This window comes from Pseudoalteromonas sp. SWYJZ12, from assembly GCF_015864395.1.
GTDB lineage: Bacteria > Pseudomonadota > Gammaproteobacteria > Enterobacterales > Alteromonadaceae > Pseudoalteromonas > Pseudoalteromonas arctica.
On record NZ_JADYXH010000014.1, the window covers coordinates 1 to 97,137 of the forward strand.

The following is a 97,137-nucleotide window of genomic DNA, read 5'->3' on the forward strand; positions in this document are numbered from 1 at the left end:
GGAGTATTTCAGTATGGGGTAGAGCCAAATTTTTAAGGCTGTACTTAATATTTTTCTTAAGTACCTACCTATGACATCCATGTAGGCAACAAAGAGTAAATTGCCCCTAGGCAGAACCGTTCGGGCAGCGCATGTTTGGCATTTATTCCACGTTATCGCCTATTTATGGGGAATAACCACACTGCATAGGCTCTGCCTTGCCTAAATACCAAACATACTGCTGCAAATTTAACCTCGAAAGATAAACAGGCCCTAATAATGATCAATTATAAATTGATCTATTATCTAATTTTAGGGTCTAGCTCGCCGCTTAAGTATTTAAGGTGCATTTCATCAAGTGAAATTGGCTTAATTTTACTAGCCTGACCAGAAGTACCAAACGAGTTATAGCGTGCAACACAAATCTCTGTCATTGCTTTAGTTGCTTCAGCTAAGTATTTACGTGGATCGAAGTTAGATGGGTTAAGCGCCATATGACGGCGAATTGCACCGGTAGATGCTAAACGTAAATCGGTATCAATATTTACCTTACGAACACCAAACTTAATGCCTTCAACAATCTGTTCAACTGGCACACCATAAGTTTCTGGAATTTCGCCACCATACTGATTAATAATTTCTAACCATTCTTGAGGAACTGAAGATGAACCATGCATCACTAAATGCGTGTTAGGAATACGTGCATGAATCGCTTTAATGCGGTCAATCGCTAAAATGTCATCTGTTGGTGGGCGAGTAAATTTATAAGCTCCGTGCGAAGTACCACATGCAATTGCAAGTGCATCAACATGTGTTTTATTTACAAAGTCAGCCGCTTCTTCAGGGTCTGTTAGCATTTGCTCAGTGGTTAGTAACCCTTCTGCGCCAACACCGTCTTCTTCGCCAGCTTCACCTGTTTCCAGTGAACCAAGTACACCTAGCTCGCCTTCAACCGATACGCCACAAGCATGAGCCATAGCAACAGTTTCGCGCGTTACTTCTATATTGTATTCGTAGCTTGAAGGAGTTTTACCGTCGCTCATTAACGAGCCATCCATCATTACTGATGAAAAACCAAGCTGAATTGAACGCTGACATACACCTGGCGATGTGCCGTGATCTTGGTGCATAACAACGGGGATATGTGGCCATTCTTCAACGGCTGCTAAAATCATATGACGAATAAATGGAGCACCAGCATAAGCACGTGCGCCAGCTGATCCCTGAACGATTACTGGGCTGTTTGTTTTGTCAGCCGCTTCCATTATTGCGCGCATTTGCTCTTGATTGTTAACGTTAAAAGCAGGTACGCCGTAACCATGCTCTGCTGCATGATCTAAAAGTTGTCGCATACTGATTAAAGCCATTGGGTATTCTCCAATTTATCGACAGTAGTTCCCTACCATCTAGTTTGAACGGATGTGTTAGTTTGGCGTTATAACAACGCCACGAAAAACCACTGCTTTGCAGTAATATTCCATCTAAATTAACTATTAAATTAGGGTGAGAGGTATTTAATAATTAATTGTCGGTGAGGGCTATTACCCCCTCACCTTACGCTACTAAAATTACTTAGCGCGCGACTCTAGCATTTCAACTGCTGGAAGTTTTTTGCCTTCTAAAAACTCTAAGAACGCACCACCACCAGTAGAAATATAAGAAACTTTATCGGCAATGCCGTATTTATCAATTGCGGCTAAGGTATCACCACCACCAGCAATTGAAAACGCATTTGAGTTAGCAATTGCTTGTGCAATAGCACGTGTGCCATTACCAAATTGGTCAAACTCGAACACGCCAACAGGGCCATTCCATACAACAGTGCCCGCATTTGCAATAATTTTTGCAAGCTTGCTCGCTGTATCAGGACCAATATCAAAAATCATATCGTCGCTTGTTACTTCGCTTACATCTTTAAGCGTAGCTACAGCAGATTCAGAAAACTCATTACCAACAACTACGTCAGTCGGTACCGGAATTTCACCATTATTAGCAATCGCTGCTGCACATAAGCGGTTAGCTTCATCCATTAAATCTGGTTCGTAAAGCGATTTACCAACTGGGCTACCTGATGCAGCAATAAAGGTATTTGCAATACCGCCACCGGTAACTAATTGGTCAACAATTTTAGAAAGTGAATCTAAAACGGTTAGCTTAGTTGAAACTTTAGAACCACCAACAATCGCCACTAATGGACGAGCTGGGTTATCAAGTGCTTTGCCTAACGCTTCTAGTTCAGCTGATAACAATGGACCTGCACATGCCACATCAGCAAATAAGCCAACGCCATGCGTAGATGCTTGTGCACGGTGAGCCGTACCAAATGCATCCATTACATATACATCACACAGTGCTGCAAGTTGCTTAGATAACGCTTCGTCGTTTTTCTTCTCGCCTTTGTTAAAGCGCACATTTTCAAAAACAACAACTTCGTTATCAGCAATATCAACACCGTTTAGATAATCTTTTTCTAAACGTACAGTTTGCTCAAGGGCATCGTTTAAGTAATCAGCGACAGGTGCTAGCGAAAACGCTTCATCATATTCCCCTTCCGTAGGACGGCCAAGGTGTGACATAACCATTACTTTAGCACCCATCTCAAGCGCTAATTTAATAGTAGGTAGTGCTGCACGAATACGCGCATCTGACGTCACTTTACCTGCTTTAACTGGTACATTTAAATCTTCACGAATTAATACGCGTTTGCCGTTTAAATCTAAATCTGCCATTTTTATGACCGACATGAACATCTCCTTAGTTAACGATACTGAACCTGAAAAATACGTTTAAAATTATTATATTAATAAATTACTTATTCACTGCCATCATAGCACGCGCTGTGTCGAGCATACGATTAGCAAAACCCCATTCGTTATCACACCATACTAATAACTTTATCAGTCGTTTGTGACTGACACGTGTTTGTGTGCCATCAATAATACAAGAATGTGGGTCGTGATTAAAATCAACCGATACAAGCGGCTCTTCGGTATAACTTAAAATACCTTCTAAGCGATCTTTTGCTTGTGCTTTAAGTGCATTATTTACTGCGTTTAAATCTACATCGGTATTAACCGTTACACTTAAATCCATTGCCGTTACATTTATAGTAGGAACACGTACGGCTATAGCTTCAAAACGGCCTTTAAATTTAGGTAAAATACGGTCTATACCACGGGCAAGCTTTGTATCAACTGGAATAATTGATTGGCTTGCAGCACGAGTACGGCGTAAATCATGATGATAACCATCAATCACTTGTTGATCGTTCATCGACGCATGAATAGTTGTAATAGCGCCCGACTCAATACCAAATGCATCATCTAATACTTTAATAACCGGCACTACACAGTTAGTTGTGCACGAGCCGTTAGACACAATTGTGTGCTCGTTTTTAAGCTCATCGTCGTTAATGCCATACACAATCGTTGCATCAACATCGTTATCAGCCGGATGCGAAAACAACACCTTTTTAGCGCCTGCGGTAATATGTAACTGCGCATGTTCACGCGAGTGATAAACACCCGTACATTCAAGTACAACGTCTACATCGAGCGTTTGCCAAGGTAATTCAATTGGGTTTTCTTCACAAAAAAGTGCAATGGTATCGCCTGCAACACTAATGGTGTCTTCACCAAGTTTTACAGGAAAAGAAAAACGACCGTGGGATGTGTCGTATTTTAATAAATGAGCAATAGCTTCAGGATCAGCAAGTTCGTTAATCGCAACAATTTTTATATCGTCGCTCAAACCAGACTCGTATAACGCGCGGACAATATTTCGACCAATACGACCAAAACCATTAATTGCAAGTTTGATTGCCATGAAATATAAAATCCACTCTTTTAGCGTGCAGATAAAGGCAATACGCCTTTTAGATGCCTGTATTGTAATCGACCTTGCATCTGATTATAAGAGGGAAGCATTAGAAACTTTAAATTAAGAGCAAAGAGCTTAGGCATTGCAAGCTCTTCAAGGGTTCTGACTTTTAAAATTAAGTTTTTTATACTAAATTTTTCAATGCGTTAATTATATCTTCTGGCTCAGAACGAGTACGATAATCAACATCAACATAACGCCAAGTCACTTTACCTTGTTTATCTAAAACAAAGGTGGCAGGAATAGGTAAAATACTGCCATTTCCGTTATTCAGTGACTCTAAATCTAGGCCTCGGTCTATTCGCATATGCTCTAGTAAAAATGTAGGTACTTGCCATGCTACGCCGTAGCTTGCTGCTACATCGGCATTTTGATCACTCAGCACTAAAAAATCCATTTTACTTATTTCGTTTTCGCTCATTGAGCCATCGGGTACTTGCGGGCTAATAGCCACCAATTGTGCGCCTAATGCGTGAATTTCAGGTAAACGTGCTTGAAGCGCTTTGAGCTGTAAATTACAGTACGGACACCAACTTCCACGATAAAAAGTAACAACCACAGGCCCTTTAGCAAGTAACTCGGTTAACTGCACCGATTGACCATGCTGATTTGGTAACTCAAAACTTGGTGCGATTTGGTTTAAATCAAGTGCATTAGCACCTTGTTGAAACGCTTTTGCTTGTGCAATCGTTTCATCAACACCTTTCATAAAATCAGGATTACCTTTACGCCCTGCTGCTATTTTTGCCTCAGTTTGTGCTTTTAACGTGTTATTTTCATCGCTCATAATATGGCTACCTTCAAATTAATCAAAAACTTAAAGCCAGCTTACATTATGAAAATGTATTTGAAATGAAAATTTTAACTTATTCATTTACTTCTAAATCAAACACCACGTTTATTGATGATTTAAATGTAATAGTTTCTTGCAGGTATCTACCTTGCTCAAATGGATTTCTAGTAACTTTAGAACCGGTTACAACTATTCTCTCAAAATTATCTGCGCCATAACCATAACTTGAACGGTTAGAATTTGAATTAATGCTGTAAATTTTTCCAAGCTCTGCGCCAAATGCTTTAGCAAGCTTACCCCCTTTAACTATAGCGTTATCTATTGCGCCTTGTGTTGCTTCAGCTTCTAACTGCGCGGCTTTTGAAGACATAAGCTCAATATTCGTCAGTTCATTAATTTTTACACTTAATGCAAAATCGATAAAATCATTCAACTTTTCAATATTTCTTAATGTTACTTTAAGTGTTCTTGTTGCTACATATCCTGCATTAATTGCTGTACCGCTCTCGACATTAAACTTGTCGTCATCATTGTAAGTTAACAGGCTTGTAGCAGAAACATCCGTCTCCTTAACACCGTACTTGCTTAATCCTTTAAGTAACAAATTTACTCGATCATCAACATCACGTTTTGCATCAAGTGATTTGTCTTTAAAGCTTATTACTTCAAAAGAAATCTTAGCCATATCGGGCTTTGCCAATACCTCAGCAGTACCCTGCACTGCAATATGGCGATTAGCAGGTAAGCTTGAATTAGCAAAAGTGATGAGTGGGAATAAGGTTAAGAAAATGGCAGTAATGAGTTTCATATTCGTTCCTTGGAGTAATTAGCTAAATAATGACTACGTAACTGTACCTATAGTCATACGGATAACAATAAAAGTAAACTGCTCTTTATTGTAGGCGGGAGTTTATCTCACGCGGCATAATACCAACCTGCATAAATCTTTGATCAATTTAACAAATTAAATTGCACTATAACGTCGTTAAAAATTTTTTATTTAGAACAACTAGATACAAAAATTTTTGCCTAGTTCTAGCGTAATTTTCTTAATGTTAAATAGACCCCGTATATAAGCAGATTGGTATAAAGCCCCGCCTACAGCCAACCTACATCAACTCGCCTAATTTTAACTCTTTGCCACGGCTTATTTGATGGCACTGGGCTAGCAGTAACTCAGCGGTTGCTTGTGCATCAGTCAGTGCATGATGGCAATGATAGCTTGGTAACTCATAACGTGTGCGGCAAGCATTAAGGGTTAAATCATCTTGTTTTATTTCAGTTGAATGATGCAGTAAGCGCTTTTGTTCAATATGGAGTGTGTCGATTATGAGTTTAGGACGTATAGTTATATTGGCATTTTTAAGCGCTATTTTTAAAAACCCCCAATCGAGCATGGCATTATGAAACACTAAAATACAATCACTAAAGTGGCTGCTTAGTTGCGTTAATATACTGCACAAGCTCTGTCCTTTTGTTATAGCATCATCGCTAATTCCATGAAAAACAGGACTTTGCTCAAGGCTTTTTACGTCTTTATTTATAAGGTGCTGTGACTCGCTCATTTTTATACATTGATTATCTATTATCACCCACGCTACCGATACAATTTCGTGCTGTTTTGCATCAAGCCCAGTGAGCTCTAAATCAATCACCAAATAACGTTGTTGTAAGGCATTTTTACCTAGTAATTTACGGCGCTTTAAATACCGAGTGAGCAGCTTTTTTACCATGTTAGTAATCCATCATTATAAACTGCCGCGAGCAAACTTAAACGCGGCGGCTTGCTGCGCTTGTTTAACAAGGTAAAACGCTTCTTTTAGTTGATGGCGCTCTAGTGAGTTTAATTTATTAGGGTTAATGCAATTACTCGGTAAGCCCTCTTCGTTTATTTGTGTACTCAAACGAAGCTGCGTTAAGAACCGCCAGCAGTCTTTTAGGTTGTATATATCTTCTTTGCTGATCAGTTTATGTTTTAGTAGTGCGTCCAACCGCTCTTGCGTGTTGGCGCGCCTAATACCCGCTTTAAAAGCGTATAACCGCACTATGTCATTTATAATTACGACACCGCGTTTTTTTAAATCTATGTATTTATTATTTTGATCTGTTTTTTCGGTTTTAAATTTATTAAATAAACCAATTGGCACGCTGTTGCTGCTTATATCGGTTGCCATTGCGGCATAGAATAAGTCGTTACGCGATATACGAATTAGTTGCTCGCAAAAAGCGGTGTATAAAGCATTTGAGCCTTCAATAAATCGCAGGTCAAAAAATATTTTACAGTTGAGCATTGCATTAGGAGTAGGGCTTTTTATCCATTTAAAAAAGCGCTCGCTCCAGTCGTTTACGCTCATTCGGCACTCATCGTTGCTTGCCATAATATTACCTGGGCAACGCCTAATGCCGCACTCAACTAAGTTTTCACATACAAACTCTCCCATGCTTTTAAAGTAAGCGTGTTGTTCGGGGGTTAAGTCGTTAGGGAGTAATAAGCCGTTATCTTGATCCGAATGCAGGGTTTGTTCTTCGCGTGCTTGCGAGCCAAAGCAAATAAAACTAAAGCTGGTTGGCGCTGCGCCATGCTCTTCTTGAAATAAGTGAATAAGGCGCGATGTAAGCGCATCGGTTAAACCACTGAGTAATTTACCAATTAATGATATGTCGTCAATGTTGTACGAAAAACTACGCAAAAGTTCGGGAATTTCTTTAGCGTAGCGTTTTAAATCAGTAACAGTATGCGCTTTATATATGCGCCCAATAAGCTGTACGGGGTCACTTTTTTGTTGGCGTAGTAAATCGGTGCTGGTTATCATCCCTATCGGGTTATGGTTTTCGTCAAGCACGGGCAAATGGTGAATATTGTATTTAAGCATTAAGTGCAGCGCCGAAAACACCCGGTTATTTTCAAATATAAACTTGGGCTTGGCGGTCATAATACTGCTTACTGCGTCTTGTGGATCTACTTCGTCGGCAAGTACTCGATTACGTAAGTCGCGGTCAGTCACAACCCCTACTAAGTGCGCGTGCTGCGTTATCATTATTGACGATACACCATGCTCTTTCATTTTTTTAGCGCTTTGCCTAATACTTGCATCGGGCGTAAGCGTAATGGCGGTGCGGGTCATCAGCTCTGATATTTTACGTTCAGACCAGCTATCGTTTTTACTTTTATAATGCGATGACAACAACCGGTTAGCATGAGCGCGTACAAAGTATTGCTCAAACGATTTATATTCTCTGCGTAAAAAATCAAAGTGCGTTTGAGAGAGCATATACACAATGCCCTCTTTTTGTACTTCTAACCTATTTTGAATTGCCTCACCGGTTAACAGCGACGGAAAACCAAAATAGTCACCTTGCGCTAAGCGTGTAACAACATCGCCCTTGCCATCAACGAGGTCGTACAAACCAGAGCGAATTAAAAATAGTTTAGGGTTTTCACTTTGTAACCACTGAGTTTGGTTTTCGCGGGTAAGGTAAATAATATCAAGATGATTTACAAAGTATTCGTATGCGCTGCTATCAAGCAGTGTAAAAGGCGCTTGCAAACAAACGTATTGGGCTATTTCTTGTTGTTCTACACTCATTGTATTCGCTCTTTAAATGGTGATGTACCAATCTAATGTACTTATTTATTAAACAAATAAAAAGCCCGACTAAAGTCGGGCTTTTGATGCTTTATGTTTTCTAAACTATATCTATAAATTGTTGCCTAGTGATCGTGCGCTTCAGCTGACCCTTTAGGGTTACGAATACCTTCTACCATTTCTTGAATTTCAACTGGTGTGGGTTTAGTAAACTTAAGAACAATTGCAGCAACTGCAAAGTTAATAATCATACCAATTAAGCCAATACCTTCAGGCGAAATACCTAAGAACCAGTTTTCAGGGCTGTTTAGCTCTGGGCTAACAAACTTGAAGAAGATGATATACGCAGCGGTAAAGCCAATACCCGTTACCATGCCTGCAATTGCGCCTTCGCGGTTCATTGTTTTAGAGAATATACCCATAATAATTGCTGGGAAGAAACTCGCTGCCGCCAAGCCGAATGCAAATGCCACTACCGATGCCACAAACCCAGGCGGGTTAATACCAAAGTACGCGGAGATAACAATAGCGACCATGGCTGCCAACCTCGCTGCAAGTAACTCTTGCTTGTCGGTAATATCGGGCTTGAGAGTTCGCTTGAGTAAATCGTGCGAAACGGAGGTCGAAATAACCAGTAGTAAACCTGCTGTTGTAGAAAGTGCAGCGGCAATACCACCAGCAGCTACAAGTGCGATTACCCATGCTGGTAAGTTAGCAATCTCTGGATTTGCTAATACCATAATGTCGCGGTCTACGTTTACTTCGTTAGCACTGTTCGGATCGGTGATTTTACCCGCCGTGTAGAACATTTTGCCATCGCCGTTTTTATCATTAAATGTAATTAAACCTGTGCGTTCCCAGTTTTTAATCCATCCTGGTGCTTCTGCGTAAGCTGTACCGCTACCGTCTTTACCATTAATAGTATCAACCATATTTACGCGAGCAAAGGCTGCAACCGCAGGTGCTGTAGTATAAACAATCGCGATGAACACAAGTGTCCATGCTGCAGAAATACGCGTGTCTTTTACGCGAGGTACAGTGAAAAAGCGAACAATTACATGTGGTAAACCAGCAGTACCTACCATTAACGCGCCAGTAATAGCGAACACGTCAATCATGCTCTTAGAGCCTTCGGTATATTGCGCAAAACCAAGTTCAGCGCTTAAGCCGTCTAGTTTATCAAGTACGTACACGCCATCGCTGCCAATTAATGTGGCACCAAAACCGGTTTGTGGGAAAAAGTGACCCGTCATCATCATCGAGATGAAAATAGCTGGTACAAGGTAGGCAAATACAAGTACACAATACTGCGCTACTTGTGTGTAGGTAATACCTTTCATGCCGCCAAGTACCGCATAAAAGAATACAATCACCATACCAATGTAAACACCGGTTTCAATTTCTACTTCTAAAAAGCGTGAAAATACGACGCCTACACCACGCATTTGCCCTGCAATGTAAGTAAAACAAATGAATATGGCACATACAATTGCTACTAAACGCGCGGTGCGTGAATAGTAACGGTCGCCAATAAAGTCAGGAACAGTAAACTTGCCGAATTTACGTAAGTAAGGCGCTAAACACATGGCTAATAGTACATAACCACCTGTCCACCCCATTAAGTAAACGCTGCCATCGTAACCTGCAAACGAAATAATACCCGCCATTGAAATAAACGACGCGGCGCTCATCCAATCGGCAGCCGTTGCCATACCATTAGCAAGAGGAGGTACGCCGCCGCCTGCTACATAAAACTCTTTAGTTGAACCCGCACGGGCCCAAATTGCTATGCCGATATAAAGCGCAAAGCTTAAACCAACAATTATAAACGTGAGTGTTTGAACATCCATTGCTTAGCTCCTATTCGTCTACGCCGTATTTTTTATCTAACGTATTCATTTTGAAAACGTACACAAAAATCAAAGCAACAAAGGTATAAATCGCGCCTTGCTGGGCGAACCAGAAGCCAAGTTTAAACCCAAAAAAACGCACTTCATTAAGTACATCAACCAGTAATATGCCAAAGCCGAAAGACACGATAAACCACACTGCTAATAGTTTAAATAACAGCGAAATGTTTTCTGCCCAATAAGCTTTTGCTTGTTCTTCATCTTTAAAAGCCATTTTTGTTTTCCCCTTTAAGCACCGCAATATCGCGATGAGTGGTTTTTTATCTTCGCTTACCAATTTAGCAACGCTGGTTACATATTGAATTGAGACCATAGTCGTAACAGCTTATTAACGTTTACGTAAACTGTATTTATCATTCAAACGTATTTTATACATTTTCATTTTATTTCAATTGGTTAGCTTAATTTTTTGAATTGGCTTTACTGTTAAATTGGTAAGTTGGTTATTAATGCGACATTAGTCTAATGCTTGCGATGATTTTATTTTTGTTATTAATATTCAATAAGATAGAAATAAAATGAAAGTTTTATTTTAAATTCAAGCCTCACACTTAACCTCAGTTCTGGTATTGTGTTAATCCCTCATAGGGTTGAGGGACTATTTAAAATAATAAGGTTTAATAACAACATGACTGCCGTACTCATTATTGTTGCTTTAAGTTATATAGGTGTGCTGTTTTGGCTCGCCAATTGGGGCGATAAAACAACCCCTTTGGCAAAGCGTATTAGCCATCACCCTTTTGTGTATTCACTCTCACTTGGGATTTACTGTACCTCTTGGACTTACTACGGCTCAGTGGGTACAGCCGCCACCAGTAGTTGGAGTTATTTGCCAATATTATTGGGCCCTGCGCTGCTGTTTTTATTCGGCCAAGGGTTTTTACGTAAGCTGGTACTGGTAAGCAAAAAACAAAACATAACGACTATTGCTGACTTTATTTCAGCTCGTTACGGCAAACGCCAAACTACCGCTATTATGGTTACTGTAATCGCCTTACTAGCGACTATTCCCTATATTGCACTGCAATTAAAAGCGCTTAGTACCAGCTTTTTACTTTTGCAAAACAGTAATAAAATATCAGGCGATATGCTCGCGCTTTCTGCCACATTAATTATGGCCTTATTTGCAATATTTTTTGGTACCCGCAAAGTGGACGTAACAGAGTATCGCTCTGGGTTAATGCTTGCTGTCGCGTTTGAATCGATGATTAAACTTATTGCACTTATTGCTGTAGCAGGCCTTGCTGTTTACACCTTATTTAATATGCCAGAGCCTACTTCAAATAAAGTAACCGAGTCGATTTGGGCCCATTGGAGCGACTTTAACTTTTTTAGTTTTAACTTTATTGGCCAGTCTTTAATGGCTGCGGCGGCTATTATATGTTTACCACGCCAGTTCCATGTAACCGTGGTCGACAACCAAAACAAACGCCACTTACTTACCGCTCGCTGGGCTTTTCCGCTGTATTTACTATTAACTGCCGCAATGATTTTACCTATTGCGACTGCGGCAATTCATCCTGAAATTGGCAGCGGCTATTCACCCGACAGCTTTGTACTTGCCCTACCGTTAATTAACGACAACGCCTTTTTAACTACCTTTGTATTTATAGGTGGTTTATCGGCCGCCACCGCAATGATAGTGGTAGCAACGCTTACATTAAGCACGATGATTTCAAACGATGTGGTATTACCCCTAATGCTACGTCGTAAATTTAAACGCAACTTAATTACTACCAGTTATAAGTCTCGAATTTTACTTGTAAGGCGCTTTGCTATTGCAGGCATATTAATTTTGGCCTATTTCTATCAACAATGGTTTGGCCATAGCAGCGCGCTGGCAAGTATGGGCTTAGTTGCTTTTTCACTTGTTACTCAATTATTACCCGCTATTGTGGGTGGTTTATACTGGCGAAAAGGCCATGCTTATGGGGTTTATGCAGGTTTAGTGGCGGGCTTTATTTGCTGGGTACTCTTTTTAATGCTGCCAATACTCGATGCCGGAGCAACGCTTGATAGCGAGCTACAACAAACGCTTATAACGCGTGGAACCTTGATAGCTTTGTTTGCCAATATTGGGTGTTATATTAGTTTTTCACTTGGGGCTGAAGAGCGCTTAATTGATAAGATTCAGGCAGCTGCTTTTGTTAACCCTAAAGATCAGGCTATTTTATCAAGGCGCTTAAATAAAGACGTAAAAGCCACTGTTTACGACTTTAAAATACTCCTGCAAACCTTTTTAGGTATTCAGCGCAGCCAACAAGTATTGGCGCATTACGCACTCGCCCATCACTTAAGCGATAACAACGCACACCCAGAGCCTGAATTTATAGCCTACTGCGAACGCGCGTTAACAGGCGTGCTTGGCGCATCGTCAGCGCAAGCATTAATACATACGGTATCGTCGGGTAAGCGTATGGCGTTTGAAGAAGTTGTAAACTTTTTTGACGAAACCACACAAGCGCTGCAATTTAATCAAAATCTGTTATTTACCTCACTCGAAAATTTAAGCCATGGTATTTCAGTTGTCGATAAAGATTTAAAGCTAGTAGCTTGGAATAAACGCTACAGCGAAATGTTCGGCTACCCTGAAGGATTTTTAGAAGTAGGCCAACCCATAGAAGATATTATTAGATACAACGCTAACCGTGGTGAATGTGGCCCTGGCGAAATAGAACGCCAAGTAGAAAAACGTGTGCAGCATTTAAAATACGGCAGCTCGCATCACTTTATTCGCCACCGTCGTAATGGCCAAGTATACGAAATGATTGGTAATCCGCTGCCCGATGGCGGATTTGTTACCAGCTTTTCGGATATTACCAATCACATAAGTACGCAAAATGCGCTTGAAGAAGTAAACATGGATCTTGAAAACCGCATAGAAGCGCGAACTCAAGAAGTGCAAACCATTAATAGAGACTTACAAGCTCAAATAGATAGCCGTGTACAAACCGAGCAAGCACTTACTTTAGCCAAACGAGAAGCAGAGCAAGCCAACGACAGTAAAACGCGCTTTTTAGCACTGGCGAGCCACGACATTTTACAGCCGTTAAACGCAGCACGTTTATACCTTGCTGCCATTGACGAAAAGCAACTCGACAGCACTAACCAAAACAGCTTTGAAAAATTAGGCGACAGTCTCGATTCAACCGTGCACTTAATGTCGGCACTACTTGAAATAGCCAAGCTAGAACAAGGCGCTATGACCCCAACCCCTCGCCATTTTTATATTGAAGATATTTTAGCGCCACTGCAAAGTGAATACGCTATTTTATCAAGTGATAAAGGCCTTAAGCTTAGTGTGCGTTCTAACCAACAAATTGTGCACAGCGATATAACCTATTTACGCCGAATTATTCAAAACTTGGTCTCTAATGCAGTTAAATACACCGATAATGGCCGTGTATTAATTGCCTGTAGGAACCGAAAGCACAATTTACGAATAGAAGTATGGGATACAGGCCCTGGTATTAGCGAAGTAGAGCAAGCTAAAATATTTAACGACTTTTACCGTGTTGAGTCGGGCGATAACAAAGGCGTAGGCTTAGGCTTAGGTGTTGTAAAACGTATGGCTGACTTATTAAGTTTGCCGCTTGATGTGCATTCTGAGCCCAATAAAGGTAGCCGTTTTAGCATTGAAGTACCTTATGGTGACGAGCAGTTTGTACAACAAAAAAGTACGACAAACAGCCTAATAGAAAACCGTGCAGCAATTAATATTGTTGCCGTAGACGACGACCCTGAAAACCTAGCTGCAATGGCAAGCTTACTTAAAAAGTGGCAAGCTAATTACACGCTATTTGATAATGTAAATAATGTACTGGCGCACGCTAAGCAAAACGGTGCACCCGATGTTATTTTAATGGACTACCAATTAGGCAATGACTGCGATGGCATAACGCTAATTAAAACCCTGCGCGAAATTTGGCAAAGCCAAGTACCTGCTATTTTAATTACCGCAGTACGCGACACCGAGCTTAAACAAGAAACCAAAGCCGCTAATATTCATTATTTAAGTAAGCCAATTAAACCGGGCAAACTAAAAGCACTGCTTAATCACAGTACATAATAAGCTAGTAAAAAGTGTTCTAGTTAAAAGTATTCTAGTTAAAAGCTATCAAGTAATAGCGTAAAACAAAAAGCCCAGTATCTTCACTGGGCTTTGCTTTATAAAGTATTCATAAAGTTAAACTTGATTTACTCGGCTTCTAAGCTTTTGGAACAACCAACTTAACCCCACCAACGAAAGCCCTAATCCAATAAACGAAAGCGCTTTAAGTAAGCCCTCCAAGTTAGCCATATCAATTAAAAACACTTTAACAATAACGGCAGCTAGTATGCCTAGGCCTACTTTTTGTATTAATAATTGATTTTTTAAATGACCAAAAATAACAGTACCCGCCCCCATTACTAACCAAATAACAGAGTAGCTATAAAGCTCTGCATTACTTGCGCCTTTTGATAAGTAAATATAAGGCCCTTGCCAGTATTGGCGAATAAAGCTGTTTATTGCCAATAATATAAACCCACCCGCAACGGCCAATATAAATGGCGTAGCTTTAGCGTTTATTGGTTTTACAAGCTTGGCCAGCCAAAGCGTTAATCCTGCAGGTACTAACCACAATAGTAATAACCAGTTAAATATTGGCAGCTCACCTATGTAAAGTGATTCAAATAATGGGTTGTCGTCAAGCAGTGTTTTAATAGCAAAAAGCCCTGCTAACCCTACAAGTGCAAAGCCCGCCACTTGGTATAACTTAGCTAAAGTACCGGCAAGTTTTGCTCTATGTAAATACACGCACCCTAATGCCAGCCAGTTACAGGTAAGGAGTATTTGTTCATAAAAATTAAGTGAATCAAATTGCGGATAATGCCCTACTAACTGATAACTTGTTTCGGTTGTAATAAAAAGCGCTAAACAATGAAGGGCTGCACCTTCCAGCCATATTTTAAGTTTTGATGAGTCAAAGCACTTAGCTGCGGCAAAAAATAACGCGATACATAACGGATAAACCACAATACTCCAATGCAAACCAAATACCGTTAGCGCATCGTAGCTTGGCGTCCAAGGTGAAAGCGTTAAGCGCAGTAATAACGCAGCAACCAAGGCTTTTATAGGCCAATGTGGCATAGGCACGCTATAGCGTTTAATAAGTACGCTTATAAGTAATACTTGTACAGCAAGAGCAATGGTTAGGCCGCTGTCACTTAGTAGCATGGTAATTGCTAACGTAATATTGGCATTAGCGCCTACCCAATAAGTAAAACACTGAAATAGCGTTGTATTATGTTGCACGGGATGCTGCGCGAGCTTTATTAAAATAGCCGCCACTACAAACAATACAACGGCCCAAAGTGGATATGCAGTACTTAACGCGGAATTAGGAATAAGCGTATATAAAGTCGCTATCATTACAAATACACTAAATGCCCCCGTAATATGAAACGCTAAACGCTTAATCTGTTTTTTACCGTAATAAAGCCCAAAAGCGGTAAGTAACAATCCGAGAAATAAACCCAAACCATACTCATTTTTGAATATAAAGAGTGCGTCATCAAATAGGTTTGGCGAAAGATGCGTGCGCTGAGCGCCTATCACTAATAGTGTTGAAATAACTAACGCTACACCCTGCCAAATATCCCAACGGCTATTTTTAAGGACTAAAAACAACACCAATACAATACACAACACGCCGATTGTTTGCCACTGCATATCAAAGTGACTTATTAGCATGGTAAATATTAAGGGCGCCATAAAGGCGAGTAATAATGCATGATCTGGAAGCACTTTAATTAAGCGTTTTAAACTGTGCGGGCGATGTTCAATAACATTCAGTTTTAGACCTAAGCGCGGTATAGCAATTAACCCAATAATACTAAGTAAAGCAAATGCCCCCATTAACCAAACGGTATTAATTTTAAGTAATGTAAAACCAACTAAATACCAACCAATATGCCCTGCCCATAATAAATACCACAACCAAGCTCGCTGTACTTTATGTGCAACTAACGCAGCCGACAAACTTACAAAGCCAACATACATAAATAATGCAAACAAGTTACCACTGCCAGTGCTAACCCATATTGGTACACTATAAGCGCCAATAATACCTAATACCGCTAATAATGGGCCTAACCTAAGTGCCATCGCACTTGCGCTAATTGCTATAATAGCTAACGCAAAAAATGCCACGGTAGGGCTAAGCATATCGTAGCTACTGTAAGCTAAAAGCGTTAAAGCAAAACAGGTAATAAACCCGCCGCTTGCAAGCGCTGCGGGTATGTAATTATTAAAGCCTTCAAATACAATGCGTTTATGGTGTAAATAAGCTGCGGCTGCAATTAGGCCAAGCCCAAATAAGCCACCTAAACTCAACCTCATTACAGGCGATAATAATCCAGCTTCTAGGCTGTATTTAGCTAAAAATATGCCCCCAAACGCAAGCGCTATTGCGCCTATCCAGGTCATCCAGTTCTCTTCAAACCCTGCGCGTAATTTATTAAATAGTAATTCTATGGCTGATGCTTCAGCTGGTTTGGCTTTTTTAGGAGGCGCTGATAGCTGATTTATTACAGGTGGCGACAAGTTTTGGGGCGTTAAGTTTGGCTGTGCTTTATGAGCAATTGGCTCTGATCTTGAAAGCGCTGCCTGAGCCGTAGATGCTTCACTTTGAGGTTCACTTTGCGATATCGATTTATGTGTTTGTAGATGTGTTATTTTGGCCCTTAAAACAGCAACTTCTTGTTTTAATCCATTTAACTGCACTAGCGCTATTAAGCCGCAAATAGCACCGGCAACTACAACCAGTATTACTATGACGGCTAACCCAACTAAATCATCCATGGCACACTCTTATTAATTATTATGCCCTGAGTGTACCTAATTATTAATGAGTAGGTAAATTTTGTTCAATAAAAAAGCCTAAGTACTTAAAGTGCTTAGGCTTTATGCTACTTAATATGTTTAGATTTATTCAACACTATCGGTAATAGTGCGCTCTAGGGTCATTTTATAACCTGAGCTTGTTGTTTCATCATGCTCTAAAATCAATATGTAGTTACCCTCTTGTGTAAAGTCCATATCGCTTTGCTGAATAAGCACAATTTGCTGGCCATTATCTTCGTAAACAACATAAACCGTGTAAATTTCGTTATCTACAACCTGTTCTTCTTGGTCATACTTATCTAGGCCATCGACTACGTTACTGGTGTCGTCTACCGTTTCGCCGTTAAGTGTAAAGTACACATCAACATCTGAAACCGACTGCCCTGCGTAGCTTTCAATTAGGTTTACAACCGATACCGTATGGCTGTAACTACTTGGTGTTAGGTTTTCTTCAACGCTCATCATACGTAAACCGTTATCAACGTCGTTATAAAAAATACCCACCGCACTTTGCTCACGCTCTAGCGTCATTAAAAAGTTATCAGCTAGTTTTGTACCTTCTTCGTCGTACATCGCTACGCTGTAACTATTGGGCGAAAGTTCAACATAATCGGTATAAGAGTCACTAGCGACTGTATTTGTTGTGTTTACAGTTGTACCGCGTGTAGCAGAAAAGCTCACTGGTGAGTAGTCATCGACCGTATTTATAAAGCGTAATTGCCCCAGTGCAGATTGATGTTTAAGCTCAGTAACGTAGTTATTATCGGTTACTACATCAAGCGTAATACCGCCTTCTTCTGTAGCATAACTTGGGCGGATCATTGCTACATAACTTGCTTCATCGTATAAATAAACAGATGACGACTCGTACACAACATCACTGCTGCCCGCTTCTGTTATGTAAATAGTGTAATAGCCTTCATCAATGCTTTGCAGATCTAACTCACTTAAATATTGAGCCGATGAAAAAAGTGTCGCGCTTTCAAATACGCCATCATCAGTTGCTAAATAAATATCGTAGTTAGTGTCCTCCCCTGCAATATTGTAAAACCCTAAGTTAAACTCACCCGTATCGCTTGTAATAGGTACGCTAAGCTCTGTAAATGTAGGCTCATCAAAGTTGCCGCTCATTACTACTAACTGTGTTTTGTCACCTTTAATAGAAATTTCTTGGTCGCTAATTGTTATATAGCTGTCGTTAGCATCTAGGTATTCAAAACTTACATCATAAGTGCCTGTGCTGTAGTTATGGCGAGTAGTTACATCGGCAAAATCAGCGCCTGAGCGCTCTGTTTCTTCAACAAACAAACGTGTGTATGGGCTATTGTAAGAGCCGTTATACAATTGGATGTAACCTGTAGAGCTTGAGCTATCATCAGAGCCGCAGCCCGACAAAATAGTAATTAGACTTAAGGGTAATGCAGCTTTTAAAAGGGAGTTGGTCATTAAGGTTATTCCTTATTATTAATATCCCCATTATGACCCAAACATTCTATTTTAATTTCATGATTTACAAAGCATTACCCTCACTGACATTTCCTTACGAAAACGTTAAAAAGTGTAGTAAATGTGCAAACAATAAGGACGTGTTTTTATATAATTAAAAACGCTTACGGGGCAATTTCAAAACGATCTCGGCCACTCTTCTTAGCTAAATATAAAGCTTGATCAGCGCGCTTCATTACTTTATCTAAAGGCTCATTAGGCGTTTGCATTGCAACACCTATACTTACTGTTAAGTGGCGAGAATTTTGAACATTTATGGTGTGCGCAAGATCAATTAATTGCTGCGAAAAATCACATGCTTGCGTCATATTATTTGTAGGCAAGTATCCACCAAATTCTTCACCACCGAGGCGAGCAAATTTGTTTTGGTGCGTAAAAGCATTGTCGTATTTAGTTGCTAGTTCTTTAAGCACTACATCACCAACATCATGACCAAATTCATCATTAATTGCTTTAAAGTGGTCTATATCTACAATTAAAATAACGTAAGGTGAGTGCTGAGCATCTTTAGCGTGCTGATAAAAATAACGTCTGTTATGTACCTTGGTTAAATCATCAATAATTAGCTCACGCGCTAATCGATTATTAATACTTTGTATAAAGCGCATCGTTTTAAATAAACCATAGGAAGTTAAAAGCATGCCGCTGGTTCTGCATAAATCTTCAAAATAAATACTTACCCAGTAAGGCTGTATCACTATCTCATCGATTAAATCAGCTGTATTACCCATGGACCAGAGCATTAATCCGAGAGTCGAAAATGTATATGCAAGCTTTGAAAGTTTGGAGCACTGAACCATCCAAAATAAAAAAATAAGAACAATTAAATTAATAAAATCAGTTGTAAAACCGTAAACATTATTTTGAACTTGTAAGGGAGGAAAGTTAGTTAGGGAGTAGGCTGAAAAAATAACAATATAAGCTAATAAAAATAGGCTTACAGTTTTATTTTTCCAGCTCATTTTAAAAAAATTAGAAAGCCTGATAGTGAGTTTTACAGTTTCAATCATATTAACCCTAAGCTTTTCGATACTATATTAAAAAACTATAGCACATTACCAAAAAGGCTTATTAGAATAAGGTGGTTAATAACCTTTAATAATGAGCTTAAATCACCAAGCTTAATCCCCAAACTCCTAACACAAGTAACGTTATTAAAACCATTGCCTTAGTTTTGTGTTTACTAATGATTCGCTCAGCTTCATTACCTGCATAATAAACAATAATAGCCAAACCAAAGTAACGAATAGAACGCGCAATACCTGAGGCCAATAAAAATAGCCAAATAGAGTACTTAGTCGCGCCTGCAGCAAGCATCGCTATTTGAAACGGAATAGGCACTATGCCTAGTGTTATTACAAACCAAAAACCTTGATCTTGCATTTGCTGTTTAACGTTTTCAAATTGCTCAGGGCTCGAAAACGTATTAATAATCCAATCGCCAACCGCATCAAATAAATAATAACCCAACGCATAACCAAACAATGCGCCCACTATGCAGCCCAAGGTCGCCATTAATGCTATAAGCCATAGCTTTTCTCGACGAGCCTGCATAAGAGGCACAAGCACTGCTTCAAGTGGAATAGGAACTATGGTTGACTCTAAAAACGACGCCACTGTAATACCGCTAAGCATATGCTTAGAGTCAATAAAATTACGCGTTTTTTCTTTTAGCTTTTTTTGAATGGCCATAGTAAATCCTTTTCACTTATCAGTAAGAACAAGAGTATTCAATAAGCCAATAATTACACATTTAGGTTAATACACGCTGAAAACAGTGTACTAAATTTATCAGGTCCTACTGCATTAACAAATTAGTAATATCCATAAGAATATTTTATTATGTGCCCATGCAGTTAGATTCCCTATCACAGTAGTTATTAATTTATGCAAAGTGCGCGTTTTATTCCCTTTAGAAAGCAAGATATTGTTGATATGTGTAGCGAAGAGCTTAAAAGCAGTACACAAAAAACATCGTTTAAACAATTTTGCGATTTACTAGCAAGCCTTATTCATTACGATTACCACTCAACACTTGAGTCACTTAAAAACAACTACGCCCCTTTTGATCCCAACAGTGACACGCGATCGTTAGCGCCAGTATCGGCGGATCAAAAAGCGCAGTGCCAACATGAGTTTGCTAAAGATTTTGCTAAGGTGCTTAATGCCGCTAATTTTGAAGTGATCACCAATGAAGACTTACAAGATGCATTAAATGAAGAGTCATTATTTAAGGTGCGCCTTGAAGTTGAATTTGACGACTTTGAAGAAGTGGTATTTTATCGCCGTGGCGAGTCGCAACTCACTGAAACTATTACCAGCTTTTGGGGCTTGCGTAAAAAGCCGCTGCACTTTACTAATTACGACCGTGTTGCCGTGTTTATTCGCTTTAAAGATAGCGCTTATTTTGAAGCTAAAAATAAAACGCCAATGGGATTTGAGCCAAGCTCAACCATAGTAAAGCTGTTTCAAAATGTGCCAAAGGCCGATCTCGAAATGCTATTTCCTAATAGCGAAGTACGCATGCGCCCTATTGATAAAGCAATTATTGGCTCATCGGCTTTAGTTGGCGGTGCAGTGGTACTTATAACTAAACTTGGCGCATCAATCGTATTATTGCTTGCTCTGTTTGCTTTTTGGGGTGGTTTTAGAAGTGAAGCTGTAGAAATGACCCAACAACATTTTATTACCTTTGCTATTGGCATGGGAGTATTTGGCAGCTTTATTTTTAAAGAATGGAGTAAGTTTAAAAACCGTAAAATTAAATTTATGAAAGCGCTTAGCGATAACCTCTACTTTAAAAACCTTGATAATAACGCGGGTGTTTTTCACACGCTTATTGACGCTGCCGAAGAAGAAGACATAAAAGAAGCGCTGCTTGCGTATACCTTTTTACTAAAATCAGAAAGCGGCTTAACCGCCCAAACGCTTGATGAACAAATAGAGCATTGGTTTAAAAGCAAATACCAGTGCGATCTTGATTTTGAAATTAGCGACGCACTTGAAAAGCTGGTACGTATGCGTTTGGTAACGTGCACTAGTGATGTGTATAGCGCAATAAATTTAGAACACGCAAAAACGATATTAGATGAGCGTTGGGATAATCTGTTTCAATATAATTAATGTAGTATTTTTGCTAAATAATACCCAAATAAAAAAGCAGCTGTAAGTACAGCTGCTTTTTTTATTACATTATCAATAGCTAATATTTAAGCTAATTCAGCTTCTGCTTTTTTAGTAAATTTAGAATGTACTAACTTATAAAGCGCGGGCAATATTAATAGTGTCAGTAGAGTTGATGAAATAATCCCGCCAACCACTACTGTCGCGAGAGGTTTTTGCATTTCAGAACCTGTTCCCGAATTAAGCGCCATAGGTATAAAGCCTAAACTTGCCACCAGCGCTGTCATCAGTACTGGGCGCAGGCGCTGTAGTGCACCACTGTGAATTGCATCAAACAAACTTAAACCATCGCTTCGTAACTGCTTTATAAACGACAGCATAACTACGCCGTTTAATACCGCTACACCACTTAGGGCAATAAAGCCAACACCTGCTGATATTGAAAGCGGCATATCGCGCAGCAATAACGCAAGCACACCACCCGTTAATGCCAGTGGCACACCACTAAATATAATCAATGAATCGCGAAGCGATCCAAAGGCGCTATACAGTAAGCCAAATATAAGCAATAAAGTGACCGGCACAACTAATGATAATCGCTTACTTGCCGATTGTAGCTGCTCAAACGTGCCTCCGTATTCAAGCCAATAGCCACTTGGTAAGTTAAGTGATTCATTCATGCTCGCTTGCGCATCACTTACAAAGCTTGCTAAATCGCGCCCCTCTACATTGGCAGTTACTACTACATTGCGCTTACCACTTTCGCGGTTTATTTGATTAGGCCCTTTTTCAATGCTGATTGTTGCTACTTCGCCAAGCGGTACAAATGCAAGTTCTGGGTTACTATCTTTAGGTAAAGCAACTGGCAAACGAGCAAGTGCTGATACATCGCTAGACCAACGTTTATCAAGGCGCACTAATAACGAAAAACGTTTATCGCCTTCGTAAATTAGTCCGGTTTGCACACCACCAACAGCGGCGGCAAGTGTTTGTTGAATATCGTTTACGCTTAAACCCAATAACGCCATATGGTCGCGCATTGGTGTTACCGAGAGTGTTGGCAATCCTTCCATTTGCTCCAAACGTACATCGGTAGCGCCTGCAATATTACGCATTAGCCCTGTGGCTTTTTCGCCAAACTCTTTAAGTACGCTTAAGTCGTCACCATAAATACGCAGTGCCACATCGGCGCGCACGCCAGCAATTAACTCGTTAAAGCGCATTTCTATTGGTTGTGTAAATTCGTAATTATTACCAGGGACATCGTTAACACGGGTACGAATTTGTTGAACCAACTCTGCTTTAGTGAGTGCTGGATTAGGCCACTCATCTTGCGGTTTGAGTATTAAAAAAGTATCGGCAACATTGGGCGGCATAGGATCGCTTGCTACATCGGCAGTACCAATTTTTGAAAATACGTTAGCAACTTCAGGCTGATCTAATATGGCTTGCTCAAGCTCTTTTTGCATTTGCACAGATTGCTCAATACCGGTGCCAGTAATGCGCAGCGCGTGCATGGCAATATCGCCTTCATCAAGTTTCGGTAAAAATTCTGCGCCCATGTTTTTAACTTTAAAACCAAGCACCAATACTAATGCCGTGGCAATACCCACCATCAACCACGGTAATTTAAGCGATATACCAAGTAATGGCTTATACACTTTTTTAACGCCGCGCATGACTGCATTTTCGGTTTCATCAACCTTACCGCGAACAAACACTGCAATAGCAGCAGGTACAAAGGTAACGCCAAATATAAGCGCGCCAATTAACGCCGCAACTACAGTAAATGCCATTGGCTGAAACATTTTGCCTTCAACGCCGCTTAGTGCAAATAAAGGTAAGTAAACCAGCATAATAATAACAATGCCAAACACAGCCGGTGTAAATACTTCTTTGGTGGCTGCGGTCACTACATTTAAACGCTCGTTTAAAGTAAGTAGCCTGCCATGTTTATGCTGAGCTACACCGAGTTGGCGCAGGCAGTTTTCAACTACAATTACAGCACCATCAACAATTAAACCAAAGTCGATTGCGCCTAGGCTCATTAGGTTACCCGATACGCGATTACCTACCATACCTGTAACGGCAAACAACATACTCAACGGAATAACCATTGCCGTAATAAGCGCGCCCGTTACATTACCCAGCAGTAATAGCAAAATTACTATCACTAAAATGGCACCTTCAAATAAGTTGGTTTGCACGGTTGCTATGGTTTTATCAACAAGAGTAGTACGGTCGTAAACTGCCTCAACAATAACGCCAGCGGGTAAGCTTTTTTGCACATCAATTAACTTATCAGCCATAGCTTTTGCCACTACGCGGCTGTTTTCGCCAATTAGCATCATGGCGGTGCCGAGCACGGTTTCTTCGCCGTTATAAGTGGCCGCGCCGGTTCTAAGCTCTTTGCCTAAAAGCACGTTAGCCACATCTTTAATGCGTACAGGTGCATCGTCGCGCTTAGCTATAACGGTATTGGCTATGTCTTCTAGCGTTTTAAGCTGCCCAGGCGAGCGTACTAAATATTGCCCGTCAAAGCGCTCAATATAACCTGCGCCTCGGTTACTGTTATTAACCTCAAGTGCACTAATTACATCGCTAATAGTAAGCTTATAGGCAATGAGTTTTTCGGGCACTGGCGCTACTTGGTATTGGCGCTCAAAACCACCTTGGCTGTTTATTTCGGTAACGCCTTTTACTTTTAAAAGCTGCGGACGAATAACCCAATCTTGCAAAGTGCGTAAGTCTTCGGCGTTGTAAGCAGTGCCATCTTCTTTTAACGCATTAGGCGCGGCGTGCACACTATAAGTAAATATTTCGCCTAAACCACTGGCAATAGGACCCAAGTTTGGCTCTACGTTATTAGGTAAGTCGGAGCGAATACTTTGAATACGCTCACCAATTTGCTGACGCGCCCAATAAATATCGGTGCCTTCATTAAAAATAACCGTTACTTGCGAAAGCCCATAACGCGAAAGCGAACGGGTGTAATCAAGCTTAGGTATGCCCGCCATGGCGGTTTCTACCAAATAAGTAATGCGTTGCTCTACCTCTAATGGCGTAAAACCCTGCGCTTTGGTATTAATTTGCACTTGTACGTTGGTTATATCGGGTACTGCGTCTACCGCTAAATTTTGAATGTTGTATACACCAAATCCAGCAAATAAAAATGTAAGCGCAAGCACCAGCATGCGGCGTTTAACCGCAAAAGAAACTATCCAATTAATCATGGTGCCTCCTAGTGAGCGTGGCTTGCGCCGCTTTTTAAAATATCAGCTTTAATGACATAACTATTGTCTGTTACGTATTCGCTACCTGCGTTTAAGCCTGTAAGTACTTCTACCCACTCGCTATTTTTTGCACCTAAGGTAACGGGGCGCACTTCAAATACATTATTTTTACGAACAAACACACTGGGTTGACCGTTAAATTCTTGAATTGCTTGTGGCTTTACACGCACGCTGGCATTTATTTTAGCCACACTTACATCGCTATTTATATGCATGCCTGGGCGCCAATGCCCGTCTGGGTTATTAAGCTCTATACGGGCACGCGCTATGTGCCCGCCAGTCATCATTGGAGCTATAAAAAACACTTTGCCTTGCGTATTTAAATGGTGATGTAGGTCGTACACTTTAGCGCTTTGACCAATGGCTAGTTTTTCAATGTTTTCAGGAAAAGCCGATAACTCAACCCATACTTTATCAAGGTTAACTACCTGCATCAGTGCGCTGGTGCTTGCAAGCTCGCCACGCTTTAAGTATTGCTCGGTTACAACACCGCTAATTGGACTTTTAATGGGGTAATTTTGCAGTGTTTCACGGTTGGTTACGCTGGCAAGTACTTCGCCTTTTTTAACGTTTTGACCAATGCTTACAAAAATATCGCTGATCAATCCTGTATACGGCGCCATTACTTCTACCGTGCCGTGCTGCGTTGGTGCAATAACGCCAAAAAGCGTATCGGTAATATCCACTTCACCACTTTGCGCTATCTCGGTTTTAATACCTGCGCGCTCAATAGCTCGCTCTGTTAGCGTGGTTTGCCCTTCGTGTTGATCGTACTCATAGCTAATGCTCTCGCCTTTATAATTAGCAGTAACGGCAAGTGCAAACGAATGCGGTTCGTTAATTGATTGCGTACTCACAAGGTAGTCGCCCTCAGCTGTAAACTGTATATTTTGCGACCCTTCAACTAAACGTTTTAAACTCATTGTTATGTTTAAGTCGTTTATATTAATTGGCTTATTTTGTTTATAGCCGTATACACGTAGCTCAACATTACCTGCAAATTCTTGCAATTTAAGCTCAAGTGTTAATTTATGGTCAGTTAATAAAAAGCCGCCGTGTGGACCTTGCTTTTGCTCGTGTTGTTCTGTTTCTTTATGACCTGACTCGCCATGCTCAGCAGAGGCAAATACATCTGTGCTTACAAAGCTGCTGGCAAACGAAAGTGATACTAGTAATGCGATTATATTTTTATTCATGATTGATGAGTCTCAATTAAAGATTGGCCTGTTAAACGCTCAAGAGTAAGTAGCACTTGGTACAGCTCTGCGTGAGTTGTAATAAGTGTGCGTTTAGAATCAAAAAGTGCTTGTTGAGCATCAAGCAATTGCAACACCGAAATTTGTCCGCGTTGATAACTTTTTAAGCTTTGCTCGATCAATGTTTGTGCCTGAGGAATAATTTGATCAGATAATAGCTTCGCCTGATTAGCTCGACCTTGATAATAAGCGTACAAAGTACGTACTTGCTGGCGTAGTTGGATGCGCAATTGCCCTTGCTGCTCATTTAAAAGCATGAGCTGACTATTTGCAGCTGCAATATTTCCGCTATTTGAATTACTTAATTGCAGTGGCATAGAAAACGAAAACACTAATGAGCTGGAGTCGCTTTGTTGGTTATAGCGCACGCCTCCCCCTACATTAATATCGGTTTGTCCGTTTGCTTTTTGCAGTGTTAAGTTAGCTGTTTGCTGTAAATATTGCTGCTGTAATAATGCAAATTCAGGGGCTTGGTTAACCGCATCTAAAAGTGCTTGCGCTGATTTAAGCGCAGTAATTGCATTAATATTGCCAGCAAAAGTATCGTAGGGTTGCTCCTCACTCCACAGCTCGTTAAGCGATAAACTGGCTCGCTCAAATTCACTATTAAGCATGGCTTTATCAAGCTCTACTTGGCTAAGTGCATAACGCATGCGCGTTACATCGGCTTGCGACGCAGCACCCGCATTAGCTCTTTGTTCAATCGCTTTAAGTGCTTGGGTTACGACCTGTTTACGCTCGTTGTTTAAACTTAATAATGTTTGAAATTTAAGCCCTTGGTAGTATCGCTCAGCAGTGGTTGCCAATAACGCTAAACGGGTATTTTGATACTGTATTGCTTGGGCTTTTATATTGGCGGTTGCGTAATTAATACGGCTTTGGCGCTTATCGCCCAGCTCTATTAATTGGCTAAGCCCAAGCGTTATTTCAGCGCCTTGAATGCCACGCGCCTTGTTTGTACCCAGTAAGTTTTCAGCTTCAACATTCAATACAGGATTAGGCGAAAGAGCAGCTTGAGATTTAAGCGCACTCAATATTTTTTGATGATAAGGGTAGCGTTTTAATACCGGGTTTTGTTGTTCGGTATTACTCAGTGCCTGCTTAAGGGTTAATGTTTTAACATTCGCCAAAGTACTAAAAGCAGATAGCGCGCACATTAGCGCCACCAGCATAATTGGTTTTTTATTCATATAGCGTGTCCGTTTTTTAACAAACAGAGTTAACTTAATCACTACGCCTATTTTAAAAACAAGCGCGATCAAGCAACCTAAATATGTAAATAACTAGCCTAATAGCGCACAAGCGCAGGCAGCTTTTTACAAAGTATTTAAAATTAAATTAAAAACTAACTAAGTGAATTGGGTGGCGGTACATCTGGCGGGTAATTTAACCCGTTATAGCAAGCAGGCGAAGTTGCTTTACTTTGCTCTGGGCTTATTGAATGGCTAGAGGTACTGTTGTAGCCACAATGGCAATGTTGGTGGGCATGAATTTCGGTAGTTGATGTTTTATCGCTTTGGTTATCATCGGCTGTGGAGTCGCCTTGCGATAACGAACTGGTTACGTGATCAACGTCTTCTTGCAAATGATACGCAGCGCCATCACAGCTAATAAAGCTGTGTACAAGCACTAATAATATCACTATTAAAAAACGGTTTGAGCGCATTACCTACCTACAAAATTCAAAAAAGGAGTTCCTCAAGTTACTTGAACATAAAGGGAACAAACAGCATAATAAACCTTCTAGTCACTGGAAGGTCAATATGCAAATTAAACAACTTTCGCAATTAGTAAATTTAAACGAAAAAACAATTCGTTATTACGAGCAAATTGGTCTTACACCACCAGCGCAGCGCGCAAATAATGGTTACAGAATTTACCTTCAAGATGATGTTGAACGACTTGTGTTTATTCGCCGTTGTCGAGACTTACAAATACCGATTGATGATATTAAAGTGATAATTGCTGCACAAAATCAAGGCGATGAGTCATGTATTGAAGTTGACGGTATTATTGAAAAGCAGTTAATAAAAGTACGTGCCGCACAAAAAGAGCTAAAAAAACTCGAACGTTCACTATCAAACTTACTTGATGGCTGTAGTGAGCACAGCATTAATAATTGCAATATAATAAAAAAGCTAAAAAGCTAACTTTTCTGTTCATCAATACAGCATTCGCTTTGCAAAAATGCGAGTACATCATCTAAGCGCTGATACGTCGCTACGCAATATAGTGTTCGACCTTCGCGTCGCTGGCTAATTAGCCCTGCAGATACTAAACCCGATATATGATGCGAGAGTGTTGAGCCTGCCATATTTAGTTCTTCTTGAATACTTCCTACGCTAATACCAGAGTGACCTGCTTTAACTACACGTTTGTATATCGTTAAGCGTGTTGGATGACCTAATTCTTTCAATGCTTTTGCAACGTCTGTAATTTCCATTACAACCTCGTAATTTCTAAGTTATTGGAAATAATATCAAGTTACTGCTTTAAATAAAGCTTTATTAGCTACACCTTTCATTTACTAAAAGTACTTCTGCATTTCTAGAAATAAAGTATTGACGTTTTTATTATGAAGAATATAATTCCATTAAATTCGAAATATAATTTAATGGATTAAGTTATCAATCTGTACTTTGGAGTGTGTAATGAGTAATGAAATGCTAGCAATGGCAAAAGAGGCGTTAGGCATGTTTGTCTTTTTAGCCACAGAATTAACTATTTTATTTATTGTTATTAGTTATTTAGTAGGTGTTTTACAGCTATTTATAACGCCTGAAAAAATCCAATCAATTTTAAGTTCAAAAAATGGTAAGGGTTACGTTGTCGCCGCTTTATTAGGTGCCATAACGCCATTTTGTTCGTGCTCAACTATTCCATTTTTAAAGGGATTACTGATAGCTAGAGCGGGCTTTGGCCCAATGATGGTGTTTTTATTTGGCAGCCCACTACTCAACCCTGTCATCATTGGGTTATTTGTGATTACCTTTGGCTGGCAAGTCGCTTTATTTTACTTTTTAGTGGCTCTGGTGGTATCGGTTATAGCGGGTTATACCCTTGAAAAACTAGGCTTTGAAAGGTACGTAAAGCCAGAAGCTTACAGCATTAAGGCCGTTAGTAGCTGCGCAGAGTCGAGCTGTAGCGAACCTAAGGCATTAGAGCCTAAAAAAACACAGCCAAACCGCTGGATTAAAGTGTGGCGCGCCACCTTTAAAGATTTTAAACAGGTGTTCCCGTACTTAATGCTAGGGGTAGCAATAGGCTCGTTTATTTATGGCTTTATTCCTACCGAGCTAATTGCTAAATATGCGGGCGATGGTATGTGGTACGCCATTCCTATTGCAGCCATTATTGGTATTCCACTTTATATTAGAGCCGAAGCCGTTATTCCGCTAAGTGCCGCATTGGTTAAAAAAGGCATGGCGCTTGGCTCGGTAATGGCATTAATAATTGGCAGCGCGGGCGCAAGCTTAACAGAAGTTATTTTGCTTAAATCTATTTTTAAAAACCAAATGATAGCAGCTTTTTTGTTTGTCATTATTACTATGGCTATTGGTGCAGGCTTTTTATACAAAGCTATTTTTTAAACACTCATTTTTCTAAACTCAGTGGGTGACACGCCCACTGATTTTTTAAACCGTTTTGAAAAATTAAATATATTAGGATACCCCACATAAGCGGCAATATGGGCAACAGGCCAGCGGGTATTTAAAAGCAAGTTTTTGGCCCGTTTAATACGTAAATAAATAAGCTGCTGCATTGGGCTTTTACCAAATTGCGCTTGGCATAACCTATGTAAATGCGGTGCTGAGTAATGCACGTGCTCGCACATGACCTCTATAGTCCAATCAAACTGTAAGCGCTCTTCTACCTCTAAAAACAAGCTGGTTAATCTGTTGTGCCCGCCTATTTGCGGCTCGCTTTGCAACGTAATGTTTAAATAATGACTTAAAATAGGCATAACTCCTTCGCGCAAAGTAGCGTTACTTTCGCTATATAAAAGCTCCATAGCTAAATGTAATGGCGCTAATTGCTGATTAGTTAATACCTTAGCCTGCGCTAAATTTAAATGTTGCCAGCGTTTAGTGTTTGCAAGATTCAGCCAAATTACATCCCACTTCTCGCTTGCTATTTTAACTTCAAAACTTTGCCGTGCAGGCAATATAGCTAAGCTATTTTCAGCCAGTGCATATTCGTTATTTACGGTTTTAAGCGTGCCCTGACCACCCAAAGTATAAAAAAGAGTGTGTTCAAGCGAGTTAGTACGTGCAACACAATAGTCACCCAATAAATTAGAGCAACCTGCCAGCTCTATTTCAAGGTTTGCCATTTGCGAAAGCGTGGTTAAATCAATAAACCGTTCTGTACACTCTGGGCCAATATCGAGTACATCTACAATAGTGTTACGCATAATTTAAAATGATAGTTTTGGATAAATAAAAGAGAGCTTTAAGCATAACCTCAACGCATTATTTTAGCTATATTTAAGCCACTATAATTGCCATACATGCAATAGGACACTAATGAACTCACTACAACACATAATTAATCGCCGCGATTGGGAAAACCCAATTTCAGTACAAGTTAATCAAGTAAAAGCGCACAGCCCACTCAATGGTTTTAAAAGCGTTGAACATGCTCGCACCAATACACAGCCACAAAAACAGTGTTTAAATGGGCAATGGGACTTTAAATTATTTGATAAACCCGAAGCGGTTGATGAGTCATTGCTAAGTGAAACACTAAACAGCAACTGGCAAAGTATTACAGTGCCTTCTAACTGGCAATTACACGGCTTTGATAAACCTATTTACTGTAATGTTAAGTACCCATTTGCAGTTAACCCGCCTTTTGTACCAAGCGATAACCCTACAGGCTGTTACCGCACTGAATTTAATATAAGCGAAAGTCAGCTAACTCAGCGTAATCATATTATTTTTGAAGGCGTTAACTCGGCGTTTCACCTGTGGTGTAACGGACAGTGGGTGGGTTATTCACAAGATAGCCGTTTACCGAGCGAGTTTGATTTAAGCGAACTGTTAGTTGCAGGCACTAACCGTATTGCCGTTATGGTTATTCGTTGGAGCGATGGCAGTTATTTAGAAGATCAGGACATGTGGTGGCTAAGCGGTATTTTTCGCGATGTTAACTTACTTACAAAACCACAAAACCAAATACGTGATGTGTTTATAACCCCCGATTTAGACGCTTGCTATCGCGATGCAACGCTACATATAAAAACGGCGATTAATGCGCCAAATAACTATCAAATAGCAGTGCAAGTTTTTGATGGCGAACAGGCATTATGTGAGCCGCAGATTCAAAATACTAACAATAAACGTGTTGATGAAAAAGGTGGCTGGAGCGATGTTGTATTTCAAACAATTGATATACAAAGCCCTAAAAAATGGACCGCCGAAACCCCGTACTTATACCGCTGCGTTGTAAGTCTGCTTGATGATCAAGGCAATACCATCGACGTTGAAGCTTATAACATTGGCTTTAGAAAAGTAGAAATGCTTAACGGGCAGCTTTGCTTAAACGGCAAACCGCTACTTATTCGCGGTGTTAACCGCCACGAACACCACCCAGAAAACGGCCATACAGTTACTACCGCCGATATGATTGAAGATATTAAGCTGATGAAGCAAAATAACTTTAACGCCGTGCGTACTGCTCACTACCCTAACCATCCACGCTTTTACGAGTTATGTGACGAACTAGGTTTATACGTAGTAGATGAAGCCAACATAGAAACCCACGGCATGTTTCCTATGGGGCGTTTAGCTAGCGATCCGCAGTGGGCTGGTGCATTTATGTCGCGTTATACACAAATGGTTGAGCGCGATAAAAACCACGCCTCAATTATTATTTGGTCACTAGGAAACGAATGCGGACACGGCGCAAATCATGATGCGATGTACGGCTGGTCAAAAAGCTTTGACCCCTCTCGCCCAGTGCAATACGAAGGCGGCGGCGCAAACACAACGGCTACCGACATTATTTGCCCAATGTACGCCCGTGTAGATACCGATATTAAAGACGATGCGGTACCTAAATACTCTATTAAAAAGTGGCTAAGCCTACCAGGTGAAACTCGCCCGCTTATTTTATGTGAATACGCCCATGCAATGGGTAACAGCCTAGGTAGCTTTGACGATTACTGGCAAGCATTTAGAGAATACCCACGCCTACAAGGCGGCTTTATTTGGGATTGGGTAGACCAAGGTTTATCTAAAACAGACGAAAACGGCAAGCATTATTGGGCTTACGGCGGCGACTTTGGTGATGAACTAAATGACCGTCAATTTTGTATAAACGGGTTATTGTTCCCAGACCGCACGCCGCACCCTAGCCTGTTTGAGGCTAAGTACAGCCAGCAACATTTACAATTTACATTGCGTGAGCTAAATCAAAACCAATATACCATTGATGTATTTAGCGATTACGTATTTAGACACACCGATAACGAAAAACTGGTTTGGCAACTAATGCAAAATGGCATCTGTGTTGAGCAAGGCGAGCATGTACTTAATATTGCTCCGCAAAGTACGCACACGTTAACTATTAAAACTAAAACAGCGTTTGAGCAAGGTGAGCAATATTACCTTAATTTAGATGTAGCATTAGTTAACGACTCACACTTTGCAAACGCTAATCACGTTATGGATTCAGAGCAGTTTAAGCTTATAAATAGTAACAATTTAAGCAGTAAGTCATTTGCATCATCATCTGAGCAAAACGCTATAAGTGTTAGCGAAACCGACTCTCAACTAAGTATTGAAAACGATAAGTTTAAACTTATTTTTAGCAAGCAATCAGGGCTTATAGAGCAGTGGTTACAAAACGATACTCAGGTTATTAGTAGTCCACTGGTTGATAACTTTTATCGTGCCCCACTTGATAACGACATTGGTGTAAGCGAAGTAGACAATCTAGACCCCAATGCATGGGAGGCTCGTTGGTTGCGTGCAGGTATAGGGCAATGGCAGCGCACATGCAGCTCAATTCACGCAGTGCAATCAAGCGTTGATGTACGTATTACTTGTGTATTTAATTACGAGTTTAATGGCGTGCTACAGGCTCAAACACAGTGGCTATATACACTAAATAATACCGGCAATATTAGCTTAAATATTGACGTGCACTTAAACGATACTCTGCCACCAATGCCGCGTATAGGGCTAAGCACAACACTTAACAAGCAAAGCGATACAAAAGTAAACTGGCTAGGTTTAGGGCCTTTTGAAAACTACCCAGATCGCAAAGCCGCCGCACGTTTAGGTTATTACAGTTTGTGCTTAAATGAGCTACATACACCGTATATATTCCCAACTGATAATGGCCTGCGTAGCGATTGCCAATTGCTGAGTATTAATAACTTAACCGTAACTGGCGCGTTTTTGTTTGCAGCCAGCGAGTATTCGCAAAGTACGCTAACGCAAGCAAAACACACTAACGAACTAATTGCTGATGATTGCGTACATGTACACATTGATCATCAACATATGGGTGTAGGTGGCGATGATTCGTGGAGCCCAAGTACTCATAAAGAGTATTTACTTGAGCAAAAGCAGTACAGTTATTCTTTAACTTTTTCAGCTAAATAATTTAGTAGTTAACCTACAAAAGTAGCGGCCAAATTAGCCGCTATTTTTCTAATTAAAAAACTCTATTTTTTAGCGAGTTTTTTAGCTAATACGTTATCAAGCGAAAAGCTTCCCGCTCCTTGAATTGCTAAAACTACAGTTACTACAAGTAACGTTAATGCGTATTCATAGCCATTGTTTGCCATAAATAAGCCATTACTAATATGTACGCTAAAAATAGCAATCATCATAGTAAAGCCGGCAACTACAGCAGCTGGGCGAGTTAACAAACCAATTGCTAATGCAATGCCACCAAAAAACTCAGCGCTACCTGCCATCATTGCTAACCAATAGCCAGGCTCTAAACCAATACTCGCCATCCATTGGCCTGTACCTTCAAGCCCGTAACCGCCAAACCAAGCAAATAGTTTTTGTGCACCATGCGCCGCTAAAATAAGGCCAACTGGTACTCGTAAAATTAATGCTGCTACGCCTGCTTTTGAGCTAAGTAATGTGTTTAGTAATTTCATGAGTTTAGTCCTGTTTTAATTTATTTAATCGTTAGATTTTTCCTAACCGTTGAGCACAGTTTACTATCATCATTCAAAAACATTAATACAGACTTTATTGGTTAATTAGCAACGCAGTATTTATAATAAACCATAAAAAAACCGCCAACCTAAAGGTTGACGGTTTTTTATTAACGCTAAAACTTAGTATATTTAAGTAAGCGCTTATCTTTGAAAATTAAGCAACTGCTTGCTCTAAAATTTCGCGGCTTTCTTTAAGCGTAATAGCTTGGTTTTCACCAAGTGCTAGCATGCCGTGTGCTTCAAGTTTGCCAATAATATTGTCAATAGCAGCGGCTTTATCATCGCCATGCTCAGTAAGCTGGGTCGCTACGTCAAGGCTGTGGTAAAACGCTTCGATTGCTAAAATTGTTTTCTCAGCTAAATCGTCAGATTGCTCAAGACCAAATACGTTTTTACCCATTTGCTCTAGTTTTGCTTTTTTAACTGCAAATTGGTTGCGTAGTAAAGAAGGCTGAACAATAGCAAGTGAACGAGCATGATCAACGCCGTAAGCAGCTGTAAGCTCGTGGCCAATCATGTGTGTTGCCCAATCTTGCGATACACCAGAACCAATTAAACCATTAAGTGCTTGGTTAGCTGCCCACATAAGGTTTGCACGCCATGCGTCGTCTTGGTTTTCAAAGTTATCGCCCAGTGTTTTAAGCGTTCTTAAAAGTGCCTCTGCGTAACCTTCTTGAACCAATGCTGTTTCAGGGAATGTTAGGTACTGCTCACAGGTATGTACCCATGCATCTACTAATCCATTCACAAGTTGGCGCTGTGGTAATGTTTTCATTACATCAGGGTCCATAATCGCAAATTTAGGAAGTACTTCTGGTGATGCAAACGGTAGTTTTTGCTTTGTTGCTTCTTTGCTCACAACTGAGTTTTGGTTAGACTCTGAACCCGTTGCAGGCAATGTTAATATTGCACCAATTGGTAATGCGCTAGTAATAGTGTGCTTACCAGTAGGAATGTCCCAACCTTCTCCATCATAAACTGCAGATGCTGCAATGTATTTAACGCCGTCGATTACTGAACCGCCGCCTACACCTAGTACAAAGTCGATACCTTGTTCTTTACAAATTTTTACTGCTTGGTCTAGTACTTCTATAGTTGGGTTAGCGCCTACACCCGAAAATTCAACCCAGTCAAAGCCTTCAAGTGCTGCTGCAACTTGGTCGTACACGCCGTTCTTTTTAATTGAACCGCCGCCGTACACTACAAGTACTTTTTGATCCTTTGCGATCAAATCAGTTAGTGAGGCAATTTGTTCTTGGCCGAACTGGATAAGTGTTGGGTTTACGTAGCTAAATTTCATTATTTTGCTCCTAGGTGACGGTTAAATACTAAATATAATGCTTAGTTACTAACTAAGCTAAACTTCAATGAGTGCATATTAGTGGCAAAATAAACATAAAAAAAGCCCAATAACTCGCAAAAGCTTGCCTAAAACTGTCAAGATTGATATTTTACGCAAAATTCGTACGATAGTAGAAGTTTTAATGTCCTCAATAGCCAACATGATGCAAAAATTTGCAGAGCACAATAATTTACTTAACTTTGAAGGCAACATGGAAACCATTATTCCAGGTGTGTATTTTCATCGTGCAAGTAAAAGCTCGCCGCGCCAGCCACTTATATATAACTCAGGTATTATTATTGTTGGGCAAGGACATAAGATAATTCATTTCCCTGATCATCAAATAAAGTATGGTGAAGGCGACTACCTTGTTTTAGGTGTGCCAGTGCCACTTGAATGCGAAGCTTTTACCGATAACAACCAGCCTGTTATGGGTATTGTTATAGATATAAACCCGGTAATGTTACATAAATTAGTAAACCAAATTGGTACACATAAGCCATTCACCACTGGGCAAATGAGTGGCGTTCAATCGGCTAAAATAGATGGCGCAATGGAGCAAGTAACCCACCGTTTACTTAGCGTGCTTAATAACCCCATTGAGGCTGACGTTTTTGGCGAAGATATAGTAAAAGAATTGGTATATCGTGTACTTTGTGGTCCACAAGGACATACTTTAATAGGGCTTGCTATGCATGATGGGCATTATGCGCGTATCGCCCGTACGCTCTCAACTATGCACAGTAGTTATGCCAATCAAATTACAGTTGAGGGGTTGGCTGAAGATGTAAACATGAGCGTATCGTCGTTCCATCGTGCTTTTAGGCAAGTAACATTTGAGTCACCTTTGCAGTATTTAAAAAAAGTACGCTTAGCTAAAGCTAAAGAGCTTATAACCAGTAGTGGAAGCAAAGCCAACGAAGCTGCATTAAAGGTTGGCTATATCAGCCCATCGCAATTTAGCCGCGAATTTAAACGCCACTTTAATAAAACCCCCAGTGAAATGTTAATTCAACTACATAACTAGGTAATGGCTTTAGATATGTAAGTTAACCGAGCGAGTCAATCTTAAGCACTGCTTTTTTGGTGTTTAGCATAACTTGCTTGGTAAATTGGCGATTAATAAATTGGCTAAAAATAATAGTAAATAACGTTGAGAAAATGGCAGCTGTTGCGTACACCTGCCAAATCATAAAGTTATGTTTTAACATAAACGCAATCACCGCAAAAAATACACATCCACCTAATGAACCAATAATACCGCCATTAAGAATTTTAAACGTTGAGGCTTGTTTGTCACTAAAATGGGCAACACTGCCCATTACCGCCAAAATAACCGGAAAGGTAGATATTAACCCGCTCCATGCAGACCCTATATGCTGCGATATAAACGTAACAAGCACGATAAAGCTCGTCACTAATATCATTTTTACCGGAAGCTCCCAGCGGGCATTTAATGGTTTTGCATCAACTGATATATTTAGCTTTGTAGAGATAATAGTTAAACCGAGTAAAATACAAAGCGAAACCACACTCGCCACAATAATATTCACTGGTAAAAATAAAGTAATAACGCTAAATACACACCAAATACTCAACGCTGTAAAAAGCGATTTAAGCATTCCAAACCTTCGTGATACAACCAAGTAACTAAAACAAAATAAGCCTATACCGCTCATACCATAAAGAGAGGCCACCGCTGAGTTAGCTGCAAATAATTTACCTTGCTCTAATGCTATAAAATAAGAAATAGGCCCAGAGGTAATAGGCAAGCCAGGTATTATGCCGCTAACAAAACTACCAAAGCGTTTTTGGGCGAATGTTATTAGTAAAATAAGCAAAGGTGCAATTATGAGTTTAAGCAGCATAAATAACAATAAAGTATGAGAGTTGAAATTAAGTCTACGTGTCTATACCTACATTGTAGAGTGAATAAAAATCATGTATGTAGCGTAATTTTTTTACCTGTAAATATTAACTAATTTATCAAAACACTGATTAATAGTTATAAAAAAACCACTTATTAAAGTGGTTTTTTAGCTTAACTTAAACAACAGCATTTATACTTTTTTAAATAAAACCTCTGGATTTACCATGGTTTTCATTTCAAGCACATTGCCATTTGGATCTTCAATAAAAAACGTTTCTTGCTCAAACTCATCACCAATAAAACGGCGATATGGTTTATCTAGGTATTCAATACCCGCATCTTCAATACGTGTTTTTAACCCGTTAAATTCATCTTCAGATAAGTGAATCCCAAAGTGAGGTACTGCCACAGCTCCCATGTCTACATCATGGCGAACTGTTGGTAGGCGCTCAACACTTTGGTGCAAGGTAAGTTCATTACCCCAAAAATCTATATCTACCCAGCGACCTTCTTCACTGTTACCCGTTTTACAGCCTAGTACGTCACAATAAAACGCTTTAGCCACTTTTAAATCGCCAGCCGGAATAGCCAGATGCAAACAGTTAGACATAAATAACCCTTGGTTAACACTTTAATACATTAAATTATCGCCATTATACATAACTTGTGATTTATAGAACATTAACAGCGGCACTATTAAGCATATTTAATACCTAAAAGCCGTTTAAAAAATACGCTTTTAAAGTTTGTAATTACTTATAACATTTATTTGTTAGAGAGTATTAGAAAGCGCAAAAGGATTAGTTTAAAATGCGCCGCTATGATTAAATTCTTATTTTTAAAATTCATCACTTTCTTTTTAGGCTTTGTAGCTTGCTTTGCTATGCACACTACTTTTGCATTACCTTTAGTGATTTCTGCTGCGCTAACGGGACTTATTGGCTCGTTTATTCCTTTTCCTGCACATTATAAAAACCATCCGTATGCTGCAATTTATGCTGGTAGCTTTGCAGGTATGTGTTCAACTCATTTAATTACCAGTTACTGGGAAATTGCTATTATTTCGCTTATTGGCTCAAGTTTGTATGTGCTTACTATGAATATGTTTACAGGTTTTGGTGGCAAGCTTGGTAGTGTTGCCTTTGCAAGTGTGGCACTTTTTGTATTAGCCAGAGGAATAGTATTATGAGTATTGAATATCCATTACTTGTACTGCTTGGGGCTTTTTTAACATTTTATTTAGCTAAGCATAGTCGCTTTGACGGGGTTAGAGCGTCGTCTTCACTTTCTATTATTGCTTATTTAATTTTTAGCGCTTTAAATTTGAACCCCGATTTATACGCAATTGTATTTTTTGGCGGTACATTTATAGGTATGAGCGCCCCACATCGATTTGGTATTTATACTGTAGCAAGCTCATCTATTTTGTTTTCAATCTTATTTGAGCATCTTGTACCAAAACTTGACGGCTATGGCGGTGCATTGGGTATTAGTGCATTTTTATCTGTCTGCATTTGCCATACTTGCATTTTATTAGGTGCCCCAAGAAGTAAAAAACCACAATAACTTACTTACGTTTAATGCTACTTGTAGGGTAGCCAAATAGCACTCTACATTTAGCTTTTATTCCCGATGCCTTATAAACACTTTTCAATAAGTGCTCCCACTGATGAAACGTAATAACGACTGGGTTATTGCTATTAAGCTGCCCTATAATGCCGTATTTACAAGGCTTTGATTTATCTTCTTCTACAAAGGTGCCAAATAACTTATCCCAAATAATAAGTACACCTGCAAAGTTTTTATCAAGGTAACCTGTATTTATTGCGTGATGAACTCGGTGATGCGAAGGCGTATTAAATACTTTTTCAAACCAGCCTAACTTACCCATTATTTGAGTATGTACAAAAAATTGATACGCCAAATTTAATGCAACCACGCTAAATACTGTTAGCGGTTCAAATCCAATTAAAATCATAGGTAGCCAAAACATCCACATACCGGCTACGGGGTACATTAAGCTTTGCCTAAATGCGGTGGTGAAATTCATTTTAGTTGAGCTATGGTGCACCACATGTGCAGCCCACAACCAATGAATATGATGCGATGCTTTATGAAACCAATAATACAAAAAATCTTGCAGTAAAAATGCAAATGCAATACTTAATACACTCACTTCAATATCAAACAATCTATAGTCATACAACCAATTTAATAAAGGCATTAACAGCAGTAACGCAATAGCATCTGCGCCTTGGTGTAATAGCGCTAACACTGTATTTGCTAGGCTATCTTTTATGTCGTAATAGCGCTTAAACTTAATAAACTCACAGCAAACAAATATCAAAAATATTGGGCTAAGAGCGAGCAAAATAATTTCTGAGTTCATACTTTACCCGCCAAAAAATAATTATTTAAATTGTTTAACGCTTGGGTTATATCTTTTGTAATAACATATTTAAGTAATGCATTTGGCATCCACCACGGAGCTGAGCAGCTTATGCAATAGTTAAGTTCGGTAACTAAAGTATTGATGTCTTTATTTGCACTGAGGTATATATCGCCTCGATGATTAGCTACTGGTTTATCGCCTACTATTTGGTAACTGATCTGATTTTGATCGGCACTGATTATTTGCTCTGAAAACGTTATTTTACCTATTTTCACTTGCCTAACAGATCCTTTTCCGCCTTCTATTTGCCCTTCGTCTTGTGCTTGTAGCAGCGTAAATTTGGCATTAAAAAATCGATGCAACTGTTGATGATCCAATAGTGTGCTTATTATTTGTTTTGGCTGTGCATTAAGCGTTTGTTTTATTGTTATAAGTATCATTTTTACAGCAAGAGGTTATTAGGCATTCAACTAGCATATAAAAATTTAACGTGGCAAACTTGCTAATACACGACTATTTTTTAGCTTTAGATGACAAATGCACACATTGGCTGATCATTACTTTTCAAGTATTCTTGATTACTTACAAGCGCAAGGCATTAGTACTAAAACGGCTTTGCACGCTATTAGCTTTGACGAATTTAGTAATCAGCGTACCCATCAATTAGCGCCGCGTATTAGTTTAAATAGTTACAATGCCTTATTAGTTTATGGCAAAAAAACACTTAACGATCCTCTTTTTGGTTTTACCCTAGGTCAGCAAATTCGCACTGCTGACTACGGCGTTTTAGGTTACTTAATTGAATCAAGCGATAACTTAAGCAGTGCCATTAAAGCATTGTTAAGCTACGACAGCTTGGTGGCTGATATTGGTAAAGCCAAGTTTGAACTAAATACTGATACAGCAACTATTCGTTGGATTGCTCACCAAAGTTGTAATGAGCATGTTGTTTTACGAAACATGACCGCGTGGGTAAGTGTAATTCGCCAGTTAATAAATTTAACGCTTTCGCCAAGTAGTATTAGTTTCACTTATAATTGGTTGCCATCGCAAAGGCGCGCCCTTGAATCATGGTTTAAATGCCCTGTAAAAAGCAGTGCTGAATATAATCAAATTAGCTTTCCGAGCGATTATTTGACGCTGCCCTTTAAAACCGATAACGCCATTATTAATTCTACTTTTAAGCAATTGTCAGAGCAGCAACTCTCTAACTTTAAAAGCCAGCAGTGTATTGACGATAAAGTTAATCAGTTACTTACAGCTAAAACTACCTTGCAAAACTGCAACCTAATAGGCATAGCTGATGCGCTTAATTTAACACCCCGAACGCTACAACGACGCTTAAAACAACAAGACTTAACCTTTGCTCAGCTACTTGAAAAAGAACGTAAAAAACGTGCAGATACATTAATAGCCAGCATGCCACTTGCTGATTTATCTAATATTTTAGGATTTAAAGATCAAAGCTCTTTTAATCGAGCTTTTTTACGCTGGCATAAATGCTCGCCATTACAATTTATAAAATACAAAACAGCAAGTACAGCCAAGTAAATGCAAATTATTTACGTTATATAAACATAATATATATATGTTTTAGTTAATACTCTCTACACTAGGTGTATTATTGCTTTAAAAGATTTTTTATGTTTTTGCGTGTTTTATTAAGTGCTTTTGTATTTATTTTATATAGCCCCCTGTGTAACGCCGATTCGGTTACTTTTATAGCTGAAGACCTTCCTCCTTATCACTTTAAAAATCAGCAAGGTGAAGTAAGCGGCGCTTTAGTCGACATTGCCAAAGCAGTTGTGAAGCAAACAAACTTAACCGCTAATTTTGAAATAATGCCTATGGCCCGCGTTTTTAAGGAGCATAAAACAAATACCAATGCCATAATGTTGTCTTTGTTAAAAACCCCAGAGCGGATTAATAAATATACATGGTTAGGCGAAGTGTATTTTGCAGATGCTTATTTAATTAGCTTAAAAAGCCATGTAGATGAAGTTGTTCACTTAAATTTTGCTAAAGAGTATAAAGTAGCAACCATTCGTGGCTACCTGAGCGAAGCCTACTTAAAACAAAAAGGCTTTACCGAAAATAACAATTTAATACTGGTCAGTTACTATAATCAACTTTGGCAAATGCTTTATAAAAACCGGATCGACTTTGTAGTAACTAATACACTTACACTTAATAACGAGCTAAAAAGCCTAGGACTCGATCCTAGCCTAATAACAAAACGAATTCATTTAAGCGATCTTCCCTCCTCACTTAATTTTGCAGCAAGTAATCAACTTAATCCTAAAACAGCTAAAGCACTCTCTGACGCATTAAGTAACATTAAAGAAAATGGTGAATATCATGCCATTTTAAACAAGTGGAAACTTTTATTACCAAACACGACTAACTTGCAGCACTAACCATAGTTAAAGCCCGACATTAGTTATTGGCAGTGGTTATTTAGTTATTTGCTAAACGCGGCAAAGCAAACTACAAAATTAAAAATCTCCTCCCCTCCAAAATAGACTACACCTTAGCGTCAAAATCTACGTTAAACATCACTAAGTAAATAGCTAAGCACATAAAAAGTACATACCGCAAACACTTCCATAAAAGCCGTTAAAAACACCTAAACCAAATTGGTATAACAAAAAATCATTTAAAAAATATTTAATTTCACTAATTGGTAAGTTTTAATTGTTAAATTGGTATGCTAGATTGAGATTAAGCGATGCCTGTACCGCACAATTTTTACTTCATCACACAGAGACAATAATGATAAAAAATACATCCACATTTAAACTTACGGCTTTAGCCGTTATCACCCCTTTACTTTTTACCGCTTGTTCAAGTACCCAAAGCACTAATCAGCAAAGCGATGCGCCGGTACCTGCAACAAAGTTTGATTTATCACACTGGAAAATAAATGTACCAGTAGATTTAAACAACGACGGTAAAATTGATGAAATAGATGTAGAAGAAATTCAGACTTACGCACACCCTGATTTTTTCTACCTTGATGAAAAAGGCTACATGGTATTTACCTCTCCTAATAAAGCACTTACAAGCGCTAACTCTACCAATACCCGTAGCGAACTGAGACAAATGATCCGGGGATCAAATACTAAAATTAAAACAAATAACCCGGGTAATAACTTTGCGTTGGCTGCTCATCCTTTAGCTGAAAAGTTTGGTGCTGAAGGCGGAAAAATGCAGGCTACATTAAAAGTAGACCATGTTGCATTAAGAGCTAAAAACTCAGATAGAGATGCTGCATTTTCTGTTGTAGTTGGGCAAATACATGCAGAAAAGAACAAAGCTCTTGTCGCAGAAAATTCTGGATTTGGCTGGGGTAATGAACCACTTAAAATATACTATAAGAAATGGCCAAACCATAAAACAGGCTCTGTATTTTGGAACTACGAGCGAAACTTACCAAAAGCAGATCCTGACCGTACAGACATTGCTTACCCTGTATGGGGTAACACATGGGAAAATCCTAATGAACCTGGTTCTGAAGGTATTGCGTTAGGTGAAGATTTTAGCTACACAATAAATGTATATAAAAATACAATGTATTTAACGTTCACTGCAGAAGGTAAGCCAGACGTAAATTACTCGATAAATCTTGCTAATAACGTTGATGCTTATGGCAAAGTAGACAAAAAAGATCATGCCCTTGGTTATGCTGGTGATTCTAATTACTTCAAAGCCGGTGCATACAATCAATGTAGTACCAAAGACGCTCCAGGTCGTTGGTATGCCGCATGTTTAGGTACTGGCGATTGGACTACAGATAAACAAAATGGCGATTACGCTCAAGTAAGCTTTAGTAAACTAGAGTTAAGCCCAGCGACACCGCCAACAAAATAACTAGGCTAGTACAGCCTCAGATAAGTAATTTTTTAGTGATGTAAACAATGGCGTTGGTAGATTATTAATATCGCACCAGCGCCACTTTAAACATTTATTAGGCTCTTTAAGCTCAGGCTCTCCGCCTTCAAAGTCAGCTTTTACATACAGCGTAATATAGTGCTTGTTCTCTGCTGTAAAAATATCATTGGTAAAATCAAGCTTAGTAATTTTACTTACCTTTAAACCTGTTTCTTCAAACACTTCTCGTATTGCACATTGCTCAACACTTTCACCAAACTCTAAATGTCCACCAGGTGTTGCCCATGTATTAGCACCATGCGCGCCAATGCGCTCACCTAGTAAAATTGTGTTTTGATGCTTTATGATAACCGCCACACCAACTCTTACTACGTTACTCATATCGTATTTTCTCTTATTTTTACTGCCTGCCATGCTGAACCACACGCTTTGTATTGTCAATTTTGTATTTTTAAAACCAGTATATTGATTAACTTTTAGCCGACCAAGGTCGAATAGCTTGCTTGCTAAAAAAAGCCTACATTTTGTAAGGTCTCTCACACACAAATTTAGCTTTAGGAGCCTTACATGTCAGGCGAATATAAACAGCAATATAATGCCTTTAAACAAAACCCAGCCCAATTTTGGCTCGAACAAAGTAAGAATATTCCATGGTATAAAATCCCCACAAAAGCATACACACAAGACGACGACGGGCTTTATCATTGGTTTAGTGACGGGCAATTAAACACCAGTTTTTTAGCGCTAGACCAGCACGTTATTGCCGGGTTTGGCGAGCAAACTGCACTGATTTACGACTCTCCAGTCACTAATACAAAGCAAACTTATAGCTACTCACAACTACAACAAGAAGTTGCTAAATTTGCAGGCGTAATACAATCGTTAGGTGTTACAAAAGGCGATCGCGTTGTTATTTATATGCCAATGATCCCACAGGCGGTTATTGGTATGTTGGCGTGCGCTCGCCTTGGTGCTATTCATTCGGTGGTATTTGGTGGGTTTGCTGCACACGAATTGGCTGTACGCATTGATGATGCCAAGCCCAAACTTATACTGAGCGCCTCATGCGGTGTTGAAGTAAACAGCGTTATTGAATACAAACCACTTATTGATAACGCAATAGACTTAGCTACGCACAAAGTAGAACACTGCGTTATTTATCAGCGTCCACAAGTAACCGCCACTCTTAAGCCTAAACGAGACATAGATTGGACTCAGGCAATGCAAACAGCTGCAATCGCAGATCCGGTGCCTGTAAATGGTAACGATCCGCTTTATATTTTATATACCTCAGGCACGACAGGCACACCCAAAGGCGTAGTGCGCGAAAATGGCGGTCACGCAGTGGCAATGCAATACAGCATGGAAACCGTTTATGGTATGAAGCCCGGCGACGTATTTTGGGCAGCGTCTGACATTGGCTGGGTAGTTGGGCACTCTTATATAGTTTACGCGCCGCTAATGTATCGCTGCGCGACCGTATTATATGAAGGTAAACCGGTTAAAACCCCCGACGCCAGTGCATTTTGGCGTGTGGTTGAAGAATATAAAGTAAATGCATTATTTAGTGCCCCCACTGCATTTAGAGCAATTAAAAAAGAAGATCCAAATGCCGATGGTTTTAATCAATACGATACCTCTAGCTTAAAACGTTTATTTTTAGCTGGCGAGCGATTAGACCCTCCCACTTACGAGTGGCTTAAAGAAAAAACCAAACTGCCAGTGCTTGATCATTGGTGGCAAACCGAAACCGGCTGGGCTATTGCTTGTAACCCTGTAGGGCTTGAGTACTTAGCAACAAAACCTGGCAGCTCTACGGTGCCTACTCCAGGTTTTGACGTGCGAATATTAGATATGGATGGCAATGAATGCGCAGCTAACGAGCAAGGCGCCGTGGTAATTAAACTGCCACTTCCACCGGGTTGCCTACCAACAATTTGGCAAGATACCCCGCGCTTTAAAGCAAGCTACCTAAATGAATACGAGGGTTATTATTTATCTGGCGATGGCGGTTATATTGATGAAGACGGCTATCTATTTATTATGGGCAGAACCGACGACGTTATAAATGTAGCAGGACATAGGCTTTCTACCGGCGAAATGGAAGAGATAGTAGCCGCGCACCCTGCTGTTGCCGAATGCGCTGTTTTTGGTGTGAACGATCCTCTAAAAGGGCAGCTTCCTATGGGAATGATCGTGCTTAAAAATGATTTTATGGGCTCAAGTACCGATGTAGAACAAGCGCTTGTTTTAAGTGTTCGTGATCAGATTGGCGCTATTGCGTGCCTTAAAAATATAGTTAGCGTAGATAGGTTGCCCAAAACACGCTCGGGTAAAATACTGCGTAAAAATTTACGTCAGCTAGTTGATGGCGAAGAGCTACAAATACCTTCAACCATAGATGATGCCAGTATCTTTGAAGAAATAAACCAACAACTAACACAAAGATAAACCCAACCAACCTATCTAAAGCCATTTTTATAATGGCTTTTTATTTCATCCTCATATTTGATCATTTTACTTAAGTTTAGGTTTAGGTTTAGGTTTAAGTTTTAATTTAACCAATAACTGAAATTTTTTACAGCTTTATGCTTTCTTCTTTTAATAGCGTTATTAATTTAATCAATTTTAAAAGGAATGGTGTATGCCCCGCTTGCTACAAAAACTATTAACCACAGCCCTATTGTTTATAGGCTTTGCCACACAAGCCTATGAAATAGAAGACTTAGGAGATGGCTTACACCGCTTTATAGACGACAGACACCGCTCAGTATTTTTAATCACTTCTGAGGGCGCAATTGTTACCGACCCACTTAATAAAAAAGCCGCCACCTGGTTAAACGAGCAAATTAAAACTCGCTATAACGTACCGGTAAAATATGTAATTTATAGCCATAATCACAGCGATCATATTTACGGCGCCGAGGTATTTAAAAGCCCGCACACCACGTTTGTAGCGCATAAACTCGCTGCGCAAGATATTAAAAACACACAAATGAAAACGGTAACGCCCAGCCTTACTTTTGATGACGAGCTACTGCTTACCCTTGGTGATTCTACAGTAAAGCTTAACTACCATGGTCCAAACGATGGTCGTGGTTCGGTTAGTATATTATTCGAAAAGCAAAAAACGTTATTTGTAGTTGATTGGATTGTTATTGGCAGAATGCCGTGGCAAAAGCTGTGGAGTTACGATATTCAAGGCATGATTAACTCAACCCAAGCGGTACTCAAATATGACTTTAATACTTTTGTAGGCGGACATGCCGATATTGGCAGTAAAGCAGATGTAGCGCGTTACTTAAGTTATTTAGAGCTTTTGTATAGCCAAGTAACCGCAGGCGTTTTAGCCGGTAATACGCTTGACGAAATTAAACAAAATGTAAAATTAGACCAATTTAGTGACTTTAAACAGTTTGATGCATGGTTACCACTTAACATAGAAGGCGTGTACGAGCGTTTAATGGAAGAGTCTGGTATGGGTTGGCGCAGCGATTTATAAGTTTGAACTCAGCGGACTAAGCTCTGAGCTCTAAACTCAATATTATAAGCATTGGTATTGGCGTATTTAACGCAGTACCAATGTACTTATTAATTAGTTAAATAGACGTCAAAAGCCATATAAGTCACCTTTACAATATCCTTACGTTTGCTTACAGCACTATACAAAAAAAAGTTTATCCTAGGCTTTGTATTAAGCTACATAGGACTAATAAACATGAACTTATCTTTAAAAATAGTTTTAGTAATGACGACCGCGCTTATTATGAGCGGCTGCACTGTATATCAACATGGTCCCAGTGCGCATAAACCACATAAAAAAGTCGTTAAAGTAGTTACGCCTGTTTTAGTAACTGAGCACAACTCTCCAAACATTATTATCGTAAAAGCCAAGCCCACAAAACAAGCCTGCACTAAACACGATGATCATTGGCATTGTAAGGCTCATTAACAGATACTTTGCTAAATAAATCACTAAGTTTCTATATTCTCAGCGTTAAATTAAATATTTTTGAATATAAAAAACCGCGCTAAAGCTTTTTTAAAAGTGCCTTAACGCGGTTTTTATATTTCAAACCTAAGTATTCTAAGTATTAAAAAAAGCGTATTAACTAAAATCGACCACCACTTCATAACGCCCAGGCATGTCGTTTACTTCGTATACCCAACCGTGTCGTTTTATTATTTTTTCGCTTAACTCTAATCCTAAACCGTAGCCAATGTTAGCAGGCTTGTTTGTGTTATTAGTCGCTTGTGGCGTATCAGTTTGTTCGCTGCTATTTACTATAATCACACGGCTACCCTGCTGAGTAATTCGCACTTGCCCTTGTTGCGTATGCTGATACGCATTACGTATTAAGTTAGTAAGCACAATGTGGCATGCGGTGGCTTCGGTATTAATAGTCGTATTTTGGTTATCGGTATTTATAAGTACATCAACTTGTTTTGAATTGAGTAAATAATCGAGTTCGTTACCCAAGGTCGTTATTTTTTCGGCTAGGTTTACAGGCTCTGGTGAACTTTGCTGGTCGTCATTTCTGCTAAGCCATAATAACGTCTCGGTTAAATCGCTCATGGTTAAACCGGCGCGCTCTATTCGCTGCAGTGTAAGATATTGTTTATCGCTTAAAGGTGCTTTTTCGCTTAAGCGGTTAAGTAATTCAACGTTGCTGCGAATAACCGAAATTGGTGTACGTAACTCGTGGCTCGCATAACTTAAAAAGCGCTGTTCTCGCTCAAGGCTGTCGTGAGCAGAAAGCAAGCTACTGCGTATTAACGTTGCCAAGGTATTTAGTTCGTTATAGGTAAAGTCGGGCGGCGTGTTTTGTAAATTATTTTGATTTAACGACTTAGCCCAATTGCGTAGCGATTCAACTGGCTTAGCTATTTTTTTCATTACCATAAACAAAAAGAAGGTAAATAAGGCAATGGCTGAAAAACCAGTAATGGCTATCAATGTCATGCGGTGTATTGGTTTTACACTTCCCATTCTTTTAGGGCGATTTTTTTCAAGCATAATGCGCGATATATAACGCGCCTCGCCATTTGGGTTTTGATAGTAAACAACAAAAAACAAGTCTGCAGGCATAGTAAACAATGAGGTGTTATCTTTCACTTTTTGTAGTACACCGGCTTCATTTGGCGCTACTTCAAATTTTTGCTGTATTATTTCTGGCATGTCTTCCCAACGGCTCGCCACATTAAATCCAACAATATTTTTTGGCTGTCCATCTTCAATCTCAGTGGTTTGCGAAAGCTCAAACATAACTCCGTTTAACCCTCGGTCTAAGCCATCAATAAAATAATTAACACTTAAAAACGAAAAGCCAATTGCCATTAATGAACTTAAAAGCACCATGGTGGCAAAAAAATACAACCTCAGGCTGGGTCTAATTTTCATGCTTGTGTCTCATTTTTTAATTTTAGCGCAAACCCTACACTGGGTATTGTTTCTAGTACGGCTTGGCAATGCGCTTGCTCTAGCTGTTTACGCAAATGATGAATATGCACTTTTAAGCTATTACTGTCTGGCTGATCGTCGCCCCATATTGCTTGCATAATTACTTGTCGGGTTACCGGTTTTTGCTGCTCTCGTACAAGCACTTCTAATAACTTAAAAGTAATGGGTGATAACTTTAAACTGTGCTCTGCCACTGTTGCTGTATGCGCGGTTAAATTAAGTGTTAAGTTAGCAAATGCAAGTCGCTTTACCTCACCACTTTTACGCTTTGCTAATACTCGAACCCGCGCTACTAGCTCTTTCATGGCAAATGGTTTTACTAAATAGTCGTCACTACCGGCTGCAAACCCCTCAAGCTTATTGTCGAGGCTATCGCGCGCTGTCAGCATTAATACTGGTATATCAATGCCTCGCTCACGCAATGTTTTACACATGGTTAAACCGTCCATTTTTGGCATATTTACATCTAATATAATCATTTGATATTGATTACGTTCTATTAAATTTAAACCCATTACGCCATTGCTTGCATGGTCACACTCTATTGACTCAATTTCGAGATAATCAACAATGGTGGTTGCCAAGTCTATGTCGTCTTCAACCAGTAGTACGTTTATCATTAAGAGGCTGTTTCCTGCGTTTTATTTTTAGCACCTAGCGATTTTAGCACAGCATCAATACCGCGTTTAGCATCGGTTTGAATCATCAATAATGCCGGTATAAGTATTAAGGTAATAACCGTGGCAAACAAAATACCGTAGCCAAGTGATGCCGCAGCAGGGATTAAAAACTGTGCCTGCATTGAGGTTTCGCTAAGTAGCGGCACTAAGCCTGCGTAAGTTGTAATTGAGGTAAGTAATACCGCACGCAAACGACTCGTACACGACTCAACTATGGCATCGTGCGTGCTCATGCCCTCCTCTTTTACTAGTTCGTTAAAGCGCGAAACAAGTAATAGGCTGTCGTTTACAACTACCCCACTGAGCGCCAAAATACCATTTAACGACAATATACTAATGGTTAAGTCGTTCCACCAATGCCCTAAAATAGCGCCCACAATACCAAACGGAATTGCCACCATGATTAGTACTGGTTGAATATACGATTTAAGCGGAATAGCCAGCAGCACGTAAATCACTAATAAAGCAGCTACAAACATAGTGCTCATTGAACTGGTGGTTTCGCTTTGTTGTTCTGCCTCTCCTGCAAAATACACACTTAAGTTAGGAAATTGCTGTGTTAACTCTGGAATTAAGTCGCGCTTTAAATTAGCAACTAACTCGTTTGGAGCAATCACGTTTTTATCCACTTGGGCGCTTAAATAAATTGCACGAAGTCCATCAATGCGGGTTATTTCATCTTGCTGATATTCACTGCTTACTGTGGCTACGTTTACTAGCGGTACAACGGTGCCATCAGGCAGGCGAATACGCGACTGCATTATATCGGCAGGTGTTTTACGAGCATCTTCTGGGTAGCGTACACGTACTTTAACTTCGTCTTTATTACGTTGGTAGCGCTGTACAACTGCACCACCAAAGGCTTGCAGTACTTGCTTTGATAAACTGGCTGTATCCATGCCAAGCGCGCGCCCTTGTGCATTTAGGGTGAATTTAAGCTGTGGCTGACCTGGATTTAAGTTGTCGTCTATTCCGTTAACGCCTGCGGTATTTTGTAAGCGCTCCTTAAATAGTGCGCCCGCCGCCATTACGGTTTCGTCGTCCCACGCTTTCAGTTCAACTTTAAAGTTATCAACCATTTTACGCGTGGCTAATATTTGTAATTTTTTACTGCCCTCAAGGCTACCTGCTACGCGCTGCCACTCTTGAGCAAATTCGCTTGCTGTAAAAGCGCCTTCGTTTAATAGCTCAACACTTACTTCACCGCTGGTGTCGCTACTGCTAACAACTTGAAGGCTGGTTATTTCGCTTTTGTCAGAACTCAACTTAGTCATTAAGTTTTGCTCTGCTTGTAATGCACTTTGCTCTAGCGTTAGTAAATTTGTGTTTGTTTGCCCATAGGCTGCGTCGTTTTGCATAACTAAATTGGCTGTTACGGTGTCGCCTGCAATACTTGGGAAAAAACCAACTTTAACTGTGCCTGTCATCGGCATGCCAATAACCAGTATAAAAAAGGCGATAAACGCAGCCACTACGGCGTATCTAAAGCACAATGAAAATTCAATAACCTTGCAGTAAATGTTTTTGCTAAACCAGCTTAAGCCACTATCAGCACCATGTTGTATTTTTGACCACAGACCCCCTAAGCCTTTTTTAACTTGGCGTTTAGTACTAATGTGGGCTAAATGCGATGGTAAAATAAGTTTTGATTCAACAACTGAAAGCAGTAAACAAATAGTTACTACGGTAGCAAATTGAGAGTAAATTTTACCTAAGTTACCTGATACATTCGAAAGCGCCACAAACGCAGCCACCGTGGTTAACACCCCAAATATTGTTGGCACAGCAACCTTCATGGTGCCTAAAACTGTATTATTTAATGTATCGCCATGTTTTTTACGTGTGGTGTAAATACTCTCGCCTACAACAACGGCATCGTCTACCACTATACCCAGCGCCATAATAAAGCCAAAGGTGGTCATTTCGTTTATGGTCAGTGCGGTGTAGCCATCGGTCATAAAATAAAGCGTACCAAAAAATACAAACGGCAAGCCACCAGCCACCCACAGCGCTACGCGTACGTTTAAAAATATGGCAAGTATTACAAACACCATAATAATACCGGTCACGGCATTTTTAGTAAGTAGCGATAAACGATCGGTGATCATGGTGCTTTTGTCGTGCCAGCTTTCAAGCTCTACGTTTTGAGGTAATAAACCGCTTTCGTGCCATTTATCTATTACGCTATTAGCTTGCTCAACAATGGTAGTTATATCGCTGTTATCGCCCATTAAAATTTCAACGCCTACGGCATTTTGTTGGTTATAACGGCTTAATGAGTTGCTATCTTCGGCAAATGAGTCGGTAACGGTTGCTACATCGCCTAACTTAATTTGTGTGCCTGATGCGGTTGTTAGCAATACAATATTGGCAAAGTCGCGCTGCCAGTAAGCTTGGTCAGCGGCTTTTAAGCGTATAATTTTACTACTATCGCGTAAACTAGTCGAAAGCGGGCTTGATGACTCATTATTAATGACCTCGCTTATATCGCTAATAGTTAAGCCATAGGCTTGGAGTTTACCTTCGTCGATTTCTATGGACATCATCGGGTCAATCACACCCGACTGCGCTACGTCGCTAATACCTGATTGCGCTAATAAATCGGCTTTAAGTTTTTCGCCCAGGTTTTGTAATGTATGGCGATCGGCATCCCCAAAAAGTTGCAGCGTTAATGCATGATCTTGCCTACGGGCTTTATCAATAACAGGTTGCTCAGCATCTGCGGGAAAGTTATTAATAGCGTCAACTTGGTTTTTAACGTCAACAAGTAACTCATCGAGTGAGTAATCAGTACTTTTTTCAATGCTTACATGGCTGCCGCTAGCATCGGATGTAGAGGTAATACGTTTAATACCTGATACGGTTTCGAGCGCTTCTTCAATTTTTAACGCTATTCCTTCTTCGGCTTGCAATGCATCGCCACTGTCGTAAACCACCGACACCGAAATAATATCCGGCTCTAAACTCGGAAATGCCTCTTTACGTAAAGTCGAAAGCGACATAACCCCCATTACAATCACACTAACTAACAATAAGTTAGCGGCAACAGAGTTATTTGCAAACCAGTTAATAATACCGTGCAGCGGATTATTATTACTGGGTGATTGAGGTGCTTGATGAGGGCTCATTATTGTATCTCCTCAACAATTGGATTTACTTTCATATCGCTTAGGTAACTTACTAATGGGCGCGTTACTACTTTTAAAGTACTTTGCTCTGCAACTGGCGAAATATATACGTAATCACCACGCTCAAATACTTTATTGGCTTGTATGCTTACTAAGTTGTTTTGATCATTTACGTACCAAATTGAACCATCTTGAGATACGGCAGAAGCAGGTAGTTTTATTACGTTACTTAACTGCTTACCGGCAATTTCTACCGCTAAAAATGTGCCAGGCAGTAACGGCGTTGCTTGCTCAAACGGTTTATCTAAGGCGACAATTACGCTGCGCTGACGCGAACTGTCATCGAGGTGTTGCTCAAAACGTGCAATATAACCAGTCCATTTAGTATTAGTGGTTACATCAGTTAAAATAACATCGCCTGATTTATTATTTGCTAGGTTTTGCCACTGACTTAATGAAAGCGGTACCGTTATTTCTACTTTGTCGGTACTGTTTAGCGTGGCAAGCGTATCGCCAATACCTACATAAGTACCTAAATCTATATCGCGCGATAAAATAACAGCGTCAAATGGTGCACTTAACTGGGTGTTATTTACATCACGCTGTGCGGTTTTAAGTGCATATTGTGCTTTATCGAGCGTAGCTTGCGCGGCTTCTAACTGCAGCGTTCTAAATACAAGCGGCGAGCTTGGTGCTTGCGTAACGCCTGAGCGATCCCATTCACGTTTTGCCTGCTCACCTAAATCTTGTTCTTCTTGCAGTGCTAGTTTTGCATCAGCCAATGTTGCTTTTGCGCTAGCTAGGGCCTGAAAGTATTCGGTGTCATCAATTTGTGCAAACACCTGCCCTTTAGTTATTAAGTTACCGGTCGCAAATTGCTCGCTCATACTGGTTACTTCGCCTTTAACTTGTGCTTTTAAACTAAGTGACCAATGCGCTTTAGCTTCACCATGCCCACTAACATAAGCCTGATAAGTGCTCGGAACTGCATTAATTACCGATACATTTGGGGCAATAGCTTTAATAGCGGCAGGTTGTGGGATATTTGCTTGTTCAGCCATTTTTTGGCCGTTATACACAATAGCAAGCCCTATACAAACAATAGCAACAAGCGTTACAACAACCGGTGTTGGCGAAATTTTCATGACGATACTCCAAGGCCCAAAGCGAGGCCTAAATCTATGCGGTTAGTTAAAAGGGTGTAGTTTATTTGGCTAAGCTGAGCTTGCAGGTCGTATACTTTTTGTTGCACTGTTAGCAAATCTAAAATATCAACCAAACCTTGTTGATACTTACTTTGATAGTTACTAAAGCTGCGTTGAGCGCTGGCAAGTGCATTGCTAATTTGCAGTTGTTGCTCGGTTAATGATTGCTCCTGCCCGAGTGCATTTTCAACTTCGTTTACCGCACTTAGCAGCGTATCTTGGTACTGCCAAAACGCTTGCTCGGCATTTAATTTTGCAATATCAACTTGTGCACGCAGTGCTCCACCTTCAAATAAAGGGGCACTTAAACTCCCCAATAAACTCCACACTGGGCTAGTTAATAATGCTTGGCTTGGCGTGCTTGCTAAGTCACTCAGTGATGCCGAAAGCGAAATACTCGGTAGTAGCTCTTTGTACGATACATCAACCAAGTAATGCTTTGCCTGAATGTTGTAATAGGCACTTTGTAAGTCAGGTCGGCGTGCCAAATCTTGCTCTGGTAATGTACTTAATGGCTCAATAACGCTTAGCAGTGTTAATGTACTTGGTAGGTTTTGAAGTTTATCAGTGCCTACAATTAGCATTAAAGCACGCTTTGCTTTTGCTATTTGTTCTTGATAATCGGCAATGGTCGCGCGAGTAGATGCCGTGCTAGTACGGGCGGTATCAAGCGCTTCTAAATCACCTAACCCATATTGGTAGCGCTCTACAATACTTTGCTCATTATTTTGTAAAACAACTAAACGTTGTTGCTCTATATCGAGTAAATTTTGCTGCAAAATAATATTTAAATAAGTACGAATAACACTCGCTACTAATGTGTCTTTAGCACCTTGATAAGTAGCTTGGTTACTGGCAATAGTCATATCTTGCGCGGCTACGTTGTCAGCAATTTTTTGCCATATATCGGCTTCCCATCTTATACCTACTGATGAGCTGTATTGCGTGCCTTCGGTTTCACTGCGCTGCGCGTCAAATCCTGCATCTACACTAAACCACTGACTTGCAGCGGTTACATCACGCTGCGCATAAGCTAGTTTTAATGCAACATGCACTTGATTAAACGATGGGTTATTAGTAACAGCTTGCTCAATAAGCGAATCAAGCCCTTCTATATTCACCAAATCGGTAATGTAATTTACGTGCTGTGCGTTACTTTGCGTGTACTGCCAGTTTGTATGTTGTTTTAGCGACTGCTCAGTACTATTACCTTGATAGCTTGGCTGACTACTACATGCAGCAAGTGTGCAACTAAGTGCAAGTAAAAAACCGGTTGAGTGCTTTTTAAAATAAACCATTTAACTATGCCTAATTCGTACTATTACACATAGCTTATTAGGTCGAGGGTTAAGGAGGGGTTAAATGATTTAATCTAAATGTTGGGTTATTAATTTAACAGTAAAAAGTAATCACTTTAGATTTTTTACATCGTTATAAATTTTGTAATTGCTCTATCAACCATTTATGGATTGGGCTGTTATTGGTACGCGGATGCCATGCGGCTATTACTTTAAATGTGGGAGGCAGAGCTTCTATTTTTAGCTGTTTAACTTTGCTGTTTGGTAATAATCTTGATGGGTAAAACGCTAGCATATCAGTAGTATGTAAAATATCGGGCACTGCTGAAAAACTCGGTACCGACATTACAATATTACGTTTTAGCCCTTGGCTTTCAAACCACTGATCGTGCGATCCGCGCAAATTAGCGCGCGATGGCGACACCACTAGCTGTGAATGCTTTGCAAATTGCGCCAAACTCAAAGGTTCAGTGTAAGTAGTGTTACCTATACCGGTAATACACAAATGCTGTTCTTCAAACAAAGTGATATAAGAAAGGTTGTCGGGTATAAATTCTGGAAAGCTTATCAGCAAATCAAGCTCGCCTGCCGTTATAAGTTGATTAACGTTATCTGATGCAAAGTCGCGCACAATCAGCTTTAAACCTGGCGCTTCGCGGCGGGTAATATTAAATAATTGCGGCAATAAGGCCTGCGTGGCGTAGTCGGTTGCGCTTATGGTAAACACACCTTTATAAGTTTGCGGACTAAACAGCTCGGGCTCTAGTAACGATTCTAATTGCTTTAAAATATGATTAACAGGCGCCTTGAGTCCTTGCGCTTTAGGAGTAGCAACCATGTTATTACCTTGGCGAATAAACAAGCGATCGTCAAATAAGTCTCGTAGCTTTCGTAGTTGCTCACTAATAGCTTGTTGCGTTAACCCCATTTTTTTGGCTACTTGCGAAAGATTTTGCAGTTCTAATAAGCTACTGAGTACTCTTAACTGTTTTATATCGAGCCGACTAATACCATTCATAATTGTATGCTGCACAAAAAAGTGTTGTTTCAAATTGTATCTTTAAATCTCTATGCTGCCAATGTTGCTTAACCACTATTTAAGCCTTTGTTTGCTTTATAAGAGAATTTAAAATGAAATCAGAATTAGTTAATACCGCCCCTTTATTCTCATCAATTGAGCTTGGCCCTTTTACACTTAAAAACCGTATTGTGATGCCACCTCTTACTCGCTCTCGCAGCACTCAGCCTGGCAATATTCCTAATGAATTAATGGCTGAGTATTATGCGCAGCGGGCATCGGCTGGTTTTATGGTTACCGAAGGCACACAAATAGAACCTCGTGGACAAGGCTACGCTTGGACCCCAGGTATTCACTCACAAGCACAAATTGAAGGCTGGAAAAAAGTAACACATGCAGTACATGCTAAAGGCGGTGTTATTTTTGCTCAGCTTTGGCATGTAGGGCGCGTATCGCACACCACGCTACAACCAAATTCAGGTAAACCGGTTGGCCCTTCAGATATTATTGCTGACAATGTAAAAGTATTTATTGAAACCGCACCTGGTGAAGGCGCATTGGCTGACCCAAGTGAGCCTCGTGCACTAACAACAACTGAAGTTGACGAACTGGTAAACATGTATGCGCAAGCTGCACGTAATGCTCTAGAAGCAGGCTTTGATGGCGTAGAGCTTCATTGTGCTAACGGGTATTTAGTTAATCAGTTTATTTCTGAACATACTAATAACCGTGACGATCAATACGGTGGAACGCTTAGTAATCGCCTGCGCTTTTTAAAAGAGATAGTTGAAGCGGTAAGTGACGTTGTAGGCTCTGATCGTTTAGGTGTTCGCTTTGCTCCTTTATTTGAAAGTACAGATGAAACACGAGTGTATCTAGGACTTGTTGAATCAAACCCTCATCATACTTATGTACAAGCCGTTAAAGTGCTTGAGCAAGCAGGTATTGCTTACTTATCAATAGCGGAAGCTGATTGGGAAAATGCTCCTGATTTACCACAAGAATTTTATAAAGCAGTACGAGCTGAATTTTCAGGTCGCATCATTTATGCTGGTAAATACACAGTAGAAAAAGCGGTACGTATTTTAGGTGAAGGTTACGGTGACTTATTTGCGTTTGGTCGCCCATTTATAGCTAACCCTGATTTACCAGAGCGTATAGCGAATAATTGGACGTTTAACGAGGCCGATGCAGCCACTATGTATGGCGGTACTGAAGTCGGTTATAGCGATTATCCTTTTTATCAAAAGTAGCCAACCTAAACTCTAAACGATATATGGGATAAGGATTGGTATTGGTATAGAACCGATACGGTTTTATAACAGGTAGCTTAATTAAGCTACCTGTTCTGAGGTAAGAAAACGGTGTTGATAACACTGCTGAATTTGTTATTAGTTGTTCTCGACAATTGCTCTTTCATTTTTCTACCTTCTGCATTTATGCAGCCATATATCAGTCATTTTTTAATAGAGTTAGCGTTAGATTGAATCTCTCAAATTGATTAAGTATTACTGCGGATTGGTATTAGCGTCAAGAATAGTAAAGATAAGTAAAGGGGTGTAAAGCCTCCCTACAGTTGCCCTGCATGCAGTTGGCATTCAGTTTCAAACGTCAATACTAGCCATGTTAACCACAAACGAGGCAATATTATGAAACTTACATTTATACTACCTGCACTATTAGTTATTGGCACTTTATCTAGTTCTGCATTTGCAGCACCACATGATAGATATACAAAGCAAGAATATAAAAAGGTTCAGCTAAAACGAGAACTGAAAAAAATTAACCAAACTAAGGTAATCAAGTATATTCCAGTTAAAGTTGTTAAAAGAAACGTTAATAACACAGCATTTGTTAAAGTTAATGTCATAACCTATCACCCTAGCCTTAAATTTATTAAAAGATAGATGCGCACTTTAAAATATAAAGTCATGTTTGCGGCAATAAACAACGCGCCGCAAACTTAGCTTTTTACACCATTTAAACTCTATTATTGGTATTTTCCCATCTAAAATGCACGGAAATAACGTTTTCTAAGCACAACAAAAAAGTCCAAATACATAATTTAATAGCAAAATTATTAAAATATCTCTCGTAATAAATATACTTACAAAGAACAGGATCACCCTCAAAAATCGTCAAAAATAACTAAGTATGTCAATAACTGTCAGTAAAATGTAAAAAGCTGTAAGCATAGCTCCGTTTGCTGTTATATGTCAGTTAACATTCAGTTTGAACCGCTAGTATTGAACCCAGTTATGTAAAAACATAAACGAGGCAATACTATGAAACTTACTTTTTTACTACCTGCACTGCTCGCCATTGGCGCAGTATCAGGCTCTGCGCTTGGAGCACAAAACGAGCGAGAGAATGATAAAAGATTTAAACGTGACCACGACAAACGTGTTGAATATAAACGCGATGAACGCCGCCATGAAAAAAAGCAGCGTATTGAGCATAAAAAAGAAAAACGAGAAGACCGTAAGCAAGAAAAACGTAAACTTGCTAAGTACAAGCAGGAAAAGCGTGAACAATACCGCTACAACCAGCGCAAATATAACTACTTAACAAACCATAATAATTCAGTCGCTTACAGACAAAATCGATTTATAAACCATTTACCACGCAATAGCGCATCGATTAGATTTAATGGTATTTCGTTTACGTTTAACGACGGCCTTTACTACCGTAAAGCTAGAAGAGGCTACCACGTAGTTACGCCACCTAGAGGCCTGCGTATAAATACGCTACCAAGAAATTACAGGCATTTTAAGCATCACAATACCACCTACTACACATATCAAAACGTGTATTACGTCGCAAATAATGACGGTTATACAGTGGTTGATGAGCCACCAACCCGTCTTAATCAGGCAATAAAAGTGGGTAATGTGAATGATTATAGCTTGGGCCAAACTTACGATTCATTGCCTCAGGCAGCACAGGCCGTAATAATTAACTCGCAGCAGTATTTTAAATACGGCGATATTTATTTTTTACCGCAAATAAGTGGTGACGACATCAAATACCTTGCTATCAAGCTAGGTTAAATCCGCTATAAATTAAAAGACCTTGCTACCAATAGCAGGGTCTTTTTCATTTCCCCTGTAGGTAATAACTTAAAGCAATAAAATCAATTCCCTCTCTAAACATTAACATGTCTTAGTATTTGTAAGCTTTTTTGCTAAACTAGCTCGCATATTAATAGTGAGAGTGTATTTATGTCGGGTGAGTTTCCACGTGCTGGTTTTTGGCGCCGTTTTGCGTCGTTAGTTTACGATACGTTAGCCATTATTGCGTTTGCGATGTTAACTGTAGTGCTGTATTTATTTGCAGTACAAGGGCTTATTTCTCTCGATGTAATTAGTTTAAATGGCGCAGAGGATGTATCTGCCTTTATTCAAAATTCAAATCTTCTTTCGGGTATTCGTACCGCTCTTTTAATTATTGTTACCTTAGTATTTTTTGGCTACTTTTGGACTAAAAGCGGGCAAACCATTGGCATGCGTGCATGGCGTTTAAAAGTACAAACTCTCGAGGGTAATTTAATTAGCTGGCCGCAATCAATTATCCGCAGCGTTAGCGCTTTACTCGGTTTAGGTAATTTGGTGGTGTTAGTAGATTTTAAAAACAAAAAAGCACTGCAAGATTACATCTCTAAAACAGAAGTTATTGCACTTACTAAAGAAGAAAACAGACGTATTTATAGTGAGCTTGATTAATACCAGCTTTCAAATCGTGAGCTAAGCGGTAGTTAGGCAGTAGTTAAAAAGCAAAAAGGGTGACCAGTGGTCACCCTTTTTAATGCTTTGAATAGGTACTCTATACCCGTTTATTCATCAAATATGTCGCAAAGCCTATAAATATAATACTGGGCAATACCGCACCTATAATGGCAGGTATTTGGTAAACCATAACGACAGGGCCAAATATTTCATTAGTTAAGTGAAACACAATCCCCGTTACAACACCCATAATAATACGTGCGCCCATAGTAACGGTACGCAGTGGGCCAAATATAAACGAGAGCGCCACCAGCAGCATTACCGCAACAGATACTGGCTGCATCAACTTACGCCATAGAGCAAGCTCGTAGGTACTTGTGTCTTGTTCGTTTTGCTCTAAGTAACTTAAATACGACCAAAGCCCAGTAAATGAAAGTGACTCCGGTTTTACCGAAACAACCCCTAACTTTTCAGCTGTGAGTTGCGAAGGGTAAAACTCTTCTGGTAATTGCTCTGTTGTGGTTTTTTCGCTAGTAATAATAACCTTATTTACGTCACGAAGTAGCCAGCCTTCTTTTCGGCTCAGTGCATCTCTTGCTTTAGTAATTTGGGTAAGCTCTAGCGATTTATCAAAGTGGTACATGTGTACCCCGTTGAGCCTGCCATTTTCATCAACATCTTCAATATTAATAAAATTATTGCCGTCTTTAGCCCATACACCTTTTTGTGTATTAAACACATCGCCGCCATGTATTGCTTGGTTACGCATTTCTTTAGCGTGTAATTGCGCTTCAGGTGCACCCCATTCGCCAAGTGCCATCATGCATACAGCCATAAATATGGCTGTTTTCATCACAGAGCCAATTATTTGTAAGCGCGACATACCAGCGGCTTGCATCACTACCAGCTCACTGTTTGAGGCAAGTGCCCCTAAACCCGTTAAGCCACCAATTAGCGCAGCCATCGGAAAAAACACCACTAAATCGCCAGGTATTGTGTAAAGCGTGTAAAGCATTGCAGTCATTAAATCGTAACTGCCGCGCCCTACCGACTTTAACTGGTCGATAAATTTAATTAAGGTGCTAATACCAACAAGTACCAACAATGCAAAGCCGGTAGTTTGTAAAATACTGCGGCCTAAATACCAATCAAGCGTTTTCATCATGAGCCTAACTCCCGCTTAGTTACTACGGCTTTAAGCCAAGCGCCCAGTGGTCGCCCTTTTATAATTAATAACCCACCTATAAACAAGGCACTTAGATGAATCCACCACAAGCCGATTGAAGGCGGGATTTTGCCATCTTCAACTGCAAATTTAGCGGCGTTTAGTAAAATAAAGTAGCCTAAATACAAGCTAATAGCAGGCACTAGTTTTGCAAATTTACCTTGGCGAGGATTAACCACACTTAGTGGTACTGCCAGTAAGGTAAGTAGTGGGATTGATAACGGAATAGCGAGTCGCCATTGCCATTGAGCAATAGATTCAGGAGTATTTATAGCCAATAATTGGTTAGTTGGCACAGCCTCTAATTTACGGCGTTGATGCTCTATTTCTTGTTCTCGTATTTGTACGCTGTAACCATCAAATTCTGTTAAATTAAGTGCAGGCGTTGTGCCGTCTGTTTCGTAACGTTTTCCATCAGTAAGCACTAGCTGTTGCTCACCATTTACAGCCTCAACCACAACACCTTGCTGTGCATATACTAAGCGCGCTAGATTGCCTTTTTCGCTATCAGGTAACTGTGCAACAAATACCTTATTAAGCTCTTTGCCGCCTTTTTCAATATTATGAATAAACACCACGGCTTTTTCGTTACCGGTTTCTTGGAACCGCCCTGCTCTGAGTGCAGATAATCCCGCATCGGCTTTGGCTTGTTCTTTTAATTGATATTCTTGCTCGCTTGCCCACGGCGCTATATACATAGTCAATGCAGCGGCTAATATGGCAAGCCCAACGCTTGATATAAGCGTTACGCGCACAACATACCATTCACTTACGCCACAGGCTTTAAGTACGGTCATTTCGCTATCGGCGTAAATACGGCTGTAAGCCAAAATAATGCCTAAAAATATACTCAGCGGAAGTATTAGCGAGGCTAGTTGTGGAAGCTTTAGTGCAATCATCGATAGCACTAATTTAGCAGGAATGCTGCCCTCAGAGGCATCACCTAAAATACCAACTAACTTTTGTGACAAAAAGATTGTCATTAAAGTTAAAAATACGGCGACCTGCGATTTTAAAACCTCAGCGGTCAAATAACGGAAAATTAGCAATGCTCGCCCCTGTTAAACATGGAATTTCACTACGATAGTGAGAATTGAATAGTTAAATAGCTATTTTACCCAATTAATACCGGCAAATAGGCTATTATTATAAGCCATCAAATTTAATTATCCTACCTAAGTGCACGATATAATGTTGCATTAGTAGCCCTTAAGCATATAAAGTTCAATTACACAGTAAGAGTCTAGCAAAATCAGCTAAAATTAAAATTATCCGCACATAAGTTACGTAGATAAGACTAGAAAATACTTTTTTAGCCCCAACTTACTAACTTAAATGACTCAAAATCAGGAGTGACAATGGAATTTAACGTAAAAAGTGGTAGCCCAGAAAAACAGCGCAGCGCATGTATTGTGGTTGGCGTTTACGAGCCACGTAGGTTATCCCCCATTGGTGAACAACTCGATAAAATTAGTGATGGCTATATCTCTAATTTACTTCGCCGTGGCGACTTAGAAGGTAAGCCAGGCCAAGTTTTATTATTGCATCATGTACCCAATGTATTAAGCGAGCGCATATTGCTTGTTGGTTGTGGTAAAGAGCGCGAGCTTGATGATAAGCAATATAAACAAATTATTTCTAAAACTATTAATACCTTAAACGAAACAGGCTCTATGGAAGCAGTCTGCTTTTTAACAGAGCAACACGTTAAAGGTCGCGACACTTACTGGAAAGTTCGTCAAGCAGTAGAAACAACGCAAGATTGCTTATATACGTTTAACCAATTAAAAAGTAAAAAAGTAGACCCTCGTCGTCCACTTCGTAAAATGGTGTTTAACGTACCAACACGACGCGAACTAACTATTGGCGAAAGTGCCATTGAGCATGGTTTAGCCATTGCTGCAGGTAGTAAGCTGTGTAAAGACGTGGCTAATATGCCACCAAATATTTGTAACCCAGTGTATTTAGGCGAGCAAGCACAAGAGTTGGCAACTAATTTTGACAACATCACTGTTGATATTATTGGCGAAAAGCAAATGGCAGAACTAGGCATGAATTCTTACCTAGCTGTTGGCCGAGGTAGTGATAACGAATCAATTATGTCGATTATTAACTACAAAGGCGCCGCTGACGACCAAGCCCCTATTGTACTTGTTGGTAAAGGCTTAACGTTTGACTCAGGCGGTATTTCATTAAAACCAGGCGAAGGCATGGACGAAATGAAATACGACATGGGCGGCGCTGCAGGTGTTATTGGTGCAATGCGTGCACTTGCACAAATGCAATTGCCAATTAACGTTATTGGTGTTTTAGCTGGCTGTGAAAATATGCCTGGCTCAAACGCGTATCGCCCGGGTGATATTTTAACAACAATGTCAGGGCAAACAGTTGAAGTGTTAAACACCGACGCTGAAGGTCGTTTAGTATTGTGCGACGCACTAACGTACGTTGAACGCTTTAATCCAGATACGGTTATTGACGTAGCAACACTTACTGGCGCTTGTATTGTAGCCCTTGGCGCGCATGCGACTGGTTTACTATCAAACCATAACCCACTTGCCCACGATTTATTAAAAGCGTCTGAGCAAAGTGGCGACCGCGCATGGCAGTTACCGTTATGGGATGACTATCAAGATCAGCTAGAGAGCCCATTTGCTGACTTTACAAACTTAGGCGGACGCTCTGCGGGTACTATTACTGCGGCATGTTTCTTGTCTAAATTTACTAAAAAGTATCATTGGGCGCATTTAGATGTTGCCGGTACAGCGTGGCGCAGCGGCGCTAAAAAAGGCGCAACGGGTCGTCCTGTTCCAATGCTTACTCAGTATTTATTAAATAGAGCTGGCGTAAGTGAAGCCGCTCAAGATTAAACACACTGTTTAACTACTTATAAGGCGCCATTTGGCGCCTTATTTATTTGTGTATTAATTGAAGCAAACCCCGTTATATGGCAAAATCTGCCTCTTAATTTATGTATATCAATTTGGTATACATTCAATGTCATGGGAAACCCCGATACAATGAACATGAACGCTAAATTTTTCGTTCTAAAGCAACAAGATGAGTCTAAAGCGAAGGCTGACGATCATTTTGCTTTGGCTGCTCAAATTGCGGCCGATCAGTATCGAAATGGGCAGCGTGTGTTTATTTGTGTTAACGATAACGAAGCAGCCTGTGCCATTGATGAAATAATTTGGGCATTCGATCCAGATAGTTTTGTGCCACATAATTTACAAGGTGAAGGCCCTAAAGGCGGCGCACCTGTAGAAATTGGTATTACGCCACCTGTTGGCAATCGTAAAGTTTTAATTAACTTGGCTACTCAATTACCGGATTACATTCGTCGGTTTAACCAAGTTTTTGATTTTGTACCCGTAGAAGCAGCGGCTAAACAAGCAGCCCGCGAGCGTTTTAAAAAGCTACGCCAACTCGGTGCCAATCTCACCACGCAAGATATTAATAGCTAGCCAATCAGGCAAACTAACCAACTAATTTAAGTACTTATTTAAGGTTCTGTGTAATGGATAAAACCTACAATCCGCAAGATATTGAACAGTCTCTATATCAAGACTGGGAACAAAAAGGCTACTTTAAGCCATCTGGCAAAGGCGTACCATATTCAATTATGATCCCGCCGCCAAATGTCACTGGTAGCTTACACATGGGCCACGCCTTCCAAGATACAATAATGGATACCCTAACGCGTTTTAAACGTATGCAAGGTAACAACACATTATGGCAAGTAGGTACTGACCACGCAGGTATTGCAACGCAAATGTTAGTTGAGCGCAAACTGCATGCCGAAGAAGGCAAAACACGCCACGATTTAGGCCGCGAAGATTTTATTAATAAAATCTGGGAATGGAAAAAAGAATCGGGCGGCACTATTACCAAACAACTTCGTCGCCTTGGCGCATCGGTTGATTGGGATCGTGAACGCTTTACCATGGACGATGGCCTATCTGAAGCCGTTAAAGAAGTGTTTGTACGCCTTCACAAAGAAAACCTAATTTATCGTGGTAAACGCCTAGTAAACTGGGATCCTAAATTACACACTGCTATTTCTGATCTTGAAGTTGAAAACAAAGACAAAAAAGGCCACATGTGGAACTTACGTTACCCACTGGCTGATGGCGTTACAACGCAAGACGGAAAAGACTACATAGTAGTAGCAACAACTCGTCCAGAAACCATGCTTGGCGACTCAGGTGTTGCAGTAAACCCTGATGACGAACGCTACATAGATTTAATCGGTAAAGAGATTTTATTACCTATCGTTAATCGTCGTATTAAAATTGTTGCTGACGAACATGCCGATAAAGATAAAGGCACGGGCTGTGTAAAAATAACCCCAGCGCACGACTTTAACGATAACGAAGTGGGCAAGCGTCATCAAATGCCGATGATCAACATTTTCGATAAAGACGCCGCTATTTTAACCCAAGGTGAAACATACACCTTTGACGGTAAAGAGCTTGAGTTTGATGCGCCAATTCCTGAGCGCTTGCGCGGCCTTGATCGTTTTGCAGCGCGTAAAGCGATTGTGGCTGAATTTGAAGAACTTGGTCTACTTGAAAAAATTGAAGACCATGGTTTAACGGTTCCTTACGGCGATCGCTCTGGCGTGGTAATTGAGCCACTACTTACCGACCAATGGTATGTACGTGTTGCACCACTAGCTGAACCTGCAAAAGACGCAGTTAAAAACGGCGACATTCAATTTGTACCTAAGCAATACGAAAACATGTACTTCTCGTGGATGAACGACGTACAAGATTGGTGTATTTCACGCCAGCTTTGGTGGGGTCACCGTATTCCAGCTTGGTACGACAGTGAAGGCAATGTATTTGTTGGTCGCGACGAAGCTGAAGTACGCCGTGAAAACAACATTGCAGATAACGTAACGCTAAGCCAAGACGAAGACGTACTTGATACGTGGTTCTCATCAGCGCTTTGGACTTTCTCTACACAAGGTTGGCCAGAAAATACCGATGATTTAAAAACCTTCCACCCGTCTGACGTGCTGGTAACTGGTTTTGATATTATTTTCTTCTGGGTTGCGCGCATGATTATGATGACGCTGCACTTTGTAAAAGACGAAAATGGCAAACCACAAGTTCCGTTTAAAACCGTGTATGTAACTGGCTTAATACGTGACGATAATGGCGATAAAATGTCTAAGTCAAAAGGTAACGTACTTGACCCACTAGACATGATTGACGGCATTGAACTTGAAGACCTAGTACAAAAACGTACTGGTAATATGATGCAGCCAAAACTTGCGGCTAAAATCGAAAAAGATACGCGTAAAGTATTTGCAGGCGGTATTGAAGCACACGGCACCGACGCCCTTCGCTTTACTCTTGCTGCAATGGCATCTACCGGTCGTGATATTAACTGGGATATGAACCGCCTTGAAGGTTACCGTAACTTCTGTAACAAATTATGGAACGCGAGCCGTTACGTATTAATGAATACAGAAGAGCAAGACTGTGGTTTTGCAAACGGTGCTCAAACGGAGCTTTCATTAGCTGACCGCTGGATTTTAGGTCAATATGAAGCAACCGTTAAAACCTATACAGAGCATTTAGATAACTACCGTTTTGACTTAGCTGCTAACACGCTTTATGAATTCACTTGGAACCAGTTTTGTGATTGGTACTTAGAGCTAACTAAGCCGGTATTATTTAAAGGTAATGAAGCTCAGCAACGTGGTACACGTAATACACTTATTACCGTGCTTGAAAGCTTACTGCGTTTAATGCACCCAATGATGCCATACATCACTGAAACTATTTGGCAGCGTGTTGCACCACTTGCAGGCCTTGAAACAGCAAACACTAGCATTATGGTTCAGCCGTTCCCTGTATATAATGAAGCAAGCGTTGATGCTAAAGCAATGGACGACTTAGAGTGGGTTAAACAATTCATTTTAGCTATTCGTAATATTCGTGGTGAAATGGATATTAGTCCAAGTAAACCACTTAGCGTATTACTTGCTAATGCATCGAGCGACGACGTGCGACGCATTGAGGAAAACAAATCATTTTTAGCATCACTTGCAAAAATTGAAGAGTTTACAATGCTTGAAAACAAAGACGGGGCACCTGCATGTGCAACGTCTTATGTTGGCAACCTTGAGATCATGATCCCAATGGCGGGCTTAATTGATGTGGAAGCCGAGCTTTCGCGTATTAATAAGCAACTCGAAAAAGCAGAAAAAGGCCTAGCACAAGTGCAAAACAAACTTGCTAACGAAAAGTTTGTAAACAACGCACCTGAAGCTGTACTTGCTAAAGAAAATGCAAAACTGGCTGAGTTTAGCGATGCTAAAACTAAGCTACTTGAGCAAAAAACTAAAATAGAAAGCTTATAAGCTTTCATAAAATGCCTATTAACACTATTTAATAGGCATTAAAAAAGCCGCTCACTTTAATTAAAGTGAGCGGCTTTTTTGTGCCCTGTGATTAACCACAAGACACTTCTACATTAAAACTTGTAGTTGTACTGAGCGCCAATAAGTACTGCATTACCTTCTGACTCAAACTCAAATCCATCTTCTTCAAAGTTCTGAGTTTTACCGCGAATAATACTTACACCTAAATCAACATTTGATTGCTGGTCAATTGCGTAGTTACCGCCAAATGAGAACCAAAAACGATCTGTATCTGGGATAGAGATCGATAGGCGATCTTGTGATACCGGAGACTGATCAAATGCAACACCAGCACGAAGGAGTATGTCTTCATTTAACTGGTAATCAGTACCTACTGAGTAGCGGAAAGAGTCAGAGAAGTCTTCTGTTTTTTCAAAACCTTGCTCTGGTGGTAAACCAACTTCAGCTTCTAATTTGTCAAAGCTACTCCATCCAGTCCATAGTACGCTGTAGTGTAAACCTAACTTTTCATCTAACTGATGTGAACCAGAAAATTCAGCGATAGCGGGTAGAGTAATATCAACAGAACCTGGGCGCTCAGCGATACCACGTGCAGCGCTTGAATAAGTTCCTTCAAATGTTATATCTGTTTCTGTACGATAATTAAAACCAAAACGGCTATTTTCATCAAGTTGATACATTAGGCCAACATTTAAAGCGTATCCAGTGTCATCACCTTCAAGATTTACAACTTCAGTTTGGGCCGGGTAAGGTAATGGAGTCTCACCTAAATGTCGAACAATCTCAGCCTCTGCATAAACCACATTCAAGCCAATACCATAGCTAAACTTTTCAGTAACTTTATAAGCAACGCTTGCATTTAAGTTAACGGTGAAGATTTCTGTTTTACCAGCAATCTGTCCTGCTGAGTAGTCATCGTCAAAGTCTGTTGATAAACCAAAGTTAGAAAATGCACCAAAACCAAGCGATACTTTATCGTTGTAAGGCATAGTAAAGTAAGCTGCTGGTACCACTGCACTTGGTGCAATGCTATCGTCATCTAATGAAGATTGATCAATACCAGTTGGCGCGCCTTCACCTTCTAAGCTTACATCTGGGATTACGCCAATAGCAGCAACACTTAGTTGCTTTTCTTTAAATAAAGTCATTAGTGCAGGGTTACGTGCAACTACAGACGCGTCGTCTGCGATAGAAGCTTCACCAGCGTATGCACGGCCTAAACCCGATGCATTTTGCTCTGATAATTGAAACGCAGCTGCAAAGCTATCAGCTGAAACAAATGCAAGCGAAGCTGCAATAAGGGTTTTAGAAAATTTCATTGTTGAGTCCTTAACCAAACTGACTGTCTGGGTACTATGTGTGTTGTTATTAGGATTTAAAACGTGATTACACTACCTTAATTTTTTGTAAAAAACTCTATGAATACGTCAAAAGACAGTAAAAAACATGTTTTTTAACGACATTTTAACAACTATTTAAAACTCATCGGATGAGAAGTGTGGTATTAGAGTAAACACTCTAAATGTAATTAGTTATCATTTAGATTGACTTGAAATTAGTAGCAACTTACACTCATTATAAAATCGCAATGGAAGTAAAACTGTGATCATTTTATTTATTATTACAGGGCTAATATTTTGTGGGGCGAGTGTGTTTTGCTTTTACAAAGCAAACTACTGTGCATGTACTCAAGCAGGACAATGCGATAACCCCGTAAACCATTATTGGCTAGGGGCAATGTTAAATGCGTTGATCTCTTTAGCGCTGTGTTGTTTTGCATTGCACGTAGAGCTAGGCACTTTGTTATGGTTAACACTGATGGGAAACTGCTTTTTGGGTGCGTTTATTTCTGCAAAACAAACTAAAAAAAGGCAATGCAGTAAAACTAGTTCAACAAATGCTCTTTTAGCAGGCGAGACAAATTAATCTGATAATCTAAGGGCTTAACACTTGATAGTATTTTAAGCTCTTGGGTGTGCTCACTTAAATCGATGTCTTTCGGTGTAACATGATGATTGTGCTTAGCATTATAAAATAGCTTAATTTTAGGTTTAATAGGATTTAATACGTTCCCTTCAAGCACTAAGGCTAAACGTTCATTCGTTAATTTTACAATAGTTCCTACCGGATGAACCCCTAAACACTTTATAAAACGCTGTACTAACTCACCATCAAACAATTGCTTATTGGCTAATAAGTACCGCAATGCGTTGATTGGTTCATCACCATCTTGATGCATTCTATCGGCAGTCATTGCATCGTACACATCTACAATTGCCATTATACGCGCTGGACGACTTAACTTCTCTGCCTGTAGGCCTCGCGGATAACCAGAGCCATCTAAGCGCTCATGATGATTCACTATCATATCAAGCATAAGGGGTGTTATACCCTTCTCGCCTTTAACTAAACCCAAACCTTGCGCTACATGCTTTTTAATCGCTAAGAGCTCATTATTAGTAACCTTAGTTGGCTTTGAAAATATACCCTGCGGTAATTTAGCTTGGCCTAAATCATGAAGTAACGCGCCCATGGCAAGCTCTTGCACAACAGCCATTTTGTACCCTAAGTATTTAGCAAATACAGCGGTAAAAATGGCGCAGTTGATCATATGCCGCCAGTTATAGCTGTGTTTATCTTTTATACGAGTAAGAATAGTCATGGCGTTGGCGTTACGAAAAACTGAGCTGACTATTTCGCTGGCTATTTCATCAAGCACTTTTATATTAACACTCAGGCCAGATGTTAAGTCACCGTATAACGACTGTAGCTTTCGGCCATGCTGATCGTAATTGACACTCGCTTTAGCAAATTCTTGTTCAATTGAGATTGCTATAGGTGTTTTTTCGGCTTTTTGCTGGCTATTAGATGTTTTAGGTTTGCTTTGAGGCTTATATTTGGCAGGAACTGGGGCATCACCTTTAGTAAAATCTATAAGCAGCTCAAGCACCCCTTCAGAGACTAAACGCTTAATAATAGATCTATCGCGTACTAAGCCACTGGTCTTAATTTTTATGCTATTAATCCCTTCATGTTGCTTAGTAACGCTATCAACATACATACCAGGAGTAAGCTCAGACACGGGCAAAGTAATTAGCATAAAGGCGGGATTTTTCTATTAAGGAATATGTACCTTAAATAGCATTAATTAAGCCTAAAAGTCTAGTTTTTGAGTTGTAAGTAGTTATATATAACTAAAACCATTATTTACAGCCCTATTAGAGCTGCACTGTAATTCTGATTATTTTACTTTTTAATAATTAAACGCTTTCATCTCAACTACACTAAATTGCTTATCACTAAAAAGCAGGTGATTTAGCTATAAAATTTATCTAATCATTATAAAAAAGCGAACTTTATTAACCTTTCTTGAACATAATATTGTTTTGCCTCGGTCTCAATATACACAGCACTTAATAACAACTGCTTTAAATTCTTAAGAGTACTAATATATGACAAAACTAAACCCCCCCGTATCAAACCTAAGTGTGGCTGCAATAAACACAGCCTCGCCTTTGGGTCATATATTAAAAGTAGCCGCTCCACTGCTCGATAGCTTATTAGGTATAAATAAACTGCGTGATATATACCTCTCTAATAATTTATCGGGTTTAGATAAGCAGGAGTTTAGTGAAAAGCTTTTAAATGTTTTGGGTATTAATGTACTTGGCGCACAAGGTGTTATTAACAAAATACCTAAACAAGGCCCTTGCATAGTAGTATGTAACCACCCTTATGGCATGATTGAGGGCGTAATAATTGCCAAGTTACTCACCCATTATCGTAGCGATACTAAAGTAATGGCTAACGTTGGTTTAAAAATATTTACAGAAATTAAAGACTATTTTATATTTGCCAATCCGCTAAAACCAAAAGCAGCTATTAATACCAGTGCAATTAAACAGTGTTTTAAACATGTAAATAACGATGGTTTACTTGTGGTTTTTCCTGCTGGCAGGGTTTCGTTTTTTCAATCAAAAAAACAACGTGTAACCGACGGTCAATGGAATCGCTTAGCGGCTCAACTAGCCTTAAAAACACAAGCCCCTTTATTACCTGTGTTTATTAGTGGTCAAAATAGCCCTATGTTTTACAATTTGGGACGTATTTACTACCGATTTAGATTATTAATGCTAATACGTGAATTACTTAAAATTCAAAAAAGGTCCATTAATTTAGGTGCTGGTAATTTACTTACACCCAAGTTATTAAATAAGTTTGAGAAAACTGACGACATTAACGATATTGCGCGCCTGCTTTGCTATTTAAACGATGAACGCTTTGTAACACCTTGGCAAGAAGATGCCCAGTCAATGCAACTAAAAGCGATTATGCAGGATGTTGATAAAACAAAAATGACGAGTGAACTTGCTAGCTTACCAAGCGAGCAGCACTTATTAGACTTTAAAAGTTACTCCGTTTATTACGGTTATCAAGATCAAATACCTAATTGTGTTGCTGAAATAACACGCCTTAGAGAAATAACCTTTCGTACATTAAACGAAGGAAGCGGCGAGCCATGTGATACCGATAAGTTTGACGCAAGCTACATGCATTTATTTATTTTTGATCATAAAAATGAAGAGATCATTGGAGCTTATCGAATTGGACAAACTGATTTATTACAAAAAAATAGCGACGTGAGCGCCCTTTATTTATCGCAAATGTTTAATTTTGAACCCTCTTTTATTAATCAACAACAGCCGTGCTTGGAAATGGGTCGCTCGTTTATAGTTCAAAAACATCAAGGCAGTTACCATGGCTTATTACTGCTATTTAAAGGGATCGGTGCGTTTATGGCGCAAAACCCACGTTATAGGACTTTATATGGCACGGTTTCATTAAGTAAGCTTTACGACCCTCGTTCTGTCGCAATTATTGACCATGCTATGGTTAATAATAAACAAGGTGTTAGCGCCAATACGCCTTTTAATAATAAAATTCATCCAGAGTTTGAAGACTTCATTAATGATCACACGTTAAACATAGATCATGTATCAACATTGGTTATGGGAATAGAAGAAGATAAAAAAGACATACCGATTTTATTAAAGCAATATCATAAGCTAGGCGCTCAATTTCATTGTATGGGAATTGACAGTAACTTTAATCACACCCCAGGATTACTTTTAAGTGTGCACCTACCAAGCGCGCCTGAAAAGCTACTTAAGCTCTATCTTGGCGATAAAAAAGATGGTTATATAAATCACTTATAATTTTTTATCGCTGTATTAATACAGCAGGTAAAATACAGTTAACAAAAAAGTCGATGTAATTAATGACATCGACTTTTTTGTTTTTAATTATGTAATAGTTATAGCTATAAAAATATTTAGTTAAGCTGCAGCCACTTTTAAACAACTAATGCTGCTAATGAGCTGAGACTGCTTATCAAAATAATTAAAGCGAATAGTATTGCCTACCTTAATATGGCTAATGCTGACCGTCATTGCATCTTCTCTTTGCATATTTACACCATATTGGCCTTGCTCTGCTTTGCTGTAATGAAATGCTAAAAACTGCTCACTTGCAGGATATCTTAAGTCAATAAATTGCTTAAATTGTTGTTTACGCTTTTGTGTCACCGTTTCAAGCTCAACACCAGACGACGTTGCAAGCGATTCAACTTGGCAATCGATTAATTTTTTTGTGTCCCACCGAACAAAAGCGATGTACCCATTATTTAGCGATAATTTATCCGGAAAAATACATAATTTAAAAGGCGCGTAACCCGATAAATCCATATTTTTTAATTGAGACAATGCAGGGGTATTATTGCTTAGTAAATGCGGGATTAAGAGGCCTCTGCTGTGCTTTACGGCAGTTATATCAAATGCACTTTGATAATCGTTTAATAAAGCTAATGTTTGCCCCCAATGCGATACACCAAGCCAAGTACCACCCCCTTGCGGATCGATAGGGTAAATTGCGTTATCTGTGTGCTTACTCGGGGCGATTGCCATTTCTCGCGTTTTTTGTTCATCACGATTAAAAAACAACTCGTAGCCATCATCAGTCAGGAAGTAACTTAAAGTACACATATTAACTTTGCAGTGATTTTAATTGGCTTTGTTGGCTTTTTTCTCTCAAAAAAGTGGCTGTACTTGGTGCTAACCCAAAGTTCTGGTCGAATGATGCTTTTTGTGCAAAGGTAATTTGTGAAATCATCGCATAGTGATGTACTGCATGGCTTCCTACAAATATAAGCTCTCGTGCTAAAGAGGTTGTTACAGTTTGTACATTTTTACTTTTAATTGATACTTCGCTTGAAAGTAACAGCGGTTTATTAAAATCATCTGTACTTAGCTGTTCAATCCACGATGCTATCTCGGCAATTTTTTTTATAGCTTCGCAGGGGTTACTTTCAATATTACTGCCGCGTAGGCGACTATCGTAATCAATATTATTTATACCAAAGCCCGTCATTAAAGATTGGTAATGATCGATAATGTGGCGCATATGTGACCCAGCTGAACTAATGAAATTAGGAGCAACGATTTGCGAATAATCCTCTTTAGTTACACTTTCAAGATAAGCATGTCCTTGAGCGAGTATTTCTAACTGACTATTTAACATTGAATCGGTTTTCCTCATTTATAATTTCGTCGTGTATGCATACATAACGTTAGATAACATTTTGAATAATGCAATTTTGCATTGTATAAATAACTAGAAAGCTGTTCTTACAATAAAATTTCAAAATTTATGCAGTAATACATTTTTAAATACAAAAAGTAATTAATGAAAAGCTAGATAATATAGAGGGGAATATTAGTAGATGTAAAAGCAAATGGCGCTCTCGGTAGGGATCGAACCTACAACTCAGCCTCCGGAGGGCCACGTGATATCCATTTCACCACGAGAGCACATTTGTTGCCGCCACACCAACTCGCGATATCAGTGCTTTAGCACCGGCAATGATAAAGATATATTTTAATAAATACCAGTAACATCAGCTTATATGCTTATTAATTAAGCTCTTTTAAATAAAACACTTCACAATGTCTTAAAAACACGCTATTTATTCTTATTGAATAAGAAACAGTAACGGTTTAGCAACATTGAAACTATGATTGTCGCTGTGAAAATGGATTTAATACGAGGAAATAATGATGAGTTTAATGTCTACTGAGCAAGTTGCTGAGTTTTTAGGTGTAAAAGTAGAGCGTGTAAAACGCCTAGCTAGAGAAAGTTTATTAATTGCTAAATCAGAAGATGAAAATGGTGAACCACAATTTGATACAGCCGAAGTAACAAAATACAAAGAGCTCGCCGAGCGCTTTGGTGGTCTTTAACATCTATAAAAAAGTATTATTAACGAGTTTAGTTAGCTGCGCGCGTAACATTACAGATTTACTAGTTATGCTGCGCTCTTCATACCAACCAATACATAACACTAAAAAAAACAGCTTATAGTAATTCAGCTTATCCATTGAAGGATTAAACGTTTTTGTTTTATCAACGCTATTTTTATAGCTATTTAATAACGCTGTTTCACTGCTCTTATTAAGATTAAAGCTCACTGCAAGGGCTGCCAAATCAAAATACACATCATTAGTTTGTGCATATTCAAAGTCAATTAAATACATGCCTGAAGCATTTACAATAATGTTATCTTTTACTAAGTCGTTATGACAAAAGCCTCCATTAAATGACATAGCTGCAACGGCTTTGAGTGCCTTCTCTATTTGAGGTTTATATTGCGTATAGACGTCGGTGCTTTGATAAAAATGAAGCTCTTTAGCTATATCCATTGGCGCGGTGGACACATTGTAATTATGCACTTGAGCAAGTTTATTAATAAAGCTGAGCGTTATATCCGATTGCGCGCTCTTGCCTTCAACATAATTAAATACCGCACGACCGTTTTCTTTATCAAGCCAAATAGGTGCAGGGCATATATTAAAGTCACTTAAAAAGCGCTGTGCTTCAAGGCCGGTATTTGGCCAATGGCTTTTATAACACTTTAATAAATAGGCATTATGTTGCGTGCGTATTAAAAAATTATCATTACTAAAGCCATTAAGTAATCGCTCGCTTGAAACAATGCTTGTAGGCTCTACAAACGCACTACACATTTTTACTAACTGGTTATGATCAATCATTAATTAAAGCTGGGCTAAAGGCTTAGCTTGGCTTTGTTCGTACTCTTCGTACCAGGTTTTAAAGCCCCACGCTGCCATAATCGTATAAAATATAAAGAGTGCTAGCGTTGGGTAATAGCCTTTTTCGTAGTATAGATACATAGAAGCGGCATCTATTACAATCCAGTACAGCCAATTTTCGAGAACTTTTTTAGCCACTAAGTAAGTAGTTACTACGGCAAAACACGTTGTAAAGCTATCAAGGTAAGCAAAATCGGCATGAGTATAATTTTTCATAACGTAACCAATCGCTATTGCAGCTACGGTTGTTAAACTAATTAAAACAGCATGACGGTTTATCGACCACGACGTAATATTTAAATTTGCAGCTTTGCCTTTACGCCATACCACCCACCCAAATACAGCCATATACATATAATAAAAGTTAAGTAACGACTCCATAAGTAATGCGCCATTCCAGTACATTATTGTATAAATGAGCGTGCTAAAAAATGCCGCTGGCCAACACCATAAGCTTTCTTTTATTGCTAATAATAAATAAGCCATCGACAACCCTACCGCAATATATTCCCAATGCGACATTGCTGTAAAACCACTTAAGGTTTGTGTTAAAAAGTCCATATTACGCAGTTACCGTTTAGTTGTGCCGATTGTTATACCAATCTGCTTATATACGGGGTCTATTTAACGTTAAGAAAATTACGCTAGAACTAGGCAAAAATTTTTGTATCTAGTTGTTCTAAATAGAAAATTTTTAACGACGTAATAGTGCAATTTAATTCGTTAAATTGATCAAAGATTTATGCAGGTTGGTATTATAGGTTATTCAGGCGATAAATCGCCAGAGAGAAACTTACATACAAAAATAGCTTTACCAAATTCTTCATATGAACGTTTAATTTCGGTATTTAACACCTGCATTACTAAATCGTAATCACCAAAAATTTGCGTTGATAACGTGTTAGTAATCACTTTTAAATCATCGTATTCGTTTAAGCGGTCAATAAAGCCCTGAATAAACGGGATATAATCTTGGTGAAGTGGATATTTACTGATCTCTACTGATAATTTCATTTTTGACTCTTTATTTTAATTACCGATTACAACAAGTCATTCAATGCTAGAGCCGTTATTAAATACAGTGTAAAATCACTGTAACACTCAATTGAAATGAGCTTAATATGGCACGTAGAATAACCTACAAATATAAAAACGAACCGCGCGAGATTAATTTCGCTAAAGATAAATACCACGACATGTATCAAGCAATTGCTGCCGCCGAAGGTATTGATCTGACTAATTACTTAAGCATGGTACAGCAAATAGAAATGACCTCAAAAGGGTCTGCTTCTGTTCGTAACTTTCGCGACCAAGAATTTGCCCGTATGGGCTTTAGCGACGTTTACTTTATAAAAGAGTAAATATCGCTTTATAACTGTATTAACGCTGATACTCATAACTTACGCGCGGTGTAATATTACATAATAGCTCGTAAGGGATAGTATCAGCGCATAATGCTATTTCTTCAACTGGTAGCTCAGGGCCCCACATAGTGACTCTGTCGCCCACTTTAATATTGTGCTCATTAGCGCCTATATCTACGCTAATCATATCCATAGCAACACTGCCGACAATACCATAACGCTGCTTGCCAATTATAACTGGCGTGCCCTCTTTGGCGTGCCGAGGATAGCCATCGCCATAACCCACAGCCACAACAGCTAACTTGGTTGGTTTATTACTTTTCCAACGTCCGCCATACCCTACCGCCTCATTGGCTGGTACATTACGCACTGCAATTACGCGCGTAGTTAAGCGCATAACAGGCTTTAATTTGTGTTGTTGGCCAATACTATTTACCATTGGCGATACGCCATAGAGCATAAGCCCAGGGCGTACCCAATCACCATGACCGCTTGGCCATGCAATAATACCGGCTGAATTTGATAAACAATGTGCCTGGTCAATGCCATTCACTAAATTATCAAATAACGTGATTTGTTGAACCGTTTTAGCATTATCAACATCATCAGCACACGAAAAGTGGGTCATTAAATTAACGGTATTTTTAGCGTTAGGTGTTTTTTGCAAACGGTTATAAAACTCTTCAAACTGCTCTGGCGCAATACCTAATCGATGCATACCTGTATTTACTTTTAACCAGCATGTTATTGGCGCATCGAGCTTTGCTTTTTCAAGCGCGGCTAATTGGTATTCGTCATGAATAATAGTTTGAAAGTTATTAGCAAGTAAAATAGGTAAGTCGGCTTTGTTAAAAAAGCCTTCTAGTAAAACTATCGGCTTTGTTAAGCCCCCAGCTCGAAGGGCAAGTCCTTCATCTATCCGCGCTACAGCAAATGCATCAGCATCATTTAAATGCTGCGCAATCGTTACTAAACCATGCCCGTAAGCATTTGCTTTTAGCACCGCCATTACTTTGCTGTTAGGTGCAAAGCACTTAACTTGCGCTATATTATGCGCAAGTGCAGCTAAATTAATTTCAGCAGTGGCTAAGCGCATTAGTAATCGTCATCTACCGCTGGTCCCGCGTAATTATCAAAGCGAGAAAATTGACCTTGGAATGTTAAACGCACTTTACCAATTGGGCCGTTACGTTGCTTACCTATGATAATTTCAGCAATACCTTTGTCGGTACTGTCCTCGTTATAAACTTCATCACGGTAAATAAACATGATTAAATCGGCATCCTGCTCTATCGACCCCGACTCACGTAAATCTGAGTTAATAGGGCGTTTATCGGCACGTTGCTCTAGCGTACGGTTAAGCTGTGAAAGCGCAACAACTGGACATTTTAGCTCTTTTGCTAGTGCTTTAAGTGAACGTGAAATTTCAGCAATTTCGAGCGTTCGGTTATCAGCAAGGCTTGGTACACGCATTAACTGTAAATAATCGACCATGATCATACTAATGCCGCCGTGGTCACGGGCAATACGCCTTGCACGAGAGCGTACATCGGTAGGTGTTAAGCCCGACGCATCATCAACGTACATTTTACCTTTTTCCATCAACAAGCCCATTGTTGATGAAAGTCGTGCCCAATCGTCATCATCTAGCTGGCCAGTACGTACCTTGGTTTGGTTAATACGACCAAGAGACGCTAACATCCTCATCATAATTTGTTCTGAAGGCATCTCTAGCGAGTAAATTAATACTGGTTTGTCTTGAGTCATTGCAGCATGTTCTGCAAGGTTCATCGCAAAAGTGGTTTTACCCATTGATGGACGCGCTGCAACAATAATTAAGTCAGATGGCTGTAAGCCCGTCGTCATTTTATCAAGATCGGCATAACCTGTACTCACACCCGTTACACCATCTTGTGGCGATTGATAAAGCTCTTCTATTTTATCAACGGTTTTTTCGAGGATGCTATGAATGCTTTGCGGGCCTTCATTATTTTTTGTTCGTTGCTCTGCTATTTTAAACACTTTGCTTTCGGCAAAATCGAGCAAGTCGTGACTGGTACGCCCTTCGGTGTTAAAACCTGCTTCTGCAATTTCGTTCGCTACGCCAATCATTTCACGTACAACAGCACGTTCGCGTACAATACTTGCGTAAGCGTCAATGTTAGCAGCACTTGGCGTGTTTTTGGCTATTTCTGCTAAATAAGCAAAGCCACCAATTCCTGCAAGTTTATTATTTTTTTCTAAACTTTCAGAAATCGTGATTAAATCTATCGGATCGCCAATCTCAGCAAGTGCCGTCATCGCTTCAAAAATTAACTTATGCGTGCGGGTATAAAAATCCTGTGATACAACAAGTTCAGCTACGCGGTCAAACGCTTGGTTATCAAGCATTAAGCCACCTAAAACAGATTGTTCAGCTTCTATTGAATGGGGAGGAACTTTAAGAGTGTCGACTTGCTTATCTGGTCTGGCCATAACTTCACAGTAGTAAAATTGAATGGCTCTATTCTATCGACTTGAAGGGGCTGTGCAAATAGAAAAGCAGGAAATCTTTTCCTGCTTTTTGTAATCGTGAAGGTGAATGAGCGTTATTTAATACGAAGCTCTATGCGCCCACTAATTGTATCCATTTCAACATTAGCATTACCGCCATTAATGTTAAATTCTAAATTACTGGCTGGGCCATATTTAGCTTTATTAACTTTATCGCTAGTAATTTTATTAATGATTTTGCCATTAGCGTGCGCTTTAATTTCAAAATTTGCAGATACGCTGTCAGGAAAGTAAAAATCACCATCGCCACTTACCGATTCAAAACGTACATCAGCGCCCTTTAAAAGCTCTTTAATATGCACTTCGGCTTCGCCATTCACCGTGTTAATACGTAGGCTTTTAATTGACGATAGCGTAAAGTCTATATCGCCATTTACATTTTCAAGGCGCACATCATTGGCGCTTGAGGTTGATTTAATATCGCCATTAACAGCGCTAAAACGTAGCTCACCACTTGATTCTCTATCGTTAATTTCGCCATTTACGGTTTCAAATTGAATATTACCACTTAGGTTTTCTGCATTTACATCACCATTTACGGTGGTGAGCTTAATGTTGCCAGTAATATCATCTACCGTAATTTCGCCATTAACCACGTCAACTTCAGCGCCATTTTTTAGCTCTTTCGCAGTCACCGATACATTAACTCCAGCAAACTCTAAACTACTGCTTTTAGGCATAAATATGGTTAGGCTTGAGCCATCGCCATTATTACTCCAATTTGATTTACGTGGCATTTTTACAATAAACTGAGTTTTATCGCCATTTGTTTTAAGCTCATAACCCTCGGCTTTGTCATCAAGCTCGCCAGATACTTTAAATTCGTTTTTATCCCAGCCTGTAATATGTATATCACCGCGTTGGTTTTCAATAAAAATAGTGCCGCCACTTGGTACGTCTATTTGCTTATCTATTTTTTCACCCGCTAATACCGCCAACGGAAATAAGCTCAGTCCTAATAAAATCGCTTTCATGTCGTACTCCTAAATGTGCTGCCAACGTGGCGCGTGCACCTTGTTAATTAAATCAAGTTGTTGTTGATATACTTGCGCTAACATTGTTAGTAGCGCTTGGTTTTGTGGCTCATTTTCAAGAACTTGCTTTATTGCTTTCTCTGCGTTTTCAAGCTCTTGTAGCTGCGTTTGCCAGTTAGTGGTCAATGCTTCTTTATTTTCATATTCAACCAACAAACTGTTTTTTTGCGCCGAAAAGTAATCACTTATAGCCACTACGGGTTGTGGCTCGGGCGCTATAACAAATAGATTTACAGCAATTAAAGCAGCTAATGTGCAGGCAGCTATTGCTGTTAGTTTTGGCCAAATAGCAGAGCCTTTTAGGTCCTGCTTATTACTAACCATTGCTCGCTCAATTCCCGCCCACAGGTCTTTTTGTGGCGTAATGTCTTTATCAAGCGTGTTTAATGACTCATTTAAATAGTCGTCAAAATTTGGTTTATTCATTTTCATACCACTCTTGTAGTAGCTGCCTAGCACGATGATATTGCGATTTACTTGAACCAACAGCCATACCTAACTGCTCGGCTATTTCCTCGTGCCTGTAACCTTCGATTGCAAACAACACAAATACCATACGTGCACGCTCAGGGAGCCTTACTATTAATTTATCGAGACCATTTAAGCCTTTGCAGTCATTAGCTGATTGCTCATCCATACCGCAGTGTTCAATGCTAACTACTTTTTGCAGCCAATTTTTTTGCTTGCGTAAGTAACTAATCGCTACATTACTGGCAACGCTGTAAAGCCAAGTAGAAAACTGCGAGCGACCGTCAAATTGCGCTATTTTACGCCATACCTGTACAAACACTTCTTGGGCTGCATCTTCAGCATGCGCTTGGTCCGCTAATAAGCGTAAACATAAACCGTAGACTCGTTTTATATGTAACTCATAAAGCGCTGTGTATGCGCCTTGATCACCTGATTTAACACGCTCAATGAGTGTAGCTTCGCATAAAGGCGTTTGTTCGGGTTTAACGTGTAACATCCGTGATGTCGCCTTTTAATTATTATTATTGAGTTAGTGTATTGATAAGTTAGACGTAATAACAGTTCGAAAAGGTTTAAAGGGAATGAAAAAATAATTGAATAAAAAAGGGGCTTATACGAGGCTTTATACCAATTCGCTTAATTAAGTGATCTATTTTGAGGATGGAAAAACGTGTTGATAGCTAGACAAAAAATTCGCTATTTAGTTGTTCTCGGCAATTGCTCCTGCATTGCTCTACCTTCTGCATCCATGCAGTCGTAAATGAGAATTTTTTAACACAGGTAGCGACACGTTTAGCCCCGCAAAATGATTAAGTATTATTGCGGATTGGTATTATTTAACTGTGCCCTTAACTAATTAAAGTTAGCCAAATTACAGACACAAAAAAGCCGTGCTAATAGCACGGCTTTTGTCGCTTAATTAAAAATTAAGCTTCAGCGATTACGATTACTTTAATAGTAGCCGTTACGTCTGAGTGAACTGAAATTGATACGTCAAATTCACCTGTCTCACGGATAGTACCTAGAGGCAAACGAACTTCTGACTTAGCAACTTCAACACCAACAGCTGAGATAGCGTCAGCGATGTCACGAGTACCGATTGAACCGAATAACTTACCTTCGTCACCAGCTTTAGATACTAATGTAACTTCTGCTAATGCTTCTAGTTTTTCAGCGCGTGCTTGTGCAGCAACTAACTGTTCAGCGATTTTCGCTTCAAGTTCTGCACGACGAGCGTCAAACGTTTCAATGTTAGCTTTAGTCGCAGGAACTGCCTTACCTTGAGGGAAAAGGAAGTTACGTGCGAAACCAGATTTAACTACAACCTGTTCACCTAGGCTACCTAGGTTAGCGATCTTATCTAGTAGAATAACTTGCATGTTTCTACACCTTTTAAAAACTGTTAATCCGCTGCTTACTTATGTAAGTCAGTGTATGGAAGAAGGGCTAAGTAGCGAGCACGCTTAATAGCAGTTGCTAGCTGGCGCTGAAATTTAGCGCTAGTACCTGTGATACGGCTAGGTACGATTTTGCCACTTTCTGTAACATAGTTTCTAAGAGTAGCTAGATCTTTGTAATCGATTTGTTTTACGCCTTCCGCTTTAAAGCGGCAGAACTTACGACGTCTGAAATAACGTGCCATGAGATTAATTCCTCAAATAATTCTTTCTATATGCTGAGCATGCAAAACCAATTGGCTAAGGCCGTTACGACCTTCGTGGCGATTTAAAAAACCACTCACTTGCAATGCCTGCCCAACGTGCAAATGTTGAGTCTGTTGTTGCATTTGCTTTCCACTGGCAACTACCTGAAGCCTCACGTAACTATTACGGTTAAGGTCTGCTTCGGTTTGCATCGATTTATGTTCTACAACAAAAATACAATGCGGGATGCCAGCAGGGCTTTGGCTAAACTTGGGAGTTTTACAAACTACCCCAGATATAACCAGCTGATTCATATATGGGCTAACCATTATAGTAACTGCTGATTACATGCCATGCTAGGACTCAAAACAATTAAGCAGCTGGTGCTTCTTTCTTCTCTTCTCTTGCAAGAGGAGACGCTTCAGTTTCAGCAGTTTTAGTGCGGATAACTAAGTTACGAAGCACTGCATCGTTGTAGCGGAAAGTAGTTTCTAGCTCGCTGATTACTTCAGTTGGTGCTTCAACGTTCATAAGAACATAGTGAGCTTTATGAAGCTTGTTAATTGGGTAAGCCAATTGACGACGGCCCCAATCTTCAAGACGGTGGATAACACCACCAGCTTCAGTGATAGAACCAGTATAACGTTCGATCATACCAGCAACTTGCTCACTCTGATCTGGGTGAACCATGAATACGATTTCGTAATGACGCATGGATATTCCTTACGGTTAATAGAGCCTTCTACCGTTTCGGCCGGTCGGTTTAAGGCAAGGAATTAATAGTTTAAAAGCCGAAATGAGCGCGCATTTTACGCTTAGACGGATAATTAAGCAAGCAGGTTTTTTTAAGCTTTTATAGATAAGAGTTAAAAGGTAATTATTACGAGCTTCGCTCGTCGCGTCAGCAAGCTGCTCGCCTACCGAAAAAGTTAAGCACAGAGTGCAATGTCTCTTGTAGAAGCCGAGCTTACTCGCGTGAAAAGCGATAGCTTTTAATTGCTTAAGCTTTATGTTTACCCCGAAAATATAAACATTTACTCAAGCTTAAAGCCGTGCAATTATTAAGCAATACATTATTAAATAAGGATATTTATGAAGCTCTTACTATCGCTTGTATTAATACTTACTTTTAGTACACCATTTTTAAGCCACGCAAAAACCAATACAACTGACATAACCGTTGGTAAAAAAGTCATTCTGCAGTCAAAAATACTTAACGAAGACAGACCCATTAAAATTTTCATACCTGACACTGTAAAAGACGATCAGCCGCTTTATGTTATTTATTTACTTGATGGTGTTGAGCACTTTCATACGGCGTCTGGTGTTATTAAATCCCTTGTTGATTACGAGCAGATACCTAACGCAATGCTCGTTGGTATTGATACAACTAACCGTGTTCGCGATTATTTACCCAAAGTAGAAGGCGAGCCTAAAACAGAGTTTCAAACTTTTGTTAAAAACAAATGGCCTGACGCAGGGCAAACCGACAAGTTTTTAAAGTTTGTGTCTGATGAACTCATGCCTTATATAAACAGTAATTACTCAACTAACGGCTACAACACCTTAATTGGCCACTCTAATGCAGGTACTTTGGCGCTTTATACTTTAGTTAATCAGCCTGAGTTATTTAATAACTATATAGCTATAAGCCCAAATAGTTGGTGGAGTGATGAGGAATTAAAAAATAATATTATAAAATACACTAAAAACCCTAAAGGTGATCAGTCGTTATTTATTAGTGTAGCAAGCGAAGGAGCACGCTTTTATACAGGCGTATTAAATACTTTGGTAAATTTAGAACAACAAACGCCCTCGCAGCTTAAATGGGAATATAAGCATTACACCGCTTTTACTCATATGGGCACTATACTACCAGCGCTTAGCGATAGCCTAATTCACTTATTTAACGACCTAATATTTAAGGTTACTGACGAGCACGGAAAGTTTGCTGATGTATCGCTCATTACAGGTTATTACCAAGCACTTAGTGATAAGTACGGGTTTGAGCTTAAAATTCCACAAGATGTATACGTAGAGTTTGCTCATAGCCAGCAAAAGTTTGGTAATACAGCTAAAGCTATTACCACGCTTAAACACTTTACTACCCATTACCCAAATGCAACTTATTCTCACATGCGTTTATCGCAAGGGTACACTGCAGACAAACAGTTTAAAGAAGCCGTTACCAGCATGAAACACGCACTCGAGATTGCAAAAGAAAACAAAAAAGACCCGCTGTTAATTGATGCGCTCAAAGATATGGTGAATGAAGCACAAAAGAATTTGTAACTGATTTAACGCAAAGCGCTTTTTAACTAACGATAGTAATTACGAGCTACGCTCGTCGCGTCAGCAAGCTAAACGCCTACAGGTAAAATTAAGCTCAGTGTGAAACTTTGCATGTAGACGCCGAGCTTGCTCGCGTGAAAAGCGAAGCTTTTAATATGTTCAAAACTATTTTAAAACAAAAAACCGATGTTTAAACTAAACATCGGTTTTTCTTTGACTGAAAGCTGGCAGCTAAAACTACTATTTTTCTCGTTGGGTTTCGTTCCACTCTTCCCAACCTACGTTACTTTCCTATCGCTTCTTTGGCGAACAGGTGCTTGATTGGCCCAAGATTATCAACTAATGATAGCCCTACTCCACGAATAAGTTTTTTAACTGGGTTTGCACCTTCAAATAACTCTTTTAGCCCTTGCATCATAGCTATGTGCTTTTGTGCATCGAGCTTACGGGTGCGCTCGTAATCGCGCAGTGTACGAGTGCTTGCAAACTCCTTGCTATCGCTTGTTAAAAGCTCAATTAAATAAGCCGCATCTTTTAGACCTAAGTTCATACCAAGCCCTGCAAGTGGATGGATTGTATGTGCAGCATCGCCAATGAGTACCACTTTGCCTGAAACCCATTGCTGGGCGTAGCGCATTTTAAGTGGGAAAGCAGTGCGCTTACTTTGCACTTCACACAGGCCACATTGACCATCTATTGCAGCCATTACGGCTTTATTAAAGGCGGTATCGTCCATTGCTAATAATTCATCACAATGATTGGGACTGGTAGACCACACAATTGAATGAGTATGCTCATCGCTCAATGGTAAAAACGCGAGTGGCCCTGTTGGTAAAAAGACTTGGCGTGCGGTGTTTGCATGTTGCTCTTTAGTTTTAACTGTCGCGACTAGCGCATGGTGATCGTAATCTTTAAAGCTAAGCGCCATATTAAATTGTTTACGTATAGCTGAATTTGCACCATCAGCCGCCACCAGCAGTTTTGCAATAATTGGCTCGCCGCTTTTAAGTGTTATAAATACATCAGATTCGCTTTGATGTATTTGCTGATACTGCGTATCAAACATTAGCGTGGCACTGCTTTGTTGCTCTAGCTCTTTTATAAGGGCGTAGCGGATAATGTCGTTTTCAACAATATGGCCTAAATGTTCAAGCTCAAGTTGCTCGTTATTAAACGCTATTTTGCCAAAGCTGTCGGCATCACGTACGTCCATATGTGTATAAGCGCACGCTCGCTGTGCGATAATTTCGGGCCATACGTTTAATTGTTCAAGCAAGGTTTGACTTGCAATGCTTAACGCACTTACACGCAAACCATATTCGTCAGTTGGTAATGCTTGTGTTGGTGCGTCGTCGAGTACAACGACGCTTATATCGGCTTTTGCCAATCCAAGTGCTAGTGTTAGCCCTACACAGCCGCCACCTACAATACAAACCTGTGCTTGCTTCATAAACGCCTACCTTGTTTAACTTGCCCCATTAACTGTTTAGCTAATGGGGCTTTTAATGCGGGAAATAAATCCATCGAAAACAACCCAATACTGCGCCCCAATGCGAGCACTCGCGATGAGTTCGAAAAAAGTCTAACAAGTGCGTCGGTTAAACTCATTACGGTTTTTATATCATCACTGCGCTTTTTTGAATATTCACGTGTAAACGCATAGCTGCCTAAATCGTGTTGGCTATTTGCTATTAAATTACTAAGTACTTGTACGTCGCGAAGGCCTAAATTAAAACCTTGCCCTGCAATAGGATGAATAGCATGTGCGGCATTACCAATAACCACTGTACGGTGCGCAGTCAAAGACTCGACTTGCCCGTAAACGAGCGGGTAACTCGTGCGCATGCCCACTTTAGTAAATTGCCCACCGCGATAACCAAACGCGCTTTGTAGGGCACTTAAAAAACCTTGTTCATTAAGTGCCATGTGCTGTTCAACCTGATCTTGGTTCATACACCACACTAACGAATAACGGTTATTGCTCATGGGTAATAATGCCATAGGCCCATTTTGTGTAAAGCGCTCAAAGGCATGATTATTATGCCCACCAGCCACTTCTACATTAGCAATAATTGCGCCTTGTTCATAAGGCTGGGTATTAAAACCAAGCCCAAGTAGATTGCGTGTTGGTGATTGCGCGCCATCAGCAATAACTAATAGCTTTGCATTTAATTGCTCGCCACTTTGGAGGGTAAGTATATTGCTATGCAGTGTTTGCTCAATTGCGGTTACACTATCGGGGCAATATAAACTAATATTTGACTGCGTTAAACGCAGGTGTAGCGCACGACCAAACGGATTAACCTGAACCACATAACCTAACGAAGGTTTAGCAAACTCATTGCAATTAATGTGCGCTTTGCCAAAGTGGCCTCTATCAGACACGCTCACTTTTTTGATTGCTGCGGTGTAAGGGGCATTTTGCTCAAATAAATTGAGGCTTTGTAAATACTCTACCGATTGCTGAGCAAGTGCAATGCTTCTGTCGTCAAAGCTTGGGTGGTAGTCGCCGGTTACTTGATTCGCTTCTACAACGGCAATATTTAACGCGGGATTAGTTTTAGCCACACTTAATGCGCAGCTTGCTCCCGCTAAACCACCGCCAATAATAACTACATCAAACTGCTTAGCCACTATACTCTCCGAGCTTTATACGTTTTTAGCACTTTGCATAAGTGCTTCTATATCGCTAATTTTTTTAGGTACGCTTAGGGTCAAGTTTTCATGGCCGGTTTCGGTAACTAGCAAGTTATCTTCGATACGAATGCCAATGCCTTTGTATTTTTGCGGTGCGCTTGAGTCTTCGCTTATATAAAGCCCTGGCTCTATAGTGAGTACCATACCCGGCTCAAATGCCCGCTCAGCGTTATTTACTTTGTAATCGCCAACATCATGTACATCTAAACCAAGCCAATGCCCAAGCCCGTGCATGTAATATTCTTTACACGCACCTTTTGCCATTAGCTCGTCAAAGTCGCCGGTTAAAATACCTAAATCAAGTAAACCTTGGGTCATTACTTCCATTGCTAGTTTATTAGCATGCGACATATAACCACCGGGTTTTACCTCATCAAAAGCAACTTCTTGCGCTTTAAGTACAATATTATAAAGCGCGGCTTGCTCTTCGCTAAATTGACCATTTACCGGAAATGTACGAGTAATATCGGCGGCGTAACCTTGCAACTCGCACCCAGAGTCTATAAGTACCAGATCACCATTTTTTAATACGTCGCTATTTTGCGTGTAATGTAAAATATTGGCGTTGTCGCCACTACCAACAATTGTGCCGTACGCAGGATGAGGCGCACCGTTCATTGCATAATGATGATGTAGCTCTGCCTCTAGCTGAAATTCAGTAGCTCCCGCATGCGAATAACGCATAGCGCGCATGTGCCCTCGCGCACTAATTTCACAGCCTTCTCGCATAACATCTATCTCGCTTGGCGATTTAAACAAACGCATTTCGTGAATAAGGCCGCGTATTTCTTTTAAATTACTCGGTGCTTTGAGGCCTTTTCGAGAGCCACTTCGAAGCGTACCTAGTAACGAAAACACTTTGGTATCAAATGAGGGGTAAGCACCTTGTGCAAAATAGAGCGCATTTTTTGCATTTAGCATATCGAGTGTTTTATCGTTTAATTCACTTAGCGGGTAAGCTTCATCAAACAGGTAGTCACTTTTAGCTTTATCAAAGCCAACTCTGCGGCCATGCCAAATTTCTGCAAGCTTGTCTTTATCTAGGCAAAATAAAGTACTGGGTGCATCGCTGTTATTACAGAGTACAAGTACGGCGTCGGGTTCGTTAAAGCCAGTTAAGTAAAAAAAGTCGCTATCTTGTCTAAATGCATATTCGGTATCGCGGCTGCGCGTCACTTCGCTCGCAGCGGGAATAATAGCAACGCTATTTTCATCCATTTGAGCAAGTAAGCGCTCGCGACGTGCTTTAAATTCTGACTTTTGTACTTCAACCATTATTAACCAACCCGTTTTACTTTTTAAAAGTTAATGAAGTGTTTTTTTAGTACTTTGCGTGCTTTGCTCTTTACCAAGCTCTGCAAAACAAAGTAGTGCTGATACACGCACATATTCAATCACTTCGTGCAGCGCTTGGCTGTCTTCTTCGGTTTCTTCAAAAGTAGTATCTAGGCGAGTGATTTCGCTAAAGTCAGTAATAACCTCTTTAACATCACTCGATAGTTTACCGTAGTCTTTTTGCTTTAAACCAAAACCAAGCATAAAACCCGCTACCCATGATACGAGGCCATTAGCCTGATCGATGAGTGTTTCGTCGTCGCTTGGTAAAAATAAATCAAACTGAAATTCATCATCATTAAAGCTCGCGACTACTTGCTTATAAATAGTGCCAAAAAACTGCTTTAAATCGTTACTAAACGATTCACCATCGTTAAACACATCACTCAAAAGGCCTAAGTATTCTTTGTCGTCAATGGTTAAACCACACGCAAGTAAACCACTAATCACACCATGCGCTTCAGCAGGTGATACAAATATTTCGTTTTTTTCTAAAAGCAGTTGAGCTTTTTCGTAATCGGGTAAATCGTTCATAATCGAATCTTCGCTTTGCAAGTTAAGGCAATGCTACCACTCGATAAAAAGCAACTCCAATTAATTGTATGATCAAGCTCAAAAACCATGCGATAAAGTAAATGATGAGTTAAAGGTGCGGAAAAACTAAGCGAACGGTTTAATTTTTTACGTTTGGGGTTTAAGGATTGGATTATGTCTTATATACTTAAATTGTTCCCTGGGGTACCGGAGCTTAGTTAAGTCCCTGAGCCGATAAATTTTATACCAGGGTTTCTGTTCGTCTACTATTGTGCAGGCTCGGCATGTACCGAGAAGCCTACGGTAAACCGCAGATTCCCGCCCTGAAACCTTCTGGTTTCAGGACTGAAACCGAGTACCGTATCTTGGGGAACACCTTTTTAGCAAACCCTCGCCTTTAAAAGGCTTTATCAAAAAAGAAATTAACCTTCCTGTTTATTCTTATATTTATCTAAATTTTTTATTCACTTGTCTTCAATTGTCTAATATTACTTTTTAGCTTATAAAAAAGCCGCAGGTAATTACTTACCTACAGCTTTAATAATCACGCATTAAAGAGTGAAGTTATTTAAACCAACCTTGAAAACGCTCCATTAGCATGTAGTTTATTGGTACTAACAATAAAGTAATAAAGGTAGCAAAAATAATCCCAAACCCTAAGCTCACCGCCATTGGTATTAAAAACTGTGCCTGAGTCGCTTTTTCAAACAGTAATGGCATTAAGCCAATAAAGGTCGTTAAACTAGTTAGCATTACAGGGCGAAAACGTGATGCACCTGCAATTTTTATAGCATCGAGAACTTTACCACCTTCACTGCGCTTTTTATTAATAAAATCAACGAGTACAAGCGAATCATTTACCACCACCCCGGTTAGCGCAAGCATACCGAGTAAACTCATAATAGTTAAGTCCATTCCCATAATCCAATGTCCTACTACAGCACCTATCATGCCAAATGGAATAACACTCATTACTATGATTGGTTGTAAGTAAGATTTAAGCGGTATTGCTAATAGCGCATAGATTATGAAAAATACAAACACAAGTGCCCAAGCCAACGACCCAAACGACTCTCTTTGCTCTTTAGCCTCACCTTCTAGTTTGTAATCTACTCCAGGATATTGCTGCATTAACCCATCTAAATACTCCGTTAGGTCAGCCTGCAGTATGGTCATGTTGGTATTATTTTTTTCGATATCGGCTGTTACGTTTAATGTGCGGTAACGGTCTATTCGATTAATAGTTGATGGACTTTGCCCAGCAGTAAGTGTTGCCACGTGCGATAAAGGCACTGAGCCTCCATCAGGCGTATTTATAAGTATGTTTTGTAGGTCAGCTACAGAGCGGCGCTCATCTATAGGTAAGCGTACCATTACACGTACGTCATCCCTGCCTCGCTGAATACGTTGTGCTTGCGAGCCAAAAAACGAGTTACGTACTTGTCCTGCTACATTGACTCTATTTAAGCCCAGCGCTAAACCTTGTTGCGTAAGCTCTATTTGTAACTCTTCTTTACCGTCGGACATACTATCGGCAATATCAAATACCGTTGGATAGGTCGATAAACGGGTTTTAATGTGATCAGCCACGTCTTGTAAAATAGTCAACGAAGTGCCGCTAAGCTGAACATCAATTGGGTCAGAACTTCGGCCAATTTCGGCTCTAAACGTTAAACTTTCGGCGCCTGGTATGACACCAATTAAATCGCGCCATTCGCTGGCGAGTTCTCGTGATCCTATGTCTGATTCACGCTTTTCAGCCGGTGTTATTTCAAAGCGTACAGAGCCTGAATTAGATACACCACCACGCCCGCCTGTTGTGGCTAATATATTTAAAATAACGCTTTCGCCAGTATCTGGATCGCGGTACTTTTCTTGTAATTGCTGCGCCTTTTGCGACATGTCAATTACGTATTTATTAGTTACTTCAAACGGTGTACCTGTCGGTAGTGTTAAGTTAACGCGGACTGTTTCGCTTGGTATGCGCGGGAAAAATACAAACTTAGTCCAACCGCTGGTGATCATGGTTAAAATTATAACAAATACACCAATAAACAAGCTTACCGAAGCCAATTTATGGCGCAGTGCTAAATTTAAAGTGGGTTGATAGTATTTTAAAATCGCGTTTTCAAATCCATCTGCAAAACGCTGTTGAATAACATCAAACTTTGAAGGTTCGCCTTTTTCGTGGCGTAGTTTTATATATTTTAAATGTGCTGGTAGTACAAATTTAGATTCAATCAATGAAAACAATAATACCGGAATAACCACTACCGGTATTTGTGCAAACAAGGCACCACGCGCCCCTTCAATAAAGGCCAAAGGTAAAAAGGCAGCAACGGTAGTTAACACACCAAATGTTACTGGTGTTGCTACTTCTTGAGTACCTAAAATTGCGGCTTGCTCGCCCGACTTAGCCGTTTTTAGATGGGTGTAAACGTTTTCGCCGGTAACTATGGCGTCATCAACAACAATCCCCAGTACCAATATAAAGCCAAATAAGCTCATAATATTAAGGGTTACGCCAAAAATAGGCATAGCTATAAACGCGCCCATAAACGAAACCGGAATACCAATAAATACCCAAAATGCAATTGCAGGGCGTAAAAACAAAGTAAGTAAAGCGAGTACTAAAATACCGCCTTGTAAAGCATTGGTAGTAAGGGTCGAAATACGACTTTTAACCAGCTCCGAATCATCATCCCAGTAACTTAATTCAAACCCTTGTGGGAGAGAACTTTGTTGCTCTTTTATGTAGTTTTTAACATCGTCAGCAACTGTAATCGCACTTTGTGGACCAATTCGATATACGTCGATAAATGCAGCTTGCTTACCATTAAAGCGAGTACGTACTGGTGTTTCTTCAAAATCGTCTTTTATAGTCGCTATATCACCTAAGCGAATAATAGTGCCATCGGCTTGGTTTTTAACAACAATGCTGGCAAATTCATCTTTACGATATGCTTGCCCTTTAGAGCTTATAAGTACGTCCCCGCCTTCTGTTTTTAAGTTACCAGCAGAAATATCTGAGCTTGAGTTTGAAATAGCACTCGATATTTGTGCCAAGCTTAAATCGTACTGACGAAGAATATCTTGGCTTACTTCAATGGCTATTTCGTAATCACGAACGCCACTTAGCTCTACCTGCGTTACATTAGGTAAACGTAGGATTTGATCGCGTACTGTTTCTGCGTATTCGCGGGTTTCTTTTTCGCCATAGTCACTCGATACGGTAACCGCGATAACTTCACGAATTCGCTCAGCAAGCGCTACTATCGGCTTTTCAGCATCGGCTGGAAAAGTGTTAATTGCGTCTACACGACTTTTTATATCAGCTAAAAGCTCACGAGGGTCGTAACCGCTTTCCACTTCTATTGTCACAGAGCCAGAACCTTCAGAAGAGCGACTAAATATTTGCTTTATGCCCTCTAAATCTTGTACTGCTTCTTCTATTCGTATAGTTACACCTTGCTCTACATCCTCTGGTGTTGAACCACGCAAACTTACATTTACGCTTATCATGTCAGTTTCGAATGAAGGAAATACCTCAAGCGGTATTTTGCTTGATAAGCTAAAAAGTCCCGACAGTAACAGCGTTACTAGCAATAAGTTAGCAGCAACATGGTTTTTGGCAAACCAAGCGATCATGGCTTATCTCCTTGCTTTGCTGCGCGGCGTTTTTTTAGCTCTTCAACACTAATACCCTGCTCTTTTGCTTTTTGCTCAAGCTGCTCTGGCGTCGGGCGCTTTCCTTTACCTTGCCCATTAGCTCCTCGGCTTTTAGGTTGCTCTGTGCTTTGTTCGCCTAAAATACTTACCTGAGTTCCAGAACTCACTTGCCCTAGTGGAGTAATAACCAGTTTATCATTTGGATTTAATCCCGTTTTTATCATCGCTTGTGTCGCATTTTGCCAAGCAAGTGTAATGTCTTTACGCTTAAGTACACCCTCTTCAACAACATAAACATACGTCCCTTGATAAATAGTACTGTTAGGGATTATAAGTGCGTTAGGAACTGTTTTACCGGTAATTTGCGCCTTTATGTATTGCCCTATTTTTATTGGGTACTGGTTATTAGCCGTTGCTTTATATGGGTCGTTAATTTTAGCAACTACGTAAAGCTGTTGTGCACCTTCATCTATAGCACCTTCGGTACGCGCTAGCTGCCCTTGCCACGTTTGCTCACCCACTAAGTCAGAGGTAAATTTAACAATTGAACCTGCTTGATTTTTGGCGCCATCACGATATTGCTCTGGTAAATTTACGAACGGAAGATCTTTATTTTTAATCGGTAAACGAATCTCTACGCTATCGATTGCGTAAATAGTGGCAAGCTGGGTATTGTTAGTAACAACTTGCCCCAAATCAACACTACGGCTGAGTATACGCCCGGCGTATGGCGCGGTTACTTTAGTGCGCTCTAAATCAAGCATGGCTTTTTCAAGTACTGCTTGCGCCGATAAAACTTCTGCTTCGGCTGCTGCAAGTTGTGGTTCACGCAGTACTAAGCTGCTTGCCTGATTTGAGCCGCCAAGGCGTTTCCAATCAGTAATAGCTTGTTGTCCACGCGCTTTTTCTTCTAATAAGCCTTGCTCTGCCGTTAATAAATTGGCTTGAGCAGATTTAACTTCAGCTTGATGATCTCTATCGTCTAGCTTTAAAAGTACGTCGCCCTTTTCAAAAAAGCCGCCTTCTCTAAAGTCATCACTTACTTCAATTATTTGCCCAGATGCCTGAGCAACTAATAAACTTTGTGTACGTGGTTTTACCGTACCGTAGCTATCAATCATCACTTGGTAATTTTGTGGTTTAAGCTCAAGCGCAGCCACACTTATTGATGCTTTAGGAGGTGAGCCAAAGCGTTTAGCCTCTGGCGGATTACCTTTAATAAACATAACAATTAAAATAGTGGCAATAATAACCACCGCTGGAATAATAATTTTTGCTGTTTTAGTTTTCATCATTATTGCTCTTTAGTTCACTTGAGGGCTTTGCAAAATCACCACCAAGGGCAACGTGTAAGTTAATTCTGTTAGCTATTAATTGGTTTTTAATGTCGATTAAGGAGCTTTGTGCATCGAAAGACCTATCTTGTGCGTCAAGCACCGTAGTGTAAGTTACCAAGCCACTTTGATATTGCTCAAACGACAACTGCTCTGCTGCAAGTGCGTTTTCTTGCGCCTCAAGGGTGCTGCTATATTGTGATTTAAGAGACTGCTGCTGTGAAATCGCATTCTCTACATCACCAAATGCATCGTAAAGCGTTTGCAAATAAAGTTGCTCTTGCTTTTGAGTATTAAGGCGCGCTATTTCTTCATTCGCTTTTAAGCGTCCGCCCTCAAAAAGTGGTGCTGAAATACTACCTAATAACGACCATGCAAGGCTTGATGGAGAAAACAAGTCGCTTACTCTGTCGGTGCTATCACTTAGTGAAGCTGTTAAATCTAAACTTGGAAAGCGTTGTTTGTGCGCATACGCCAATGAAGCGTCGGTGGCTAAAAGATCATACCAACTTGCTCGCAGCGTAGGTTTACGTGTTATAAGTTCAGAAGGTAAGCCTAGTGGAATATCGGTATTAATAACGGGTAAGTCGCTACTAGCAGTAATGGCACCTTTTGGGTATTCACCCAGTAAACGCTCAAGTACACGTGCTGAAGCCGATAGGTTCGCCGTTTGAGTGGCAATGCGAGCGCGTTCAGTATTGAGCTCATTACGGGCTAAATATACATCGAGTGCTTCGTTTATACCTTGGCGATAGCCAGACTCGATAATATCTAGGTTTTGCTGTGCGTTAGCTTCTCTGCGTTTAAATAAATCGAGTAATTGTTGTGATGTAACAACATCAAACCAGCCTGTTACCACATCAGCAACGAGTTGCTGTTTAGCTTGCTCAAACCGTGCCTGTTGCGCTAAATAGTTAAGATTAGCTTCGCGTTTTGAATCAGAAAGCTTACCCCATAAATCAACCTCGTAAGTTAAGTTTAAACTAACTGAACTTGCGTTGTCGTAGCTCACTGGGCGGTTGTCTTTACTACGGCTAGTACGCGTTGATAAATCGAGGCTAGGCCAAAGCGCAGCACCCGATACTATAAGCTGTTGTTTTTGAATTTCTACATCGTAACTAGTTTGTAAAAGCTGTTGGTTATTTTTAAGTGCTTGTTGTACAAATTTGTTAAGCGTAGGGTTTTGTAGTTGTGTAAGCCATTGCTCTTGTACTTTTAATACCGAGCTTGATGCTTCTTGCTGCCATTGATGTGGCATATTATTAGGCGCTTGCATGCGCTGCGACGAGTTAAAATCACTCGCACAGCCGCTAAGCAGCATCACACTAATTGCCAATAGGGTTGGCTTGCATTGCCAAATCATAATTAAACCTAAATTACTGCTATTTATGAACGTAATTCAAGCACTTTGGCAACTTTTGCTCAACCTACTTTACATAACATTACATAGCTAGCGATGAACTAACATAATAGCCAGTTATACGGTAAAAATGAGCAAATGATCAGCAATTTTTAATAATAAAAAATTAACTTTTTGTAGTGTGTCTAAGAGATTATACCAATTCGCTTAATTAAGTGATCTATTTTGAGGTAAGAAAATCGTGTCGATAACAAGGCAAAAATTTCGTTATTTTTGTCCTATATCAGAAATTTTTAACGCAGTTAACGGCAGATTTAATCACTCAAATTAATTAAGTATTATTGCGGATTGGTATTAGACATATAGAAACAGAAAAGCCCCGCTATAAGCGAGGCTTTTGAATAAATGGTGCCGACTAACCGAGTCGAACGGTTGACCTACTGATTACAAGTCAGTTGCTCTACCAGCTGAGCTAAGTCGGCACACAAAACTGTGTGCTAAGGCACGTTCAATTTTAAAGATTGAGAACTTTTATAAAGCACTTAAAATAAAAAAACCTTGCATAAGCAAGGCTTCTCAATAAATGGTGCCTCGACGCGGAATCGAACCACGGACACGAGGATTTTCAATCCTCTGCTCTACCGACTGAGCTATCGA

Annotated in this window: 83 protein-coding genes, 2 tRNA genes and 1 other RNA gene; 27 read left to right on the plus strand and 59 right to left on the minus strand. The window is 39.9% G+C overall.

What is annotated here, in order from left to right; translation table 11 throughout:
• Positions 1 to 281: 281 nt before the first annotated feature.
• The 9 genes from fba to I6F42_RS14250 all read right to left on the minus strand — a co-directional run bounded on the left by fba (position 282) and on the right by I6F42_RS14250 (position 10,362).
• Positions 282 to 1,346, minus strand: coding sequence for a class II fructose-bisphosphate aldolase (gene fba, locus I6F42_RS14210; RefSeq protein WP_197152563.1), 1,065 nt, complete (start codon positions 1,344 to 1,346; stop codon positions 282 to 284).
• A 201-nt stretch (positions 1,347 to 1,547) separates the two neighbouring features.
• Positions 1,548 to 2,723, minus strand: coding sequence for a phosphoglycerate kinase (locus tag I6F42_RS14215; protein WP_007587175.1), 1,176 nt, complete (start codon positions 2,721 to 2,723; stop codon positions 1,548 to 1,550).
• Between the two features lie 64 nt (positions 2,724 to 2,787).
• Positions 2,788 to 3,804: an erythrose-4-phosphate dehydrogenase gene (epd, locus tag I6F42_RS14220; RefSeq protein ID WP_007587176.1), complete on the minus strand. Its 1,017-nt coding sequence runs from the start codon at positions 3,802 to 3,804 to the stop codon at positions 2,788 to 2,790.
• A gap of 178 nt (positions 3,805 to 3,982) precedes the next feature.
• Positions 3,983 to 4,645 (minus strand): peroxiredoxin-like family protein, encoded by a 663-nt coding sequence (locus I6F42_RS14225; RefSeq protein WP_197152564.1) that lies wholly within the window; start codon positions 4,643 to 4,645, stop codon positions 3,983 to 3,985.
• Positions 4,646 to 4,724: 79 nt separating this feature from the next.
• Positions 4,725 to 5,459 carry an SIMPL domain-containing protein gene (locus I6F42_RS14230; RefSeq protein WP_165741135.1) on the minus strand — a complete coding sequence of 245 codons (735 nt, stop codon included), beginning with the start codon at positions 5,457 to 5,459 and terminating at the stop codon, positions 4,725 to 4,727.
• Positions 5,460 to 5,760: 301 nt separating this feature from the next.
• Positions 5,761 to 6,384: a 3'-5' exonuclease gene (locus tag I6F42_RS14235; RefSeq protein ID WP_197152565.1), complete on the minus strand. Its 624-nt coding sequence runs from the start codon at positions 6,382 to 6,384 to the stop codon at positions 5,761 to 5,763.
• A gap of 15 nt (positions 6,385 to 6,399) precedes the next feature.
• Positions 6,400 to 8,238 (minus strand): DUF294 nucleotidyltransferase-like domain-containing protein, encoded by a 1,839-nt coding sequence (locus I6F42_RS14240; RefSeq protein ID WP_197152571.1) that lies wholly within the window; start codon positions 8,236 to 8,238, stop codon positions 6,400 to 6,402.
• Positions 8,239 to 8,363: 125 nt separating this feature from the next.
• On the minus strand, positions 8,364 to 10,088 hold the full coding sequence (locus tag I6F42_RS14245; RefSeq protein ID WP_197152573.1) for a sodium:solute symporter family protein: 1,725 nt from the start codon (positions 10,086 to 10,088) through the stop codon (positions 8,364 to 8,366).
• 10 nt (positions 10,089 to 10,098) lie between these two features.
• Positions 10,099 to 10,362, minus strand: a complete 264-nt coding sequence (locus I6F42_RS14250) for a DUF4212 domain-containing protein (RefSeq protein ID WP_007377498.1) — start codon at positions 10,360 to 10,362, stop codon at positions 10,099 to 10,101.
• A 414-nt stretch (positions 10,363 to 10,776) separates the two neighbouring features.
• Between I6F42_RS14250 and I6F42_RS14255 the strand changes: the two genes are divergently transcribed.
• Complete coding sequence (locus I6F42_RS14255; RefSeq protein ID WP_165722053.1) at positions 10,777 to 14,217, plus strand: PAS-domain containing protein; 3,441 nt, start codon at positions 10,777 to 10,779, stop codon at positions 14,215 to 14,217.
• 117 nt (positions 14,218 to 14,334) lie between these two features.
• On the opposite strand, the gene I6F42_RS14260 is transcribed toward I6F42_RS14255, so the two are convergent.
• From I6F42_RS14260 to I6F42_RS14275, 4 genes are all read right to left on the minus strand, one after another.
• A complete protein-coding gene (locus I6F42_RS14260) occupies positions 14,335 to 16,992 on the minus strand; it encodes a DUF2339 domain-containing protein (RefSeq protein WP_197152575.1) in 2,658 nt (885 codons plus the stop codon).
• Positions 16,993 to 17,118: 126 nt separating this feature from the next.
• Positions 17,119 to 18,480 carry a hypothetical protein gene (locus I6F42_RS14265; RefSeq protein ID WP_010554602.1) on the minus strand — a complete coding sequence of 454 codons (1,362 nt, stop codon included), beginning with the start codon at positions 18,478 to 18,480 and terminating at the stop codon, positions 17,119 to 17,121.
• A gap of 164 nt (positions 18,481 to 18,644) precedes the next feature.
• On the minus strand, positions 18,645 to 19,550 hold the full coding sequence (locus tag I6F42_RS14270) for a GGDEF domain-containing protein (protein ID WP_010554603.1): 906 nt from the start codon (positions 19,548 to 19,550) through the stop codon (positions 18,645 to 18,647).
• 97 nt (positions 19,551 to 19,647) lie between these two features.
• Entirely contained in the window at positions 19,648 to 20,232 is a 585-nt protein-coding gene (locus I6F42_RS14275; RefSeq protein ID WP_010554604.1) for a YqaA family protein, read from the minus strand.
• Positions 20,233 to 20,427: 195 nt separating this feature from the next.
• Here I6F42_RS14275 and I6F42_RS14280 point away from each other — a divergent pair, with 195 nt between their 5' ends.
• The gene (locus I6F42_RS14280; RefSeq protein WP_010554605.1) at positions 20,428 to 21,663 is read left to right on the plus strand and encodes a TMEM143 family protein; all 1,236 of its coding nucleotides are present in this window, start codon (positions 20,428 to 20,430) and stop codon (positions 21,661 to 21,663) included.
• Between the two features lie 86 nt (positions 21,664 to 21,749).
• Here the strand turns inward: I6F42_RS14280 and I6F42_RS14285 are convergent, their stop codons facing one another.
• The 4 genes from I6F42_RS14285 to I6F42_RS14300 form a co-directional block, all read right to left on the minus strand.
• Positions 21,750 to 24,896: an efflux RND transporter permease subunit gene (locus I6F42_RS14285; protein WP_197152576.1), complete on the minus strand. Its 3,147-nt coding sequence runs from the start codon at positions 24,894 to 24,896 to the stop codon at positions 21,750 to 21,752.
• An 8-nt stretch (positions 24,897 to 24,904) separates the two neighbouring features.
• Complete coding sequence (locus tag I6F42_RS14290; RefSeq protein ID WP_010554607.1) at positions 24,905 to 26,152, minus strand: efflux RND transporter periplasmic adaptor subunit; 1,248 nt, start codon at positions 26,150 to 26,152, stop codon at positions 24,905 to 24,907.
• Positions 26,149 to 27,402 (minus strand): TolC family protein, encoded by a 1,254-nt coding sequence (locus I6F42_RS14295; protein WP_010554608.1) that lies wholly within the window; start codon positions 27,400 to 27,402, stop codon positions 26,149 to 26,151. The genes I6F42_RS14290 and I6F42_RS14295 overlap by 4 nt, the downstream gene beginning before the upstream one ends.
• A gap of 155 nt (positions 27,403 to 27,557) precedes the next feature.
• Positions 27,558 to 27,878, minus strand: coding sequence for a hypothetical protein (locus I6F42_RS14300; RefSeq protein WP_007378232.1), 321 nt, complete (start codon positions 27,876 to 27,878; stop codon positions 27,558 to 27,560).
• 97 nt (positions 27,879 to 27,975) lie between these two features.
• Between I6F42_RS14300 and I6F42_RS14305 the strand changes: the two genes are divergently transcribed.
• A complete protein-coding gene (locus I6F42_RS14305) occupies positions 27,976 to 28,362 on the plus strand; it encodes a MerR family transcriptional regulator (protein WP_010554609.1) in 387 nt (128 codons plus the stop codon).
• Here I6F42_RS14305 and I6F42_RS14310 read toward each other — a convergent pair.
• Complete coding sequence (locus I6F42_RS14310; protein WP_010554610.1) at positions 28,359 to 28,655, minus strand: helix-turn-helix transcriptional regulator; 297 nt, start codon at positions 28,653 to 28,655, stop codon at positions 28,359 to 28,361. The two genes, I6F42_RS14305 and I6F42_RS14310, sit on opposite strands and share 4 nt — an antisense overlap.
• A gap of 208 nt (positions 28,656 to 28,863) precedes the next feature.
• Between I6F42_RS14310 and I6F42_RS14315 the strand changes: the two genes are divergently transcribed.
• On the plus strand, positions 28,864 to 29,802 hold the full coding sequence (locus I6F42_RS14315) for a permease (RefSeq protein ID WP_197152577.1): 939 nt from the start codon (positions 28,864 to 28,866) through the stop codon (positions 29,800 to 29,802).
• Here I6F42_RS14315 and I6F42_RS14320 read toward each other — a convergent pair.
• Positions 29,799 to 30,626, minus strand: a complete 828-nt coding sequence (locus I6F42_RS14320; RefSeq protein ID WP_010554612.1) for an AraC family transcriptional regulator — start codon at positions 30,624 to 30,626, stop codon at positions 29,799 to 29,801. The genes I6F42_RS14315 and I6F42_RS14320 overlap by 4 nt on opposite strands.
• 112 nt (positions 30,627 to 30,738) lie before the next feature.
• On the opposite strand from I6F42_RS14320, the gene I6F42_RS14325 reads away from it, so the two are divergent.
• A complete protein-coding gene (locus I6F42_RS14325; RefSeq protein WP_197152578.1) occupies positions 30,739 to 33,825 on the plus strand; it encodes a beta-galactosidase in 3,087 nt (1,028 codons plus the stop codon).
• 62 nt (positions 33,826 to 33,887) lie between these two features.
• On the opposite strand, the gene I6F42_RS14330 is transcribed toward I6F42_RS14325, so the two are convergent.
• Both I6F42_RS14330 and I6F42_RS14335 read right to left on the minus strand, forming a co-directional pair.
• A complete protein-coding gene (locus I6F42_RS14330; protein WP_101216754.1) occupies positions 33,888 to 34,334 on the minus strand; it encodes a DoxX family protein in 447 nt (148 codons plus the stop codon).
• A 217-nt stretch (positions 34,335 to 34,551) separates the two neighbouring features.
• Entirely contained in the window at positions 34,552 to 35,697 is a 1,146-nt protein-coding gene (locus I6F42_RS14335) for an iron-containing alcohol dehydrogenase (protein WP_007587207.1), read from the minus strand.
• 184 nt (positions 35,698 to 35,881) lie between these two features.
• Here I6F42_RS14335 and I6F42_RS14340 point away from each other — a divergent pair, with 184 nt between their 5' ends.
• Entirely contained in the window at positions 35,882 to 36,766 is an 885-nt protein-coding gene (locus tag I6F42_RS14340) for an AraC family transcriptional regulator (RefSeq protein WP_197152579.1), read from the plus strand.
• A gap of 22 nt (positions 36,767 to 36,788) precedes the next feature.
• Here the strand turns inward: I6F42_RS14340 and I6F42_RS14345 are convergent, their stop codons facing one another.
• Positions 36,789 to 37,607, minus strand: coding sequence for a hypothetical protein (locus I6F42_RS14345; protein ID WP_197152580.1), 819 nt, complete (start codon positions 37,605 to 37,607; stop codon positions 36,789 to 36,791).
• Between the two features lie 192 nt (positions 37,608 to 37,799).
• Positions 37,800 to 38,219 carry a VOC family protein gene (locus I6F42_RS14350; protein WP_010554617.1) on the minus strand — a complete coding sequence of 140 codons (420 nt, stop codon included), beginning with the start codon at positions 38,217 to 38,219 and terminating at the stop codon, positions 37,800 to 37,802.
• A 273-nt stretch (positions 38,220 to 38,492) separates the two neighbouring features.
• Between I6F42_RS14350 and I6F42_RS14355 the strand changes: the two genes are divergently transcribed.
• Both I6F42_RS14355 and I6F42_RS14360 read left to right on the plus strand, forming a co-directional pair.
• On the plus strand, positions 38,493 to 38,798 hold the full coding sequence (locus I6F42_RS14355; RefSeq protein WP_024605802.1) for a hypothetical protein: 306 nt from the start codon (positions 38,493 to 38,495) through the stop codon (positions 38,796 to 38,798).
• Positions 38,795 to 39,175, plus strand: coding sequence for a hypothetical protein (locus I6F42_RS14360; protein ID WP_121955071.1), 381 nt, complete (start codon positions 38,795 to 38,797; stop codon positions 39,173 to 39,175). Before I6F42_RS14355 ends, I6F42_RS14360 begins: the two co-directional genes overlap by 4 nt.
• A gap of 1 nt (position 39,176) precedes the next feature.
• On the opposite strand, the gene I6F42_RS14365 is transcribed toward I6F42_RS14360, so the two are convergent.
• Together I6F42_RS14365 and I6F42_RS14370 are read right to left on the minus strand one after the other, a co-directional pair.
• Positions 39,177 to 39,998, minus strand: a complete 822-nt coding sequence (locus tag I6F42_RS14365) for a sterol desaturase family protein (protein ID WP_197152582.1) — start codon at positions 39,996 to 39,998, stop codon at positions 39,177 to 39,179.
• Positions 39,995 to 40,441, minus strand: a complete 447-nt coding sequence (locus I6F42_RS14370) for an SRPBCC family protein (protein ID WP_121955073.1) — start codon at positions 40,439 to 40,441, stop codon at positions 39,995 to 39,997. Before I6F42_RS14370 ends, I6F42_RS14365 begins: the two co-directional genes overlap by 4 nt.
• A 97-nt stretch (positions 40,442 to 40,538) precedes the next feature.
• Between I6F42_RS14370 and I6F42_RS14375 the strand changes: the two genes are divergently transcribed.
• The 3 genes from I6F42_RS14375 to I6F42_RS14385 all read left to right on the plus strand — a co-directional run bounded on the left by I6F42_RS14375 (position 40,539) and on the right by I6F42_RS14385 (position 43,871).
• Positions 40,539 to 41,552, plus strand: coding sequence for an AraC family transcriptional regulator (locus tag I6F42_RS14375; RefSeq protein ID WP_024605807.1), 1,014 nt, complete (start codon positions 40,539 to 40,541; stop codon positions 41,550 to 41,552).
• A gap of 92 nt (positions 41,553 to 41,644) precedes the next feature.
• Positions 41,645 to 42,418, plus strand: a complete 774-nt coding sequence (locus I6F42_RS14380; RefSeq protein ID WP_010554623.1) for an ABC transporter substrate-binding protein — start codon at positions 41,645 to 41,647, stop codon at positions 42,416 to 42,418.
• Between the two features lie 355 nt (positions 42,419 to 42,773).
• Positions 42,774 to 43,871, plus strand: coding sequence for a polysaccharide lyase family 7 protein (locus I6F42_RS14385; RefSeq protein WP_197152584.1), 1,098 nt, complete (start codon positions 42,774 to 42,776; stop codon positions 43,869 to 43,871).
• Here I6F42_RS14385 and I6F42_RS14390 read toward each other — a convergent pair whose 3' ends face one another.
• A complete protein-coding gene (locus I6F42_RS14390) occupies positions 43,872 to 44,273 on the minus strand; it encodes an NUDIX hydrolase (RefSeq protein ID WP_024589726.1) in 402 nt (133 codons plus the stop codon).
• A gap of 186 nt (positions 44,274 to 44,459) precedes the next feature.
• Between I6F42_RS14390 and I6F42_RS14395 the strand changes: the two genes are divergently transcribed.
• From I6F42_RS14395 to I6F42_RS14405, 3 genes are all read left to right on the plus strand, one after another.
• On the plus strand, positions 44,460 to 46,343 hold the full coding sequence (locus tag I6F42_RS14395; protein ID WP_197152585.1) for a propionyl-CoA synthetase: 1,884 nt from the start codon (positions 44,460 to 44,462) through the stop codon (positions 46,341 to 46,343).
• Between the two features lie 193 nt (positions 46,344 to 46,536).
• Positions 46,537 to 47,394, plus strand: a complete 858-nt coding sequence (locus tag I6F42_RS14400; RefSeq protein WP_197152586.1) for an MBL fold metallo-hydrolase — start codon at positions 46,537 to 46,539, stop codon at positions 47,392 to 47,394.
• 216 nt (positions 47,395 to 47,610) lie between these two features.
• Positions 47,611 to 47,844, plus strand: coding sequence for a hypothetical protein (locus tag I6F42_RS14405; RefSeq protein WP_197152587.1), 234 nt, complete (start codon positions 47,611 to 47,613; stop codon positions 47,842 to 47,844).
• 156 nt (positions 47,845 to 48,000) lie between these two features.
• Here the strand turns inward: I6F42_RS14405 and I6F42_RS14410 are convergent, their stop codons facing one another.
• From I6F42_RS14410 to I6F42_RS14435, 6 genes are all read right to left on the minus strand, one after another.
• A complete protein-coding gene (locus I6F42_RS14410; protein WP_197152588.1) occupies positions 48,001 to 49,293 on the minus strand; it encodes a HAMP domain-containing sensor histidine kinase in 1,293 nt (430 codons plus the stop codon).
• Positions 49,290 to 49,973 carry a response regulator transcription factor gene (locus tag I6F42_RS14415; RefSeq protein ID WP_197152589.1) on the minus strand — a complete coding sequence of 228 codons (684 nt, stop codon included), beginning with the start codon at positions 49,971 to 49,973 and terminating at the stop codon, positions 49,290 to 49,292. The genes I6F42_RS14410 and I6F42_RS14415 overlap by 4 nt, the downstream gene beginning before the upstream one ends.
• Positions 49,973 to 53,161 carry an efflux RND transporter permease subunit gene (locus I6F42_RS14420; RefSeq protein WP_197152590.1) on the minus strand — a complete coding sequence of 1,063 codons (3,189 nt, stop codon included), beginning with the start codon at positions 53,159 to 53,161 and terminating at the stop codon, positions 49,973 to 49,975. The genes I6F42_RS14415 and I6F42_RS14420 overlap by 1 nt, the downstream gene beginning before the upstream one ends.
• The gene (locus I6F42_RS14425; RefSeq protein WP_197152591.1) at positions 53,161 to 54,306 is read right to left on the minus strand and encodes an efflux RND transporter periplasmic adaptor subunit; all 1,146 of its coding nucleotides are present in this window, start codon (positions 54,304 to 54,306) and stop codon (positions 53,161 to 53,163) included. Before I6F42_RS14425 ends, I6F42_RS14420 begins: the two co-directional genes overlap by 1 nt.
• A complete protein-coding gene (locus I6F42_RS14430) occupies positions 54,303 to 55,664 on the minus strand; it encodes a TolC family protein (protein ID WP_197152592.1) in 1,362 nt (453 codons plus the stop codon). The genes I6F42_RS14425 and I6F42_RS14430 overlap by 4 nt, the downstream gene beginning before the upstream one ends.
• Positions 55,665 to 55,797: 133 nt before the next feature.
• Entirely contained in the window at positions 55,798 to 56,715 is a 918-nt protein-coding gene (locus I6F42_RS14435) for a LysR family transcriptional regulator (RefSeq protein ID WP_197152594.1), read from the minus strand.
• 80 nt (positions 56,716 to 56,795) lie between these two features.
• Here I6F42_RS14435 and I6F42_RS14440 point away from each other — a divergent pair, with 80 nt between their 5' ends.
• The 4 genes from I6F42_RS14440 (at position 56,796) to I6F42_RS14455 (ending at position 60,404) form a co-directional block, all read left to right on the plus strand.
• A complete protein-coding gene (locus tag I6F42_RS14440; RefSeq protein WP_197152596.1) occupies positions 56,796 to 57,935 on the plus strand; it encodes an alkene reductase in 1,140 nt (379 codons plus the stop codon).
• 396 nt (positions 57,936 to 58,331) lie between these two features.
• On the plus strand, positions 58,332 to 58,589 hold the full coding sequence (locus I6F42_RS14445) for a hypothetical protein (protein ID WP_197152598.1): 258 nt from the start codon (positions 58,332 to 58,334) through the stop codon (positions 58,587 to 58,589).
• Positions 58,590 to 58,967: 378 nt separating this feature from the next.
• Positions 58,968 to 59,732 (plus strand): DUF6515 family protein, encoded by a 765-nt coding sequence (locus tag I6F42_RS14450; RefSeq protein ID WP_197152600.1) that lies wholly within the window; start codon positions 58,968 to 58,970, stop codon positions 59,730 to 59,732.
• A gap of 171 nt (positions 59,733 to 59,903) precedes the next feature.
• Positions 59,904 to 60,404 (plus strand): RDD family protein, encoded by a 501-nt coding sequence (locus I6F42_RS14455; protein WP_007587274.1) that lies wholly within the window; start codon positions 59,904 to 59,906, stop codon positions 60,402 to 60,404.
• Between the two features lie 100 nt (positions 60,405 to 60,504).
• On the opposite strand, the gene lptG is transcribed toward I6F42_RS14455, so the two are convergent.
• Positions 60,505 to 61,572 carry an LPS export ABC transporter permease LptG gene (lptG, locus tag I6F42_RS14460; RefSeq protein ID WP_007587278.1) on the minus strand — a complete coding sequence of 356 codons (1,068 nt, stop codon included), beginning with the start codon at positions 61,570 to 61,572 and terminating at the stop codon, positions 60,505 to 60,507.
• The gene (lptF, locus tag I6F42_RS14465; RefSeq protein ID WP_007587281.1) at positions 61,569 to 62,681 is read right to left on the minus strand and encodes an LPS export ABC transporter permease LptF; all 1,113 of its coding nucleotides are present in this window, start codon (positions 62,679 to 62,681) and stop codon (positions 61,569 to 61,571) included. The genes lptG and lptF overlap by 4 nt, the downstream gene beginning before the upstream one ends.
• A 309-nt stretch (positions 62,682 to 62,990) precedes the next feature.
• On the opposite strand from lptF, the gene pepA reads away from it, so the two are divergent.
• The 3 genes from pepA (at position 62,991) to I6F42_RS14480 (ending at position 68,008) form a co-directional block, all read left to right on the plus strand.
• On the plus strand, positions 62,991 to 64,502 hold the full coding sequence (gene pepA, locus I6F42_RS14470; RefSeq protein WP_007587283.1) for a leucyl aminopeptidase: 1,512 nt from the start codon (positions 62,991 to 62,993) through the stop codon (positions 64,500 to 64,502).
• 150 nt (positions 64,503 to 64,652) lie between these two features.
• Positions 64,653 to 65,099 (plus strand): DNA polymerase III subunit chi, encoded by a 447-nt coding sequence (locus I6F42_RS14475; protein ID WP_007587285.1) that lies wholly within the window; start codon positions 64,653 to 64,655, stop codon positions 65,097 to 65,099.
• 53 nt (positions 65,100 to 65,152) lie between these two features.
• Positions 65,153 to 68,008: a valine--tRNA ligase gene (locus tag I6F42_RS14480; RefSeq protein ID WP_197152602.1), complete on the plus strand. Its 2,856-nt coding sequence runs from the start codon at positions 65,153 to 65,155 to the stop codon at positions 68,006 to 68,008.
• A 113-nt stretch (positions 68,009 to 68,121) separates the two neighbouring features.
• On the opposite strand, the gene I6F42_RS14485 is transcribed toward I6F42_RS14480, so the two are convergent.
• Positions 68,122 to 69,348, minus strand: a complete 1,227-nt coding sequence (locus tag I6F42_RS14485) for an outer membrane protein transport protein (protein WP_197152604.1) — start codon at positions 69,346 to 69,348, stop codon at positions 68,122 to 68,124.
• 283 nt (positions 69,349 to 69,631) lie between these two features.
• Between I6F42_RS14485 and I6F42_RS20230 the strand changes: the two genes are divergently transcribed.
• A complete protein-coding gene (locus I6F42_RS20230; RefSeq protein WP_024592106.1) occupies positions 69,632 to 69,955 on the plus strand; it encodes a hypothetical protein in 324 nt (107 codons plus the stop codon).
• On the opposite strand, the gene I6F42_RS14490 is transcribed toward I6F42_RS20230, so the two are convergent.
• Entirely contained in the window at positions 69,915 to 71,129 is a 1,215-nt protein-coding gene (locus tag I6F42_RS14490; protein ID WP_197152605.1) for an HD domain-containing phosphohydrolase, read from the minus strand. The two genes, I6F42_RS20230 and I6F42_RS14490, sit on opposite strands and share 41 nt — an antisense overlap.
• Positions 71,130 to 71,481: 352 nt before the next feature.
• On the opposite strand from I6F42_RS14490, the gene I6F42_RS14495 reads away from it, so the two are divergent.
• Positions 71,482 to 73,245 (plus strand): lysophospholipid acyltransferase family protein, encoded by a 1,764-nt coding sequence (locus tag I6F42_RS14495; protein WP_197152606.1) that lies wholly within the window; start codon positions 71,482 to 71,484, stop codon positions 73,243 to 73,245.
• A 120-nt stretch (positions 73,246 to 73,365) separates the two neighbouring features.
• Here the strand turns inward: I6F42_RS14495 and I6F42_RS14500 are convergent, their stop codons facing one another.
• The 3 genes from I6F42_RS14500 to I6F42_RS14510 all read right to left on the minus strand — a co-directional run bounded on the left by I6F42_RS14500 (position 73,366) and on the right by I6F42_RS14510 (position 74,895).
• Positions 73,366 to 74,070, minus strand: a complete 705-nt coding sequence (locus I6F42_RS14500; RefSeq protein ID WP_197152607.1) for an NRDE family protein — start codon at positions 74,068 to 74,070, stop codon at positions 73,366 to 73,368.
• A 1-nt stretch (position 74,071) separates the two neighbouring features.
• The gene (locus I6F42_RS14505) at positions 74,072 to 74,605 is read right to left on the minus strand and encodes a hypothetical protein (protein ID WP_024589710.1); all 534 of its coding nucleotides are present in this window, start codon (positions 74,603 to 74,605) and stop codon (positions 74,072 to 74,074) included.
• A gap of 215 nt (positions 74,606 to 74,820) precedes the next feature.
• Positions 74,821 to 74,895: transfer RNA gene (locus I6F42_RS14510), tRNA-Arg, on the minus strand.
• Between the two features lie 246 nt (positions 74,896 to 75,141).
• Between I6F42_RS14510 and I6F42_RS14515 the strand changes: the two genes are divergently transcribed.
• Positions 75,142 to 75,324, plus strand: a complete 183-nt coding sequence (locus I6F42_RS14515) for a hypothetical protein (protein WP_010554887.1) — start codon at positions 75,142 to 75,144, stop codon at positions 75,322 to 75,324.
• 3 nt (positions 75,325 to 75,327) lie between these two features.
• Here the strand turns inward: I6F42_RS14515 and I6F42_RS14520 are convergent, their stop codons facing one another.
• The 3 genes from I6F42_RS14520 to I6F42_RS14530 all read right to left on the minus strand — a co-directional run bounded on the left by I6F42_RS14520 (position 75,328) and on the right by I6F42_RS14530 (position 77,208).
• The gene (locus I6F42_RS14520) at positions 75,328 to 76,134 is read right to left on the minus strand and encodes a phosphotransferase (RefSeq protein ID WP_197152608.1); all 807 of its coding nucleotides are present in this window, start codon (positions 76,132 to 76,134) and stop codon (positions 75,328 to 75,330) included.
• A 3-nt stretch (positions 76,135 to 76,137) separates the two neighbouring features.
• Positions 76,138 to 76,755, minus strand: a complete 618-nt coding sequence (gene pnuC, locus I6F42_RS14525) for a nicotinamide riboside transporter PnuC (protein WP_197152609.1) — start codon at positions 76,753 to 76,755, stop codon at positions 76,138 to 76,140.
• 201 nt (positions 76,756 to 76,956) lie between these two features.
• Entirely contained in the window at positions 76,957 to 77,208 is a 252-nt protein-coding gene (locus I6F42_RS14530; protein WP_007587304.1) for a hypothetical protein, read from the minus strand.
• 107 nt (positions 77,209 to 77,315) lie between these two features.
• On the opposite strand from I6F42_RS14530, the gene I6F42_RS14535 reads away from it, so the two are divergent.
• Complete coding sequence (locus I6F42_RS14535) at positions 77,316 to 77,555, plus strand: DUF2960 domain-containing protein (RefSeq protein WP_007587305.1); 240 nt, start codon at positions 77,316 to 77,318, stop codon at positions 77,553 to 77,555.
• A 19-nt stretch (positions 77,556 to 77,574) separates the two neighbouring features.
• Here I6F42_RS14535 and alr read toward each other — a convergent pair whose 3' ends face one another.
• The 9 genes from alr to rpsF form a co-directional block, all read right to left on the minus strand.
• Complete coding sequence (gene alr, locus I6F42_RS14540; RefSeq protein ID WP_197152610.1) at positions 77,575 to 78,654, minus strand: alanine racemase; 1,080 nt, start codon at positions 78,652 to 78,654, stop codon at positions 77,575 to 77,577.
• On the minus strand, positions 78,654 to 80,033 hold the full coding sequence (dnaB, locus tag I6F42_RS14545) for a replicative DNA helicase (protein WP_010554891.1): 1,380 nt from the start codon (positions 80,031 to 80,033) through the stop codon (positions 78,654 to 78,656). The genes alr and dnaB overlap by 1 nt, the downstream gene beginning before the upstream one ends.
• Before the next feature lie 113 nt (positions 80,034 to 80,146).
• Positions 80,147 to 81,085: a DUF4097 family beta strand repeat-containing protein gene (locus I6F42_RS14550; protein WP_010554892.1), complete on the minus strand. Its 939-nt coding sequence runs from the start codon at positions 81,083 to 81,085 to the stop codon at positions 80,147 to 80,149.
• A 9-nt stretch (positions 81,086 to 81,094) separates the two neighbouring features.
• Entirely contained in the window at positions 81,095 to 81,577 is a 483-nt protein-coding gene (locus I6F42_RS14555; RefSeq protein WP_197152612.1) for a hypothetical protein, read from the minus strand.
• Positions 81,564 to 82,112 (minus strand): RNA polymerase sigma factor, encoded by a 549-nt coding sequence (locus I6F42_RS14560; protein ID WP_197152613.1) that lies wholly within the window; start codon positions 82,110 to 82,112, stop codon positions 81,564 to 81,566. The genes I6F42_RS14555 and I6F42_RS14560 overlap by 14 nt, the downstream gene beginning before the upstream one ends.
• Positions 82,113 to 82,542: 430 nt before the next feature.
• A complete protein-coding gene (gene rplI / locus I6F42_RS14565; RefSeq protein WP_002962755.1) occupies positions 82,543 to 82,995 on the minus strand; it encodes a 50S ribosomal protein L9 in 453 nt (150 codons plus the stop codon).
• A 35-nt stretch (positions 82,996 to 83,030) separates the two neighbouring features.
• Entirely contained in the window at positions 83,031 to 83,258 is a 228-nt protein-coding gene (gene rpsR / locus I6F42_RS14570) for a 30S ribosomal protein S18 (protein ID WP_007378475.1), read from the minus strand.
• Between the two features lie 12 nt (positions 83,259 to 83,270).
• On the minus strand, positions 83,271 to 83,588 hold the full coding sequence (priB, locus tag I6F42_RS14575; RefSeq protein WP_004588456.1) for a primosomal replication protein N: 318 nt from the start codon (positions 83,586 to 83,588) through the stop codon (positions 83,271 to 83,273).
• Positions 83,589 to 83,631: 43 nt separating this feature from the next.
• The gene (gene rpsF, locus I6F42_RS14580) at positions 83,632 to 83,973 is read right to left on the minus strand and encodes a 30S ribosomal protein S6 (protein ID WP_007378473.1); all 342 of its coding nucleotides are present in this window, start codon (positions 83,971 to 83,973) and stop codon (positions 83,632 to 83,634) included.
• 378 nt (positions 83,974 to 84,351) lie between these two features.
• On the opposite strand from rpsF, the gene I6F42_RS14585 reads away from it, so the two are divergent.
• Entirely contained in the window at positions 84,352 to 85,551 is a 1,200-nt protein-coding gene (locus I6F42_RS14585; protein WP_197152614.1) for an alpha/beta hydrolase-fold protein, read from the plus strand.
• A 283-nt stretch (positions 85,552 to 85,834) separates the two neighbouring features.
• On the opposite strand, the gene I6F42_RS14590 is transcribed toward I6F42_RS14585, so the two are convergent.
• From I6F42_RS14590 to I6F42_RS14605, 4 genes are read right to left on the minus strand one after another with little or no spacing between them, the layout of a single operon-like run.
• On the minus strand, positions 85,835 to 87,001 hold the full coding sequence (locus tag I6F42_RS14590) for an FAD-dependent monooxygenase (RefSeq protein ID WP_197152615.1): 1,167 nt from the start codon (positions 86,999 to 87,001) through the stop codon (positions 85,835 to 85,837).
• A complete protein-coding gene (ubiH, locus tag I6F42_RS14595) occupies positions 86,998 to 88,185 on the minus strand; it encodes a 2-octaprenyl-6-methoxyphenyl hydroxylase (RefSeq protein ID WP_197152616.1) in 1,188 nt (395 codons plus the stop codon). The genes I6F42_RS14590 and ubiH overlap by 4 nt, the downstream gene beginning before the upstream one ends.
• Before the next feature lie 15 nt (positions 88,186 to 88,200).
• Positions 88,201 to 89,523, minus strand: a complete 1,323-nt coding sequence (pepP, locus tag I6F42_RS14600; protein ID WP_197152617.1) for a Xaa-Pro aminopeptidase — start codon at positions 89,521 to 89,523, stop codon at positions 88,201 to 88,203.
• Positions 89,524 to 89,553: 30 nt separating this feature from the next.
• Complete coding sequence (locus tag I6F42_RS14605) at positions 89,554 to 90,117, minus strand: UPF0149 family protein (protein WP_007587323.1); 564 nt, start codon at positions 90,115 to 90,117, stop codon at positions 89,554 to 89,556.
• A 193-nt stretch (positions 90,118 to 90,310) separates the two neighbouring features.
• Here I6F42_RS14605 and ssrS point away from each other — a divergent pair.
• Positions 90,311 to 90,493, plus strand: a non-coding RNA gene (gene ssrS, locus I6F42_RS14610) — 6S RNA.
• Between the two features lie 188 nt (positions 90,494 to 90,681).
• On the opposite strand, the gene I6F42_RS14615 is transcribed toward ssrS, so the two are convergent.
• The 4 genes from I6F42_RS14615 to I6F42_RS14630 form a co-directional block, all read right to left on the minus strand.
• On the minus strand, positions 90,682 to 93,765 hold the full coding sequence (locus I6F42_RS14615) for an efflux RND transporter permease subunit (protein ID WP_024589701.1): 3,084 nt from the start codon (positions 93,763 to 93,765) through the stop codon (positions 90,682 to 90,684).
• On the minus strand, positions 93,762 to 95,078 hold the full coding sequence (locus tag I6F42_RS14620; protein WP_010554901.1) for an efflux RND transporter periplasmic adaptor subunit: 1,317 nt from the start codon (positions 95,076 to 95,078) through the stop codon (positions 93,762 to 93,764). Before I6F42_RS14620 ends, I6F42_RS14615 begins: the two co-directional genes overlap by 4 nt.
• Complete coding sequence (locus I6F42_RS14625) at positions 95,068 to 96,483, minus strand: efflux transporter outer membrane subunit (protein ID WP_197152619.1); 1,416 nt, start codon at positions 96,481 to 96,483, stop codon at positions 95,068 to 95,070. The genes I6F42_RS14620 and I6F42_RS14625 overlap by 11 nt, the downstream gene beginning before the upstream one ends.
• Positions 96,484 to 96,886: 403 nt before the next feature.
• Positions 96,887 to 96,962, minus strand: a tRNA-Thr gene (locus I6F42_RS14630).
• Between the last annotated feature and the right edge of the window lie 175 nt (positions 96,963 to 97,137).

What these genes read in the sequence shown, in the direction of transcription:
- fba (WP_197152563.1), bottom strand. Translation starts at nt 1,346, where the DNA reads ATGGCTTTAATCAGTATGCGACAACTTTTAGATCATGCAGCAGAGCAT.
- I6F42_RS14215 (WP_007587175.1), bottom strand. Translation starts at nt 2,723, where the DNA reads ATGTCGGTCATAAAAATGGCAGATTTAGATTTAAACGGCAAACGCGTA.
- epd (WP_007587176.1), bottom strand. Translation starts at nt 3,804, where the DNA reads ATGGCAATCAAACTTGCAATTAATGGTTTTGGTCGTATTGGTCGAAAT.
- I6F42_RS14225 (WP_197152564.1), bottom strand. Translation starts at nt 4,645, where the DNA reads ATGAGCGATGAAAATAACACGTTAAAAGCACAAACTGAGGCAAAAATA.
- I6F42_RS14230 (WP_165741135.1), bottom strand. Translation starts at nt 5,459, where the DNA reads ATGAAACTCATTACTGCCATTTTCTTAACCTTATTCCCACTCATCACT.
- I6F42_RS14235 (WP_197152565.1), bottom strand. Translation starts at nt 6,384, where the DNA reads ATGGTAAAAAAGCTGCTCACTCGGTATTTAAAGCGCCGTAAATTACTA.
- I6F42_RS14240 (WP_197152571.1), bottom strand. Translation starts at nt 8,238, where the DNA reads ATGAGTGTAGAACAACAAGAAATAGCCCAATACGTTTGTTTGCAAGCG.
- I6F42_RS14245 (WP_197152573.1), bottom strand. Translation starts at nt 10,088, where the DNA reads ATGGATGTTCAAACACTCACGTTTATAATTGTTGGTTTAAGCTTTGCG.
- I6F42_RS14250 (WP_007377498.1), bottom strand. Translation starts at nt 10,362, where the DNA reads ATGGCTTTTAAAGATGAAGAACAAGCAAAAGCTTATTGGGCAGAAAAC.
- I6F42_RS14255 (WP_165722053.1), top strand. Translation starts at nt 10,777, where the DNA reads ATGACTGCCGTACTCATTATTGTTGCTTTAAGTTATATAGGTGTGCTG.
- I6F42_RS14260 (WP_197152575.1), bottom strand. Translation starts at nt 16,992, where the DNA reads ATGGATGATTTAGTTGGGTTAGCCGTCATAGTAATACTGGTTGTAGTT.
- I6F42_RS14265 (WP_010554602.1), bottom strand. Translation starts at nt 18,480, where the DNA reads ATGACCAACTCCCTTTTAAAAGCTGCATTACCCTTAAGTCTAATTACT.
- I6F42_RS14270 (WP_010554603.1), bottom strand. Translation starts at nt 19,550, where the DNA reads ATGATTGAAACTGTAAAACTCACTATCAGGCTTTCTAATTTTTTTAAA.
- I6F42_RS14275 (WP_010554604.1), bottom strand. Translation starts at nt 20,232, where the DNA reads ATGGCCATTCAAAAAAAGCTAAAAGAAAAAACGCGTAATTTTATTGAC.
- I6F42_RS14280 (WP_010554605.1), top strand. Translation starts at nt 20,428, where the DNA reads ATGCAAAGTGCGCGTTTTATTCCCTTTAGAAAGCAAGATATTGTTGAT.
- I6F42_RS14285 (WP_197152576.1), bottom strand. Translation starts at nt 24,896, where the DNA reads ATGATTAATTGGATAGTTTCTTTTGCGGTTAAACGCCGCATGCTGGTG.
- I6F42_RS14290 (WP_010554607.1), bottom strand. Translation starts at nt 26,152, where the DNA reads ATGAATAAAAATATAATCGCATTACTAGTATCACTTTCGTTTGCCAGC.
- I6F42_RS14295 (WP_010554608.1), bottom strand. Translation starts at nt 27,402, where the DNA reads ATGAATAAAAAACCAATTATGCTGGTGGCGCTAATGTGCGCGCTATCT.
- I6F42_RS14300 (WP_007378232.1), bottom strand. Translation starts at nt 27,878, where the DNA reads ATGCGCTCAAACCGTTTTTTAATAGTGATATTATTAGTGCTTGTACAC.
- I6F42_RS14305 (WP_010554609.1), top strand. Translation starts at nt 27,976, where the DNA reads ATGCAAATTAAACAACTTTCGCAATTAGTAAATTTAAACGAAAAAACA.
- I6F42_RS14310 (WP_010554610.1), bottom strand. Translation starts at nt 28,655, where the DNA reads ATGGAAATTACAGACGTTGCAAAAGCATTGAAAGAATTAGGTCATCCA.
- I6F42_RS14315 (WP_197152577.1), top strand. Translation starts at nt 28,864, where the DNA reads ATGAGTAATGAAATGCTAGCAATGGCAAAAGAGGCGTTAGGCATGTTT.
- I6F42_RS14320 (WP_010554612.1), bottom strand. Translation starts at nt 30,626, where the DNA reads ATGCGTAACACTATTGTAGATGTACTCGATATTGGCCCAGAGTGTACA.
- I6F42_RS14325 (WP_197152578.1), top strand. Translation starts at nt 30,739, where the DNA reads ATGAACTCACTACAACACATAATTAATCGCCGCGATTGGGAAAACCCA.
- I6F42_RS14330 (WP_101216754.1), bottom strand. Translation starts at nt 34,334, where the DNA reads ATGAAATTACTAAACACATTACTTAGCTCAAAAGCAGGCGTAGCAGCA.
- I6F42_RS14335 (WP_007587207.1), bottom strand. Translation starts at nt 35,697, where the DNA reads ATGAAATTTAGCTACGTAAACCCAACACTTATCCAGTTCGGCCAAGAA.
- I6F42_RS14340 (WP_197152579.1), top strand. Translation starts at nt 35,882, where the DNA reads ATGTCCTCAATAGCCAACATGATGCAAAAATTTGCAGAGCACAATAAT.
- I6F42_RS14345 (WP_197152580.1), bottom strand. Translation starts at nt 37,607, where the DNA reads ATGCTGCTTAAACTCATAATTGCACCTTTGCTTATTTTACTAATAACA.
- I6F42_RS14350 (WP_010554617.1), bottom strand. Translation starts at nt 38,219, where the DNA reads ATGTCTAACTGTTTGCATCTGGCTATTCCGGCTGGCGATTTAAAAGTG.
- I6F42_RS14355 (WP_024605802.1), top strand. Translation starts at nt 38,493, where the DNA reads ATGCACACTACTTTTGCATTACCTTTAGTGATTTCTGCTGCGCTAACG.
- I6F42_RS14360 (WP_121955071.1), top strand. Translation starts at nt 38,795, where the DNA reads ATGAGTATTGAATATCCATTACTTGTACTGCTTGGGGCTTTTTTAACA.
- I6F42_RS14365 (WP_197152582.1), bottom strand. Translation starts at nt 39,998, where the DNA reads ATGAACTCAGAAATTATTTTGCTCGCTCTTAGCCCAATATTTTTGATA.
- I6F42_RS14370 (WP_121955073.1), bottom strand. Translation starts at nt 40,441, where the DNA reads ATGATACTTATAACAATAAAACAAACGCTTAATGCACAGCCAAAACAA.
- I6F42_RS14375 (WP_024605807.1), top strand. Translation starts at nt 40,539, where the DNA reads ATGCACACATTGGCTGATCATTACTTTTCAAGTATTCTTGATTACTTA.
- I6F42_RS14380 (WP_010554623.1), top strand. Translation starts at nt 41,645, where the DNA reads ATGTTTTTGCGTGTTTTATTAAGTGCTTTTGTATTTATTTTATATAGC.
- I6F42_RS14385 (WP_197152584.1), top strand. Translation starts at nt 42,774, where the DNA reads ATGATAAAAAATACATCCACATTTAAACTTACGGCTTTAGCCGTTATC.
- I6F42_RS14390 (WP_024589726.1), bottom strand. Translation starts at nt 44,273, where the DNA reads ATGAGTAACGTAGTAAGAGTTGGTGTGGCGGTTATCATAAAGCATCAA.
- I6F42_RS14395 (WP_197152585.1), top strand. Translation starts at nt 44,460, where the DNA reads ATGTCAGGCGAATATAAACAGCAATATAATGCCTTTAAACAAAACCCA.
- I6F42_RS14400 (WP_197152586.1), top strand. Translation starts at nt 46,537, where the DNA reads ATGCCCCGCTTGCTACAAAAACTATTAACCACAGCCCTATTGTTTATA.
- I6F42_RS14405 (WP_197152587.1), top strand. Translation starts at nt 47,611, where the DNA reads ATGAACTTATCTTTAAAAATAGTTTTAGTAATGACGACCGCGCTTATT.
- I6F42_RS14410 (WP_197152588.1), bottom strand. Translation starts at nt 49,293, where the DNA reads ATGAAAATTAGACCCAGCCTGAGGTTGTATTTTTTTGCCACCATGGTG.
- I6F42_RS14415 (WP_197152589.1), bottom strand. Translation starts at nt 49,973, where the DNA reads ATGATAAACGTACTACTGGTTGAAGACGACATAGACTTGGCAACCACC.
- I6F42_RS14420 (WP_197152590.1), bottom strand. Translation starts at nt 53,161, where the DNA reads ATGAGCCCTCATCAAGCACCTCAATCACCCAGTAATAATAATCCGCTG.
- I6F42_RS14425 (WP_197152591.1), bottom strand. Translation starts at nt 54,306, where the DNA reads ATGAAAATTTCGCCAACACCGGTTGTTGTAACGCTTGTTGCTATTGTT.
- I6F42_RS14430 (WP_197152592.1), bottom strand. Translation starts at nt 55,664, where the DNA reads ATGGTTTATTTTAAAAAGCACTCAACCGGTTTTTTACTTGCACTTAGT.
- I6F42_RS14440 (WP_197152596.1), top strand. Translation starts at nt 56,796, where the DNA reads ATGAAATCAGAATTAGTTAATACCGCCCCTTTATTCTCATCAATTGAG.
- I6F42_RS14445 (WP_197152598.1), top strand. Translation starts at nt 58,332, where the DNA reads ATGAAACTTACATTTATACTACCTGCACTATTAGTTATTGGCACTTTA.
- I6F42_RS14450 (WP_197152600.1), top strand. Translation starts at nt 58,968, where the DNA reads ATGAAACTTACTTTTTTACTACCTGCACTGCTCGCCATTGGCGCAGTA.
- I6F42_RS14455 (WP_007587274.1), top strand. Translation starts at nt 59,904, where the DNA reads ATGTCGGGTGAGTTTCCACGTGCTGGTTTTTGGCGCCGTTTTGCGTCG.
- lptG (WP_007587278.1), bottom strand. Translation starts at nt 61,572, where the DNA reads ATGATGAAAACGCTTGATTGGTATTTAGGCCGCAGTATTTTACAAACT.
- pepA (WP_007587283.1), top strand. Translation starts at nt 62,991, where the DNA reads ATGGAATTTAACGTAAAAAGTGGTAGCCCAGAAAAACAGCGCAGCGCA.
- I6F42_RS14475 (WP_007587285.1), top strand. Translation starts at nt 64,653, where the DNA reads ATGAACATGAACGCTAAATTTTTCGTTCTAAAGCAACAAGATGAGTCT.
- I6F42_RS14480 (WP_197152602.1), top strand. Translation starts at nt 65,153, where the DNA reads ATGGATAAAACCTACAATCCGCAAGATATTGAACAGTCTCTATATCAA.
- I6F42_RS14485 (WP_197152604.1), bottom strand. Translation starts at nt 69,348, where the DNA reads ATGAAATTTTCTAAAACCCTTATTGCAGCTTCGCTTGCATTTGTTTCA.
- I6F42_RS14490 (WP_197152605.1), bottom strand. Translation starts at nt 71,129, where the DNA reads ATGCTAATTACTTTGCCCGTGTCTGAGCTTACTCCTGGTATGTATGTT.
- I6F42_RS14495 (WP_197152606.1), top strand. Translation starts at nt 71,482, where the DNA reads ATGACAAAACTAAACCCCCCCGTATCAAACCTAAGTGTGGCTGCAATA.
- I6F42_RS14500 (WP_197152607.1), bottom strand. Translation starts at nt 74,070, where the DNA reads ATGTGTACTTTAAGTTACTTCCTGACTGATGATGGCTACGAGTTGTTT.
- I6F42_RS14505 (WP_024589710.1), bottom strand. Translation starts at nt 74,605, where the DNA reads ATGTTAAATAGTCAGTTAGAAATACTCGCTCAAGGACATGCTTATCTT.
- I6F42_RS14515 (WP_010554887.1), top strand. Translation starts at nt 75,142, where the DNA reads ATGAGTTTAATGTCTACTGAGCAAGTTGCTGAGTTTTTAGGTGTAAAA.
- I6F42_RS14520 (WP_197152608.1), bottom strand. Translation starts at nt 76,134, where the DNA reads ATGATTGATCATAACCAGTTAGTAAAAATGTGTAGTGCGTTTGTAGAG.
- pnuC (WP_197152609.1), bottom strand. Translation starts at nt 76,755, where the DNA reads ATGGACTTTTTAACACAAACCTTAAGTGGTTTTACAGCAATGTCGCAT.
- I6F42_RS14530 (WP_007587304.1), bottom strand. Translation starts at nt 77,208, where the DNA reads ATGAAATTATCAGTAGAGATCAGTAAATATCCACTTCACCAAGATTAT.
- I6F42_RS14535 (WP_007587305.1), top strand. Translation starts at nt 77,316, where the DNA reads ATGGCACGTAGAATAACCTACAAATATAAAAACGAACCGCGCGAGATT.
- alr (WP_197152610.1), bottom strand. Translation starts at nt 78,654, where the DNA reads ATGCGCTTAGCCACTGCTGAAATTAATTTAGCTGCACTTGCGCATAAT.
- dnaB (WP_010554891.1), bottom strand. Translation starts at nt 80,033, where the DNA reads ATGGCCAGACCAGATAAGCAAGTCGACACTCTTAAAGTTCCTCCCCAT.
- I6F42_RS14550 (WP_010554892.1), bottom strand. Translation starts at nt 81,085, where the DNA reads ATGAAAGCGATTTTATTAGGACTGAGCTTATTTCCGTTGGCGGTATTA.
- I6F42_RS14555 (WP_197152612.1), bottom strand. Translation starts at nt 81,577, where the DNA reads ATGAAAATGAATAAACCAAATTTTGACGACTATTTAAATGAGTCATTA.
- I6F42_RS14560 (WP_197152613.1), bottom strand. Translation starts at nt 82,112, where the DNA reads ATGTTACACGTTAAACCCGAACAAACGCCTTTATGCGAAGCTACACTC.
- rplI (WP_002962755.1), bottom strand. Translation starts at nt 82,995, where the DNA reads ATGCAAGTTATTCTACTAGATAAGATCGCTAACCTAGGTAGCCTAGGT.
- rpsR (WP_007378475.1), bottom strand. Translation starts at nt 83,258, where the DNA reads ATGGCACGTTATTTCAGACGTCGTAAGTTCTGCCGCTTTAAAGCGGAA.
- priB (WP_004588456.1), bottom strand. Translation starts at nt 83,588, where the DNA reads ATGGTTAGCCCATATATGAATCAGCTGGTTATATCTGGGGTAGTTTGT.
- rpsF (WP_007378473.1), bottom strand. Translation starts at nt 83,973, where the DNA reads ATGCGTCATTACGAAATCGTATTCATGGTTCACCCAGATCAGAGTGAG.
- I6F42_RS14585 (WP_197152614.1), top strand. Translation starts at nt 84,352, where the DNA reads ATGAAGCTCTTACTATCGCTTGTATTAATACTTACTTTTAGTACACCA.
- I6F42_RS14590 (WP_197152615.1), bottom strand. Translation starts at nt 87,001, where the DNA reads ATGAAGCAAGCACAGGTTTGTATTGTAGGTGGCGGCTGTGTAGGGCTA.
- pepP (WP_197152617.1), bottom strand. Translation starts at nt 89,523, where the DNA reads ATGGTTGAAGTACAAAAGTCAGAATTTAAAGCACGTCGCGAGCGCTTA.
- I6F42_RS14605 (WP_007587323.1), bottom strand. Translation starts at nt 90,117, where the DNA reads ATGAACGATTTACCCGATTACGAAAAAGCTCAACTGCTTTTAGAAAAA.
- I6F42_RS14615 (WP_024589701.1), bottom strand. Translation starts at nt 93,765, where the DNA reads ATGATCGCTTGGTTTGCCAAAAACCATGTTGCTGCTAACTTATTGCTA.
- I6F42_RS14620 (WP_010554901.1), bottom strand. Translation starts at nt 95,078, where the DNA reads ATGAAAACTAAAACAGCAAAAATTATTATTCCAGCGGTGGTTATTATT.
- I6F42_RS14625 (WP_197152619.1), bottom strand. Translation starts at nt 96,483, where the DNA reads ATGATTTGGCAATGCAAGCCAACCCTATTGGCAATTAGTGTGATGCTG.